Annotated in this window: 106 protein-coding genes and 3 pseudogenes (2 of these 109 only partly in view); 69 read left to right on the top strand and 40 right to left on the bottom strand. The window is 66.0% G+C overall.

Annotated elements, in window-relative coordinates; all coding sequences use genetic code 11:
* Positions 1-822: the 3' portion of a phytoene desaturase family protein gene (locus J2805_RS01070; protein WP_309967842.1), read on the top strand. Its footprint begins 642 nt before the window's first position; only the last 822 of its 1,464 coding nucleotides appear in the window; the start codon falls outside the window, past its left edge; the stop codon is at positions 820-822.
* Here J2805_RS01070 and J2805_RS01065 read toward each other — a convergent pair.
* Positions 807-1,457: an NAD(P)-dependent oxidoreductase gene (locus J2805_RS01065; RefSeq protein WP_309967839.1), complete on the bottom strand. Its 651-nt coding sequence runs from the start codon at positions 1,455-1,457 to the stop codon at positions 807-809. The genes J2805_RS01070 and J2805_RS01065 overlap by 16 nt on opposite strands.
* 119 nt (positions 1,458-1,576) lie before the next feature.
* On the opposite strand from J2805_RS01065, the gene J2805_RS01060 reads away from it, so the two are divergent.
* Positions 1,577-1,939: a winged helix-turn-helix transcriptional regulator gene (locus J2805_RS01060; RefSeq protein WP_309969061.1), complete on the top strand. Its 363-nt coding sequence runs from the start codon at positions 1,577-1,579 to the stop codon at positions 1,937-1,939.
* Here the strand turns inward: J2805_RS01060 and J2805_RS01055 are convergent.
* Entirely contained in the window at positions 1,900-2,613 is a 714-nt protein-coding gene (locus tag J2805_RS01055; protein WP_309969059.1) for an ABC transporter ATP-binding protein, read from the bottom strand. The genes J2805_RS01060 and J2805_RS01055 overlap by 40 nt on opposite strands.
* Positions 2,614-2,656: 43 nt before the next feature.
* A complete protein-coding gene (locus tag J2805_RS01050; protein WP_309967836.1) occupies positions 2,657-3,769 on the bottom strand; it encodes an ABC transporter permease in 1,113 nt (370 codons plus the stop codon).
* Positions 3,770-4,000: 231 nt separating this feature from the next.
* On the opposite strand from J2805_RS01050, the gene J2805_RS01045 reads away from it, so the two are divergent.
* From J2805_RS01045 to J2805_RS01030, 4 genes are read left to right on the top strand one after another with little or no spacing between them, the layout of a single operon-like run.
* The gene (locus J2805_RS01045) at positions 4,001-5,260 is read left to right on the top strand and encodes a sensor histidine kinase (protein WP_309969056.1); all 1,260 of its coding nucleotides are present in this window, start codon (positions 4,001-4,003) and stop codon (positions 5,258-5,260) included.
* On the top strand, positions 5,257-5,913 hold the full coding sequence (locus J2805_RS01040; RefSeq protein ID WP_309967833.1) for a response regulator transcription factor: 657 nt from the start codon (positions 5,257-5,259) through the stop codon (positions 5,911-5,913). Before J2805_RS01045 ends, J2805_RS01040 begins: the two co-directional genes overlap by 4 nt.
* Before the next feature lie 54 nt (positions 5,914-5,967).
* On the top strand, positions 5,968-7,962 hold the full coding sequence (locus tag J2805_RS01035) for a penicillin-binding transpeptidase domain-containing protein (RefSeq protein WP_309967830.1): 1,995 nt from the start codon (positions 5,968-5,970) through the stop codon (positions 7,960-7,962).
* 48 nt (positions 7,963-8,010) lie between these two features.
* Positions 8,011-9,693 carry an ABC-F family ATP-binding cassette domain-containing protein gene (locus J2805_RS01030; RefSeq protein WP_309967827.1) on the top strand — a complete coding sequence of 561 codons (1,683 nt, stop codon included), beginning with the start codon at positions 8,011-8,013 and terminating at the stop codon, positions 9,691-9,693.
* Between the two features lie 132 nt (positions 9,694-9,825).
* On the opposite strand, the gene J2805_RS01025 is transcribed toward J2805_RS01030, so the two are convergent.
* Complete coding sequence (locus J2805_RS01025; protein WP_104174585.1) at positions 9,826-10,170, bottom strand: toxin-antitoxin system YwqK family antitoxin; 345 nt, start codon at positions 10,168-10,170, stop codon at positions 9,826-9,828.
* A gap of 69 nt (positions 10,171-10,239) precedes the next feature.
* Between J2805_RS01025 and J2805_RS01020 the strand changes: the two genes are divergently transcribed.
* From J2805_RS01020 to J2805_RS00985, 8 genes are all read left to right on the top strand, one after another.
* Positions 10,240-11,010 (top strand): DeoR/GlpR family DNA-binding transcription regulator, encoded by a 771-nt coding sequence (locus tag J2805_RS01020; RefSeq protein WP_309967821.1) that lies wholly within the window; start codon positions 10,240-10,242, stop codon positions 11,008-11,010.
* The gene (locus J2805_RS01015; protein WP_309967818.1) at positions 11,007-12,209 is read left to right on the top strand and encodes an MFS transporter; all 1,203 of its coding nucleotides are present in this window, start codon (positions 11,007-11,009) and stop codon (positions 12,207-12,209) included. The genes J2805_RS01020 and J2805_RS01015 overlap by 4 nt, the downstream gene beginning before the upstream one ends.
* A 20-nt stretch (positions 12,210-12,229) precedes the next feature.
* Positions 12,230-13,726, top strand: coding sequence for a bifunctional phosphatase PAP2/diacylglycerol kinase family protein (locus tag J2805_RS01010; protein WP_309967815.1), 1,497 nt, complete (start codon positions 12,230-12,232; stop codon positions 13,724-13,726).
* 170 nt (positions 13,727-13,896) lie between these two features.
* Positions 13,897-14,841: an ABC transporter ATP-binding protein gene (locus J2805_RS01005; protein WP_309967813.1), complete on the top strand. Its 945-nt coding sequence runs from the start codon at positions 13,897-13,899 to the stop codon at positions 14,839-14,841.
* Positions 14,842-14,844: 3 nt separating this feature from the next.
* Positions 14,845-15,771, top strand: coding sequence for an ABC transporter permease (locus J2805_RS01000; protein WP_309967810.1), 927 nt, complete (start codon positions 14,845-14,847; stop codon positions 15,769-15,771).
* A 38-nt stretch (positions 15,772-15,809) separates the two neighbouring features.
* Complete coding sequence (locus tag J2805_RS00995; protein ID WP_309967808.1) at positions 15,810-17,138, top strand: sensor histidine kinase; 1,329 nt, start codon at positions 15,810-15,812, stop codon at positions 17,136-17,138.
* Complete coding sequence (locus tag J2805_RS00990) at positions 17,135-17,893, top strand: response regulator transcription factor (protein ID WP_309967803.1); 759 nt, start codon at positions 17,135-17,137, stop codon at positions 17,891-17,893. The genes J2805_RS00995 and J2805_RS00990 overlap by 4 nt, the downstream gene beginning before the upstream one ends.
* A gap of 228 nt (positions 17,894-18,121) precedes the next feature.
* A complete protein-coding gene (locus tag J2805_RS00985) occupies positions 18,122-19,552 on the top strand; it encodes an amino acid permease (RefSeq protein WP_309967800.1) in 1,431 nt (476 codons plus the stop codon).
* A 62-nt stretch (positions 19,553-19,614) separates the two neighbouring features.
* Here J2805_RS00985 and J2805_RS00980 read toward each other — a convergent pair whose 3' ends face one another.
* Complete coding sequence (locus J2805_RS00980) at positions 19,615-19,866, bottom strand: hypothetical protein (RefSeq protein WP_309967797.1); 252 nt, start codon at positions 19,864-19,866, stop codon at positions 19,615-19,617.
* Between the two features lie 63 nt (positions 19,867-19,929).
* Positions 19,930-20,352, bottom strand: coding sequence for an Hsp20/alpha crystallin family protein (locus tag J2805_RS00975; RefSeq protein WP_309967794.1), 423 nt, complete (start codon positions 20,350-20,352; stop codon positions 19,930-19,932).
* Between the two features lie 213 nt (positions 20,353-20,565).
* Here J2805_RS00975 and J2805_RS00970 point away from each other — a divergent pair, with 213 nt between their 5' ends.
* Both J2805_RS00970 and J2805_RS00965 read left to right on the top strand, forming a co-directional pair.
* Positions 20,566-21,474 (top strand): intradiol ring-cleavage dioxygenase, encoded by a 909-nt coding sequence (locus J2805_RS00970; RefSeq protein WP_309967792.1) that lies wholly within the window; start codon positions 20,566-20,568, stop codon positions 21,472-21,474.
* Between the two features lie 50 nt (positions 21,475-21,524).
* Positions 21,525-22,862, top strand: coding sequence for a M18 family aminopeptidase (locus J2805_RS00965; protein WP_309967789.1), 1,338 nt, complete (start codon positions 21,525-21,527; stop codon positions 22,860-22,862).
* On the opposite strand, the gene J2805_RS00960 is transcribed toward J2805_RS00965, so the two are convergent.
* On the bottom strand, positions 22,863-23,531 hold the full coding sequence (locus tag J2805_RS00960) for a DUF1345 domain-containing protein (protein ID WP_309967786.1): 669 nt from the start codon (positions 23,529-23,531) through the stop codon (positions 22,863-22,865).
* Positions 23,532-23,797: 266 nt separating this feature from the next.
* On the opposite strand from J2805_RS00960, the gene rpsF reads away from it, so the two are divergent.
* The 4 genes from rpsF (at position 23,798) to rplI (ending at position 25,570) form a co-directional block, all read left to right on the top strand.
* Positions 23,798-24,103, top strand: a complete 306-nt coding sequence (rpsF, locus tag J2805_RS00955) for a 30S ribosomal protein S6 (RefSeq protein ID WP_055802737.1) — start codon at positions 23,798-23,800, stop codon at positions 24,101-24,103.
* A 55-nt stretch (positions 24,104-24,158) separates the two neighbouring features.
* The gene (locus J2805_RS00950) at positions 24,159-24,734 is read left to right on the top strand and encodes a single-stranded DNA-binding protein (protein WP_018775330.1); all 576 of its coding nucleotides are present in this window, start codon (positions 24,159-24,161) and stop codon (positions 24,732-24,734) included.
* 126 nt (positions 24,735-24,860) lie between these two features.
* Entirely contained in the window at positions 24,861-25,100 is a 240-nt protein-coding gene (gene rpsR, locus J2805_RS00945; RefSeq protein ID WP_003800144.1) for a 30S ribosomal protein S18, read from the top strand.
* 17 nt (positions 25,101-25,117) lie between these two features.
* A complete protein-coding gene (gene rplI / locus J2805_RS00940; protein ID WP_011693939.1) occupies positions 25,118-25,570 on the top strand; it encodes a 50S ribosomal protein L9 in 453 nt (150 codons plus the stop codon).
* Between the two features lie 119 nt (positions 25,571-25,689).
* Here rplI and J2805_RS00935 read toward each other — a convergent pair whose 3' ends face one another.
* Entirely contained in the window at positions 25,690-26,112 is a 423-nt protein-coding gene (locus tag J2805_RS00935; RefSeq protein ID WP_309967780.1) for a DUF1801 domain-containing protein, read from the bottom strand.
* A 151-nt stretch (positions 26,113-26,263) separates the two neighbouring features.
* Here J2805_RS00935 and J2805_RS00930 point away from each other — a divergent pair, with 151 nt between their 5' ends.
* Both J2805_RS00930 and J2805_RS00925 read left to right on the top strand, forming a co-directional pair.
* Positions 26,264-26,890, top strand: a complete 627-nt coding sequence (locus J2805_RS00930) for an FMN reductase (protein ID WP_309967777.1) — start codon at positions 26,264-26,266, stop codon at positions 26,888-26,890.
* Positions 26,891-26,961: 71 nt separating this feature from the next.
* Positions 26,962-27,339 carry a TFIIB-type zinc ribbon-containing protein gene (locus tag J2805_RS00925; RefSeq protein WP_309967774.1) on the top strand — a complete coding sequence of 126 codons (378 nt, stop codon included), beginning with the start codon at positions 26,962-26,964 and terminating at the stop codon, positions 27,337-27,339.
* A 92-nt stretch (positions 27,340-27,431) separates the two neighbouring features.
* On the opposite strand, the gene J2805_RS00920 is transcribed toward J2805_RS00925, so the two are convergent.
* Together J2805_RS00920 and J2805_RS00915 are read right to left on the bottom strand one after the other, a co-directional pair.
* Entirely contained in the window at positions 27,432-28,031 is a 600-nt protein-coding gene (locus tag J2805_RS00920) for a hypothetical protein (RefSeq protein ID WP_309967771.1), read from the bottom strand.
* Between the two features lie 2 nt (positions 28,032-28,033).
* Positions 28,034-28,501 carry a hypothetical protein gene (locus tag J2805_RS00915; protein WP_309967768.1) on the bottom strand — a complete coding sequence of 156 codons (468 nt, stop codon included), beginning with the start codon at positions 28,499-28,501 and terminating at the stop codon, positions 28,034-28,036.
* A gap of 691 nt (positions 28,502-29,192) precedes the next feature.
* On the opposite strand from J2805_RS00915, the gene dnaB reads away from it, so the two are divergent.
* Positions 29,193-30,575 carry a replicative DNA helicase gene (gene dnaB, locus J2805_RS00910; RefSeq protein WP_043479700.1) on the top strand — a complete coding sequence of 461 codons (1,383 nt, stop codon included), beginning with the start codon at positions 29,193-29,195 and terminating at the stop codon, positions 30,573-30,575.
* 9 nt (positions 30,576-30,584) lie between these two features.
* On the opposite strand, the gene J2805_RS00905 is transcribed toward dnaB, so the two are convergent.
* From J2805_RS00905 to J2805_RS00895, 4 genes and pseudogenes are all read right to left on the bottom strand, one after another.
* Complete coding sequence (locus J2805_RS00905; RefSeq protein ID WP_309967762.1) at positions 30,585-31,607, bottom strand: acyl-CoA thioesterase; 1,023 nt, start codon at positions 31,605-31,607, stop codon at positions 30,585-30,587.
* Positions 31,608-31,726: 119 nt separating this feature from the next.
* Positions 31,727-33,544, bottom strand: a pseudogene (locus J2805_RS24050) (rhamnogalacturonan lyase); the annotation flags it as partial.
* Between the two features lie 627 nt (positions 33,545-34,171).
* A pseudogene (locus J2805_RS24045) lies at positions 34,172-36,250 on the bottom strand (GDSL-type esterase/lipase family protein); the annotation flags it as partial.
* Between the two features lie 647 nt (positions 36,251-36,897).
* A complete protein-coding gene (locus J2805_RS00895) occupies positions 36,898-37,332 on the bottom strand; it encodes a DoxX family protein (protein WP_309967756.1) in 435 nt (144 codons plus the stop codon).
* A 155-nt stretch (positions 37,333-37,487) separates the two neighbouring features.
* Between J2805_RS00895 and J2805_RS00890 the strand changes: the two genes are divergently transcribed.
* The 3 genes from J2805_RS00890 (at position 37,488) to J2805_RS00880 (ending at position 39,963) form a co-directional block, all read left to right on the top strand.
* Positions 37,488-38,840 carry an MATE family efflux transporter gene (locus J2805_RS00890; RefSeq protein ID WP_309967752.1) on the top strand — a complete coding sequence of 451 codons (1,353 nt, stop codon included), beginning with the start codon at positions 37,488-37,490 and terminating at the stop codon, positions 38,838-38,840.
* Positions 38,841-38,919: 79 nt separating this feature from the next.
* Positions 38,920-39,516, top strand: a complete 597-nt coding sequence (locus tag J2805_RS00885) for a hypothetical protein (protein ID WP_309967748.1) — start codon at positions 38,920-38,922, stop codon at positions 39,514-39,516.
* An 81-nt stretch (positions 39,517-39,597) separates the two neighbouring features.
* Positions 39,598-39,963 carry a hypothetical protein gene (locus tag J2805_RS00880; RefSeq protein ID WP_309967745.1) on the top strand — a complete coding sequence of 122 codons (366 nt, stop codon included), beginning with the start codon at positions 39,598-39,600 and terminating at the stop codon, positions 39,961-39,963.
* A gap of 75 nt (positions 39,964-40,038) precedes the next feature.
* On the opposite strand, the gene J2805_RS00875 is transcribed toward J2805_RS00880, so the two are convergent.
* A complete protein-coding gene (locus J2805_RS00875) occupies positions 40,039-40,581 on the bottom strand; it encodes a CGNR zinc finger domain-containing protein (protein WP_309967741.1) in 543 nt (180 codons plus the stop codon).
* 116 nt (positions 40,582-40,697) lie between these two features.
* Between J2805_RS00875 and J2805_RS00870 the strand changes: the two genes are divergently transcribed.
* Positions 40,698-41,732 (top strand): EamA family transporter, encoded by a 1,035-nt coding sequence (locus tag J2805_RS00870; RefSeq protein WP_309969053.1) that lies wholly within the window; start codon positions 40,698-40,700, stop codon positions 41,730-41,732.
* A gap of 133 nt (positions 41,733-41,865) precedes the next feature.
* Here the strand turns inward: J2805_RS00870 and J2805_RS00865 are convergent, their stop codons facing one another.
* A complete protein-coding gene (locus tag J2805_RS00865; RefSeq protein ID WP_309967738.1) occupies positions 41,866-42,132 on the bottom strand; it encodes a hypothetical protein in 267 nt (88 codons plus the stop codon).
* 222 nt (positions 42,133-42,354) lie between these two features.
* On the opposite strand from J2805_RS00865, the gene J2805_RS00860 reads away from it, so the two are divergent.
* On the top strand, positions 42,355-42,627 hold the full coding sequence (locus J2805_RS00860; protein ID WP_309967734.1) for a DUF2277 domain-containing protein: 273 nt from the start codon (positions 42,355-42,357) through the stop codon (positions 42,625-42,627).
* On the opposite strand, the gene J2805_RS00855 is transcribed toward J2805_RS00860, so the two are convergent.
* The 9 genes from J2805_RS00855 to J2805_RS00815 all read right to left on the bottom strand — a co-directional run bounded on the left by J2805_RS00855 (position 42,624) and on the right by J2805_RS00815 (position 52,133).
* On the bottom strand, positions 42,624-44,951 hold the full coding sequence (locus tag J2805_RS00855; RefSeq protein ID WP_396134197.1) for a heavy metal translocating P-type ATPase: 2,328 nt from the start codon (positions 44,949-44,951) through the stop codon (positions 42,624-42,626). The genes J2805_RS00860 and J2805_RS00855 overlap by 4 nt on opposite strands.
* An 81-nt stretch (positions 44,952-45,032) precedes the next feature.
* Entirely contained in the window at positions 45,033-45,263 is a 231-nt protein-coding gene (locus tag J2805_RS00850; RefSeq protein WP_309967729.1) for a heavy-metal-associated domain-containing protein, read from the bottom strand.
* Positions 45,264-45,339: 76 nt separating this feature from the next.
* Positions 45,340-45,687 (bottom strand): metal-sensitive transcriptional regulator, encoded by a 348-nt coding sequence (locus J2805_RS00845; RefSeq protein WP_309967726.1) that lies wholly within the window; start codon positions 45,685-45,687, stop codon positions 45,340-45,342.
* Between the two features lie 96 nt (positions 45,688-45,783).
* Positions 45,784-46,992 carry an MFS transporter gene (locus tag J2805_RS00840; RefSeq protein WP_309967723.1) on the bottom strand — a complete coding sequence of 403 codons (1,209 nt, stop codon included), beginning with the start codon at positions 46,990-46,992 and terminating at the stop codon, positions 45,784-45,786.
* Positions 46,993-47,211: 219 nt separating this feature from the next.
* Complete coding sequence (locus J2805_RS00835; protein ID WP_309967720.1) at positions 47,212-47,745, bottom strand: DinB family protein; 534 nt, start codon at positions 47,743-47,745, stop codon at positions 47,212-47,214.
* Complete coding sequence (locus J2805_RS00830) at positions 47,742-48,248, bottom strand: universal stress protein (protein WP_309967718.1); 507 nt, start codon at positions 48,246-48,248, stop codon at positions 47,742-47,744. Before J2805_RS00830 ends, J2805_RS00835 begins: the two co-directional genes overlap by 4 nt.
* Positions 48,249-48,368: 120 nt before the next feature.
* A complete protein-coding gene (trxB, locus tag J2805_RS00825) occupies positions 48,369-49,346 on the bottom strand; it encodes a thioredoxin-disulfide reductase (protein WP_309969051.1) in 978 nt (325 codons plus the stop codon).
* 97 nt (positions 49,347-49,443) lie between these two features.
* A complete protein-coding gene (locus J2805_RS00820) occupies positions 49,444-49,797 on the bottom strand; it encodes a CU044_2847 family protein (protein WP_309967715.1) in 354 nt (117 codons plus the stop codon).
* Entirely contained in the window at positions 49,794-52,133 is a 2,340-nt protein-coding gene (locus J2805_RS00815; protein WP_309967712.1) for a CHAT domain-containing protein, read from the bottom strand. Before J2805_RS00815 ends, J2805_RS00820 begins: the two co-directional genes overlap by 4 nt.
* A 205-nt stretch (positions 52,134-52,338) precedes the next feature.
* On the opposite strand from J2805_RS00815, the gene J2805_RS00810 reads away from it, so the two are divergent.
* The 3 genes from J2805_RS00810 (at position 52,339) to J2805_RS00800 (ending at position 54,031) form a co-directional block, all read left to right on the top strand.
* A complete protein-coding gene (locus J2805_RS00810) occupies positions 52,339-52,539 on the top strand; it encodes a hypothetical protein (RefSeq protein WP_309967709.1) in 201 nt (66 codons plus the stop codon).
* 61 nt (positions 52,540-52,600) lie between these two features.
* Positions 52,601-53,734, top strand: coding sequence for a WD40/YVTN/BNR-like repeat-containing protein (locus J2805_RS00805; protein WP_309967707.1), 1,134 nt, complete (start codon positions 52,601-52,603; stop codon positions 53,732-53,734).
* Between the two features lie 9 nt (positions 53,735-53,743).
* Positions 53,744-54,031: a MoaD/ThiS family protein gene (locus tag J2805_RS00800; RefSeq protein WP_307050205.1), complete on the top strand. Its 288-nt coding sequence runs from the start codon at positions 53,744-53,746 to the stop codon at positions 54,029-54,031.
* Between the two features lie 5 nt (positions 54,032-54,036).
* On the opposite strand, the gene J2805_RS00795 is transcribed toward J2805_RS00800, so the two are convergent.
* The 3 genes from J2805_RS00795 to J2805_RS00785 all read right to left on the bottom strand — a co-directional run bounded on the left by J2805_RS00795 (position 54,037) and on the right by J2805_RS00785 (position 57,158).
* Positions 54,037-54,273, bottom strand: a complete 237-nt coding sequence (locus J2805_RS00795) for a hypothetical protein (protein ID WP_309967703.1) — start codon at positions 54,271-54,273, stop codon at positions 54,037-54,039.
* Between the two features lie 210 nt (positions 54,274-54,483).
* Positions 54,484-56,175: an alpha-amylase family protein gene (locus J2805_RS00790; RefSeq protein ID WP_309967699.1), complete on the bottom strand. Its 1,692-nt coding sequence runs from the start codon at positions 56,173-56,175 to the stop codon at positions 54,484-54,486.
* Positions 56,172-57,158, bottom strand: a complete 987-nt coding sequence (locus J2805_RS00785) for a TIGR03885 family FMN-dependent LLM class oxidoreductase (RefSeq protein ID WP_309967696.1) — start codon at positions 57,156-57,158, stop codon at positions 56,172-56,174. The genes J2805_RS00790 and J2805_RS00785 overlap by 4 nt, the downstream gene beginning before the upstream one ends.
* Before the next feature lie 201 nt (positions 57,159-57,359).
* Between J2805_RS00785 and J2805_RS00780 the strand changes: the two genes are divergently transcribed.
* The 4 genes from J2805_RS00780 to J2805_RS00765 all read left to right on the top strand — a co-directional run bounded on the left by J2805_RS00780 (position 57,360) and on the right by J2805_RS00765 (position 61,442).
* Complete coding sequence (locus tag J2805_RS00780) at positions 57,360-58,589, top strand: Re/Si-specific NAD(P)(+) transhydrogenase subunit alpha (protein WP_309967694.1); 1,230 nt, start codon at positions 57,360-57,362, stop codon at positions 58,587-58,589.
* Complete coding sequence (locus J2805_RS00775) at positions 58,589-58,897, top strand: NAD(P) transhydrogenase subunit alpha part 2 (RefSeq protein WP_309967691.1); 309 nt, start codon at positions 58,589-58,591, stop codon at positions 58,895-58,897. The genes J2805_RS00780 and J2805_RS00775 overlap by 1 nt, the downstream gene beginning before the upstream one ends.
* Positions 58,894-60,267, top strand: coding sequence for an NAD(P)(+) transhydrogenase (Re/Si-specific) subunit beta (locus tag J2805_RS00770; protein WP_309967688.1), 1,374 nt, complete (start codon positions 58,894-58,896; stop codon positions 60,265-60,267). The genes J2805_RS00775 and J2805_RS00770 overlap by 4 nt, the downstream gene beginning before the upstream one ends.
* Before the next feature lie 77 nt (positions 60,268-60,344).
* Positions 60,345-61,442, top strand: coding sequence for an ATP-dependent DNA ligase (locus tag J2805_RS00765; RefSeq protein ID WP_309967685.1), 1,098 nt, complete (start codon positions 60,345-60,347; stop codon positions 61,440-61,442).
* Between the two features lie 85 nt (positions 61,443-61,527).
* On the opposite strand, the gene J2805_RS00760 is transcribed toward J2805_RS00765, so the two are convergent.
* Complete coding sequence (locus J2805_RS00760) at positions 61,528-62,847, bottom strand: MFS transporter (RefSeq protein ID WP_309967682.1); 1,320 nt, start codon at positions 62,845-62,847, stop codon at positions 61,528-61,530.
* A gap of 250 nt (positions 62,848-63,097) precedes the next feature.
* Here J2805_RS00760 and J2805_RS00755 point away from each other — a divergent pair, with 250 nt between their 5' ends.
* The 13 genes from J2805_RS00755 to J2805_RS00695 all read left to right on the top strand — a co-directional run bounded on the left by J2805_RS00755 (position 63,098) and on the right by J2805_RS00695 (position 76,134).
* Positions 63,098-63,907, top strand: coding sequence for an IclR family transcriptional regulator (locus J2805_RS00755; protein ID WP_309967680.1), 810 nt, complete (start codon positions 63,098-63,100; stop codon positions 63,905-63,907).
* 169 nt (positions 63,908-64,076) lie between these two features.
* Positions 64,077-64,958: a shikimate dehydrogenase gene (locus tag J2805_RS00750; protein WP_309967677.1), complete on the top strand. Its 882-nt coding sequence runs from the start codon at positions 64,077-64,079 to the stop codon at positions 64,956-64,958.
* On the top strand, positions 64,958-66,922 hold the full coding sequence (locus J2805_RS00745) for a bifunctional sugar phosphate isomerase/epimerase/4-hydroxyphenylpyruvate dioxygenase family protein (protein WP_309967674.1): 1,965 nt from the start codon (positions 64,958-64,960) through the stop codon (positions 66,920-66,922). The genes J2805_RS00750 and J2805_RS00745 overlap by 1 nt, the downstream gene beginning before the upstream one ends.
* A 98-nt stretch (positions 66,923-67,020) precedes the next feature.
* Entirely contained in the window at positions 67,021-67,890 is an 870-nt protein-coding gene (gene pcaH / locus J2805_RS00740; RefSeq protein WP_396134195.1) for a protocatechuate 3,4-dioxygenase subunit beta, read from the top strand.
* Position 67,891: 1 nt separating this feature from the next.
* Positions 67,892-68,500: a protocatechuate 3,4-dioxygenase subunit alpha gene (gene pcaG / locus J2805_RS00735; RefSeq protein WP_309967669.1), complete on the top strand. Its 609-nt coding sequence runs from the start codon at positions 67,892-67,894 to the stop codon at positions 68,498-68,500.
* 65 nt (positions 68,501-68,565) lie between these two features.
* Entirely contained in the window at positions 68,566-70,083 is a 1,518-nt protein-coding gene (locus tag J2805_RS00730; RefSeq protein ID WP_309969047.1) for a lyase family protein, read from the top strand.
* On the top strand, positions 70,076-70,894 hold the full coding sequence (locus J2805_RS00725; protein WP_309967667.1) for an alpha/beta fold hydrolase: 819 nt from the start codon (positions 70,076-70,078) through the stop codon (positions 70,892-70,894). Before J2805_RS00730 ends, J2805_RS00725 begins: the two co-directional genes overlap by 8 nt.
* Complete coding sequence (gene pcaC, locus J2805_RS00720; RefSeq protein WP_309967665.1) at positions 70,891-71,382, top strand: 4-carboxymuconolactone decarboxylase; 492 nt, start codon at positions 70,891-70,893, stop codon at positions 71,380-71,382. Before J2805_RS00725 ends, pcaC begins: the two co-directional genes overlap by 4 nt.
* Positions 71,383-71,467: 85 nt before the next feature.
* On the top strand, positions 71,468-72,679 hold the full coding sequence (locus tag J2805_RS00715; protein WP_309967662.1) for a thiolase family protein: 1,212 nt from the start codon (positions 71,468-71,470) through the stop codon (positions 72,677-72,679).
* Positions 72,680-72,682: 3 nt separating this feature from the next.
* On the top strand, positions 72,683-73,342 hold the full coding sequence (locus J2805_RS00710) for a 3-oxoacid CoA-transferase subunit A (RefSeq protein WP_309967658.1): 660 nt from the start codon (positions 72,683-72,685) through the stop codon (positions 73,340-73,342).
* Position 73,343: 1 nt separating this feature from the next.
* On the top strand, positions 73,344-74,039 hold the full coding sequence (locus tag J2805_RS00705) for a 3-oxoacid CoA-transferase subunit B (protein ID WP_309967656.1): 696 nt from the start codon (positions 73,344-73,346) through the stop codon (positions 74,037-74,039).
* A 178-nt stretch (positions 74,040-74,217) separates the two neighbouring features.
* Complete coding sequence (locus J2805_RS00700; RefSeq protein ID WP_309967653.1) at positions 74,218-75,042, top strand: IclR family transcriptional regulator domain-containing protein; 825 nt, start codon at positions 74,218-74,220, stop codon at positions 75,040-75,042.
* A 108-nt stretch (positions 75,043-75,150) separates the two neighbouring features.
* A complete protein-coding gene (locus J2805_RS00695) occupies positions 75,151-76,134 on the top strand; it encodes a diacylglycerol/lipid kinase family protein (protein ID WP_309967650.1) in 984 nt (327 codons plus the stop codon).
* 129 nt (positions 76,135-76,263) lie between these two features.
* Here J2805_RS00695 and J2805_RS00690 read toward each other — a convergent pair whose 3' ends face one another.
* From J2805_RS00690 to J2805_RS00665, 6 genes are all read right to left on the bottom strand, one after another.
* Positions 76,264-76,992, bottom strand: coding sequence for a maleate cis-trans isomerase family protein (locus J2805_RS00690; RefSeq protein WP_309967647.1), 729 nt, complete (start codon positions 76,990-76,992; stop codon positions 76,264-76,266).
* 8 nt (positions 76,993-77,000) lie between these two features.
* A complete protein-coding gene (locus tag J2805_RS00685; RefSeq protein WP_309967644.1) occupies positions 77,001-78,449 on the bottom strand; it encodes an amidohydrolase family protein in 1,449 nt (482 codons plus the stop codon).
* 16 nt (positions 78,450-78,465) lie between these two features.
* Complete coding sequence (locus J2805_RS00680; protein WP_309967639.1) at positions 78,466-79,293, bottom strand: aspartate/glutamate racemase family protein; 828 nt, start codon at positions 79,291-79,293, stop codon at positions 78,466-78,468.
* A complete protein-coding gene (locus J2805_RS00675; RefSeq protein WP_309967636.1) occupies positions 79,290-79,973 on the bottom strand; it encodes a GntR family transcriptional regulator in 684 nt (227 codons plus the stop codon). Before J2805_RS00675 ends, J2805_RS00680 begins: the two co-directional genes overlap by 4 nt.
* Before the next feature lie 94 nt (positions 79,974-80,067).
* Complete coding sequence (locus tag J2805_RS00670) at positions 80,068-81,423, bottom strand: MFS transporter (protein ID WP_309967634.1); 1,356 nt, start codon at positions 81,421-81,423, stop codon at positions 80,068-80,070.
* Between the two features lie 311 nt (positions 81,424-81,734).
* On the bottom strand, positions 81,735-82,574 hold the full coding sequence (locus J2805_RS00665) for an ACT domain-containing protein (protein ID WP_309967631.1): 840 nt from the start codon (positions 82,572-82,574) through the stop codon (positions 81,735-81,737).
* A 425-nt stretch (positions 82,575-82,999) separates the two neighbouring features.
* Between J2805_RS00665 and J2805_RS00660 the strand changes: the two genes are divergently transcribed.
* The 17 genes and pseudogenes from J2805_RS00660 to J2805_RS00580 all read left to right on the top strand — a co-directional run bounded on the left by J2805_RS00660 (position 83,000) and on the right by J2805_RS00580 (position 103,188).
* A complete protein-coding gene (locus J2805_RS00660; RefSeq protein WP_309967628.1) occupies positions 83,000-84,583 on the top strand; it encodes a sugar transferase in 1,584 nt (527 codons plus the stop codon).
* A gap of 15 nt (positions 84,584-84,598) precedes the next feature.
* Positions 84,599-85,711 (top strand): Gfo/Idh/MocA family protein, encoded by a 1,113-nt coding sequence (locus J2805_RS00655; RefSeq protein WP_309967625.1) that lies wholly within the window; start codon positions 84,599-84,601, stop codon positions 85,709-85,711.
* The gene (locus J2805_RS00650; RefSeq protein WP_309967622.1) at positions 85,708-86,703 is read left to right on the top strand and encodes an NAD-dependent epimerase/dehydratase family protein; all 996 of its coding nucleotides are present in this window, start codon (positions 85,708-85,710) and stop codon (positions 86,701-86,703) included. Before J2805_RS00655 ends, J2805_RS00650 begins: the two co-directional genes overlap by 4 nt.
* The gene (locus J2805_RS00645; protein ID WP_309967619.1) at positions 86,700-87,875 is read left to right on the top strand and encodes a DegT/DnrJ/EryC1/StrS family aminotransferase; all 1,176 of its coding nucleotides are present in this window, start codon (positions 86,700-86,702) and stop codon (positions 87,873-87,875) included. Before J2805_RS00650 ends, J2805_RS00645 begins: the two co-directional genes overlap by 4 nt.
* A complete protein-coding gene (locus J2805_RS00640) occupies positions 87,868-88,536 on the top strand; it encodes a NeuD/PglB/VioB family sugar acetyltransferase (protein WP_309967616.1) in 669 nt (222 codons plus the stop codon). The genes J2805_RS00645 and J2805_RS00640 overlap by 8 nt, the downstream gene beginning before the upstream one ends.
* Positions 88,533-89,666: a DegT/DnrJ/EryC1/StrS family aminotransferase gene (locus J2805_RS00635; RefSeq protein ID WP_309967614.1), complete on the top strand. Its 1,134-nt coding sequence runs from the start codon at positions 88,533-88,535 to the stop codon at positions 89,664-89,666. The genes J2805_RS00640 and J2805_RS00635 overlap by 4 nt, the downstream gene beginning before the upstream one ends.
* Positions 89,663-91,219, top strand: coding sequence for an oligosaccharide flippase family protein (locus tag J2805_RS00630; protein WP_309967611.1), 1,557 nt, complete (start codon positions 89,663-89,665; stop codon positions 91,217-91,219). The genes J2805_RS00635 and J2805_RS00630 overlap by 4 nt, the downstream gene beginning before the upstream one ends.
* Positions 91,219-92,496: a glycosyltransferase gene (locus tag J2805_RS00625; protein ID WP_309967608.1), complete on the top strand. Its 1,278-nt coding sequence runs from the start codon at positions 91,219-91,221 to the stop codon at positions 92,494-92,496. The genes J2805_RS00630 and J2805_RS00625 overlap by 1 nt, the downstream gene beginning before the upstream one ends.
* Positions 92,493-93,701: a rhamnosyltransferase WsaF family glycosyltransferase gene (locus tag J2805_RS00620; RefSeq protein WP_309967606.1), complete on the top strand. Its 1,209-nt coding sequence runs from the start codon at positions 92,493-92,495 to the stop codon at positions 93,699-93,701. Before J2805_RS00625 ends, J2805_RS00620 begins: the two co-directional genes overlap by 4 nt.
* A complete protein-coding gene (locus J2805_RS00615; RefSeq protein WP_309967604.1) occupies positions 93,698-94,912 on the top strand; it encodes an acyltransferase family protein in 1,215 nt (404 codons plus the stop codon). The genes J2805_RS00620 and J2805_RS00615 overlap by 4 nt, the downstream gene beginning before the upstream one ends.
* Positions 94,909-95,832, top strand: a complete 924-nt coding sequence (locus J2805_RS00610; protein WP_309967602.1) for a DUF6492 family protein — start codon at positions 94,909-94,911, stop codon at positions 95,830-95,832. The genes J2805_RS00615 and J2805_RS00610 overlap by 4 nt, the downstream gene beginning before the upstream one ends.
* Positions 95,829-96,218: pseudogene (locus J2805_RS00605) on the top strand (VanZ family protein); the annotation flags it as partial. The gene J2805_RS00610 and the pseudogene J2805_RS00605, both read left to right, overlap by 4 nt.
* Positions 96,219-96,302: 84 nt before the next feature.
* Positions 96,303-96,899, top strand: a complete 597-nt coding sequence (locus J2805_RS00600) for an acyltransferase (RefSeq protein ID WP_309969045.1) — start codon at positions 96,303-96,305, stop codon at positions 96,897-96,899.
* Positions 96,900-96,908: 9 nt separating this feature from the next.
* Entirely contained in the window at positions 96,909-99,524 is a 2,616-nt protein-coding gene (locus tag J2805_RS00595; RefSeq protein WP_309967600.1) for a WecB/TagA/CpsF family glycosyltransferase, read from the top strand.
* Positions 99,521-100,885, top strand: a complete 1,365-nt coding sequence (locus J2805_RS00590) for an O-antigen ligase family protein (RefSeq protein WP_309967598.1) — start codon at positions 99,521-99,523, stop codon at positions 100,883-100,885. The genes J2805_RS00595 and J2805_RS00590 overlap by 4 nt, the downstream gene beginning before the upstream one ends.
* Before the next feature lie 9 nt (positions 100,886-100,894).
* A complete protein-coding gene (locus tag J2805_RS00585) occupies positions 100,895-101,710 on the top strand; it encodes a Wzz/FepE/Etk N-terminal domain-containing protein (RefSeq protein WP_309967596.1) in 816 nt (271 codons plus the stop codon).
* Positions 101,711-102,012: 302 nt separating this feature from the next.
* On the top strand, positions 102,013-103,188 hold the full coding sequence (locus J2805_RS00580) for a DegT/DnrJ/EryC1/StrS family aminotransferase (RefSeq protein ID WP_309967593.1): 1,176 nt from the start codon (positions 102,013-102,015) through the stop codon (positions 103,186-103,188).
* 79 nt (positions 103,189-103,267) lie between these two features.
* Here J2805_RS00580 and mscL read toward each other — a convergent pair whose 3' ends face one another.
* A complete protein-coding gene (gene mscL / locus J2805_RS00575; protein WP_309967591.1) occupies positions 103,268-103,732 on the bottom strand; it encodes a large conductance mechanosensitive channel protein MscL in 465 nt (154 codons plus the stop codon).
* 196 nt (positions 103,733-103,928) lie between these two features.
* Here mscL and J2805_RS00570 point away from each other — a divergent pair, with 196 nt between their 5' ends.
* Positions 103,929-105,005 (top strand): FUSC family protein, encoded by a 1,077-nt coding sequence (locus J2805_RS00570; protein ID WP_309969042.1) that lies wholly within the window; start codon positions 103,929-103,931, stop codon positions 105,003-105,005.
* Between the two features lie 18 nt (positions 105,006-105,023).
* Here J2805_RS00570 and J2805_RS00565 read toward each other — a convergent pair whose 3' ends face one another.
* A complete protein-coding gene (locus J2805_RS00565) occupies positions 105,024-106,307 on the bottom strand; it encodes an MFS transporter (RefSeq protein WP_309967589.1) in 1,284 nt (427 codons plus the stop codon).
* Between the two features lie 135 nt (positions 106,308-106,442).
* Between J2805_RS00565 and J2805_RS00560 the strand changes: the two genes are divergently transcribed.
* The 3 genes from J2805_RS00560 to J2805_RS00550 all read left to right on the top strand — a co-directional run bounded on the left by J2805_RS00560 (position 106,443) and on the right by J2805_RS00550 (position 109,598).
* Positions 106,443-107,210 carry an IclR family transcriptional regulator gene (locus tag J2805_RS00560; protein ID WP_309967586.1) on the top strand — a complete coding sequence of 256 codons (768 nt, stop codon included), beginning with the start codon at positions 106,443-106,445 and terminating at the stop codon, positions 107,208-107,210.
* 127 nt (positions 107,211-107,337) lie between these two features.
* On the top strand, positions 107,338-108,525 hold the full coding sequence (locus tag J2805_RS00555) for a 4-hydroxybenzoate 3-monooxygenase (protein ID WP_309967584.1): 1,188 nt from the start codon (positions 107,338-107,340) through the stop codon (positions 108,523-108,525).
* Positions 108,526-108,566: 41 nt separating this feature from the next.
* Positions 108,567-109,598, top strand: coding sequence for an FAD-dependent monooxygenase (locus J2805_RS00550; RefSeq protein ID WP_309967581.1), 1,032 nt, complete (start codon positions 108,567-108,569; stop codon positions 109,596-109,598).
* Here the strand turns inward: J2805_RS00550 and J2805_RS00545 are convergent.
* The 3 genes in view from J2805_RS00545 to J2805_RS00535 are tightly spaced (at most 36 nt apart) and all read right to left on the bottom strand, a layout consistent with a single transcriptional unit that may run on beyond the window.
* A complete protein-coding gene (locus tag J2805_RS00545) occupies positions 109,595-111,385 on the bottom strand; it encodes an ABC transporter permease (protein ID WP_309969039.1) in 1,791 nt (596 codons plus the stop codon). The genes J2805_RS00550 and J2805_RS00545 overlap by 4 nt on opposite strands.
* 20 nt (positions 111,386-111,405) lie before the next feature.
* Positions 111,406-112,533 (bottom strand): ABC transporter ATP-binding protein, encoded by a 1,128-nt coding sequence (locus tag J2805_RS00540; RefSeq protein WP_309967578.1) that lies wholly within the window; start codon positions 112,531-112,533, stop codon positions 111,406-111,408.
* A gap of 36 nt (positions 112,534-112,569) precedes the next feature.
* Positions 112,570-113,552: the 3' portion of an extracellular solute-binding protein gene (locus J2805_RS00535; RefSeq protein ID WP_309967576.1), read on the bottom strand. The gene runs 97 nt beyond the window's last position; 983 of the gene's 1,080 nt are visible here — the last part of the coding sequence; the start codon falls outside the window, past its right edge — the gene reads right to left on this strand; the stop codon is at positions 112,570-112,572.

The raw sequence follows: 113,552 nt of genomic DNA, 5'->3' as shown, positions 1-113,552 counted from the left end.
TCCGCATCGATCGCCGGTGCCATGATCCGGGACATTGAAGCCCACGGCGGGACGGTCGAAACCGGGCGGCGGATCGGTTCCCTGGCGGAGCTGCCGGCGGCCAAGGCAACGCTCCTCGACATCGCGCCGCCGGCACTGCTCGGGCTCGCCGCTGACGGCTTGCCTGCCGGGTACCGCCGGCAGCTGGAGTCCTACCGCTTCGGCAACGCGGCGTGCAAGGTGGACTTCATCCTGTCCGGGCCTGTCCCGTGGCAGGCCGCCGAACTGGCCGACGCCGGAACAGTCCATGTGGGCGGCTCGCGCGCGGAGATGGCCGAGGCCGAAAACCTTGTGGCTGCCGGAAAGCACCCGGACCGGCCGTATGTCCTGGTGTCCCAGCCGTCAGGGTTTGACGCCTCCCGCGCTCCGGAGGGGCGGCATATTCTGTGGACCTACTGCCACGTCCCGGCGGGTTCAACCGTCGATATGGCGGAGGCCGTGTCGGCCCAGCTGGAGCGGTTCGCACCGGGATTCAGGGACCTTGTGGTCCAAGTCCACGTGACAACCGCCGCCGGGCTCGCGGAGTACAACGAGAATTACGTCGGCGGAGATTTCGCCGCCGGACTCATGGATCTCCGGGGGCTTATTCAGCGGCCGGTGATAAGCCCCGTGCCGTGGCGCACGCCCCTGGCCGGGGTGTACTTGTGTTCCTCTTCGACCCCGCCCGGTCCCGGTGTGACCGGGATGCCCGGCTTCCATGCCGCCAAATATGCGCTCAAGGACATATTCGGCCTGGTGCCTCCCACTCTGGGCCTTCAGCCTTCCGGCTACGAGGCGGGATAGTCCAGGGCACCCCACGCCTTGATGCCTTCAGGATTAGCCACCGTAAAGCGGGCGCGGTGATGGGAGGGAGTCTCCAGTTCGTCCAGCAGGGCCACGGCGAAATCCTGCGTTGAGATGGACGGGCCCGCGGGCGAATCCGAAGCCGTGGTGTAGGTGCCGGTCCGGGCTCCAGGCTGCATGACTGGAGCAGGGGCCACCATGGTCCAGTCGAGGGTCTCCGGCGCTGACTGGATCTCGTCGTAGGCGGCGGCCATGGTGCGCGCTTCCGACCGGTAAGGCTCAGGGTAATCGGGGGAATCACATAACCGGATGCCATTGACCTCGAGCGATCCTGCTCCGCCCACCACCAGCAGCCGCGTATCGCCGGCGTGGCCAAAGGCCGCCGTCATGGCCGCAAGCCATTCGCCGTGGTCGCTGCCGGTGCGGCTTGGCACCGTCGCCAGCACAACGGCGTCGTGATCTCCTGCTATGTTGGCGAACATGCGGACATCTGCCAGTTCGGCGCTGCATGCCGTGGCCCCCCGGACCGGGGCGCCCGTCCGTGAGACTGCCGTTACGTCGTGCCCCCTCCGTAGCGACTCCTTGACGATCTGGCCGCCCACCATCCCGGTGGCACCGTACACCGCGATTTTCATAGCGCTCCTAGCACAGGCACCGCAGGACCCCTTAGTATCTATAGGATACCGATGATTGCCAGGAAATGAGGTACTGATTGGAGACCCTGCTGCCCGGCCCCGGGCCAAGTGCCGACATCATGGATCCGCTGTGCCCATCCCGCGTCGTTTTCCAGCGCATCGGAGACAAATGGGCGTCGCTGGTGGTCCAGGTGCTGGCCGACGGTCCCGTCCGCTTCTCCGAACTTCGCAAGCACGTTCACGTCATCACGCCCAAAGTCCTGACCCAGACCCTGAGGACGCTGGAAAGGGACGGACTGATCACCCGGACAGTGTTTGCCCAGGTCCCCCCGCGGGTCGACTACCAACTGACCGCCCTGGGGGAATCGCTTTTGGGTCCCCTGACTGTCCTCCGTGACTGGGCCGAGTCAAACGTTCCGAGCATCCTGGACGCCAGGGACGCCTACGATGACGCCCGCGACGGGACGCTGCCGGAGGGCTGACGGGCTGAGATCCGCCCGTCCCGCATGGTGGCCACGGCATCGGTCAGCGGCACGAACTCGGTGTCGTGGGTGACCATCACGGTAGCCACACGGAATTCGTCCGTGACCTCTCGCAGGAGCCCGACAATTTCTCCGCTCCGCGCGTGGTCCAGGGCAGCCGTCGGTTCGTCCACGAGAAGCACGGCGGGGCGTCCCATCAGCGCGCGCGCAATGTTCACACGCTGGCGCTGACCGCCGGAGAGCTGATGCGGACGTTTCCCCGCGACGTCGCCCAGCCCGACGACCTCCAGGAGCTCCGCGGCCCTCCTGCGCGCGGCGGCCAGCGGCTTCCCCCGCAGATGGTCCGCCAGGAGGAGTTGGTCGACTGCCGTCAGGGATGCCAGGAGATTGGGTTGCTGGAAAATAATGCCCACTTTCTCCCTCCGCAGCGCCGTAAGCCCCTCGTCCCGCAAGTCCGTCGCTTCCTGGCCGGCAATGGTCACCACGCCTGAGGTGGGACGGATGAGCGCCGCGGCGACGGACAGCAGGGAGGACTTTCCGGAGCCCGAGGGGCCCACCAAGGCCAGGAACTCACCGGCGCCGACTGCGAGGCTTACCTGGTCCAGTGCCTTGAGCGTGCTGTCTCCGTCCGGGTACTCGAGGGTGATGTTGATGAGGTTGAGCGCGGTGTCCAATGAGTATTCCCTTCGAGGAATGTATGAGTTGTTGAGCACGGAGTCAGTTTCCACCCAGGGCGAGCAGGGGATCCACACGTGTGACACCGCGGACGGCCATCGCCGCGCCAGCCAGCCCCAGGAGCAGGATGCCGGCAACGGGCAGCAACGTAGTGGCCGGGGTGAGGAGGAACGGTGCTGCCTGCGCCGCAAGGAATCCGCCGAGCAGGCCCAACCCGCCCCCGGCAAGGGTTCCCGCGGCCAGCACTATGGCTGCCTGCACCATGGCATCCCGCAGCACGTAGCCCGACGACCCGCCCATCGCCTTGACCACAGCGATATCCCGGGTCCGCTGCACGGTCCAGACCGTCAGGAACGCGACGATGACGAGGGCCGAGATTCCGTACAGGAACGCCTGCATAAGCATCAGCGATCCGTTTTCGCTCTTGAAGGAACCGAGCGCCTGGAACGAACCTTCACGGGTAGTGCTGACTGTCCCCGCGGCAGCATTGGCGGCATCAACGTCAACCCGTGCGCCGGCGTCGAACGTCACGGCAAGCACCGTGCCGATGGCCGTGTCGCCCGTACGCGCCAAGTGCCGCCAATCGTTCAACGACGTCCAGACGACGCCGGTATGTGAATACCACTGGTCCGGGACGACGGCTGCAACGGTGAGTTCCGTGCCGCCGACCGCCAGGGGGCTGCCGGTGCGGAGATGCAGGTCCCGGGCGAGAGTTTCGCCGACTATTACTGTTCCGTCCTCCGCGCGGGCGGGCAGCAGGCCGTCCGACGGGTCCGCGGGCAGGCTGTCGCCCCCGCCGAAGACGGCAACGTTGGCAGTGCCGCCGGGCGCACCGGCTGACCCGGCCGCCTTCGCCCGGACCTGGCTGATCCCAAGCGCCTGCACTCCGGAAACACCGTCCCGGCCGGACCAGGCCGCCAGTTGTTCCCGGCTGACCTCCGATTCGGTGAACGATTCCCTGGCCGCGGTGCCCGCCGGTGCACCGAACACGATCTGGTCGGCGCGGAGCCCGGCGATCGCCGAGGTCGACTGGTTTCCCAGCCCGGCGGTCAGCCCCGAAAGCATCACAAGCAGGACGGTGATCAGGGCGATGACGGCAGCCATCAGGACAAAGCGCCCTTTGGCGAAACGGAGATCGCGAATTGCGAGAAACACAGGGTTCCTTTCGTGGCGGGTTTGGTGGCTGCTTCCAGTCTTCCGCCGCCCGCTACACCCCACATCGGCAGGCCGGTTGGTGGTCCGGGGATGGATGGTGGGGCCGCGGGTCAACCAAAAGGTTGATCTGCGTCCGTCCCCTTCCTTTTCGCCCGTAAATGGCGGACCCGGAGGATACGCTGGCTTGATGCGAGGAACGTGTTGATTCAGAGTGAACCCAGTGGTTCCGCGATGATCCTGCGGCTCCTACGGGTCAGTCTCCACGTAGGATTCGCCGGTCTGCTCCTGGTGGCCATGGCGCGCGTGCTGATGTCCGGTCCGGCCGCGGCCGGCTGGCCCATCTTGGCTCTTTCGCTGCTGCTCGCGGCTGTTTACCTCATCGGAACGCTCCTGGAGAAGCGCCACTCCACCGACACCAAACGATTCGATCCGGGGCCCTATGCGGGGTGGTGGCTGGGTGCGGTCTCGGTCATGTGGTTGGTGCTGATCTGGGCCAGCGCGGACTTCGTGTGGCTGGCCTTCCCGCTCTTCTTCCTGCAGCTGCACGTCCTGCCCCGACGCGCGGCCCTGCCGGTCATCGCGCTGTGCACCGTCCTGGTTGTCGTGGCGCTGGCGTTCCACAACAGGGGTCCCGCGGGCGCCGGCCTTGAAGTTCCGATGGTGCTGGGTCCGGTTTTCGGTGCAGCCTTTGCCGTGGTTACGGGGCTCGCGTACCGGGCCCTGTATCTCGAGGCGGAAAGCCAGCGGCGTGCGGCGGCGGAATTGCGCCGGACGCGCGGCGAGCTCGCCCGCAGCCAGCACGATGCCGGAACGCTGACCGAGCGGGCGCGGCTGGCACGCGAAATACACGACACCCTTGCCCAGGGCTTCTCCAGCATTGTGCTGATGGGCCGTTCGGCCGAGAAGGCACTCGACGACGGCGACTCCGCCACCGCGCGCGAACGGCTCCGCACGGTGCAGGAGACGGCGTCCGCGAACCTCGCCGAGGCGCGCAACTTTGTCCGCGGTCTGCAATCCCCGGCGCTCGAACAGATGTCCCTGGCGGGCAGCCTCCGCAGGCTTTGCGAAAAGACCGAAGCCGAGGCGGCAGCCCGCGGTGCAGGACTCCATTGCCGCTTCGACCTTGAAGGCGACCCCGTTGAGCTCTCCAACCCGTACTCCACCACCCTCCTGCGCGCGGCACAGGCGAGCCTCGCCAACGTTTGGGTGCATGCAAAGGCAAGCACCGCCGTCGTAACGCTGTCCTTTATGGGGACCGAAGTGGCCCTGGACATCTACGACGACGGCGTCGGGTTCCGTCCGGATGCGGCGGCCGCCGGGGACAACCCGCAGCGAAAGGACGGTTCAGGGTACGGCCTCCGGTCGCTGCGGGAACGGGTGGCGGCGCTGGCCGGGACGCTCGCCGTCGAATCCGGGCCGGGCGAGGGAACGGTGGTTGCCATCCGGCTCCCGCTGGTGGACCCTGCCGCAGGATCGGGGGACCGGCAATGACCGGAATCCGCATCCTGCTGGTGGACGACCACCCGGTGGTCCGCGCCGGGCTCCGCGCCATGCTGAGTGATTTCGAAGGCATCACCGTGGCCGCGGAAGCCGGTGGCGGCGCCGCGGCACTGGCACAGCTGTCCCGGCTTCGGGCCCTCGGTGAGCCCGTGGACGTGGTCCTCATGGACCTGCAGATGGGTGCGGGAATGGACGGTGTCACGGCCACGGAAAAGATCAAGGCCGGCGCGGCAGGAACACCTGCGCCGCCGGTGCTGATCCTCACCACCTACGATTCCGACGCCGATATCCTCGCGGCCGTCGAGGCCGGCGCAAGCGGCTACATGCTCAAGGACGCGCCACCCGAGCACATCCGCCAGGCCGTGCTCTCCGCTGCGGCCGGCGGGACAGCATTGGCTCCCGAGGTAGCTGCCCGCCTGATGGGCAGGATCCGGAACCCCGAACCGGCACTGTCCGGCCGGGAGATCGAACTGCTGCAGCTTCTGTCCACGGGACTGCCGAACCGTGCGATCGCCCGGAAGCTGTTCATTTCCGAGGCAACAGTCAAGACCCACCTGGTCCACATCTACGGCAAGCTCGGCGTGGACAACCGCACGGCCGCCATTTCCGTCGCGACGCAGCGCCGGATCATTCGCCCCGCCTGAGCGCCGGGACGGTGTGACAAGCAGTTTGTCCGCGCCAACGGGCATAATGGCGCGGTGGGGAACTTTCAGAAACTGTCGCTTGCTCTTGTCGGACTAATAATTGGCGGATCGCTGGTGGCCTGCGATGACGGCCGTGCCGGGGCGCAGGACGCCGCGAAGCAGCTCGCTTCCGCTGTGGCCGCGATGGATATCGGCTCCGTTGCCTTTGACGGCAAGGACGCCGCCGCCGCCAACGGACAGCTGAAAGAGGTGTTCCAGGCACTCGAGCCCGCCAAGCCGGCTGTTGAAAGCGGCGAGGTGAAACTGGAGAAGGACACCGCAACGGTCCCGCTGAGCTACAGCTGGAAGATCGGTTCCGATGACTGGAAGTACACCGTTTCCGCCGAGCTGAAGAAGGCCGGCGACAAGTGGCTCACCGTGTGGAAACCGGGTCTGCTGGTCCCCGAACTGGCGGACGGCGAGGTCCTGAGCACAGCGATTCAGTCGCCGCAACGGGCCGAGATCCTGGGTGCCGGGGACGCAAAACTAGTCACATACCGGCCGGTAGTGAATGTGGGCATCGACAAGCCGCTGCTGGCGTCCGCGGATCCGGCCGCTTCTGCCGCCAGACTCGCCCAACTCGTGGGAGTGGATCCTGCCGCCTACACCCAGCAGGTCCAGGCGGCAGGGGCCGAGGCGTTCGTCACCGCCATCACCCTGCGCGAGGACGGCCGGACCGTTACGGACGCACAGATCTCCGAAATTCCCGGCGCCCGCTCCATCCCGGACTCAGTGCCGCTGGCGCCCAGCCGCACCTTCGCGCGTGCCCTCCTGGGGACAGTAGCCGAGGCGAACGCCGAACAGATCGAAAAGTCCGGCGGGGCTCTCAAAGCCGGTGACACCACCGGCACCGGCGGGCTTCAGCAACAGTACGATGCACAACTCCGCGGCACCGACGGTATCCAGGTCTTCGCACAAAAGGCCGGCCTCACAGCCGAGGAAAAGCAGTCGCTGCCCGGCGAAGGCCGCCGGCTGCTGTTCCAGGTGGAGATCAAGCCGGGAACGCCCGTGAAGACCACACTGGATCCGAAGCTCCAACAGCTCGCAGAAGAGGTCCTCGCCGATGTGGGTCCGGCGTCCGCCATCGTGGCCCTGCGACCCTCCAGCGGCGCGGTCCTGGCCGCGGCGTCGGGACCGGGCAGCAACGGCTACAACACAGCCATGCTGGGCCAGTACGCCCCGGGCTCAACGTTCAAGATGGTGGACTCGCTCGCCATGATCCGCAACGGCATGACCCCGGACTCAAAAGTCGAGTGCACGCCCACGCTCACCGTGGACGGCCGTACGTTCAAAAACGCCGAAGGCTATCCGGCGGAGTCGCTGGGCTCCGTCACCCTGCGCGACGCGTTTGCGCACTCCTGCAACACCGCCTTCATTGCGGCCCGGGATTCCGTCACCCAGGCACAGCTGGAGTCTGCGGCCACGTCCCTGGGAGTGGCTGTCGAAGCGCCCGGACTGGGAGCCTCCGCCTTCCTCGGCTCGGTCCCGGGCGAAGCCGAAGGTACCGAGCACGCCGCGTCCATGATCGGTCAGGGCAAGGTGCTCCTCTCCCCGCTGGCAGCCGCCGTCATGGCAGGATCCGTGGCCAAGGGCTCCCCCGTCTCACCCACCCTCGTGCTGAACGCAGAAGCGGGCGCCAGCGCTGCCGCCACGGAGGGCGCCGGTACACCCACAGCGGACGGAGCGTCGCCGTCGTTGACCTCAACGGCTCCGGCCCCCGCAAAGACCGCGGACAAGCCGGTCACGGCGGCGGAAGCAGCCGCGCTGTCTGACATGATGCGTGCAGTGGTGACGTCCGGCCACGCAGGATTCCTTTCCTCCGTACCGGGGGAACCCGTGGGCGCCAAGACGGGCACCGCCGAATTCGGCAACGAGAATCCGCCGAAGACGCACGCCTGGATCGTGGCCGTACACGGCGACCTCGCTGTTGCCGTCTTCGTCGAGGAAGGCGGCCTTGGCGCCACCACCTCGGGCCCGCTGCTGAAGGAATTCCTGGTGGCTGCCGGATAGCGCAGCACCGCCAAAACCCCGAGGGGCGGCCATGGGAAGATTGGTCGTGTGGCCCATATTGACGTTTCAGGCATCGACTACTTCCTCTCCGACGGCACCCAGCTGCTGAACGGAGTGACCTTCAAGGTCCCCGACGGCACCAAGACGGCGCTGATCGGACCCAACGGAACGGGAAAGACCACGCTGTTCCGGATCATTTCGGGCGACCTCGTTCCTGATGAGGGCGTCATCGGGCGCTCCGGCAACATGGGCATCATGCGCCAGTTCGTCGGACAGGTCCGTGATGACTCCACGGTTCGCGACCTCTTGGTTTCGGCTGCTCCGCCGGCTCTTGCCGCCGCCGCCCGCGCCGTCGACGAGGCCGAACTGGCCATGATGGAGCACGACGACGAGCCCACCCAGATGCAGTACGCCCAAGCGATCGTGGACTGGGGAGACGCGGGAGGATACGACGTCGAAACCGTCTGGGACGAGGTCTGCATGGCTGCGCTGGGGCTGCCGTTCGACCGCGCGCAGCACCGCCCGGCGTCGCGCCTCTCCGGCGGTGAGCAGAAGCGGCTGGTACTTGAAGCGCTCTTCGCCGGACCGGACGAACTCCTGCTCCTGGACGAACCGGACAACTACCTCGACGTCCCGGGCAAGCGCTGGCTGGAGGGCAAGCTCAACGAGTCGAAAAAGACCGTGTTCTTCATCAGCCACGACCGCGAGCTCCTCAACAACGCGGCCGGCCGCATCGTCACGCTCGAACCGGGCATCAACGGCGCAGGCGCGTGGGTCCACGGTGGCGGATTTGGCTCCTATGTCGACGCCCGCGCGGACCGGAACGCGCGTTTCGAGGAACTGCGCAAGCGCTGGGACGAGGAGCACGTAAAGCTCAAGGAACTTGTCAACATGTACAAGAACAAGGCCGCATTCCGTTCCGACATGGCGAACCGGTACCACGCCGCGCAGACCCGGCTGGCGAAATTCCTCGAAGCCGGGCCGCCCGAGGCCCTGCCGATCGAGCAGAACGTGCGGATGCGGCTTAAGGGCGGCCGGACAGCGAAGCGGGCCATCGTTGCCGAAAAGCTGGAACTGACCGGACTGATGAAGCCGTTCTCCACCGAGGTGTGGTTCGGGGACCGCGTCGGCGTGCTCGGCTCCAACGGTTCCGGCAAGAGCCACTTCCTGCGCCTGCTCGCCACCGGCGGCACCGACCCGGAACGCGAGCACCTGCCGGTGTCCGACGTCGACATCGCCGAAGTGCCCCACGAAGGCACCGTAAAACTCGGCGCCCGCATCCGTCCCGGCTTCTTCGCGCAGACGCACGTCCGGCCGGACCTCCTCGGTAAAACACTCCTGGAGATTCTGCACCGGGGCGACGAGCACCGCTCCGGGTTGGGCCGCGAAGCCGCAGCAGGCGCCCTGGACGGCTACGGGCTGGCAGGGCAGTCCGAGCAGAAATACGAGTCCCTTTCCGGCGGGCAGCAGGCGCGGTTCCAGATCCTGCTGCTTCAGCTCTCGGGTGCAACACTGCTCCTGCTCGACGAGCCGACGGACAACCTGGACCTGCACTCGGCCGAGGCGCTGGAACGCGCCATCGACCACTTCGAAGGAACAGTCCTGGCCGTGACGCACGACCGCTGGTTTGCCCGCACCTTCGACCGCTTCCTCGTGTTCGGATCCGACGGCAGGGTGTACGAATCCACCGAGCCCGTTTGGGACGAGAAGCGCGTGGAGCGCGCCCGCTGAGCGGGACGCTCTCTCACTTCCTGTACGTTTTACGCCAACGCTCGCTCACTTGGTGAGTGAGCGTTGGCGATTTTCCTGCAGGAAGTGAGAGAGGGTTGGGGAATTAGTTGCAGGAAGTGAGAGAGCGTCGGATTATTTGAAGGTCTTGCGCTTGGTCTCCGCGCCGTCGGGCGCGTAGGTGACCCATTCGCCCACTTTGCGGCCGGCGTCGTACGTTCCTTCATCCATGAGGTTCCCGGTACTGTGCCACCGCTGCCAGAAACCGTCCTGCTGCCCCTCACGGAACGCTCCCTTTTGGAGCAGTCCGCCACCTTCGCGGTACCAGACGCAGTCTCCATCCAGTTCACCGCGGCGATAGCCGGCATCAGCCTTCAGCTGTCCGTTCCGATAATAGAAGAGCCAACGGCCCTCGCGTTCGCCGTCGAGGTAGTCCCCTGCTCCTGAAAGTTTGCCGTCCTTGAAGAGTTCCTCAGCCATAGGGAAACACTACGTCCTCCAAACGCTCACGAGTCTGATTAAATGATCAATTTCAGCTAGCATTTGAGCATGAGGACAGAAGAGCGGCACCGCATGATCGGTGAACTGCTGCGGAGCCGTGAAGAGGTGACTGTTGACGAGCTGATGGCGGAGTGCGGAGCCTCCGGCGCCACCATCCGGCGCGACCTGGATACCCTGGCCGGCAACGGCGTGCTCCGCCGCGTTCACGGCGGAGCCAGGAGCCTGGTGCTCCGCGGCGAAAATCCCGGCTACGGGCAGCGGGAGCTGGAAGGGCAGGACGCCAAGGCGCGAATCGCCGCCGGCGTGGCGGGCCTGCTCCGGGACCGGGAACACGTTTGGCTGGACAGCGGCACCACTGCGACCGAGATCGCCCGCCAGCTGCGGCAACGCGAACTGACGCTCATGCCCATGTCGCTGCGCGCCCTCAACGTGCTGACCGCGGAAAGCCATGCCGGGCACCGGCCCGCCCTCCTGGTGCCCGGGGGAAGCCTGATCCCGGGCGAGCTGTGCTTTCGCGGCCCGCTGGCCGAGGCCAATGTCCGTTCCCTCCGTTTTGACACAGCCGTGGTGACACCCTGCGCAGTGAACCTCAAAGACGGACTGCTGGCGCACGACCTTGATGATGCCGCCGTCAAGCGCGCCGGCCTGGAGTCCGCCGGCCGGGTGATTGCCGCCTGCGCCGACTCCAAATGGGATGCAGCCGCGGTGGCACTCGTGGCAGCCCTGGACGCGGTGGACGTCATCGTGACGGACAGAACCTTCAGCCCGCAGGAACTCACACAACTTGGAAAACACTCAGTGAAAGTAGTGAATGTATGAGCATCGCCGTCTCCAGCCAGAAACTGAATGCCGCAGCCGCCGCGACGTTCCTGATTTTCGGGATCAACGGCCTGGTGTTCGCCAGCTGGGCTGCCCGCATCCCTGCCGTCACCGAGATTCTGCACGTAACCTCCGGACAGATGGGAACACTGCTGCTCTGCACTGCGGTCGGCTCACTGATCGCCCTCCCGACGGCCGGCTGGGTAGTGGGAAGAATCGGAACGGCCAACGCCGTGCGGGCCAGCGGGCTCCTGGCTGCTGTGGCCGGCGTGGGCATCGCCCTCTCGCTGACGGCCGAGTCAGTGCCCGGCACGGCGGCGGCGCTGTTCTTCTTCGGCATTGGCATCGGCCTGTGGGATGTTTCCCAGAACATCGAAGGGGCCGACGTCGAACACCGGCTTAAGCGCACCATCATGCCGCAGTTCCACGCGGCCTTCAGCGGCGGCGCCTTCGTGGGCGCCCTGATCGGTGCCGGCCTTTCCGGCCTTGGCATTGGACTGCCTGCCCACCTGCTGGTCATTGCCGCCATAGTGGCCGTACTGACCATGGTTGCGCCCCGCTACTTCCTGCCCCATATCGCCGCCGAGGTCCACTCCGATCCTGAAACCGCGGCGCCGAAGGGACAGTCCGCCTGGCGGGACAGCCGCACCCTGCTGATCGGCGTTGTGGTCCTCGGTGCCACCCTGACCGAGGGGGCCGGAAATGACTGGATCGCAAAGGCCTCGGTGGACGGCCTCGCCACCAGCGAATCCACCGGTGCCCTGATGTTTGCCGTCTTTGTCCTTGCCATGACGGCGATGCGGTTCTGCGGCGGCTTCGTCATCGACAAATACGGGCGTGTTGCCGTACTGCGCGCCAGCATGGCCGCCGCCGCTGCGGGCCTGGGCCTCTTTGTCCTGGCGGGCAATATCTGGCTGGCCACGGCCGGTGCTGCCCTCTGGGGAATCGGCGCCGCACTGGCTTTCCCGATGGGCATGTCCGCCGCCGCCGACGACCCGAAGAAGGCTGCGGCGCGCGTCTCGGTGGTGTCCACCCTGGGCTACATCTCATTCCTGGCGGGGCCGCCGCTCCTCGGATACCTGGGTGACCTCACGGGCATCCATCTGGCCCTGCTCGCCATCATGGCGCCCATCCTCGTGGCTCTGCTCCTGGCCGGAGCCGCCAGACCGCTGCCGGGCGCGCCGCTCCGCAGCGAGTAGCCCGGCGGTAGGGTGGGGAAATGCGACGCATGCTGAGGAGGGGCCCGGGCCTGGTGGCAGGGATGGACCGGATGCTACTGAAGGCCGTCTCCGGCCTTCCCGGCGGAAACCATGACGTTCTTTTCCGGCGGCTCTCGGCGTCTGCCAACCACGGAAAGCTATGGTTCGCGGTTGCCGGAGGCCTTGCCCTCATCCCCGGCAAAACGCGGCGGGCGGCACTGCACGGGCTGATTGCCCAGGGAGTGGCGTCGGCGGTCACCAACGTGGTGTTCAAGACGCTCCTTCCGCGCGCCCGGCCGCTACCCGAGCATCTTCCCGTGTTCAGGTTCGTCAACCCGCAGCCCACCAGTTCCTCGATGCCGTCCGGACATTCTGCGTCTGCCGCGGCCTTCGCCGTTGGCGTCGGGCTGGTTCGGCCTGCCATCGGCGCAGCCTTGGCGCCCCTCGCCGCCGGCGTCGCCTATTCCCGTGTGCATACCGGCGCCCACTGGCCCTCGGACGTGCTGTTCGGCTCGGCCATAGGCGCCGGTGCTGCCATGATTACGCGGAAATGGTGGCCCGTCCGGCCGCCTTTCCCGGAGACCAGCCGCACCATCGAGGAAGCCGCCAAACTGCCCGGCGGGAAGGGCCTCAGCATCGCTGTCAACACCCTGGGCGGGTCGTATGCGCCGGAAACCATGAAGGCGCTTCAGGATGTATTCCCATTTGCGCATATACAAGAGGTCGGCAATGACGGAGCGATCGCCGCGGAAATCGAGGCGATCGCCGCCCGGCCCGGGGTCACGGCGCTCGGTGTGTGGGGCGGGGACGGAACCGTCGGGACGGCCGCCGCCGTCGCCGTCGAACTTTCGCTGCCTTTGCTGGTCCTTCCCGGCGGGACCCTGAACCACTTTGCCCGCGACGCAGGAACATCCTCGCTGGAGGCTGCCGTGGAAGCGGCCTCGAACGGGGCGGCAGCCCGCGCCGATGTGGGCCATGTGCGGGTGGAGCGGGGCCTTGCTGGAAGTCCCGAAAAGCTGGAACGAATCATGCTCAACACGGCCAGCATCGGCCTGTACCCTAATCTGGTCCGCCGGCGGGAACAGCTTCAGCCGGCCCTCGGCAAACCGCTTGCGGGGGTCGCGGCCATGTTTCGGACCTTCGCTGCCGGCACGCCGACCACCATGATTGTGAACGGCGTCCGCCACAAGCTCTGGATCCTCTACGTGGGCCGGGGCCGCTACTATCCCCGCGACCATGCTCCGCTGATACGGCCGGTGATGGACGACGGCGTCCTGGACCTGCGGATGATCACTGCCGATGAGTCGTTTGCGCGGGTTCGGCTGCTGTGGTCGGTGCTGACGGGCACTGTGGCCACGTCCCGGATCACACACCTGAGCGAATCAACGTCGGTGACCGTGGAGGCCGCGGCTGCGCCGATGGCCCTGGCCGTTGACGGCGAAGCCATGCCCGGCGTGCGCCGCGTCGAATTCTCCGTGCTGCCCGGGGCGCTGACGTACTACTCGCCCCAGCAGTAGCCCGCTTGGACGGTGCACGGGTCATCCCTTGGGACTACCCTGAATCCACCCTGAATCATCCCTGAGACCGGCGAAATCGGACGCTTGCGTCTGTAGCGTGGGTGGTACGAACGGATCTGCGGCGAGCAGAAGCCGTCACCGCATCCACAGCTACGCAAAGGAACGCTTCCATGATTGAAGCAAAAGGCCTGTCCAAGGTCTACGGCGACAAAACTGCCGTCGGCGGAGTAAATTTCACGGTCCAGGCAGGCCAGGTCACAGGCTTCCTGGGCCCCAACGGAGCCGGCAAATCCACCACCATGAGAATGATCATGGGACTGGACACGCCGACGTCGGGCTCGGTCACCGTTAACGGCGTCCCCTTCGCGAAGCATGCGGCCCCGTTGCGCGAAATCGGTGCCCTGCTGGACGCCAAGGCGGTCCACACCGGCCGTTCGGCCCATAACCACCTCCTGGCCATGGCCGCCACGCACAGCATTCCCAAGAAGCGTGTCGCTGAGGTCATCGAAATGACCGGCCTGGCCGATGTCGCCAAGAAAAAGGTCAAGGGTTTTTCGCTCGGCATGGGCCAGCGGCTGGGAATTGCTGCGGCGCTGCTGGGGGACCCGCAGACCATCATCCTGGATGAGCCGGTCAACGGGCTCGATCCGGAGGGTGTGGTGTGGGTCCGCAACCTGGTGAAGTACCTGGCCTCCGAAGGGCGGACAGTCTTCCTGTCCAGCCACCTGATGAGCGAAATGGCCATGACGGCGGACCACCTGATTGTGATCGGCCGCGGAAAGATCATTGCCGATGCCCCCATCCAGGACATCATCACCGGCAAGGGCGCGAGCCGCACCCGCGTCCGCACTGACCAGCCCGAACAGCTGATGCGCCTCCTCGCAAGTACGGGGGTTTCCGTGGAGGCCCAGGACCACGAACTGCTGGAGGTCAAGGGGCTGGATCCGCGGCAAATCGCACGCGCCGCCCTGGACAACCACGTCATGATCTACGAACTCACGCCGCTCCAGGCCAGTCTCGAAGAGGCCTACATGGAGCTGACCAAGGACGAGGTCGAATACCACTCGCTGATCACCACGGGAGCCCCCGTTCCCGCCCAGACCGGAGGCAACTAAGCCATGAGCTCAACCACTTTGGAACCCAACCCTTCAGGCCGCCGGGCGCAGGCCGACAGCCAGCCCCAGGCCGGCGGCACCGCGGGCCAGTCCGCCCGCTCCGCCGGCGGTCCGGCTTCCCCGGGACCCGGTCCGAATTTCCTCCGCGTGCTTAACTCGGAATTCATCAAGTTCCGCACGCTGCTGTCAACGCTGATCCTGCTCGGATCCACCATGCTGGTCATGGTGGGCTTCGGGGCCCTGGCGGCCTGGTCGACGGGCCAGTTCCGCGAGCAGATGGCCTCCGACCCGGAAGCCGCCGCCCAGATGGCCGCCCAGGGCGGGGACATGGCGGTGAGTGCGCCCACCTCCGGTATCGCGTTCGCCCAGCTGATCCTCGGATCCCTCGGCGTGCTGCTCATGAGTTCCGAGTTCACCACCGGAATGGCGCGTTCCACCTTCGCGGCTGTGCCCAAGCGGATCCCCGCCTTCCTGGCGAAGTTCGTTGTGGTGGTTGTCGTATCGTTCGTCCTGACAGGCATTTCCACCCTGCTGGCCGGCCTGCTGTCCGTGCCGATCCTGGCCAACTACGACCTCAACCTGGACCTGGCCAGCTCCCAGTCCGTCAAGCTCCTGGTGGTGAACAGCCTCTACGTGGCCGCCGTGGCTTCCATCGGCATGTCCCTCGGCAGCATCATTCGGAACTCCGCGGGCGGAATCATGAGCCTGGTTGGCCTCTTCTTCGTGGCACCGATTGCCTTCCAGCTGATTCCCGGCGAGTTCTTCGAGGAGGCCCGGAAATACCTGCCCGGCAACACCGTGACGCCCCTGACGGCGGTAAACCACGTGGACGGGAACCTCGAAGTATGGCAGGCCGCCCTGGTGCTCGGCGCATGGGTGGTGGTTCCTGCAGTGCTTGCCATGATCCTGCTGAAGAAGCGCGACGTATGAGCAGGTGCTGCAGCGGAAGGGCCGTCTAGGCTCAACGCATGCATGAAGAACCGATGGCAAAGGACGCATCAGCCCTGACTCAGGTTGATGCGTCCTTTGCCGAACTCGCCGACCGGCGCCGCGGCCGGCTCCGCCGGTACCTCCACAGGCACCCCCGGGTCATGGACGCGGTGGTGGTGCTCTGCTACGTCCTCCTCGTCACGCCCACAACGGTGGACACCGTCATCGACGGCCGGTGGGCCGCGACGGCGCTCCTTGCCGCCGTTGCCGTGGCGCTCTGTTTCCGGCGGTCCTATCCGGTTGCCGTGGTGGCAGCCGTGGCCGTGCTGGAAGTGGGCATCACTTTTCTCCACCCCTGGGGCTCCAATGTTTCCGCGGGCCTGTGGTTTGCCCTCTACGCCCTTGCAGTCCAGCGGTCCCGCAGGTTCTCCATCACGGCGCTGGCATTGGCCAACGCCCCGCTGTCCCTGCTGTACTTCCTGGCCCTCGTGGGCCCGCTGGAACGTGCCCTTCCCAACGGCGGTCCCGCGGCACCGGAGAACTCGCAGCTGGTCTTTGGAATCGTTGCCGGCATCACCATCACGCTGTCCAACATCATCGCCACCGGCATCGGAATCTCAGTGCGGCAGCGCAGGGAGCACGAACAGGAAATTGCCGCCTGGGCGGCCCGGACGGCGGAGCTCGGGTCAGTCACTGAACGCAACCGGATCGCCAGGGAAATGCACGACGTCGTTGCGCACTCCCTGACGGTAATGGTCACCCTGTCAGACGGGGCGACGGTGGTGGTCAAAAAGAGCCCGGACCGCGCGGCGGTGGTGCTGGCCGAACTGTCACGTACCGGACGGACCGCCTTAGCCGACATGCGCCGCGTGCTGGGGGTCCTGCGGGACGAGTCGCCGGCCGGCCAGGCGCCGCGGCTGCCCTTGAGCGCCGGAAGCAGCCTGGCTAAGCTCCTGGAAGGATTCCGGACGGCGGGATTGCCGCTGCACTACTCGCACACCGGGCCGGCACTTCCCGACGATGCAGCCTTCCAGCTGACCGTGTACCGGATTGTTCAGGAGTCGCTAACCAACGTGCTCCGTTACGGCCGTTCGTTGAGCCGCGTGGACGTGAGCATGGTGCGCACTGACGGCACGGTCACAATTGAAGTGCTCGACGACGGCAGGGGCACTGTCGGACTGGCTGGAACGGGGGGAACGGGAATACTGGCCGGCGGAGCCAAACCGCTGGGCTCCGGCCAGGGCCTGACCGGAATGCGCGAGCGTGCGGGCATCTACGGCGGTACGGTGGAAGCCGGACGCCCGGCCAGCGGTGGTTGGCGTGTCAGGGCAGTATTGAATTGGAATGGGGACCAAGGAAAATCATGAATGGCAATGCACCGATCAGAGTCCTGCTGGTGGACGACCAGCCGCTGCTGAGGATGGGCTTCCGGCTGATCCTTGAGGGTGAAGACGACCTTCAGATCGTGGGGGAGGCGTCCGACGGTGCGGAAGCCATCCGGCAGGTCAGGGAAAAGAACCCGGACGTGGTGCTCATGGATGTCCGGATGCCGGTGTTGGATGGAATCGAGGCAACCCGGGCGGTGACCTCAACAGGATCCTGCGCGAAGGTGATCATCCTGACCACGTTCGACCTCGACGAATACGCCTTTGCCGGCCTTCAGGCGGGAGCCTCGGCGTTCCTGCTCAAGGATGTGGCCCCGGCCGACCTCGTGAGCGCCGTGCGCGTCGTGGCGAGTGGCGACGCCGTGGTGGCCCCGCGGGTCACCCGCCGGCTCCTGGAAGCCTACGTCCGCGGTGAGCACGCCTCGGTGGTGCCCGGGCAGCGAATGGGTGGGTCAGTGCCCGCGCCGGGAGCGGGCCGGGGCAGGCACGAGACTGGCGAGGATCAGCACAGGGACCCTTTGCTGGATGCCCTGACGCCGCGCGAAACGGAAATGCTGGAGGCCATGGCAGAGGGTTTGTCCAATGCCGAGATAGCGCACAGATTCTTCCTGTCCGAGGCGACCGTCAAGACCCACGTGCGCCGGATCCTTGCCAAACTGCACCTCCGCGACCGGGTGCAGGCGGTGGTTTACGCCTACGAGACGGGCCTCGTCATCCCGAGCAATCCGGACTACTAACTACTGAAAAGTAGATTTCGGGCACATTTCGATGTTGCCCCCAGGGCTACTTTTGTTGTCTATGCATGTTCACCATTGTGGGAAGCTCCTTTTCGGGGCTCACCAAAATGTTCGGGTGCACAAGAACCGGCCTCCGGCATCCGGTCTAGGGTGGGAAAGCAATGTGGCCTGACGCACGGGGATCCGTGCCTTCCCGGGCCCGCACCCTCAACAAAGGACGGCGCTTCCATGCACGCTGACCAACAGCTCTCCAAGTCCCTGAAACCCAGGCACCTTTCCATGATTGCCATTGCCGGCGTGATCGGCGCCGGCCTCTTCGTGGGCTCCGGTGCCGCCATCCAGCAGGCAGGCCCCGGCATCCTGCTCGCCTACATGGCCGCAGGAATCGTGGTGATCCTGGTGATGCGCATGCTCGGCGAAATGGCCGCAGCCAACCCCGAGACCGGATCATTCTCCACTTACGCGGACAAGGCGCTGGGACGGTGGGCCGGATTCAGCATTGGCTGGCTCTACGCATGGTTCTGGATCATTGTCCTGGGAATCGAAGCTACGGCGGGCGCAGCCATCATGCACCGTTGGGTTCCGGGAATCGACCAGTGGGTGTGGGCGCTTGTCCTCATGGTGCTCCTGACGCTGACGAACCTGGGCTCCGTAAAGTCCTACGGTGAGTTCGAGTTCTGGTTTGCCTCCATCAAGGTGGCAGCCATCGTCCTGTTCCTGCTGTTCGGCGTGGCAGCCATCCTGGGCCTGGTCCCCGGCGTTCCGGCACCCGGGCTGGACAACCTGGTCAACAACGGCGGATTCCTGCCCAACGGTCCAGGAGCGGTGCTGGCCGGCATCCTTGTAGTCGTCTTCTCCTTTTTCGGCGCTGAGATCGCCACCATCGCAGCCGGTGAATCCGAGAACCCCGTGGACGCCGTCAAGAAAGCAGTGAAGTCCACCGTCTGGCGCATCCTGGTGTTCTACATCGGATCCATTGCGATCGTGGTCACCCTGTTGCCATGGAACTCCGCCTCCGTCGCCAAGAGCCCCTACGTCGCAGTAATCGAGCTGTTCGGCATCCCGGGCGCCGGCACCATCATGGACATTGTGGTGCTGACGTCGGTGCTGTCCTGCCTAAATTCAGGTCTCTACACGGCCAGCCGCATGCTGTTCTCGCTCTCGCGCCGCGGCGATGCGCCCCGCGCCTGGACAAGGATTTCCAAGCGCGGCGTGCCCGCAGCTGCCGTACTGGCTTCAACCGTGGTGGGATTCGTTACGGTGGGCCTGAACTACATTGCTCCGGACACGGTGTTCCTCTTCCTGGTCAACACGTCAGGTGCCATCGCACTGTTCGTCTGGCTGGTCATCGCTTCCTCGCAGCTGATCCTCCGCCGCCGCATGGGTGCTGACGCCAAGGATCTTGCCCTCAAGATGTGGCTCTTCCCCTACCTGACCTGGGTGGCCATCGCCAGTATCGTGGCACTGATCATCGGCATGGTCATCCTGGAATCCACCCGCGAGTCGCTGTTCCTCTCGCTGGCACTGGCCGCCATTGTGGTGGGCATCGGCGTCTGGCGTTACCGCAAGGGCGGCGCCAGCCCCGCGGGGCAGGAAGAAAGCGGGCAGGAAGACAACGCGCCGGAAGAAGCCGGCGTAGGTGCCGGACCGGCGTCGTAATTCACGGGCTATAGCCCGGCATCAGCGGGCCTAACCGGCCCGAACCCGGAATCCGGCCGCCTTTAGTCCAGGTGGCCGGATTCCGGGCTTTCGGCTTCCTTTGCCTTGGCGGAACTGTGAACCCGGGTCCGAATGAAGCTGACGTCCTCCGCACTGAGCTGGATGGCACCGTGCTGATCGCGAACCACCGGCTCATCGGCAACCCTGGCCACTATCGTGGCGATCGTCCTCGGCAGAACCACGCAGCCGGGATTGTCCATGAACCAGCGGCGGGTCGCGGGATCAAGCCGGTGCCACTGTGACTTCAGTTCCATTGAGCGTGCCGTTCCATGGTTTTGCTGCCTCTTTCCCGGTCGCCCGGCTGGTTGGTGGAGCCGCTAATCGCGGCTGATGGGGAGCCGCTTCTCGGGCGCGTCAGTCAGGGGTGCTGCGGGAAGCGGCGTTTTGACTTCGAGCACGCCGCCCCTGAAGGACACCTGGATATCCGTGTCTGTGACGCCTTCCGGCAAGGGCAGGGTGCGGGTGAAGGGGCGGTAGCGCAGCGTGGAATGATGGCCATTCCCGTCGGACTCCTGGCGTCCGGCACGGATTTGCAGCACGCCTCCGGCCACGGACACCTCGATGTCGCGGTCCGGGTCCGCCCCAGGCATTTCGGCCCGGACCACGAGGGCCTCCCGGTCGACGAACTCCTCGACAGACACATCCTCGACGCGGACCTCCTCATACGTCCCGCCCGTCCCCTTCCGGGCCGACGTCCATCCGGTCGACTCGAACGGGGACCACTTCAACGCGCCGGACATAGCTCTCTCCTGTTTGTTCTGCTGACAGGGTCCAGGCGCAGGCGGCCAGACCCAAAGACCAGTAGATACCTATCCGGCTGGCGGGGGTAGGGACCAAAGTCCCCGGAAAAGCAGGCACTCGCGAAAAGGCGAAGGCCTCAGGGGCGGAACAGCCACAGCGGGCTCACAGGAAAGGCCTATACGCGCCATAGCCCTTCAGAGTTTTATGGGTCCATGACTACTTCACCGCAGCCTCCCCGCGAACCCCATCCCAACCACGACCGCGGCCTGGAATTCGACCTCTCGACGCTGATGAGCCGCCGGTCGCTGGGCATGTTTGCCGGCGCCGGCGCCGCCGCGGCGCTTGTTGCCTGCACGCCGGGCGGATCCACCTCCGGAGCGGCCAGTACGACGGCGGCCGCCACCAGCCCTGCGACCACGACGGCGACCCCCTCCACATCAGCGTCCGCCACGCCGTCAGCATCACCCACGCTAACCCGTGCCATTGCCGAATGCGGTGTGGAAATCCCTCAGGAAACGGCCGGACCCTTTCCGGGTGACGGTTCCAACGGGCCGAACGTCCTCGAGGCGTCCGGCGTGGTCCGGCAGGACATCACCGCCAGTTTCGGCACCTCCACCACCAAGGCTGAAGGCATCCCGCTGACGGTCACCCTGACGTTGCTGGACAATGCCAATGGCTGCACGCCCCTCGCCGGGGCCGCCGTCTATGCCTGGCACTGCGACCGCGACGGGAAGTACTCCATGTACGACGCAGGCCTGGAAAACGAAAACTTCCTCCGCGGCGTCCAGGAAGCGGACGCCAACGGCCAGGTCACCTTCACCACCATCTACCCCGGCGCCTATAACGGCAGGTGGCCGCACATCCACTTTGAAGTCTTTGAATCCATGGGCAATGCCACGGCGGCCGGCCAGGTGCTGGCGGTCTCCCAGATCGCGATGACCGCAGCCGCCTGCAACGAGGTCTACGCAACGGCCGGCTATGAGTCCAGCGCCCGCAACTTCCCCAACACCACCCTTACTTCCGACAACGTGTTCGGCGATGACGGCGGCATCCATCAGCTGGCGGCTATGACCGGTTCGGTGGCAGGCGGCTACACGGCGGGGCTCAACGTCACCGTGTAGGGTCACGGCCTGAGGCAGGACGCCGTCGTGTCCCCGCTAGACTCGGAGCCATGCCTTCCCACGCCACTGCCGCAGACCACATCCGGGACCTCGGCGCGTACGTCAGCGCGTCGCCGTCGAGCTTCCACGCAGTGCAGGAAGCCGCGAGGCGGCTGGACGAGGCGGGCTTCACCGGACTGGACGAGCTGGCGGCCTGGCCGGCCGGTAAGGGCAACGGCGCGGCAGGCCGGTTTTACGTGCTCCGCGACGGTGCGCTGATCGCGTGGGTGACACCGGGGAGTGCGGGGCCCGCCACCGGGTTCAACGTCCTGGGGGCACACACCGATTCTCCGTCGTTCAAGCTCAAGCCCAAGCCCACCACGGGGAAGTTCGGCTGGCTCCAGGCCGGCGTCGAGGTCTACGGGGGTCCGCTGCTCAATTCCTGGCTGGACCGTGAGCTGCAGCTCGCGGGGCGGCTGGTGATGCTCGATGGAACCCAGCACCTCACTGCCACCGGGCCGCTGCTTCGCTTTCCGCAGCTCGCCATCCACCTCGACCGGGCGGTCAACGAAGGACTCGCGCTGGACAAGCAGCAGCACATGAATCCAGTTTTCGGGCTGGGCGATCCGGCAGGAGAGGACCTCCTGGCTCTGCTGGCCGAGCGGGCCAGCGCAGCAGCTCCCGGTTCAGCGCCGGTGGATCCCGAACAGATTGGCGGGTACGACGTCGTCATTGCAGACACGCAGCCCGCTGCGGTTTTCGGGGCCAGGAGTGAGTTCTTCGCTTCCGGCCGGCTGGACAACCTCTCAGCCACGCACGCCGGGCTCGCGGCGCTGATCGCCCACGGGGAATCCGAGGCGGAGGAGGAAGGCGGGCCGATTGCCGTCCTCGCGGCCTTCGACCATGAGGAGATCGGCTCCAACTCCCGTTCGGGCGCCTGCGGCCCGCTGCTGGAGGACGTCCTGGTGCGAATTTCGGATGGCCTGGGTGCGTCGGTGAGCCAGCGGCGGCAGGCCCTGGCGGCGTCGTTCTGCGTGTCCGCCGACGCGGGCCATGCGGTGCATCCGAATTACGCCGAGCGCCACGATCCCGTCAACCGGCCGGTCCTCAACGGCGGACCGTTGCTCAAGATCAACGCGAACCAGCGCTATGCGACCGACGCCCCCGGAGCGGCCTTCTGGGCGCGGCTGTGCGGTGAGGCCGGCATTCCGTACCAGGAGTTCGTCTCCAACAACGTGATGCCGTGCGGATCCACCATCGGCCCGCTCACAGCGACCCGGCTGGGCATCAGGACTGTCGACGTGGGCGTGCCGCTGCTGTCCATGCACTCCGCACGGGAACTCTGCGGCGTCGAGGACCCGTTCCGGCTGGCCCGGGTGACCGAGCTGTTCTTCCGGACTGCGGCCTAGTCAGGCGAGTCCGATCACCAGGTTGATGGTGGTGGCCAGGATGACGGTGCCGAACAGGTAGGAAAGCAGGCTGTGCTTGAGGGCCTCCGCCCTGATGAGATGGTTCTGCAGATTGGTGTCGGACACCTGGTATGTCATGCCCAGGCTCGTGGCGAGGTAGGCAAAATCCGTGTACTGCGGCGGCCGCTCCTGGTTGAAGTCGATGCCGCCCACCTCGCGTCCCCCGCGTTTCCCGGTGCTGTAGTAGAGCTCGGCATAGCGCAGGGTAAAAAGTGTCTGCACCAGGATCCATGACAGCGCCACGCACAGCAGGGCCAGTATCCCTCCGCTCAGCTGCGAGCCGCCGTCTGCCCGGTGCGAATCCACCACAACTGCGGCGACCGCGGCCAGGCTGGCGACGTTGGCCACCAGGATCAGCAGGTCGGTGGTCCTGCGGGAAGGGTCCTCGGACGTCGCATGGGCGCGGGTTCCGGCGGGATCCAGGCTGCCCACCACGAGCCACACCCAGCCGACATAGACCAGCGCGGCGCTGCACCATCCGACGGCCGGCGCCTCCACCCAGTGCCCGGAGAGCCCGGTAGCAGCCGCGGCGCCCAGCCCCGCGGCAACCATGGCGAAGAACCGCAGCCGGCTTCGTTTGACCCTGGCGGGCGGAGGGCTCGTGTCCATGTGTCGTTACTCTAGCCAAACAAGGAGGGTGCGAGCGTGTGCGCCCTCTTTTCCACATAGCGTCCGCGGGCGTTTCCGCCCTGCAGGAGCCCAGGACTAGCCTGAAAGAGTCCCGAATCGCCGAAACCGGCCCAAATGCACTAAGATATTGAAGTCTGTGCTGCGTCCTGCCTCCGTTTTGGAGACCGGCTCCGCACGGCATCGCAAATGAACCTCCTGTTACGGAAATGCCGTAACCGCTTAGCCCAAAGGAGGTGGGTTCACATATGCGTCCTTACGAATTGATGGTAATCATCGACCCCGAGGTCGAAGAGCGTACCGTTGAGCCAACGCTTCAGAAGTTCCTGAACGTCATCACCAACGATGGTGGAACCATCGAAAAGGTTGACATCTGGGGCCGTCGTCGCCTGGCTTACGAAATCAAGAAGAAGTCTGAAGGTATCTACGCGGTGGTGAACTTCACCGCCAAGCCGGACACCGCCAAGGAACTTGACCGCCAGCTGAGTCTCAACGAGACCATCATGCGCACCAAGATCACCCGCCCCGAAGAGCAGAAGGTCGTTGCTGAGTAATTTCAGCTCCCGGCACTCAATCTTTACCCCGCAGGAACGAACAAGGAGGCAGTAGATGGCAGGCGAAACCACTATTACGGTCATCGGTAATCTCACCAATGACCCCGAACTGAGGTTCACACCGTCAGGTTCGGCAGTAGCGAATTTCACCATCGCTTCTACGCCCCGCACCTTCGATCGCCAGTCCAATGAGTGGAAGGACGGGGAAACCCTGTTCCTCCGCGCATCGGTCTGGCGTGAAGCAGCCGAGAACGTCGCAGAATCCCTCACCAAGGGCATGCGGGTTATCGTTTCCGGCCGTTTGAAGAGCCGTTCCTACGAAACCAAAGAAGGCGAAAAGCGCACCGTTATCGAGCTCGAAGTCGATGAAATCGGCCCGAGCCTGCGCTATGCCAATGCCAAGGTCAACCGCACCCAGCGCTCCGGCGGTCAGGGTGGCCAGGGTGGCTTCGGCGGCGGCAACAGCGGCGGTGGATTCGGTGGCGGCCAGGGTGCAAACCAGGGCGGCAACACCGGAGGAACCTGGGGCGGCAACCAGCCCGCAGCGCAGGAAGACCCCTGGGCAACGCCCGGAGTCAGTAATGCGGGCGGCGGCTGGGGCAACGGCCCGGATTCCGAACCTCCCTTCTAACCAATAATTCAGGTCCGTCGCCGGAACCCGCCGGGATGCCTCATGGCTCCCGGATGTGTGCCGCCGCCGAACCACCACCATCCCGTGGATCAATATCCACGGGCTCCATAGAATAGGAGCTCCACGATGGCTAAGGCTGAACTCCGTAAGCCCAAACCAAAGTCCAACCCCTTGAAGGCCGCTGACATCACCGTCATCGACTACAAGGACGTAGCATTGCTGCGCAAGTTCATCTCCGACCGCGGAAAGATCCGCGCCCGTCGCGTCACTGGCGTCACGGTGCAGGAACAGCGCAAGATCGCCCAGGCAATCAAGAACGCCCGCGAAGTTGCTCTGCTGCCTTACTCCGGCGCTGGCCGCGGCTAAGGAAGGGATTAACTAAAATGGCAAAGCTCATTCTGACCCACGAAGTAACCGGTCTCGGTGCTGCTGGCGACGTTGTCGAGGTCAAGGACGGTTACGCACGTAACTTCCTGCTGCCCCGCGGTTTCGCTCTGACCTGGTCCAAGGGTGGCGAGAAGCAGGTTGAGTCCATCAAGGCTGCCCGCGTTGCCCGCGAGCACGCTTCCCTGGAAGACGCTCAGAAGCAGGCTGCTGCACTCTCCGCCAAGCCGGTCAAGCTCGTTGTCAAGGCTGGCGAGACCGGACGCCTGTTCGGCACCGTCAAGCAGGGCGACGTGGCCGACGCTGTTGAGGCTGCTGGCCTCGGCCGCATCGACAAGCGCAAGGTTGAACTGCCGGCACACATCAAGTCGGTTGGTTCCTACCAGGCCAACGTCCGTCTGCACGACGACGTTGCCGCTGTGATCGAACTCGACGTAGTCGCAGGCAAGTAGTCTCCGGCCCTTCGCCAGAGCACTACGCAGACCTGAACTGCTGAAGGCCTCCGCCTTCGGATTCCGTTTTGGAACCGAATGCGGGGGCCTTTGTCGTTAAATCCGGTCAGCTCTGAGGACTAGCCCTGGTGCATCACCGTTGTGGAGTGCCGGTGGCCCGCCCGGATGAGTTCAGCCAGCACCGCCTCGTCCACGTCCTCCAGCTTGGTGACGTACAGGCAGCCGGCGCCCACCTTGTGTTTGCCCAGCTTCGGCAGCAGGTACGCAGCCTCGGGGGCGTAGGTGAGGCCATAAAGCGAAAGGCTCCCCTTCCGCGGGGAGAACCCAACGGCCACGGTGTCCCCCTCGCGGCCGCTCTCGTACCTGTAGTGGTAGCTGCCGAAGCCCACGATGCTGGGACCCCACATTACGGGCGCCTCGCCGGTATTTTCCTTCATAAGGGCCAGAAGCCTCAGACCATCGCGCCGGCGCGTGGGGTTCTCGACGCCGTCCAGGAAGTCCTGTACGGACGCCTCGGTTGCCTGGGTCTTGTTTTCAGCCATGACGGCAGTCTGGCAGACGCCGCCCGGCTTGTCAGCAGGCCCGCGCGAAGGTATTACGCTGCTGCGGAATAAACAGCAGGACGGCCCGGTTTAGCAGGTAGATGCAAACGCATGTACTCTGGATTTTACCGTTGACCTTCAGGAGAAAACCGTGGAAACCCGCCGCATAACCGTCCTTTCCGCAGGCCTTGGCGTGCCGTCTTCGAGCAGGCTTCTGGCTGATCAGCTGGCGGTCGCTGCGGAGCGCCGGCTGTCTGCAGCCGGCTATGCCGTGACTGTGGACGTTGTGGAACTCCGTGACATCGCTGTGGACATCGCCAACAACTTCGTGACGGGCTATGCGGCCCCGCGCCTCGCTGAGGTCATTGCCGGAGTGGAGGACTCGGATGGCGTCATCGCAGTCACCCCGGTCTTCAGTGCCTCCTACAGCGGCCTCTTCAAGTCGTTCGTCGACGTCCTTGACCCGAAGTCGCTGGATGGTAAGGCAGTCCTCCTCGGGGCAACCGGCGGCACCGACCGCCACCAGATGGTCCTGGATTACGCCATGCGGCCCCTCTTCAGCTACCTGCGGACCCGGGTTGCCGCCACGGCCGTTTTCGCCGGCCCCCAGGACTGGGGCAACACGGACGACGGCGGCTCGCCCCTTTCAGTGCGGATTGACCGGGCCGCGGACGAGTTCGCCGGGCTGATGACGGATTCCCGACCCCGGCGGAAGTCCGATGCCGCCGAGTCCCTGCCCTTCGAACAGCTCCTGGCCGGAATCTCGAACGGGCGGTAGGAACAAAGCCCCTGCCACCGGATGCCGAGGCTGCGCCGAACTTTTCCGGGGCGTTGCTCGTTGTGCCGGACATGAAATGTCCTGTGGATTCAGTAGACCTAATCATGAGTGAGCGCAGTGGAGTGGAGATCGATTACTGCCCTCAGTGCCGTGGCGTGTGGCTTGATCGCGGTGAGCTGGACAAGATCATCGACAGGGCGGCCGAGCTGATGGGCCCGGCCGCAGCCACCGTTGCACCGTCAGCCCCTCCCGTTCCCGGGCTCATTCCGCCGCCGCTGTATAGCAACCTGGACCCGCGCCGGGAGGACAGGCGCGGCGATGATCGCCGTTTTGACGAACGGAGGGACCGGCCCCGCTACGATCAGCCTCGGCACGACGACCGGCACTATGATGACCGCCGGCGGCCTAAGAAGAAGGAAGGCTGGCTCGGGGATCTCTTCGATTTCTGAAAAGTCGCCCTGATCGGGCGGCCGGCAGCGGGCGGATGGCCCGTGCCCGGTGGATCACAAGGAGCGACCGGGAGGGTTGTCCGGGAGGATGCTCAGTCGTCCAGCAGGGCGATGAACTCGCGGGCCTGCTTCATGGAGATATCCGAGTGCCGCGTAAGTGCTGTTGCCGCGCCCTCGGTGTCGCCGCTTCTGGCCAAGGTGCGGATCCGCCCGTAGATTTCGTCATTTAGCATATTGCTGCTGACCTCGCGGGTAACGTCGCCCTTGCTGGCTATGGCGCGGTAGCGGTAGGGGAAGCGCTCGGGGGCGTCGTCGTCGTCATTCTCCGGCGCCTCGGGGGTCACTGGGCCGAAGGGCTGCGGGTGGGCCGCCAGGGCGCCGACGGCGTCGCGCGAGGCCCGCAGGCCGTCTCCTGAGGCTTCGTAGTAGAGCTTGATGGCTGCCATGGCCTGCCCCTGGGCAATCAGGGCGTACAAGCGCCGGTGCTGGTCCTCGGTGAGTTTTGCCGCCGCTGCCCGGGCCAGTTCCACGGGGTCCCCAGGCGGTGTGCTGCCGCTAGTCCTGCTGCTGCCCGGCTTGGAGCCGCCACCCGCCTTGGTGCCCGCGGTACGGCGCTTCATGGCTCGTGCCACCAGGAGGACACCCGCTCCCACGAGGAGCAGGATCAGGACGGGGATCACTAGCGATTCCATTACTACAGCCGATCTACGTAATTCTTGGCGGTCAAAAGATCTGAATGCGTTGCCTGCCGCAGCATCTTGATGGCTTGGAGCTTCTGGCCGCTGCGGGCCATGGACTGCAGCTGCAGGGCAAACTGCGGGTTCAGCTGGCCGCCGGGGAGGACTGGGCCCTGGTAGCCATGCATCCCCACAGCCGGACTGGAGCCGGCTTCGGCGCGCAGGGCCGCCCGGGCATGGTCGGCCTGCTGCGACTGCTGTTGCTCGTTCTGGCTTGGCCGGGTGGAGGCATCAACCCGTGCCCGTGCGGCCGTGGCTGCCCGCACCTGGGCGGCGTAGTGGGCCTGTGACCGGAGTGCCAGCTCCATCTGGTAACGCTCGGCATCGGAGATGCCGGTATCCCGTGGTTTTAGTGCTGTTGTAACCGCCCAGATCACTGCCACCAGGATGACGGCAGGCAGTATAACTATCACGACATCGCCCATGGTTAGAGCTTATGCCAGTTCTCTGTTATCCACAGCATATTCTGAAGCGCGCATACAGTCTGGCAGTGCAGCCGTCAATTCGGGGCGACCACCGTGACGTGAATCACAAGCGGAGTATATTCTCCGTCACTCCGCCGCCTGCTACTGACCGGTATCCCCAATTTCAACCTGCAAGCTGTGGATGAATGTTCCGAAAAAGAATCTTTAATCCACAAGCCATTTCGAACGTTTCCGCAGGTCAGCGCAATGTTGCAGCCCAAAGTTTTTTTGTTTCCACAGGTTGCCACACAGGCTGTGCACAAGCAGGGGGCCTTAATCCACAACTTATCCACAGGTGTGCATGTATGTGGGCTTGGTGGCCTGCGGAAGGGGTACTAACGTAGCGGGATACCTGTTTTAGGGTGCCAACACTGTTTCCGGGAAGTCCGGGCAGCCACGTTTCAGGGTTCCGAATGCAGACTCGGGCATCCAATTGTGGATAACTTTCGCAAACTGGGGATAACCGGATTAGCGGCCGAAAAGAACGGACGTCGGCGCCTGCCGGCGCCGGAAAGACTGTCAGTGCCTCCTGGTACTACTGGTCCTGCTGCGCAGCGGGGATTTCCGCTGCGCAGGGCAGCCCAAAGGCAGATAGCTACAGCACCGCCGGCAGTGAGTAAGCCGCCGCGGTACACAATGGAGGACGGCAGCTTTGTCAGTTACGCACCTGGACTCAATCGAGGGCACCCGGAGTTCCGAAGGCAGCCGAAAGCCGCCCCAGGACATCCCCGCTGAACAATCAGTTCTCGGCGGCATGATGCTGTCCAAGGATGCCATCGCTGACGTCGTTGAGATCCTGCGGGGCCAGGACTTCTACCGCCCCGCCCACGAAACAATCTACGAGGCCGTGATTGACCTCTACGGCCGCGGCGAACCTGCCGATGCAGTGACCGTGTCCGACGAACTGACCAAGCGCGGAGAGATCAACAGGATCGGCGGGCCCGCCTATCTGCACGAGCTCATCCAGACCGTACCCACCGCCGCCAACGCCGGGTACTATGCGGAGATCGTTGCTGAGCGTGCCGTCCTCCGCCGGCTGGTCAACGCCGGCACCAAGATCGTCCAGCTGGGCTACGGCTCGGACGGTGAAGTGGAAGACCTCGTCAACCAGGCCCAGGCCGAGGTGTACGCCGTTGCCGAGCGGCGCACCGCCGAGGACTATGTGGTCCTCAAGGACGTCATGGAATCCACGGTGGACGAGATCGAAGCGTCCGGCCACCGCGGCGAAGGTATGGTGGGCGTCCCTACAGGCTTCTACGAGCTGGATGAGCTCACCCACGGCCTGCACCCGGGGCAGATGATCGTCATTGCCGCCCGTCCGGCCGTCGGTAAGTCCACTTTTGCGCTGGACTTTGCCCGGTCAGCTGCCATTAAGAACAACCTCGCCACGGTGATGTTCTCCCTGGAAATGGGCCGGAACGAAATCGCCATGCGCCTCCTGTCGGCGGAGGCCACCATCGGCCTGCAGGACCTGCGCAAGGGTACCATCAAGGACGAGCAGTGGTCCAAAATCGCCACTACCATGGGCCGGATGAACGACGCTCCGCTCTTCATTGACGACAGCCCGAACATGTCGCTCATGGAAATCCGGGCCAAATGCCGCCGTCTGAAGCAGCAGCATGACCTCAAGCTCGTCATCCTGGACTACCTGCAGCTCATGAGCTCAGGCAAGAAGGTCGAATCCCGTCAGCAGGAAGTCTCGGAGTTCTCGCGCGCCCTGAAACTGCTGGCCAAAGAGCTTCAGGTGCCCGTAATTGCCCTCTCGCAGCTGAACCGTGGCTCCGAACAGCGGCAGGACAAACGGCCCATGGTTTCGGACCTTCGTGAATCAGGTTCCATCGAGCAGGACGCCGACATGGTGATCCTGCTCCACCGCGAGGACGTCTACGACAAGGAATCGCCGCGCGCCGGCGAGGCGGACATCCTCATCGCCAAGCACCGAAACGGACCCACCAAGGACATTGTGGTGGCGTTCCAGGGGCACTACTCGCGGTTTGCCAACATGGCAGCCGACGCCGGAGGCGGCGGCTTCTAGCCTGCCGGACTACGTCATCTGCTGCGGCGCGGCCGTGTCCCGCGCCGTGGCTGCGCCCAGTGCCGCGCCGCCGGACAGCAGGTGGTTGGGCAGCCGGTTTCCAGGTGCCCTGCCCCTGATCTCCAGCAGCTCCCGGGCATGGGCGTGCAGGCGTTTGTCCTCCTCGGAGACCGGCACCCAAGGCGGAATCGGCACCGAGTTCCCGGCAGCGTCGCGGGCCACCATGACGGTCAGGCAGTAAGTGGTGAGGTTCATCTCCCGGCCCTTGGGGTCGCCGGAACGGACCTGCACGGCAATGTGCATCCCTTTGGTGCCCGTGTACACCAGGCGCGCTTCCACCTCCACCACGTGCCCGATCAGTAGGGGACGGTAGAAGCGGACACCGCCGGAAAACACAGCTACCGTGTCCTTTCCGCAGTACCGCGAGGCGCACACGTAGGCGGCCTCGTCGATCCATTTCATGACGATGCCGCCGTGCACCTTGCCGCCCCAGTTCACGTCCGTGGGAGCGGCCATGAACCGGAGCACGACGCGTTCGGCGGTTCCGGCGTCAGTGTATTCCTGCGCGTTCATTGCCTGAACGATGTCTTCGCGGACCTTGATCCGGGCCAGGGCGTGGTCACGCTGTTCGATTTCCTCCGCGGTGGAGGGTTCGAACGGTGTGACGGTTACCGGTTTCCCGTCCGGGCCCACGGCTACGAAAATAACCATGCACTGGCTGCGCATCGTGGCCGGTCCGCCTTTGGGGTCGCCGGAGGACACCACGGTGCGGATGTGCATGGAGGAGCGGCCGGTGTAGACGATCGTGGCGGTGACCTCCACCATGTCGCCGCTGTTGACCGGATCGGCAAAGTGGATGTTGCCTACGTAGGCGGTCACGCAATAGGACTTGGACCAGCCGACGGCGGCGGCGTAGGCAGCCTTGTCAACCCACTCGAGGACTGTTCCGGCGTCCACGGAACCGCTGTGGCCGACGTCGGTGGGGGCCGCAAGGAAGCGGAGGGTCACTGAATTGGCGGCAGTCTCGCTCATGCTGCGAGTTTACTGATCACCCGGCGTTCCGGCGGCCCGGAATGACACAAACGCCGCCCTGCCCGCCATATGCGGGCAGGGCGGCGTCCGTTGCCAGGGCAGCCGGGTGCCAGGATCGCCTAGCTGCCCCCGGTGTACACGACGTCCGGCTGCGACGGCATCTCCATACCCTCACCGATGAAGAAGCTCGGATGCGGTGGCTGGTTGTAGGAGATATTCTCACGCGCCACCGCGAGGCGGTACACGGGATCGTGCATCAGGGTCCGCAGGCGGACCTCGGTGGAGGCCGTGGTGGTGTAGATCCGCAGCTCCGTGCTGTCCGACGACGGCCACGCGATCTCCTCGCGCCAGTCACCGAGGAGGTCAGCCTGGATGGCCGGCGTGCCCTTGGTGCCGTTGTTGGACCTGGCGCCCGCGGCTGTCAGCAGCCTGTCGCTGATTTCGGTGTTCCAGTTCCACTTGCTGATGGTGGGCACCCCGCTGTATGTGGCGTCGTCGAAATCATGGTCAACAATTTCGCGCAACAGGTCGCCGTCCCACCATGCCAGGAAATTGGCGGCCGGGATCTTCTCCGCGATCAGCTCGCCCTGAGCTGACATCAGCTGGCCCACAGGCGAGTTCCAGGCGGCGGTACCGCCGATGGCCCAGCCCTCCGCGCCCGCGTACCGGGGATCAATGTCCGAGGCCGCCCCGCGACCGGTGTCCTTCGCCGCCGGAATGCTCCACAGCACTTCGCCGGTGCGGGAATCGCGGAACGTCGCGCCACGGTTTCCGCTGGATCCCATGTCCTCGTGCACGGCGAAGGTTTCCAGTCCCGGCCTCGACGGGTCGAGGTCGCTGGTGTGGATCGCGTCGCCGTGGCCCAGGCCGGTGGTGTAGAGCGGCTGGCCGTTGTCATCGATGGTCATGGAACCGAAGACGAACTCGTCCTTGCCGTCAGCATCAACGTCCGCCACGGAAAGGTTGTGGTTGCCCTGCCCGCGGTACTGCGCACCGGACACGTCCGAGTCGAAGATCCAGCGTTTGACGATCTTGCCTGCCACGAGGTCGTACGTTGCGAGCACCGCACGGGTGTAATAGCCGCGGCTGAACATCATGGACGGGTGTTCGCCGTCCAGATAAGCCACCGCTCCGAGGAATCGGTCCACGCGGTTGCCGTAGCCGTCACCCCAGGCCGCAACGTCGCCGCGGGGCGGATCATATTTGACGGTGTCCATGATGGTGCCGGTGGCGCCGTGGAAGACCGTGAGGAACTCGTCGCCGGTGAGGACGTAGCCGCTGCTGGTCCGGTGGTCGGCGTTCGGGTTGCCGATCACCGTCCCGGCCGCGTCCCGGGTGCCGTCAGCCGTCTTCATGGCGATTTCCGCCTTGCCGTCGCCGTCGAAGTCGTAGGCGAGAAGCTGGGTGTAGTGAGCGCCCGCACGGATGTTCGGGCCCATGTTGATTCGCCAGAGTTTGGTGCCGTCCATCCTGTAGGCGTCAACGTACACGGTGCCGGTGTAGCCGGCCTGCGAGTTGTCCTTGGAGTTGGACGGGGACCACATCTGGATGACTTCGTACGTTCCGTCACCGTCGACGTCGGCCACGCTCGCGTCACCGGCGGAATAGCTGTAAGGCTGCCCGTCCTTGGTGTAGTCGTCCGCGGGCTTGTCCAGCCTGATGGCCAGGTAGTTCCGGGACATGGGCGCGAACTCGGCCGTCAGCTGGTCCCCGCCGGCGCCTACGGCCTTGATCACGTACCTGGAGGAGGCGGTTCCGCCGGCGTCCAGGTAGGACGTGCTGTTCCTGATCGGGTCCGCGGTGAGCTGGACGCCGTCGCGGATGACATGGAAGCCGATCTGTTCAGGATCCAGGCCCAGCATGCGCCAGCCCACACGCACGCCTTCGCCGGTGAGCAGTGCCACGGGGGCGCGGTCCAGCTTCTCCACTTGCCGGTTCACCACAGTGACCCTGTCCGTCCCGATCACAGGTGACGGTGCGGATTCCCCGCCTTTGTTGATGGCGGATACGCGGTAGTAATACCTAATGGTCGTCAGCACCGTTGTGTCCGTGAAAGTGACCTCAGTGGCGCGGCCGGCGTACGCGAAGGTGCCGTTTGCCGACGTCGAACGGTACACATGGTAGGCGGCCGCGCCGCCGACCTTCTGCCACTTCAGGCTGACGCTGCTCTTCTCAATCGCCTTGACGTCCACTTTGGCAGGGGCTGCGGGAACGGCAGTTCCCGGGTCCGTCAACGAGACGTCCACAGTGTTGGACGGCACCGACTCGAGGCCGGTGTTGTCCACTGCAGTGACGTGGTACTTGTAGGGGAGCCCTGCGAAGGCGGTGGTGTCCTTATATGTGGGTTCGGTGACGTTTTCGGCCACAAGCTGCGGCTGTGCCTCGAAATTCGCCTGCCGGAACACCTTGTAACCGGCGGCGTCGGCAATGGCATCCCAAGCAAGTTCCACCACCGCCGGGTCGGCTGCTGCATCCACAGCTGTGGTTCGGAGGTTGGTGGGACCAACCAGCAGCGGGGTGACTTCCAGTCCGTTGAGGCGCTGGCCGGAGCCGCTGATGGTGACGTTGAGCTGGCCGTCGGTCACGAGGACCTGGTTGACGATCTTCTCCGCGGACGAGGCCTTGCCGGACGAAACCTGGCCGTAGCCCTTGCCTTCCACTGCCACGTCCGTGCGGGTGGAGCCGATCCAGTCGCTGTGATAGGTCTTTAGTGCGTAGGTTCCGTTGGGCACATCCAGCTGGAACTCGAAGCTGGAGCCGCTGAGTACGAAGTCCCGGAGCAGGTTGGTGGTGACGGCGCCGCGGTCCCGGTCGCTGAGGACCGAGAGGTCCTTGAAGCCGAAGCCGCGCTCCTTGTTGTAGGCCAGGGTGCGGTTGACCTCGGTGTAGCCGGCCTCAACGGGGGCGCCCACGGGACCGAAATCGAATTTGTATTTGGCTTCCTTGGTGGTCAGTGCCAGTGCGTCGCTGGGCTCGGAGAGGCCCTTGCCGTTCATTGCGGCGACCCGGACGCTGTAGGCGGCGCCCTCAGCCAGGCCCGTGAGGTTTGCCGTGGGGACGGTTGCCGTTGTGGCCAGCGTGTAGGCGCTCTCCGGTTCAGACACCGGCTTCCGGTACACCTTGTAGATATCCGCGCCCTCGGTGGGCTGCCACTTGAGTAGCGCACCGGCGTTGGAGATGCTGCCGGCCACCAGGCCCTGCGGCTTTGCGGGAACCGCTGACGGCGGGACGATCTCCTTGGCGCGGGCAGCCAGCGGAATGTTGAGCTGCTTCACGCCACCCGCCAGCAGGCGTGCCATCTGGATGGCACCGTATTCCTGGAAATGCGTGTTGTCCACCGTTCCGGTGGGCCGGTTGGGGTAGACACCGGCATCCACGTGAAGGAAGACGGACTTTGTGTCTTCCGGGCCGATTTCGTCGAAGTATGCGCGGCTCAGCGCCGACAGATCCACCAGCGCCACGTTCTCTTCGGCGGCCAGTTCCTTCATCTTGTCCACGTACTCCGGGAAGCTGACGTTGAACTTTCCTGATGCCTCGTCGAAATCACGCCGTCCCACCGGCGTGACCAACACCGGCGTGGCCCCGCGCTGGCGGGTTCCGTTGACGTAGGTGCGCAGATACTCCTTGTAGTCGGCGGGGGAGGCGTACCGGTCGTCGACACCCACAGTGGCGTCGTTGTGGCCGAACTGCACCATCAGGTAGTCGCCCGGGTTGATAACGCGCAGGATTTCATCGAGCCGGCCCTGGATGATGAAGTTCTTCGAGCTGCGTCCGCCGATCGCGTGGTTGAAAAAGGACAACTTGTCCTCGAAATAGCGGTCGATCATCTGACCCCAGCCGGCCTGCGGTACGTAGCCGGGGTCGTAGGTCTGCACGGTGGAATCGCCGGCGAGGTAGACCGCTGGATCGGCGGTGGCGGTCCGCGGCGCGCGGGCTGCGATGACCAGGGAATTGATCTTGGCTGCGCTGCCGCTGAAATCGAGGTTGAGCTGCCCATCCACGAGCGAAATGGGAAATTCCATCTCGAGGTACTGGCCCGCGGGTTTGTCCGTGAGCTGCACCTTGGCCATCTTCTCAGCAGTAATCGCGATGTTGGTCGCCGTGGCGGCGTCGCCTGCAATGAGCTTGACGGTGTAGTCGCCGTTGGGGAGGTCCACCAGGAAGCTTCCGCCCTGGGCCTGGACGAAGTCGGACCGCAAAGGATCAGCGGTGCCGCGGTCCTCGCCCGAGGTCAGGGTGGTGTCCGTGAAGCCGAACTTCGATACGGCGGTGTACGCCTGCCCGGCGTTTACCTGCGTGTAGCCGTCTGCCGTGGCGCCGGGGCCGAAGTCGAAACGGAATCCCGAGCCGGCCGGCGGGAGCGGGGTTTCGGCATGGACGGCTGGGAGGCCGGTGAAGGCAACCGCCGCGGCAGCCACGGCGGCCGTGAGCGCCCTTGCGCCGGAACGGATACCGGAAGGTCCTGCCCCGGAGCTCAGGGCTCCGGCCGGCCCGGCTCCCGAAAGCCCAGCGCTGGAACGTCCGGCGCCGGAAAGGCCCCGGCGCACGGCGCTGCTGCTGTCTGCCGCGGATCTGCTGCCGGGTGGCGGGCCGGAGCTGCCATCCTGGGTGGTGCCTTCCTGAGGGTGATACTTCACGTACATCTCCTTTGATGACCTGTGGGATGCCAGCCACAGTGATGGTTTGTATCGATTCAATAACTGCGCCGTCGGGTGAGGTTGAAACTGGAAAGCGGTAGTGCCTGCGTGGGCAGCCGGCACTGAACCGGCGCCCGTTGACTGCGGACGGGTCGCGGAGCGGCTGGCGTAACCGATTGCACGACGGCTCGCGTGCTCGGTCGCGCGGTTCGGCCCGCCAGACCCGCCCTTCGTGGCGCGTGCCGGTAGCTTCCTGGGTGCGGTGGTGCGGAAGTTACGTACTGATGAGGCCTGTATGGCCGTGTTGCATCGGAACAGGTTTATCAGTGGATCGTTTCAAAGGTCAAGGATTTTTGTGTGATTTCTGTGAGATTTTGTTAGGTGATGTCACAACTTAGTCATTTGTGTTCCGTAACTGAGTTGTCATCGGGGGTCGTCCGGACGTGCAGGGCGGACTTCGGGGCCGGCCGGGGGTCATGTCTCCGGGAGAGGCGAGGGCGAGGCCCGGGGCCGAATGCCGAGGAACAAACACCCGGAAGTCTCGGGTCAATATTCCCGAATGGGAATGCTTCCGATTCCGCCAAAAATGACGCCGGGCCGGCCACTGAGGTGACCGGCCCGGCGTGCGGATTCTTCGTAGCTGCGAACGCTGTTTAGGCGAGGACGCTGAGCTTCGAGTTGCTGCGGCCGAACAGGGCCCGGTCCACAGCTAGCTTGCCGGCACCGGTCAGGGCGATGGCCAGGGCTCCGGCGGCCAGCAACAGGACCAGTTCATAGCCACCCGTCGCGGCGAACACGCCGGCCGAGGCGTGCACCAGGAAGAGTGCGCCGAGCATGTCCACCGCGAGGAGGGCGGCGAAAACGCGCGTCAGCACCCCGAGGATCAGTGCAATGCCGCCGACAAGCTCGAGGGTGGCGACGGCGGGGGCCGCCAGTTCAGCTGCCGGTACGCCCATCTTCGCAAACGAGGCCTGGGTGCCGGCGATGGTCCACTCATTGAACTTCTGCCAGCCGTGGGCCGCGAAAAGGAAGCCAGCTATGACGCGCAGGATAGTGAGTGCTGTGGTGGTCAGGGTGGACTGGTTCATGGGAGTTTTACCATTTCGGAGATCGGTGGGACATTGCCGCACGCACCGCAAGGAACGCGCCATTGAAACTTCAATCATTAACCCTGCCAAGATTTAGTTGAAGAGTCAACCATATGAGGCGCCATGTGACGCGTCTCTCCCGCTAGGCTGGATCCGTGCCACAATCACCCGCCACCGCCGCAGCTCTTCCCGACGGCCGGAACACCCGCGAAATCCTCCGCCTCGCCGTCCCGGCGTTCGGAGCACTCATCGCAGAACCGCTTTTCCTGCTGGCGGATTCGGCCATCGTTGGCCACCTCGGAGTGGGGCAGCTGGCAGGGGTGGGGCTGGCGTCCGCAGTACTCCACACAGCCGTCGGGCTCATGGTGTTCCTGGCGTACTCCACCACCCCGGCGGTTGCCCGGGCCATCGGCGAGGGCAAGCTCCCTAAGGCGCTGGCGGCGGGCCGGGACGGCGTCTGGCTTGCCCTGGTCCTGGGCCTGGTGCTGGCGGCGGCAGGGTTTGCAGGTGCCGAGTTTCTGGTCGACCTGATGGGTGCTTCGGGCGATGTCCGGCAATTCGCCGTTGATTACCTCCGGTGGTCCATGCCCGGACTCGTGGCCATGCTGCTGATCTTCGCCGGAACCGGGGTGCTGCGGGGCCTGCAGGATACGCGGACCCCGCTGGCCGTGGCGTCGGCGGGCTTCACGCTTAACATTCTCCTCAACCTGGCCCTGGTCTACGGACTCAACTGGTCGGTGACCGGTTCCGCCGTGGGCACCAGCATCGCCCAGTGGGCCATGGCACTGGTGTATCTGGTCATTGTCCAGCGCAACGCCCGCGACCACGGCGTTTCGCTGCGGCCGGACTGGCGGGGAATGCGGGCCATGACCAAGGTGGGGTCCTGGCTCATGCTGCGGACCCTGAGCCTCCGCATCGCGATCCTGGCAACCGTCGTGGTGGTTACTGCCCAGGGCTCCGTGAACCTGGCAGCCCATCAGCTGGCCATGACCATCTTCACCTTCCTGGCGTTCGCCCTGGATGCCCTGGCCATCGCCGCCCAGGCCCTGATCGGCAAGGAGCTTGGTGCGGCCAACCCTGCCAAAGTGCGTGAGCTGACGCGGACAATGATCCGCTGGGGGGCAGGTTTTGGCGTGATCACCGGTGTGCTCCTGGCCATCGCGGCTCCGTGGGCAGGCGCACTGTTCACCTCCGACGCCGGCGTCCAGTCCGCGCTGATGCTCGCCTTGTGGGTGCTCGCCGTAAGCCAGCCGCTGGCCGGCTACGTCTTTGTCCTGGACGGCGTCCTCATCGGGGCCGGTGACGCGAAGTACCTGGCAATCGCCGGCGTCGCCAACCTTGCCGCGTATGCGCCACTGCTGGTTGCTGTGCGGCTCACCGCTGCCGACGGCGCCGCGGGGCTTGCGTGGCTGTGGGTGGCCTTTTCGCTGGGGTACATGACCGCCCGCGCGGTAACCCTTGGCCTGCGGGCGAGAACCAACAAGTGGATGGTGCTCGGTTCGTCGTAAGCAGGTTCTCCTGCCCGGTACTCCTGAAGGGTTATCCGGAGCGGTTCGCGCGGAATCCGCTGCGCACTAAACTGGACGCGTGACCCTCCCCGCATCTCCTGCCGATCCCGCTGCCCTCACCGCTCCCGCCGCGGACCTGTGGAAACCGGTGCTCACCAGGGCCCTGATAGCCCTTGCCTTCGGTGCGGCGACCATCTTTTGGGCCTCGCCGTCCGCATCCGAAATGGGCTGGGCGGGCGGAGTCTACCTGCTGGCCACCGGCGTGACGCTGATCCGCGGCATCGCACAGTTCGGCATCGGGGCCAAGCAGCCGGCCGGTAAGGTCATGGCGGCGGCCGGGGCTGCCATGACCGGAGCCGGTGTGGCCACAGCGTTCCTGGGCAGCGAACTTGTGTTCGGGGTCATCGTGGCGCTCGGCCTGGGTGTGCTTGGGGCTGTGGAACTCTATTTGGGCATCCTGTACCGCGGCCGCAGTGTCCTGGCCCGCGATTGGCTGGCCTCGGGCGTGATCGGTCTGGGAACCGCGGTGGCCTTACCGTTCTTTATCAGCCTCGGAGCACATGCCCTGCTCGGAGTAGCCGGCGGCGGAGCAATCATTTCCGGCGTTCTTTGGATCCTGGCGGCGCTGACCCTGCGGCACGATGCGCGGTCCGTTTCCAGTGAGGCCGTAAACTAGTACGGAACGGTTCTACTCCGTGTAGAACAATCGCTTGACTAATGCGGCAGGGCTCCGGCCGTGCCCACAGGAGGAAACACCTTGGCACACCAGAAACCAGGAGAACCGCGCAATCTGCGGACCTCGGTCAAGGGACCCCTCATGTTCTCCGCGTTCTGGGCTGTCCTGGCGTTCTTTGCTGTGCTGATCTTCGCCTCCGGAGGCAGCTCCCGGGCCCCTCGTTTCGACCTCGCCTTCACCGGCGCAGGCATTGCCTTTATCGTCACCCTGGTTATCGCCGCGATGCTCTCGATGAGCCACAAGGACAACGCCGACCACCTGGGCAAGGGGTCAGGGGTCAACCTCAGCTCCAAAAAATCCTCCGGCCACGGGGGCTACTCCGCCCGTTCGGAGCCCCAGGGTCCGGGGGTGGCGCCGGACTCCGCGCCCGGCGGCGACTCCCGGTAGTTCCGAGCGGTCGCCGCTTGCTGAGGGCCGCCGATCCAGCCGCCTGACGGCGTTCCAGCCGCCGGCCCCCGTTTCCTAGGAGACTGCCTTCCGCGCACGGTAGGCCGCGACGTGGGCCCGGTTGGCGCAGTTCCCGGTGTCGCAATACCGCTTGGACCGGTTACGGCTGAGGTCAAGGACCACTGCGTCGCAGTCGTCCGCGGCGCACACGAGCATCCGGTCCATTTCCTTGCTGCGGATCACGTCCACCAGTGCCATGGCGGCTTCGGTGCTCATTCTGTCCGCCAGGGGGGCTTCCCGCGTGGTGGCGTGCAGGTGCCAGTCCCATTCATCGTGCTTGATCAGTTGCGGCAGCGCATTGGCCTCGCGGAGCAGCCGATTGACCGTTTCGACGGCCGAGTCCTCATCCATGGTCCAGAGCTCGGTGAGCTGGCCCCGCAGCTTATGGACGCTGGCCAGTTCAGCCGTGTCCCGCGCCCTCGCGCCGGAAAAGCCTTCCTCGTGGAGGAAGTGGTCCAGATCCCCGATCGTGGCGAGGTGCTCTTCGCCGTTGGCAGCGCTGTTGATCAGCCTCACTACGGTGCGAAGCGCGACTTCAGTGTCAGGGGCAAAAACCATCTTGACTCCTTACAGGGTCCGGGCGTAATGTCATGACCATTACCCCACTTTACTCCTGACAGGAGGCAGCCGTGCCTGCCGTAAGCAAACGCGCCGAAGCGTCCGCCAAGGGCGCTATACCCGGGCAGGGCGTTACCCGAGGGCCCGCTGCCGGCTTTTTGGCGTCCGGGCTCGGCGTTGCGCTGTTCTCTTCGGCGGTTTTCGGTCTTTCCGGATCGTTTGCGAAAGCCCTGCTCGAAACCGGCTGGACTCCCGGCGCGGCCGTGACGGCCCGCCTCACCGGAGCGGCGATAATTCTGGCCGTCCCGGCTGTCCCCGCCCTGCGCGGCCGATGGCACCAGCTCAGGGACAACTGGCTGACCATCCTCCTGTTCGGACTCATCGGCGTGGCGGCCTGCCAGCTCTTCTATTTCAACGCAGTGGCGCGGCTGTCAGTAGGGGTTGCCCTGCTCCTCGAATACCTGGCCCCGGTGATTATCGTGCTCTGGCTGTGGGCGGCGAGCCGCCGGCGTCCACGCCCCCTGACCATTGCGGGAACGCTGCTTTCACTGGGCGGGCTGATCCTGGTGTTGGACCTGACGGGTGCAGTGAAGATCGATGTCATCGGTGTCCTTTGGGGAATCGCCGCTGCCGTCTGCCTGGCCATCTACTTCTTCATCACGGCCAGGGAAAATGACACGCTGCCTCCGATTGTCCTGGCATCGGGCGGCCTCATGGTCGGTGCCGCGGTGATGTGGCTGGCCGCCGCCACTGGCCTTCTGCCCATGGCGTTCAGTACGGCAGACACCAAGCTGGGGCCCTGGGTTACGCCCTGGTGGGTTTCGCTGGGTGGCTTGATTGTCATGGCCACCGTCCTTGCGTACGTCTCGGGCATCGTTGCCGCGCGGGCGTTGGGTTCCAAGGTGGCATCCTTCGTGTCACTCACCGAAGTGCTCTTTGCCGTTATCTGGGCCTGGCTCCTGCTCGGTGAACTTCCCGGGCCCATCCAGCTCCTCGGCGGTGTGCTGATTGTTGGCGGGGTGGTTCTGGTCCGGGTGGACGAACTCCGGAGCTCACGGACAGTGGCTGCAGCAGCGGGCGGCTCCGACTCGGCCGTGGCCGAAAGGCCGGCGCCACTGGATCACGCGAACGACGTCGAACCCGTCCCCTAAGGCATTAAGACCTAACGTGATGGCGGGCCTCCGGCCTCCTTTTAGAAGCAGGATGCCGCCGGATTTAAAAGCGGGATGCCCCGGACGCTTAGTTGCGTCCGGGGCATCCAACGGCCAGTCTCTGGCGGGAGGCCTAGCTCTGGGAGGCCTCTTCCTGCTGGGAAGCGTTCTTGTTGGCCTGCTTGCCGGCCTCTTCCAGCGCACGCGCCACCCGGGCCAGGTCAGAAACGTGCGAACCGTTCCATTCCTGGCGGAACTTGTCCGCGTCCGGGCCCATCCAGTCAGTGCTGTCGAGAGCCCTCGTCAGCAGCGACTTCTGCTTCTCAATCTCGGACGAACCAGCCTGCAGCTTGCTTCCGAGCGCCTTCAGCTGAGCGGTATCTGCACCCCAAATAGGCATTGGTTTTCTCCTTTAGTCAACGGACCCGATCCGATCGGCTCCCCAGCGGCCCCCGGCTCTTCCGGAAGATCCATTACCTAGAAACTATCCCGCGGCCCAACCCGCCGTCGATGGGCACCGCTCCCCATGCAGCACCGCCCATGCGGGCTGCGCCAGGTTGACGGATCACCGAATGGCTACTCGGGCCTCGATCCCAGGCGGTCCAGAGCCTAGCATGGACGTATGTGCCGAAACATCCGGACCCTGCATAATTTCGAGCCCCATGCCACGTCGGCCGAGGTGGAAGCCGCTGCCCTGCAGTATGTGCGCAAAATCAGCGGCAGCACCAAACCGTCCAAAGCGAACGAGGAGGCGTTCAACCGCGCCGTGCACGAGATTGCCCACGCCACCCAGCACCTCCTCGATTCACTGGTGACGCACGCCCCGGCGAAAGACCGGGACGAGGAGGCAGCCAAGGCGCGCGCCCGCTCAGCCGTCCGCTTCGGGGCCGCCTAAGCTGCGCGGCCGGCCGGGGAGGGCCGGCCGAAGCCACGGAGCCGCAACGAGTTGGTTACCACCAGCACGGAACTCGCGGCCATCGCCGCGCCGGCAATCATCGGATTCAGCAACCCCAGTGCCGCCACCGGAATGCCGACGGCGTTGTAGAAGAATGCCCAGAACAAATTGGTCTTGATGGTGGCCAGTGTCCGCCGGGACAGCTCGATGGCCTGCGCCACCTGTCCGAGGTCGTTGCCCATTACGGTGAGGTCTGCCGCTTCGATGGCCACATCCGTCCCCGACCCCATCGCGATGCCCAGATCGGCCTGAGCCAGGGCCGCGGCATCATTCACGCCGTCGCCAGCCATGGCAACCGTGGCGCCGCCAGCCTGCAGTTTTCGCACGGCTTCGACCTTGCCCTCCGGCAGCACGCCTGCGAACACATCCTCCGGAGCGATGCCGACGGCGGCTGCCACCTGCGCGGCCACTGCCGCGTTGTCGCCGGTCAGGAGCATCGGCCGGAGGCCCAATTGCTTCAGTCGCGAAATCGCGGCCGCCGAGCCCGGCTTGATGGTGTCCCGGAGCGAGAGAATTCCCGCCGGCTGCCCGTCCAGGGCAACCCAGATGGCGGTGGCCCCGGACTCTTCGGCGGTCCGTAGCGCTTCCTGCTGCTCCGCTGTGACCGGTATGTCGTTTGATCGCAGCCATCCCGTCCGCCCGGCCGTAACCAACCGGCCGGCCACGCGGCCGGAGACCCCGCCGCCCGGGGCGGACCGGAAGTGCTCGACGGCGGGAAGCCGCCCGCCGTCGTCATTCGTGCGCTCCGCGGACAGTGCAGCAGCCGCGATCGCATGGGCAACGGGGTGCTCGGACGAGGCCTCAACCGCGCCGGCAAGGCGCAATACGTCGGCGCTGCTGTTCGCGCCGAAAGCGTGGATGGCGTCAACGGCGAGACGTCCAGTGGTCACTGTTCCGGTCTTGTCCAGCAGGATGGTGTCAACGGTGCGCGTGTCTTCAAGAACCTGCGGGCCCTTGATCAGAATCCCGAGCTGGGCGCCGCGGCCTGTACCCGTGAGCAGGCCCACGGGAGTGGCCAGCCCCAGCGCGCAGGGGCAGGCGATGACCAGTACCGCCACAGCGGCGGTGAAGGCCGCGCGCAATTCCGCATCCGTGATGGCGGGAGCGGCAAGGAGCAGCCAGGCGCCGAAAGTGAGGACGGCGATGACCAGCACAATCGGAACGAACACTGCGCTGATGCGGTCCGCAAGACGTGCGATGGGGGCCTTTCCGGTCTGCGCCTGGGAAACCAGCCGCGCCATCTGGGCGAGTGTGGTCTCCGAGCCTACCCGGGTGGCTCGGACCAGGAGGCGGCCGGACGTGTTGATCGTGGCACCCGTGACAATACTGTCCGGACCCACTTCAACCGGTACTGACTCACCCGTGACCAGGGAGGCATCCACGGCGGAGGCGCCGTCGACCACTACGCCGTCGGTGGCGATCTTTTCACCCGGGCGGACCACCATAACGTCCCCCACCACCAGCTGATCGGCCGGAATCTTCAGTTCCTCGCCTTCTGCCAGCACCGTGGCATCTTTGGCACCCAGGTTCAACAGAGCCTTGAGGGCGTCGCCCGCTTTCTGCTTGGCGTTTGCTTCCAGGTAGCGGCCCAGGAGGAGGAAGGTGGTGACCACGGAGGCCACTTCGAAGTACAGGCCGCCCGATCCCATTTCCATGCCGGGGTGTTCGGTCATGCGCGGCTCGACCAGTAATTGCCAGGCGGAGAACACGTAGGCGGCAATAACGCCGATGGAGACCAGGGTGTCCATTGTTGAGGCGAAGTGCCGGGCGTTGACGGCCGCTGCCCGGTGGAAGGGCCACGCCGCCCAGCTCACCACGGGCAAGGCCAGGACGCCCACAACCCAGCCCCAGTTGGCGAACTGGAACGCCGGGAACATCGAAATCACAAAGACCGGGACTGTCAAGGCTGCCGCTACCATAAGCCGCGGCCTGAGTTGGGTGGCGGCACCACCGTGAGCCATATGGTCAGTAGCGCCACCGGCGACATGCTCTGCATGCTCGGTCGCGGGCTGCACGCCGAGCGCATCCGTTTCGTGGCCGGAACCGTGGCTTGGGTAGCGCGGCGGGCGGACCTTTGCCTTGTAGCCTGCCGCTTCCACTGTGGCCGTGATCTGTTCGTCGGTGATGCCGGCCGGGACGGTGACCTGGGCCGACTCGAGGGGCAGGTTTACTGAGGCCTCCACGCCGTCGAGCTTTCCGAGCTTGCGTTCCACCCGGCTGACGCAGGAAGCGCAGGTCATGCCTTCGATGTCCAGTTCAATCATCCGGTTTCCCGGTTGGTGCAGCACTTGCTCGTTATTCAAGGTGTGTCCTCAGTGGTCCTGTGTCCTGGTGGAGGGGGCGGTTCAAGCGTCGTTGGCCACCACGAGGTAGCCGGCCTCAGCCACTGCTTCTCCGATTTCGGAGCGGGAGAGCGCCTTTTCGGAAGTGATGGTGACGGTGGAGATTCCGCCCGCGTTGAGGTCGACGTCGACCGCTTCGACGCCTTCGAGTGCTTCGAGTTCTTCACTTACGGAGGAGATGCAGTGTCCGCAGGTCATGCCGGAGACATTGACGGTGGTGGATACGGGGCTCATGGTTTGCTCCTTGAATTTGGCGGTGCCGGACTGGCCCGGCCGGATCAGTCCGAAGGTGTGGCGGGCAGGGTTGGGGCTACCGCAGCAGGCGCCCGATGGCATCGGTGGCCTCCTTGACCTTGAAGTCGATGGCTTCAGCGCGGAGTGCAGGATCCGGCTCGGAGGCGGCTCCGACAACGCAATGGCCAATATGCTCCTCGACGAGGCCGAGGCTCACTGCGTGCAGGGCTTTGTTCACCGCCGCAACCTGGGTCAGGATGTCGATGCAGTACTTGTCCTCATCCACCATCCGGGCGATTCCGCGGACCTGGCCTTCGATGCGTTTGAGCCTGCGCAGGTAGGCCTCTTTGTTGGAGGCATAGCCGTGCTGGGGGACGGCTTCGTCGTCTGCAGTCCGTATGGCAGCTTCTTCAGGTGAGTCCATGTCCTCAACATATACCCCTCAGGGGTATTAAACAAGTACCCCCAGGGGGTATCGTGTGACACCTCCGGCCGGCGTTTCCGGTTCAGGGTGTTCGGGTCAGCGCTCCGAACCGATGGGCCCCGTTGGAGATCCGCTGCGCCCTATGCTGCCGACGCCGAGCAAGGAAGTAGCGGCGACTGCAGCGGCGAGAACCCCCAGTCCGAGGGGCAATGCGGAAGCTGTGGCCACGGCGCCTACGAGGAGGGGACCGCCGGCGTCGCCGAGTTCCCGTCCCAACTCTGCTGAGCCCATGGTCCGGCCCAGCCGCTCGGGCGGAGTGGTGGCGGCGAGGTGGGCGAACCCCAGCGGCGTAGCGGTGCCGATGCCCACTCCTATGGCCGCAGCCGCGGCGAAGATGGTAACCGGCCCGGGAAGGAGCGCCACGGCGGCAACTCCGGCGGCCGTGAGCAGCAGCCCTGCGGTCATTCCCGGACCGTCGGGGAGCCGGCCCTGATCGCGCAGCCGGCCTATCCAGGGCTGGGTGGCGGCGGATGTGAGTGCCAGCAGGCTGACGGCGGCCACGGCGGCTACGGGATCCAGGCCGTGCCGGGTGGCCAGTGCGGGGAGGAAGCCAATGGCTGTGCCCAGGGCTCCGGTGGCTGCCGCCAGGACGAGTGTGGGGACCAGGAAACTGCGGTGCGTTACCTGCCGGGCAAGGTCCAGCAGCGTGTAACGGGGCCTGGGCAGAGGGTCAATCCGGGGCAGCGCCGCCATCGCCCACACTGCGGTGCCTGCCGCCAGGATCCCCAGGGCGGCGAAGAGAAGAGGGAATCCGCCCAGGAAAATCAGGGCCGCGCCGATCAGCGGACCCGCAACATAGCCCAGGCTTTTCCACGAGCCGTACCGGCCGAAGTACGTGCCGGCGTTGCGGCCGGCAAGCCTCGCCACCATCGCGGAGGAGGCCGGTGAAAAGGCCGAGGCGGCCGCGCCTTGGCCGACTCTGGCAAGGCCGAGCATGAGGGGATTTGCCCCCCACAGTCCGATCAGCGACATCAGGGCGAACGCGAAGAGGCCCGCCACGATCACCGGTTTGGTGCCAATGCGGTCGCTCAGGGCGCCGAACACCGGTTTTAGGACAACCTCCGCCAGGTCATAGACGGCCAGCAGGATGCCCAGATTGAGCAGGCTCAGGCCGATATCCCCGCTGTGGGCGCCCATTCCGGCCGCGATGCTGTGCGCCCCGAACGCTGTGACGAATCCGGCGGCGTACAGCGGGGCGGACGTTGCGGCGGTGGCGGCGGGTGATTGGCCTGGCGCTGTGGTCACGGAATTGTTCCTGAGGGGCGTACGGAGCCGCGAGGGACGCTGGCCGGACATTAAAAAGCTCCGGAGTGCGTTATTGGGGGATACGCACTCCGGAGCAGCTTTTGGGGCAGGTACAACATCTTCCTGCGAAATCCAGCATACTTGGCGGCCGCGGTTGGCGCTACCACCGTGAATAACTACTTTCGCTTTAGTTTTACAGGGTCTTTCGTCCCGACTTTTTCAGGGTGCCCACTCGGGCCCGAAACTGAGCTGTGTGGCATGGAAGTCAAAGTGCAGGATGGGGTAGGCATACAGATCCGCCATGGACATCCATGGCTTGAAGAAAGGGTCCCAGCGGTCAGGAAAAGACATTCCCCGGGCCATCGATGCAGCTGACTCGCCCTCCATTTGCCGCTCCAGCGCCCGCGTCACGCGCCGGAGCTTGGCCGCCATCCGCTTCCGATTGAAGACGGTGGCTGCCGCTTTGGACCCCAAGTAATTAACGACGTCGAACGGTCCGATTCCGCCGTTGAGCAGCCGGGCGAATCCCCGGCTGAACGGGGCCGGAAGGGCCGCGAACACGCGAACCAGCGGCAGCAGGGCCTGCACCACCATGTAGCCGAAGACCATGTGAAAAAGGAGCTCCTCATTGGTCCAGCGGGTGCCTGAGCTGCGGCGGCGGAGGTCCGCGTCGGACGCGGTGGCCAGCCAAAGCTCGAGTTCCCTGCAGTTGCGCCCGTAACCGTGATGAATGGTGCCCGGAGCTGCGGTCACTCGGGTCCGTCCCGATGGGCACTCATGCGGGCGGGCACAACGAGGACGGGGCGGTCCTGGTGGCGGGTCAGCCACGCGGCCACGGAACCGTTCAGGGCTGCCGAGATGCGGTGTCCGATTCCTCGCTCGGGCGTGCCCACGATGATCATGGGGGCGCTGACCTCAGCCGCCACGTGTCCCAGGGCGCGCGCCGGGTCTCCGGCCAAGATCCGGAGCGTCCATTCGACCGGCTTCCCGGCGCAGGCTGCCCCTACAACGCCGCGGAGTTCTTCGCTGACCGCTCGGACATCGGCGTCGTCCTTGTCCGGGTGCAGGGACAGTCTGTGTGCTGACCGCGCCGGGTCCCACTCGACCAAGTAGCTTGCCTCGTCCACGTAGGCGCACAGCAAGGGCAGACCCATCCGTTCTCCCAGGCCGGTGGCCGCGCGCAATACCTCCGCATGCTGGCCGGGCAGCACCCCGACCACCAAGGGAGGCGGCCCGCTGAAGCGTTCAGGAGACATACTCCATTGTGGCCCTGCCTGCGGCGCTTGAACAGCACTGCCCGCGGCACGGGACGCGGTCAGGCTGTGGCTGCGTCAATGCCCGTTCCACACCTCGGTCCGCTTCAATTACGGCGTGGGTCAGGCGTGGGTGGGTTCTTCCACCAGCGCAGTGGCGATGCTGTCCGCGTCCGCTAGCGCGGCAAGGTAGCGTTCGGCGTCGAGGGCGGCGGCGCAGCCGGTGCCGGCGGCGGTGATGGCCTGGCGGTAGCGGTGGTCCACGGCGTCCCCGCACGCGAAGACCCCGGTGAGGTTGGTGACCGTGGTGGGGGCATCGACCTTGATGTAGCCCTCGGCATCGAGGTCCACCTGCCCGGCCACGAGTTCGGTGCGCGGCAGGTGCCCGATCGCTACGAAGATGCCGGTGGCGGCCTGTTCGCGGGTTTCGCCGGTGCGGGTGTCCTTCAGCGTCACGCCGGTGACCTTGCCGTCGCCGTGGATGGCGCTGACGGCGGAGTGCCAGGCGAAGCTGATCTTCGGGTTGTCCTTGGCGCGCTGGGCCATGATCCGGGAGGCGCGGAGTTCTCCCTTGCGGACCACGACGGTCACGGACCGCCCGAAGCGGGTCAGGAAGGTCGCTTCCTCCATCGCCGAGTCGCCGCCGCCGACGACGATGATGTCCTGGTCACGGAAGAAGAACCCGTCGCAGGTGGCGCACCAGGAGACGCCGTGGCCGCTGAATGTCTTCTCCTCCGGCAGGCCGAGTTCCTTGTACGCGGAGCCGGTGGCGAGAATGACCGCCGGGGCCTCGTGCGTGTCGCCGGCGCCGGTGACCACCCGCTTCAGGTGCCCGGTCAGCGTCACCTCCGTGACGTCGTCGAACACTACCTGCGCGCCGAACCGTTCCGCCTGCTGCTGCAGCCCGTCCATGAGTTCCGGTCCCTGGATGCCGGCGGGGAAGCCCGGAAAGTTCTCCACCTCGGTGGTGTTCATCAGCGCACCGCCGGCGGTGACCGACCCGGCCAGAACCAGGGGCTTCAGGCCCGCCCGGGCAGCGTAGATCGCTGCAGTGTAGCCTGCGGGACCGGACCCGATGATGATCAGCTGTTGGGTGGTCACTTCTTTGGTGCTCACGGACGGCTCCTAACGGTGGGCGAATAATCGATTTCGGGCTTGCCGTGCCCAATAACGTGGGATCAGGCCCACACTTTAGGCCCTAGTCAGGGTCGTCCGCGTCCTCCTGCGCCTCCTTGGGGCGACGCCAGGTCAGCGTCACGGTGAAGTTCGAGCTGGTGCTGGCAGCCGCAATAAATGCTCCGGCCTCCGCATGCAGGTCCAGTCCGAACTTGACCGAGACCTCATCCGGTTTGTTGGGGAGGCCCAGGAGTTCTTCCACGACGCCCTGGACCGCCGGCCGGATGTTGCTGAGCGCACGCTCAAAGGTCTGCTGTGCCCGTGCGAACATGCCGGCTTGGCCACCGCCGCGCGTCACCAGGCCGCCCGTGTTATCTGACACTTCCAGGAGCACGGTCCCGCCGCTGTCCGTTGGAAATTCCACCAGCCGTGTCATCGCTTGTCCTTCCCGTTCCGCCTGCCGCCAACATTCCGTGTGAGCCCCAGTCCGAGGAATACCAAGCCGCAAGCAGCAACGGTCGCGTTTTGGATTACGAACACCACCGCGCGGGCTGAAAGGTCCTCACCGGGAATCCAGATCAGTGGCAGCGTGACAAGGCAGGCCAGCAGAAGCCAGCCGGCCAGGACCGGCGCGTCAGGGGCCCGGATGGCCAGAATGCCGGCCCACAGACCGAAGGCTGCCTGGACGAGGGTGCTGGCCGTGGCCGCCCACAGCAGATCAGGTTCAAAGCCCACAACTCCGAGCAGGGCACCGGCTCCGATCGCAACGGCCAGTGCCACCCGTCCGGTTTCCGTCCGCTCCGGGAGCCCTGCGAGCAGCAGCAGCAGGTAACCTGCCGGGGCCAGCAGTGCGTACGCCAGGCGCACGCTGACTTCTCCGCCGTTGTACCACCATCCCTCCTCGTCGAACCAGTTGAGGTAGGTGAAGAAGGCGGCCAAGAGCCCGCCTGCCACCGCCAGCACTATTCCTCCGGCGGCCAGCAATCGCGGATCAGGGCTTCCGGCCGCAGGCCGCGGTTCCTGCGGTGACGCAGGTCTGTCAGCTTCGCTCCGGGGGAGTCGGCCCTGCTGGGCGGCTCGCTGCGCCAACCGCAATTCCTCGCTTTCCCGGCGCAGTTCGCTCCGCGCCTTCGTCGCGAGCCCGTCCGGATCGGAGGCGCCGGGATCCAGGCTGTATAGCTCCGCCGCCACGTCCACCGCGGCTTGCCAGCTTCCGCTGCCGGCGTGATACTCCAGCTCACCCTGCAGGTCGGCTATCCGCTGCCGCTTGGCGCACTCCAGCTCACGCCTGGCGGCGTCCGGAAAATCGGGATCATCCTTGACTGCGGCGAAACCGCTGGCTGCCGCCGTCCATTCCCCGGCGTCTTCTGCTTCGCGGGCCTGGCGGTACTCCTCCGAACGTTCCAGGTGCCGCGCCGCGGAAGCACGGAGTACCGACGCGTCCCGGTAGCCGCCGTCAAGAGTCAGCAGATCATCGAACAGTTCGATCGCGACAGGATAGTGCTTGGTACGGAGCTCAGCGCAGGCCTGGACATACAGGGCGCGGAGTTCGGCCTGCCGGACCCGTGCAGCGGAGGGCTCTGTTGACTCCGCCGGACTGTCACTGGGCGCGACGGTGCCGGGACCGGCCGGGCCGGGAGTGTTCTTCGCTGCAGGCCGAGCGGCTGCCTTCAGATTGAACAACTGCGTGTCTCCGCCCCGCACATAGAGTGCGGGAGTCACCCACTCGAGGGTTCCGTCAGGGCTCCCCATAACGGAAATCCGCCCCACCCGGGCGGCCTCGTCAACGCCGCGGCCGTTTGCGATGGCCGCATAAAAGCCCTGGGCGAATGCGATCGCTGCGCCGTCGCTGATGGCGAACTGCATGGCCGCCACGGCGCTGATGCCGCTGCGGACCAGTGTGGACGCCGTGCCGGAAAAGAGATCCTCCCGGCCGGTCTCCCCGGACGAGCAGGAATTCAGGACCACCAGCCGGGGACGTGGCACAGCAACGCTCAACAGTGCCATCAGGCGGATGGCCCGCACCATGGAAGCGCGGCCGTCAGGCCCGGTCAGGGCGATTCGGCCTTCATCGTTCCTGGCGTCGTAGTCACCATGGCCGATGAAGTGGACTACATGCCACGGGCCCTGAAGCAACATCGACTGGACGTCTTCCCAACTTCCTCCCGGCGCCCACGCAAGCTCAATCCGGCCCTCGGAAATCGGCCCGGCCAAGGCCGCGGTGAGATGGTTGCGTTCCGCATCGACGTTCAGCGGTGCGAGGTCGCGCGGAGAAGCTATCAGACCCAGAATCCGAAGCGGAGGGACGATTTCCAGCGGGTTGAGGTGATAGTCCGGCGCGGGAACATGGCGAAGCAGCGGCTCCGTCTGACACAGGTAGCTTTCGGTCTCCGGGTCGTACAGCATTTCCCACGGCATGGCAGCCAGTTCCGGGGCTGCGAGGCGAAGCACTACGCGGAGCTGCTGTCCGCTGTGCTGGGCAGCGCCCAGGCTGGCCCGGTACGTTCCGTAGACTTCGCGGGTAAACAGGGCCTGAAAGAGTTCCTGGCCCACCCCCCGGACCGGAAGTTCGGCGACTGGCGTGGTGCGGCGGGCCGCCACGGCCGAGGCGAGGACGGTGGCCTCCAGTTCACCGCGGCGTTCCAGGATCCGGTCAACATCCAGCCGGAATATCCCCGAAGCGTTGCCTCCGGCCGGCGCTTGGATCACGCGCACCGAGTACTCACCGCGCGCGGAACCCGGCGCGAGTTCGAGCTCGATGTCACCGTCCATGGCAACCTTCTCATCGCTGTGCGGAGTGCCTGGCGGAGGGCGTCCGCCCGGTACTTCGGGCGTGCGGACCGCACTACAACACAAGACTGGCGCACCGGAACTGCAGGCACAAGGGGCAGCCGCCACGCGCGTCACACCGCCATTGGACCCTTGTACAGCCCTCGGCCGCGGAATAACGTTGAGCCATAGGGAGAGGTGGTCCGCGGTGGAAATCTACATGTGGTGGCTTGATCTGGATCTCGATAGCAAGGAATGGCTGCGCGAGAACCTTCGCACGGAGGAATTGCCGCTGCCCGTGCTCCAGGGAATTGCCGAGGCCGGCGGCCCGCACCCGGACACTCCCACCGGAGTCCTCACGGACGCTGACTGGGACTTCATCGAGACGCAGTCCGAATTCGTGGACTGACCTCCGAAGGCGCAGATTGCCGCACTGAAACCATTGCGGGCCCCCGGGCTCGGGTGGTTGCATGGGTGGCATGGCCACTGATGAGAGTTATGTCCTAGCGATCGGAACGAAAAAAGGGCTGTGGCTGGCAACCAGCCAGGACCGGCGCGAATGGTCCTTCTCCGGCCCTCACTTCCTGATGAGCGAGGTCCCCAGCATCGCGATCGATACCCGCAATGGCCGGACCCGCATCATGGTGGGTGTCCGCTCCGAGCACTGGGGCCCCACCGTTGCGCATTCGGATGACCTGGGTGCGACCTGGACCGAACCGGAACAGGGCGCCATCAAGTTCCCGGAGGGCACCGACGCCGCCGTGGAGCGCATCTGGCAGATCTATCCCGACGCCGAATCCCGACCCGGCGTGGTCTGGGCCGGCGCTGAGCCCATCTCGGTGTGGAAATCCACCGACGGCGGCGAACACTTCGAGCTGAACCGCGGCCTCTGGGACCACCCGCACCGCAGCGAATGGGGTGCCGGCTACGGCGGAGCAGCGGCCCACTCAATCGTCGTGGATCCCTCCGGGGACAAGGTCCACGTCGCCATGAGCACTGGCGGCGTGTACAGGTCACTCGACGGCGGCGATTCCTGGGAGCCTCGGAACAAGGGAATATCGGCCTACTTCATGCCGGATCCCAACCCCGAATTCGGCCAGTGCGTCCACAAGATCGCGGCGGATGCCGCCGTCGAAGGCCGCCTCTACGCACAGAACCACCACGGCGTGTACCGAACGGACGACAACGGCGAGAACTGGGAATCGATCGCCGAGGGACTCCCGGCTGATTTCGGTTTTGTGATGCTGACGCATCCCCGGCGTGCGGGCACCGCATGGGTGGTCCCGCTGAAGGCCGACGGCGAACGCATCCCCCCGGACGGCAAGCTCGCCGCCCACCGGACGGATGACGCCGGCAACACCTGGAAGCGCCTTGACTCCGGGCTCCCCCAGGGCGAATACAACGCGGTGCTCCGTGACGCTGCCTCGGTGGATTCCGCGGAACCGGCCGGGGTGTACTTCGGAACGCGCGGCGGTTCGGTCTACGCCAGCCCGGACGAAGGCGAGCACTTCACCGAAGTGGCCTCACACCTGCCGGACGTTTTGTGTGTCCGCGCCGCTGTGGTGTCCGCTGCCCTGGTGCCCGGCGCTCCGGTACCCGCTTAAGGGTCCGTTGTGGCTGACATCAGCGTGGTGCTGCCCAGCGTCCTCCAGCCGCTCGCCGGCGGGCAGTCCATCCTGACTGCGCCCGCCGACGGGGCGGTGACTGTGGGTTTCCTGCTGGACTCGCTGGCCGGTGACTATCCCGTGCTGGCGAGGCGGTTGAGGGATGAAACCGGCGCCCTGCGCCGCTACGTGAATATTTACGTGAACGGTGACGAGGTCCGGCGCTTGCGGGGACTGGAAACTGAAGTGGCTGCCGGTCAGGAAGTGGTGATCATCCAGTCCGTGGCCGGCGGCTGAAGAGCTCAGGCGACTCGCCAAACGCTGCATTCGTCCGTATTGATGGCCTTGCGCATCCCGGTCTGACGGTCCATGATCCACACCACGCCGATTCCCGGCGCCGTCTCCTGCACCTTGCCTCGACGGATCACTACATCGTCATAGCTGGGACCCACCGACAGGCGGGCTTCGATCTCGTCGCCGCGGTGCAACTGGTCCAGGGCGCGAACACGGGTCACATGGGCTTTGGCTTCCTTCAACATGGCGTGGCCTCCTGAGCTGGAGCTTGTGCTGGTGCCTGCAATTTGCCGGCACATCCAGTGTGCTGCGCCATTGTTGCCGCGGCGTTTCATGCCGGTAATGGGCGCGTTAGTTTTCCGCGCCCCCGCTGTTTCAACAGCTGAAAGCAGCCCACAGACGCGTCGGATCCCAAGTCTGACGTCAGATGCGGCGGGCGTCAGATTCGGCGGGCGTCAGATCCGGCGGTCCGCCGGGCGTTGGATCCTGAACCAGCGGTAGCCGTAGCGTTCCAGCTCCAGCTCGAATCCGCCGTCGTCCGCCAATGCGACGTTTTCGCCGTCGAGCAGATCCAGCAGGATGGCGCCGCTGAGCGCCTCCGCCGGGTCTTCCGGCGACACCACCTTTGCGGTGACCGACGCGGGCTGGGCAGCCATGTTGTGGGCCAGGACCAGCGTTGAACCGGCGCGGGTGCAACTGTGCAGGAGCACGCCCGGATGGGGCTGCCTGATGAGCTCGAAGTCTCCCCAGCTGAGCTCCGGACTTTCCCGGTAGCTTCGGATGAGCGTGGCGATGAAATTCCACAGCGAGTCCGGGTCCCGTTTGGCCTGGGCCGCGTTGATGTTCTTCGGCCCGAAGTAGCCCTCAACCACCTGTGCCACCAGCTGGTCCGGCGGCGCCGTGGAGAATCCGCCGTTTTCCGTGTCATTCCACTGCATTGGCGAGCGGACGGCGGAGCGGCCCTTGGCCCGCAGGTCCTCACCCATCCCGATTTCCTCGCCGTAGAAGAGGACCGGGGTTCCCGGGAGGGAGAACATCAGCGAATAGACCATGCGGATCCGGGCGGGATCGCCGTCGAGCATCGGGGGCAGGCGGCGACGGAGTCCCCGACCGTACATCTGCATGTCCGGGTCCGCGCCAAAGGCGGCGAAGACTTCCGCCCGTTCCTCATCGCTGAGTTTGTCCAGCGTCAGCTCATCATGGTTGCGGACGAACATGGCCCACTGGTTGTCCGGGTGGATGGGCGGCCGGCTGGCCAGGGTCTTGGCCAGCGGCCGCGCATCCTCCCTGGCCAGGGACAGGTAGAGGTTCTGCATCGACAGGAAGTCGAACTGCATGTTCAGTTCGTTTCCCTCCGGGCCGCCGAAGTACTTCAGCTGCTCCTTGTACGGCAGGTTGACCTCGCCCAGCAGGATGGCGCTGCCGTTCCGCCTGTTGATGAAGCTGCGCAGCGCTGCCAGGTAGTCGTGCGGGTCGATCTTTCCGGCATCCTCCTTGGACACGCCCTGCAGCTCCAGGAAGAACGGCACGGCATCCAGCCTGAACCCGTCCAGCCCCATCTGGAGCCAGAAACCCATGGACTTGGCGATCTCGTCCCGGACCTTCGGGTTGGCGACGTTCAGGTCGGGCTGGTGCTTGGCGAACATATGCAGGTACCACTCGCCGGTTGCCTTGTCCTGGGTCCAGATGGACGTTTCCTCACCGGGGAACACCACCTGCTCCGAGGTGTCCGGAGGAGTGTCCTTCCGCCACACGTAGTAGTCGCGGTAGGGGTTGTCCACGGACTTTCGGGACTCCTTGAACCACGGGTGCTTGTCCGAGGTGTGGTTGATGACGAAGTCCGCGATGACGCGCATCCCCCGGTCTTTGGCCGTCCTGATGAACTCCACCACGTCGCCCATGGTGCCGAGCCTGCGATCGACGCCGTACATGTCGGTCACGTCGTAGCCGTCGTCCCGGTCCGGGGACGGGTAGAACGGCATGAGCCAGATGCAGGTGACACCCAGCGCCGCCAGATAGTCCACCCGCTGGATCAGGCCGCCGAAATCGCCGGTACCGTCGCCGTCGTCGTCGAAAAAGGTTTCCGGATCCAGGCAGTAGATCACAGCGTTCTTCCACCACAGATCGGACGTCTGGGCAATCCTCACGCCGTCACCGCCCGGTTCCCGCTGCCGGACCGCAGCTGGGGGAGCACGTGTTCAGCGAACGCCTCGATGAACGGCTTCTGCTCCTGGCCTACAAAGTGCAGATACAGCTCTTCGAAGCCCAGATCCGCGTATTCCTGGAGCCACTCGGCATGCCGGTCGAGGCTGGACGAGATGTTCACGGCCTTGCGCACCTGGTCCTCGCCGACGTCGGTGCTGACGCCGTCAAAGTGCGCTGCAGTGGGCAGGTCCCAGGGGATGGGCGGGGCGAAGACGTTGGAACGCCACTGGTCCAGGGCGACGGACACCGCATCCTCCTCCCGCCGCGCCCAGGACAGGTGGATCTGCAGCACGGCCTTGCCCCGGCCGCCGTTGTCCCGGTAGGCGGCGAGCATCTCCCTAAGCTTCGCGTGCGGCTGGTTCACCGTGACGAGCCCGTCAGCCCATGTGGCGGCGCGCCGGGCCGTCTCCACGCTGATTGCCGGTGCGATCAGCGGCGGCTTGGTCCCCGGAACGTCCCAGATGCGGGCCTGTTCCACGGTGACCAGGCCGTGGTGGGTCACCTCCTCGCCGTTGTGCAGGCGGCGGATGACGTCAACGCACTCCTCCAGGCGCTGCTGGCGGGCCTCCTTGGCCGGCCAGGCGTCGCCCGTGATGTGTTCATTCATGTTTTCGCCGCTGCCCGGGGCCATCCAGAACCGGCCCGGGAACATGTCCGCCAGCGTGGCCGAGGCGTGCGCGATGATGGCCGGGTGGTAGCGCTGACCGGGAGCCGTCACCACGCCGAAGCGGAGGGACGTGGTGGCCAGTGCCGCACCCAGCCAGGACCAGGCGAAGCCGGAGTGCCCCTGCCGGGCGGACCAGGGCTCGATGTGATCCGAACACATGGCCGCGTCGAAGCCGGCCTGCTCCGCCCGTTGGACGTCCTGGAGAAGTTGGCCCGGGCTGATCTGTTCATGCGATGCGTGGAAACCGATAGTAGCCATCGTTAATGTCTACCGTCGGGGCGCAGGAGTGTCGAGCAAAACGGAGGGCGACTTGAATCTGTGCACTGCCCGGAGCGGCCCGGTTCGGGATCGTGCCCGCGGCGACCGGCGGAGCCGGAACTTTCTGCATAGACTCTAGCCAGTACCGACTCGGAACAGCGATGATCCGGGACAGCGATGACGCTGGAAAGGGAGTGGCCGGTGAAGTTAGGCATAGCGCGGGAACGCCGCGAAGGTGAGCGGCGGGTGGCCGCGACGCCGGAGACGGTGCAGCAGCTGATCGGACTGGGGCTCGAGGTCCTGGTTGAGTCCCGGGCGGGAACAGCGTCAGGCCACGGTGACGACGCCTACGTCCTGGCAGGAGCCCGGGTTGTCCGCGAGCTGGAGCCGGGTTCACTCGACATCCTGGCCCACGTGCGGCCGCTGGAACCGGCGACGGCGGCGGCTTTGCGCCGCGGGGCCGTCACCGTTGGCCTCGCGTCACCTTCGTCCGAACTGGCCACCGTGCAGGCGCTGGCCGCCGCCGGGGTGACTTCCTTCGCGCTGGAACTGGTGCCGCGGATCTCCCGGGCGCAGTCGATGGACGCCCTGTCGTCGCAGGCCCTCGTGGCGGGCTACCGCTGCGTGCTTGAAGCAGCCATGCGCCTGCCCCGGTTCTTCCCGCTCTTTATGACAGCCGCCGGGACCATCCCGCCCGCGCGCGTCCTGGTGCTTGGCGTCGGCGTGGCCGGCCTGCAGGCCATCGGCACGGCAAAACGGCTGGGCGCGAGGGTTTCCGCGAACGACATCCGGCCTGCCTCGGCGGACGAGGTCGCCTCGATGGGCGGGACCTTCATCCGGCTCGATCTTGAGACGGCCGAGGCCTCGGGCGGCTACGCGAGGGAGCTCAGCGCGGACCGCGGCGCCCTGCAGCGCAGGCTCCTGGCACCTCACGTTGCCCAGACGGATGTACTGATCACGACGGCGGCCGTCCCCGGGAGGCGCGCCCCGCTGCTGGTGAGCAAGGAGATGGTGCAGGGCATGCGTCCCGGTTCGGTGGTGGTGGATCTTGCCGCAGAGTCCGGCGGCAACGTGGAGGGTTCGGTTCCCGGCCAGGACATCGAGGTGGATACCGCCGACGGCCAGGGCACCGTCACCCTGGTGGGCATGAAAGACGCCGCCTCCGCCATGCCCGCGGACGCCTCCCGGCTCTATGCGAAGAACGTGGCCAACCTGCTTGCCCTGATGGTCCGGGACGGAACCCTGGCCGTGGACTTCGGCGACGAGGTGGTGGCCGGCACCTGCCTGACGCACGACGGCGAGGTGCGCCACGCGCCGACGGCGGAAGCCCTTGCGGTCTCCGGCGGACCGGCGTCCAGGGACGCAACGCCCGGCGGCGCGGCGCCCGGCGGCGCGACGAAACGCGAGTCCGAAAATAAGGGGGTGGTCTGATGGACGGCATCAGCCTGCTCACGATCACCGTGCTCGCGGTCTTCGTGGGCTTCGAAGTGGTCTCGAAAGTATCCAGCACCCTGCACACACCGCTCATGTCCGGCGCTAACGCCATCCACGGGATCATCCTGGTAGGCGCCATCATCGTGGCCGGCCAGGCCGCGGACCCGTGGGTCCTCGCCGTGGCATTGCTCGCCGTAGTGCTGGCCACGGCCAACCTGGTGGGCGGATTCGTGGTGACAGACCGCATGCTGGAGATGTTCCGCGGCCGGAGCAGCGGCCGCGAGGACCGGGAGGGTCCGCGATGAGCGTCCTCGATCCGACCTGGACCGGCCTGCTCTACCTCGTGGCGGCCGCGCTGTTCATCCTTGCGCTCATGGGCCTCAACTCGCCGCGCACCGCCCGCCGCGGCAACCTGGTGGGCGCCGCGGGAGCCGTGCTCGGCGTCGTCACGGTGTTCCTCTCGGCCCGGCTGGACAACATTCCGTGGATTCTGGGCGCGATAGCCGTGGGTTCGGCCGTTGCCGCCCCGGTGGCCCGTCGGGTCAAAATGACCCAGATGCCCCAGCTCGTCGCGGCGTTCAACGGCGTGGGCGGCGGCGCCGCCGCCCTCGTGGCGCTGCTTGAGCTGGCCCACACGGAAGACGCGTGGGTCCGCCTGGCTATCGCCTTCACCCTGCTGGTGGGCGCAGTCTCCTTCGCCGGTTCCGCCGTCACGTTCGCGAAACTGCAGGAACTCATGACCACCCGTCCGGTGGTTTTCCGCGGGCTGCCCGCGATCATGGCCGCAGTGCTGCTGGCCGCGGTGGGTGCCGCCGTCGCCGTCGTCCTGACCGGTTGGCTGTCGCTGGCAGTGGCGCTGCTGGTGCTGGGCCTGGCCGCCGGCGTCCTCCTGGTGCTGCCGGTGGGCGGCGCCGACGTCCCGATCGTCATCTCGCTGCTGAACGCCTTCACCGGCCTTGCCGTCGCGGCATCGGGCCTGGTGCTGGGCAACGTCCTGCTGCTCGTGGCGGGCACCCTGGTGGGAGCCTCCGGTACCATCCTGACCCGCGCCATGGCCGCCGCCATGGGCCGCAGCGTTGCGGGAATCCTGTTCGGTGCGTTCAGGGGAGGTTCGACGGCGGGCTCCACCGCGGTCAGTGAGCGGCCGGTGCGCTCCTCCAGCGCGGAGGACGTCGCCGTGCTGCTGGGTTACGCGCAGCGCGTGATCATCGTTCCCGGCTACGGCCTGGCCGTGGCGCAGGGCCAGCACACCGCTGCGGAACTGGCCAAGGCCCTGCAGCTCCGCGGAATCCAGGTGGACTTCGCCATCCATCCCGTGGCCGGCCGGATGCCCGGGCACATGAACGTGCTCCTTGCGGAAGCCAACGTGCCGTACGAGGAACTCAAGGAAATGACCGAGATCAACTCGGAGTTCAAGACTGCGGATGTTGCCCTGGTGGTGGGTGCCAACGACGTGGTCAATCCTGCTGCGAAGACGTCCTCGGGCTCGCCCATCTACGGGATGCCCATCCTGGAGGTGGCCGACGCCCGGCAGGTGGTGTTCCTCAAGCGCTCGATGCGTCCGGGTTTCGCGGGCATCGAGAACGAGCTGCTCTACGAACCGCGGACCACCCTGCTGTTCGGCGACGCCAAGGACTCGCTGACCAAGGTGCTTGGCGCGGTCAAAGCCCTGTAGGGACGGAAGCGCAGGCGGGTTCGCTGAGCCGGGACAGGGGGTGGTGCGAAGCGGACCGCCGGGCAAGAATGGGCGGTATGCAACTGCCGGTGATGCCCCCGATCGCGCCCATGCTCGCCAAGGCCGTCAGCGCCCTGCCCGACGTGCCGGATGCCGGCCCGAAGTGGAGCTTCGAACCCAAGTGGGACGGCTTCCGGTCCATCATTTTCCGGGATGGCGACGACGTGGAGATCGGCAGCCGCAACGGCAAGCCCATGACGCGCTACTTCCCGGAGCTGGTGGAGGCGCTGAAGACGAACCTGCCGCCGCGGTGCGTGCTGGACGGTGAGATTGTCCTGGTGGGCGGCTCCGGTGACCGGCTGGATTTTGACGCGCTTCAGCAGCGGATCCACCCCGCTGCCAGCCGGGTGAAGCTCCTGGCGGCCGAGACACCTGCAAGCTTCGTGGCGTTCGACCTGCTGGCCCTCGACGACGAGGACCTCACCGGACGGCCGTTCTCGGAGCGGCGGAACATGCTGGAAAAGGCGCTGGCCCGCAGCTCCGCGCCGGTACACCTGACGGCCGCCACCCTGGATAACGACACCGCGCAGCAATGGTTCCACCAGTTCGAAGGAGCCGGGCTGGACGGAATCATTGCCAAATCCCTGGACGGCACCTACCAGCCGGACAAGCGCGTGATGCTCAAAATCAAGCACGAACGCACGGCGGACTGCGTCCTGGCCGGCTACCGCGTGCACACCAGCGGGCCGGACCGGATCGGATCCCTGTTGCTGGGCCTCTACAACCGCGACGGCGGGCTGGCCAGCGTTGGGGTAGTAGGAGCCTTTCCGATGCAGCGGCGCAAGGAACTGTTCGAGGAACTCCAGCCGCTGGTGACGGACTTCGACGGCCACCCGTGGGCCTGGGCCAAGCAGGAGGAGGGCAAACGGACGCCGCGGAACGCCGAAGGCAGCCGCTGGAGCGCGGGCAAGGACCTGTCCTTCACTCCGCTCCGCCCCGAGCGGGTGCTGGAGGTGAAGTACGACCATATGGAGGGCGAAAGGTTCCGCCACACTGCCCAGTTTGTCCGCTGGCGGCCGGACCGGGATCCGGAATCCTGCACTTATGAACAGCTGGAAGAGCCCGTCAAGTACGACCTCGCCGAAGTGCTGGCCACAGGGAAAGCTGCAACCTGACCCGTTCACTTAACTGAGGTGGCCCGCCCCCGAAAGGGGACGGGCCGCCGTCGTACTCTTCTAGTGCCTGAAACCGGGCCGGCTGTTACTTCAGGCCGAGCTCCCGGGTGGGCGTCCTGAAGGATTCCTTGGCCGTCAGGGCCGATACCGCGGCGATACCGCAGATGATAGCGGTGAAGATGCTGATCTGGACCCAGCCGCCGGGCTTGATGCCGCCCATTGCCGCCACGATCGCCGGGGCGAAGCCGGCCATCAGGAAGCCCAGCTGGGTGCCGATCGCCAGGCCGGAGAAGCGGACCTTGGTGCTGAACATCTCGGCGTAGAAGGACGGCCAGACCGCGTTGGAGGCGGCGTAACCGCACGAGAAGAACCCGATGGCCGCAAGGAACATGAGCGGTACGCTGCCGGATTCGAGGCTCAGCAGGAACACCGGAGTCAGGATCGCGCTGGCAACGGCACCGTAAATGAAGACGGGCTTGCGGCCGATCCGGTCCGACAGCATGCCGAACAGCGGCTGGGTGCCGAGGGCTACGAAGTTGGCGCCGACCACGAGCCACAGGGTAGTGGTGCCGTCCACGCCGGCCACGGTCTTGGCGTAGCTGATGGCCAGGGTGCCGAACACGGTGGAGACGGCCGCGATGAAGGCGCAGGCAACCACGCGGAGGACGTCGCGCCAGTGGTGCTTCAGCAGATCGGCCACCGGCAGCTTGGAGATGGCAGCGGATTTCTGGGCTTCGGCGAAGGCCGGCGGCTCGTGCAGCGTGCGGCGGATGAAGAACGCCACCAGGACAACCACGGCACTGAGCCAGAACGGGATGCGCCAGCCGATGCCGTACTTGACCTCATCGGGCAGGGCGAGGACGGGGATGAAGACGAGGGCCGCAAGGATCTGGCCGCCCTGGGTGCCGGTGAGGGTCCAGGAGGTGAAGAATGAGCGCCGGTTGTCCGGGGCGTGTTCCAGGGTCATGGAGGAGGCGCCGGCCTGCTCGCCCGCCGCGGAGAGGCCCTGGCAGAGGCGTGCCAGCACCAGCAGGGCGGGAGCCCACCAGCCCACCGTGTTGAAATCGGGGAGGCAGCCGATGAGGAAGGTGGAGGCGCCCATCAGCACCAGGGTGAACATGAGGACCTTCTGCCGGCCCACGCGGTCGCCGAAGTGGCCGAGGATAACGGCACCAACCGGGCGCGCCACGTAGGCGAAGCCGAAGGTAGCGAAGGACATGATGGCGGCGTTGGCATCAGCATTGGGGAAAAACACGTGCGGGAAGATCAGCGCAGCGGCGGAACCGAAGATGAAGAAGTCGTAGTACTCGACGGCGCTTCCCAGGAAGCTGGCGAGGGCTGCCTTCTTCGGGGTCCCGGCCGGTGCAACGGTGCCCGGCGTCGTGGACGGGAGTGTCTGGCTCATGGTGTTCCTTTGTGTGACGACATTGTCGCGGATGGATCAGGATGTTTCGCAGCTGCCGCCCGTTACTGCTGGAGGCTCCCGTGGAGGCTCAGCTGGCGGCGGCTGGAGGTCCTTGTGAAGACCCTCATCAGGTAGCCACATGGTGAGAGCTACTTTTGCGATACAGCAATGATGACTGTGAGGACTATCACCTGTCAAGAAAAATGATCACGATCTAGAAATAGCTCTCACGATGTGGCAACATCGAGGTATGAGTGTGAATCAAGACACAGAACCGGCCAACGTGCCAAAGGCCGCCAAGGACGATGCCCGGACGGACATGGTGGGCAAGGCGCTGGGCTTGCTCGTGCTGCTGGGCGATGAGCCCCGGGGTGCGAGTGCGGCGGAACTGTCGCGCCGTGCCGAACTGCCGTTCAGCACCACATACCGGCTGCTGGGTTCGCTGACGCGGGACGGTTTTGTGGACTACGAGCCGGACGGCCGCCGCTACCATCTGGGCCTCCGCGTCTTCCAGCTCGGCCAGCGCGTATCCAACCACCACGGCTTTGCCGGCACCGCGCTGCCCATCCTGCGCCGCGTTACCGAGACGACCGGGGAGGCGACCATCCTCTCCGTGCGCGACGGGCACCACCACCTCACCGTCAACAAGGTGGACGGCCCCCAGACGTTCCGCGTCACCAGCGATCCGGGCCACCTCGGCGCACTGCACACCACGTCTGTTGGCAAGGCGCTCGTGGCATTTGCCGAGGATGCCGAGCGTCAGCGCCTCGTGGAAGAGCTGGAGCTTGAGCCGCTCACGGAGCACTCCATCACCGACCGGGAGGCCTTCCGGGCCGAGATTGAGCAGGTCCGCCGCCGCGGCTACGCCGTCATGGATGAGGAAAACGAACTGGGGATGCGCGCCGTTGCAGTGCCCGTCTTCAATGCCCAGGGTTACGCCTTTGCGTCGCTGGCCACGGCAGTTCCGGTCTTCCGGCTCGGCCTCGAAGATCTGGTGGCGCTTGTCCCCGCGCTTCAGGAGGCGGCCGCTGAATTGTCCGCCAGGCTGCCGCAGCGATGAGCTGCGCTGCCCCGGCGGGCGCTTGCCGTCGTCGTCATTTGTTCGCAATAAGAACAAAAGTGCAATATGTGAACATTTCCTGTACTGTAAGCCATATCACCCGGCAAGCAGCCGCCGGCGCCAAGAGCGCCCCGGCAAGCCGGATGCCGTTGTCAAAGGAGCTAAACGGATGAGCAATCGAGCAGAGTCCTTTCTGGTGGGCCTCGTAGGGGATGGCGTTCTGCCGTCGCTCACGCCCCACATGCACGAGCGCGAAGGCGACGTCCAGGGCCTCCGGTACCTCTACCGCCCCATCGACCTCCTTGAACTCGGCCTGCCCGGCGCTTCCGTGGGCGAGCTCCTGCAGAGCGCCCACCGCCTCGGCTTCAACGGACTGAACATCACGCACCCGTGCAAACAGCTGGTCCTGGACCATCTCGATGAAATCTCGCCGGACGCCCGCCGCCTCGGTGCCGTCAACACCGTGACCATCCGGGACGGCCGCTTTATCGGCCACAACACCGACTTCTCCGGCTTCGCAGCCGCCCTGGCCTCCGGCCTCCCCGGCGCAAAGCTTGACCGCGTGGTCCAGCTTGGTGCCGGCGGCGCCGGGTCCGCCGTCGCCTACGCCCTGCTCACCGCCGGTGTCCGCCACCTTGACCTCGTGGACACGGACCCTGACCGCTGCGCCGCGCGCGCGGCCGAACTGGCCGGGTTCTTCCCGGGCAGCACCGTCACGGCCCGCACGACGGCGGAGCTCCCGCAGCTGATGCCCCCCGCCGACGGTCTGGTGCACTGCACCCCCGTAGGCATGGCCGCCCACCCGGGTGTCCCGTTGGATGTTTCCCTGCTGGAATCCCGGCACTGGGTGGCGGACATCGTCTACCGCCCGATTGAAACCGAACTGGTCCGCGAAGCCCGCGCCAAGGGCTGCGATGTGCTGGACGGCGGACGCATGGCTGTGGGCCAGGCGGCGGACGCGTTCAGGATCTTCACCGGCTTGGAAGCCGACGCAGACCGCATGCGCTCCCACTTCCTGGAACTCGTAGCTGCCGAAGAGGTGGCTGCCTGATGCGTACCGGGATCGCCACGGTGTGCCTGTCCGGCACGCTGATGGAGAAAATGCAGGCGTGCGCCATAGCCGGCTTCGACGGCATTGAAATCTTCGAGCAGGACCTCGTCACGTCCTCCCTGAGCCCGGAGGACGTCCGGAAGATGGCAGCGGACCTGGGCCTGACCCTGGACCTCTACCAGCCGTTTCGCGACTTCGACAGCGTTCCCGAGGACCTCCTCACCGCCAACGTCCGCCGTGCCGAGGCCAAGTTCAGGCTGATGTCCCGTTTGGGCGTGGACACCATCCTGGTCTGCTCCAACGTGGGCACGGCCACCATCGATGACGACTCCCTGCGAGCCGAGCAGCTGTCCCGTCTGGCCGGCCTCGCCGGTGACCACGGCGTCAAGGTGGCCTACGAGGCACTGGCGTGGGGCAAATACGTCAATGACTACGAGCACGCACACCGCCTGGTCGCCGCGGTGGACCACCCGAACCTGGGCACCTGCCTCGACTCCTTCCACATCCTGTCCCGCGATTGGGACACCGCGCCCATCGAGGCCTTCGACGCGGACAAGATCTTCTTCGTCCAGGTGGCAGACGCCCCCAAACTTTCCATGGATGTCCTGTCCTGGAGCCGGCACTACCGGGTCTTCCCGGGCGAGGGGCAGTTCGAGCTCGCCAAGTTCATGGGCCACGTGGTCCGCGCGGGGTACACCGGACCGGTCTCGCTGGAGGTGTTCAACGACGTCTTCCGCCAGTCCGATGTGGATCGCACCGCCGTCGACGCCATGCGGTCGCTGATCTGGCTCGAGGAACAGAGCGCCAAATGGCTGGACGCGAACGCCCCGGCGGGGCCAGGTGAGGTGGGCGCTGGTGCCGCCGGCCGCCGTCGTTATCCGATGGAGCTGGCCACCCTCCCGCAGGTGGCCGAACCGGCAGGTTTCAACTTCGCCGAGGTCAAAGCCGCGGACACCGCGGGCCTGGAGAAGCTGCTGGGCCAGTTGGGATTTGAGTTCAACGGCAGACACCGCACCAAGGACGTGCAACTGTGGACCATGGGCCACGCACGCGTGATCATCAACGAGCAGGACTCCGACAGGCCTTATGCCGCAGACGGAACGGGCGCGGCCGCCGCTGCTTCGGGCACTGCCGGTTCCGGGCCCGCCATCGCGGCCCTCGGTTTCGACGTCGACTCGCCGGTGATTGCCGCTGCACGCGCGCAGCAGCTCAAGGCCCCGGCGGTGCCGCGCAAGAGCCAGGCCAACGAGGAAGTGTTCCAGGGTTTCGCCGCGCCGGACTCCACTGAGATTTTCCTCTGCCAGGGCAGCCCGGACGGCACCGCAGCCTGGATCACTGAATTCGGTGAAGGGCTCGAGGTCCCGGCCATCGGAGCCCGCAGCGCCGTCATTGACCACGTAAACCTGGCCCAGCCCTGGCAGCACTTTGACGAAGCCGTCCTGTTCTACACCAGCACGCTGGCCCTGGAGCCGCAGCCGTTTGCGGAGGTGCCCAGCCCCAGCGGGCTGGTCCGCTCCCAGGTGATGCTCACCGCGGACCGCGCCGTGCGCCTGGTACTGAACCTGGCTCCCGTCATCCAGCAGGACGGCGCAGACGCCGGTACCGCCCACCGGAAGACCTACCAGGAGCACATCGCCTTCGCCGTGGACGACCTCGTGGCGACCGCCCGGGAGGCCCGCGACCGCGGCCTGGACTTCCTGCAGATCCCCGAAAACTACTACGAGGACCTGGACGCCCGCTTCGATCTGGACCCTGCATTCCTGGCCACGCTCCGGGAACTGAACCTCCTGTACGACCGCGACGCCGACGGCGAATTCCTGCACTTCTACACCGCCACCGTCGGCAGCGTGTTCTTCGAAATGGTGGAACGGCGCGGCAGCTACGACGGCTACGGCGCCCCCAACGCCCCGGTGCGGCACGCCGTCCAGTACGACCACCTGCACCAGCTGAAACGCACCCCCTGAACCTAACTCCAACCATCAACACCCTCAACCGAAAGGAGGCTGACGTGCCTGAAGACCTCAACCTTGAAACCTTCAACGCTGATCCGATCACCGAAGATGTGTCGGATGCGGCACCCCAGGCCGCACCCGGGACAGCACCGCAGGCTGCACCGGAGGCTGCGCCTCAGGCCCGGCCGAAGGCCGCCGTGGAAACCCAGCAGGACCTCAGCGCCGAGATCAAAGCAATCGGGGACGCGTACGCGGCAGCCCTGAAGAGCGGGACAGCGCCGGAAATCCAGCCGCGGCTGGACTACGCGCCGTACCGCAGCAGCATCCTCCGCCACCCCACCAAGAGCCTGCACCACGCCGATCCGGAAACCATCGAGCTGTACTCGCCCGCCTTCGGGCACCAGGACGTGCACGCACTGGAATCGGACCTGACCATCCAGCACAACGGTGAGCCCCAGGGCGAACGCATCATCGTCGCCGGCCGTGTGCTGGACGGCGACGGCCGCCCCGTCGCCGGCCAGCTGGTGGAGATCTGGCAGGCCAACTCCTCCGGCCGCTACATCCACAAGCGGGACCAGCACCCGGCGCCGCTCGACCCCAACTTCACGGGCGTGGGGCGCTGCATCACCGGGGCCGACGGCTCCTACAGCTTCACGACGATCAAGCCCGGCGCCTACCCGTGGAAGAACCACCTCAACGCGTGGCGCCCGGCGCACATCCACTTCTCGCTGTTCGGGCAGGAGTTCACGCAGCGGATCGTCACCCAGATGTACTTCCCGGGTGACCAGCTGTTCCCGCTGGACCCGATCTACCAGTCCATCGTGGACCAGGATGCCCGGGACCGCCTGGTGGCCAGCTACGACCACGATCTCACCCAGCCCGAATGGGCGCTGGGCTACAAGTGGGACATTGTCCTGACGGGCTCCAAACGGACCTGGACCGAAAACGAAGCATTCGGCGCAGAAGGAGACGAGGAATAACGTGAGCTCAACCACCAAGCTGACCCCCACGCCCGGCCAGACCGTAGGCCCCTTCTACGGCTACGCCCTGCCGTACGAGAAGGACCGCGAGCTGCTGGCCCCGGGATCGCCCGGCTCCATCCGCCTGCAGGGCACCGTGTACGACGGTGCCGGCCACCCGATCCCGGATGCGATCCTGGAGATCTGGCAGCCGGATTCCGACGGCAACATCGTGCACCGGACCGGATCGCTGGTCCGCGACGGCTACACGTTTACGGGCTTCGGCCGGAGCTCCGTGGGCAACAGCGGCGTGTACACCTTCACCACGGTGAACCCGGGCGCCACCAAGCCCGGTGCGGCAGCGTTCATCTCCGTGGCTGTGTTTGCCCGCGGCCTGATGAACCGCCTCTTCACCCGCGTCTACCTGCCCGAGAACGAGGAAGCGCTGACGGCTGACCCGCTGCTGTCCTCCTTGGATCCGGAACGCCGCAGCACCCTGATTGCGCGCCGTGATGCCGACGGCGGACTCACCTGGGACATCCGGCTGCAGGGCGAGGGCGAAACAGTATTCCTCGATTTCGAGGGCGGGCCGGCCTCCGAGGTAGCGGCTGCCGGGGGCGCCGCACAGTGAGAACCTCCGGAGCAGCCAGCGAGGACGGCCCAGTCAGCGCCATCAGCGAATATGCTGCGGGCGGCATGGACGGCGACGTAGGGCTCCTGAGCCCCGTGTCGGCGTCGCCGGCTGTGGCGGCGCTGACGGGGGACCGAGCGGTGCTCGCGGCAATTCTCGCCGTCGAGGCCGGCTGGGCTTCGGTGCTGGAGAAGGCCGGACTTGCGCCGGCCGGCTCCGCCGCCGTCGTGGCTGCCGCCGCGGATGTGGACCGCTATGACGTGGCCGGCATTGCCGTCCGCGCGCAGGGCGGCGCCAATCCGGTCATTCCGGTGCTGGCTGACCTCCGGACTGAAGTGAAGGCCCTGGACACGCAGCAAGTCGGGGGCGGTGTTGGGGCGCTCGGAGTTGGTGCACTGAGTGCGGTGCACACCTCGCTGACCAGCCAGGACGTGCTGGACTCGGCCCTGATGCTGCTGGCCCGCGACGCCGTGTCTGTGCTCCTGACAGACCTTCGTGGAATTACGACGGCGCTGGCTGCCCTGGCGGAACAGCATGCGGACACGCTGTGCGTGGGCAGGAGCCTGACACAACATTCCCTGCCGTTCACCTTCGGCCTGAAGTCGGCGCAATGGTTCCACGGGCTTGCTGCTGCCGCGCGGCGCCTGGAGGCCGTTGAACTTCCGCTGCAGACCGGTGGTGCCGCGGGAACGCTCGCCGCAGGGACTGTCCTGACCAAGGATTCTGTGGAGACGCCCTTCGACCTTTCGGGCAACCTGGCGGCGCAACTGGGCCTGGCGGCAACGCCGGGGCCGTGGCACACCAACCGGCTGGCCGTCACCTCGCTGGGCGATGCTCTGGCCGGCGTGACGGATGCGCTGGGCAAGATCGCGTCCGATGTGCTGTTCCTCAGCCGCCCGGAGGTGGGTGAGCTCGGCGAACCGCGGGCCGCCGGGCGCGGTGTGTCCTCGGCGATGCCGCAAAAGCAGAACCCCGTGCTGTCCGTCCTGGTCCGCAGCGCGGCACTGCAGGCTCCCTACCTGGCTGCGCAGCTGCACCTGGCGGCGGCCAACTTCAACGATGAACGGCCCGACGGCGCGTGGCATAGCGAATGGCCCGCCTTCCGGCAGCTGCTCCGCCTGGCGCTCGGCTCAGCCCGTCACCTGCGGGAACTCGCGGAAGGCCTGCAGGTCTTCCCCGAAGCCATGCGCCGCAACCTGGACCTGTCGGGGCCGCTGCTCCTCAGCGAAGGAGTTTCGGCCGCAGTCGCGCCGCTGCTCGACGCTCTGCCGGCAGGGGAGAACGCCGGTGCCGCCGGCGGGACCGGCAAGCAGCGGCTCCAGTCCGTGGTGGACCGGACGCTCGAGGCTCCGGCCGCCGAGCAGGCCGGAACATACCGCCGCCTGCTGCGCGAAGCTGTCCCGGTCAGTGCCCTTTCGGACGAACGGCTGGACGAGCTCCTGGATCCGGCCGGGTACCTGGGTCAGGCCGCCGAAATCTCCCGCCGCATCCTGGCCGCTTTCCCCGACTTCGCCGGTGTCGCCACCGGCGCAACCCATGACATCCCAACCCGAACAGACCTGAACGGAGTATCCCGTGGCTAGACCAACAGTCAAGGCTGTACTGCTCTCACCCCAGCGGCCGCTTGGTGACAAACCCCTGCTGGTGGTGGGGCCGTCATTGGGAACGTCGTCAGTGCTGTGGACCCAGGCCGGATCCCTGCTCGGCGCCGACTTCGACGTCATCGCCTGGGACCTGCCCGGCCACGGGGTCTCGCCGGCCGCGACGGAAACGTTCGACGTCGCCGAGCTGGCTGACGCCGTCGTCGAACTGGTTGATTCCATCGCTCCGGGCGAGAGGTTCCACTACGCCGGTGTGTCCCTCGGCGGTGCCACCGGGCTTCAGCTGGGCATCAAGCATGGGGAACGGCTCAAGAGCCTTTCCGTGCAGTGCTCCGGGGCCAAGCTGGGCACGCCCGAAGGCTGGCTGGAACGCGCCGAGACCGTCCGCAGCCAGGGCACTCCGGTAATGATCCAGGGTTCCGCGCAGCGCTGGTTCGCTCCCGGATTCATGGAGCGGGAGCCGGAGCTCAGCAGCCGCCTGCTGCACTCCCTGCGCGACGCCGACCGGTTCAGCTACGCGTTCTGCTGCGAGGCCCTGGCCGGCTTCGACGTCCGCGATGAGCTCGGCAGCATCCGCGTCCCCACGCAGGCCGTGGCAGGCGCGGAGGACACTGTCGCGCCGCCGTCGTTCGCTGCGGAAGTGGCGGAGGGCATCACCGCCGGCGGGGGCACCGCGAGTGCCGTGACGCTGGAAGGCGTGGCGCACCTGGCTCCGGCCGAGGCGCCGGCCCACGTGGCCGAACTCCTGAAGGGCCTCATCGCCTGGAGCGAAACCTGCGGGGCAGCGAAATGACCGGGATGGAAAGGCATGGCGCAGTCCAGCCGGACGCCACCAGCCAGGAGATTTACGACGGCGGGATGGTGGTCCGCCGCGAAGTGCTCGGCGCCGCGCACGTGGACCGCGCCAACGCCAATAAGGATTCCTTTACCGAGGATTTCCAGGACATGATCACCCGCATCGCCTGGGGCGGCATCTGGACCCGCCCGGGCCTGACGCGGCAGATGCGCTCGGCTGTCACGATCACCGCCATGGTGGCTCACGGGCACTGGGAAGAACTGGCGATGCACATCCGAGCCGCCATCACCAACGGCCTGAGCAGGGACGAAATCAAGGAAATCCTGCTCCAGACCGCCATCTACTGCGGAGTTCCCTCCGCCAACACCGCCTTCAAGACGGCCCAGCAGGTCTTCCATGAAATGGACAACGCGGCAATGGACAACGGCGCAACGGACAACACCGACCTGGACGCCGCCGCAGACACCCCCGCCCCACCCAACTAGGTAGCAGCAGGTGTCGTTTTGAGCGGTCAAAACGACATTAGCTGCTACCTCGTTTGGGCTCCCAAACAGAATCAAAGGAACAGTGATGAACCAGGCTTTTGTGTACGACGCCGTGCGCACCCCGTTCGGTAAGTTCGGCTCCGGCCTCGCGGCCGTCCGTCCGGATGACCTTGCCGCGCACGTGATCGGTGAGATCGTGAAGCGCGCCCCGAAGCTCGACGTTGAGCGGATCGACGAAGTAGTGTTCGGCAACGCCAACGGCGCCGGCGAGGAGAACCGCAACGTCGCCCGGATGGGCACGCTGCTGGCCGGCCTGCCGGTCTCGATCCCGGGCACCACGGTCAACCGGCTCTGCGGCTCGTCCCTGGATGCTGCGATCATCGCCTCGCGGCAGGTCAACGCCGGCGACGCTGACCTGATGCTGATCGGCGGCGCGGAGTCGATGTCCCGGGCCCCGTGGGTGCTGCCCAAGACCGAGAAGCCCTACCCGGCAGGGGACATGACCCTGGCCTCCACCACGCTGGGCTGGCGCCTGGTGAACAAGGCGATGCCGAAGGACTGGACCATCTCGCTGGGCGAGGCCACCGAGCGGCTGGCCGAGAAGTACGGCGTGACCCGCGAGGCCCAGGACGAGTTCGCCGCGAACTCGCACAACCTGTCCGCCGCGGCGTGGGATGAGGGTTTCTACGACAACCTGGTAGCCCCGGTTCCGGGCACGGACCTGGTCCGGGACGAAGGCATCCGCGCCGGATCCTCGGCCGAGAAACTCGCCGGGCTCAAGACCGTGTTCCGCACCGAGAACGGCACCGTCACCGCCGGGAACGCGTCCCCGCTGTCCGACGGCGCCTCCGCGGCCTGGGTCGGATCGGAGAACGCCGCCGGGCTGCTGGGGATGGAACCTTTGGCCCGGATCGCAGGGCGCGGCGCGCACGCCAACGATCCGCAGTACTTCGGGTACGCCCCGGTGGAGGCGGCGAACAAGGCCCTCGCGAAGGCGGGCATCGGCTGGGACCAGGTGGGCGCCGTCGAACTTAACGAAGCGTTCGCCGCGCAGTCCCTGGCGTGTGTCAACGCCTGGGGCATCGATCATTCAATCGTGAACCGGCACGGCGGCGCGATTGCGATGGGGCACCCGCTGGGCGCCTCGGGCGGGCGCATCCTGGGCACGCTGGCCAGGTCCCTGCAGGCCTCCGGTGAACGTTGGGGCGTCGCCGCGATCTGCATCGGCGTCGGCCAGGGCCTGGCCGTCGTCCTCGAAAACATGACCGTTGCCGGAACCAACACAGAGAAGGGCTGAGCGATGCTGAATTTCATTGACACCGTCGGCGAGGCGGTCGCCGGCATCAGGGACGGTTCCACGGTGATGATCGGCGGTTTCGGCAATGCCGGCCAGCCGTTCGAACTGATTGACGCGCTGATGGACTGCGGTGCCCGCGAGCTCACCGTGGTGAACAACAACGCCGGCCAGGGAGATCAGGGCCTGGCGCTGCTGATCAAGGAAGGTCGGGTGAAGAAGATGATCTGTTCCTTCCCGCGGCAGTCCGACTCCTGGCACTTCGATGCCAAGTACAAGGCCGGCGAAATCGAACTGGAACTGGTCCCGCAGGGCAACCTGGCCGAGCGCATCCGTGCTGCCGGCGCGGGCATCGGCGGGTTCTTCACCCCCACCGGGTACGGCACCATGCTGGCCGAGGGCAAGGAAACCCGGATCATCGACGGCCGCGGCCAGGTGTTTGAGACCCCCATCCACGCCGATGTCGCGCTCATCAAGGCACTCAAGGCGGACGGCAAGGGCAACCTCGTGTACCGCAAGACGGCCCGGAACTTCGGCCCGATCATGGCTGCCGCGGCCAAGCACACCATCGCCCAGGTATCGGAAATCGTGCCGGTGGGCGGGCTGGACCCGGAGAACGTGGTCACCCCCGGTATTTACGTCAACAGCATTGTGAAGGTGGCCTGAGATGAGCGCGCAGACAAGCAGTGAGACCGGTTCGATCCAGACGTCCGCGACGCCGCTGGGCCGCGACGACCTGGCCCGGCTCGTGGCGAAGGACATCAAGCCGGGTTCGTTCGTGAACCTGGGCATCGGCCAGCCCACCCTGGTCTCCAACTACCTGCAGCCGGAGCAGGACATCACGCTCCATACCGAGAACGGCATGCTCGGCATGGGCCCCGAGGCCAAGGGCGGCGAGATTGATGAGGACCTCATCAATGCGGGCAAGATCCCGGTGACCGAACTCCCGGGTGCGTCCTACTTCCACCATGCCGACTCGTTCGCGATCATGCGCGGCGGTCACCTGGACATCTGCGTCCTCGGCGCGTTCCAGGTCTCCGCCACCGGGGACCTCGCCAACTGGCACACCGGCGCCCCGGACGCCATTCCAGCCGTTGGCGGTGCGATGGACCTGGCCACCGGAGCCAAGGACGTGTTCGTGATGATGACGCTCCTGACCCGCGACGGCGCCTCCAAGATCGTCGAGGCGTGCACCTACCCGCTTACCGGCGTGGGCTGCGTGACCCGCGTCTACACCGATAAGGCCGTCTTCCTCACCGGCCCCGACGGCGTCCAGGTCCGCGAAACCTTCGGCTGCACGCTCGAGGAGCTCCAGGAACTGGTGCCCGTCCCGCTCACCGCAGCTCCCGCCGTCGAACGCTAAACCGCGCCACAGCGCGAACGGGCACTTAAGCCCCCAACCCACAGCGCGAACGGGCACTTAAGCCCCGGCGGGAGGGCCGCAAGTGCCCGTTCGCGCTCAGGGGGTGAGGGGGCAGGGGAGGGCCCCAAGTGTCCGTTCGCGCTTCAGGGGTCCGGGCGGGCTAATAGGATTGGTGACCATGACCGACCCAGCAGCAGAGACCGCGCCCAGGCCCTCCTCTGCGCCCCAGGCCAGCGACCAGTACGTCCAGTCCCTGGCGCGCGGCCTGGCCGTGATCCGCGCCTTCGACACCGACCACCCTGTGATGACCCTCACCGAGGTGGCTGCGCGCACCGACCTCACCCGCGCCACCGCCCGTCGCTTCCTGCACACCCTCGTGGAGCTGGGCTACGTCCGCACCGACGGGAAGACGTTCGCCCTGACGGCCCAGGTGCTGCAGCTGGGCTACGCCTACCTGTCCGGCCTGTCCTTGCCGCAGTTGGCCCAGCCGCATCTGGAGGAGCTGTCGCTCCGGCTGGGGGAGTCGACGTCGGCCGCTGTCCTGGACGGGAAGGACATCGCCTACATTGCCCGCGTCACCACCCGCCGGATCATGAACGTGGGCATCACCGTGGGTACCCGGTTCCCCGCCTACGCCACCTCCATGGGCCGGGTGCTGCTCGCCGCGCTGCCGCCGGCCAAGCTGGAGGAGTACCTCGCGGAGGCCGAGGTCAAGCCCCTCACCCCCCGGGCCATCGGCACCAAGAAGGACCTCGTGGCAGCCCTCGACACCGTCCGGGCGCAGGGCTGGTGCCTCCTGGACCAGGAGCTCGAGCTGGGCCTTATGTCCATCGCGGCCCCGGTTTTCCACGGCCCAGCCAAGGTGGTGGCAGCCATCAACGTGTCGCTGCAGGCACAGTCAGTGGCCGCCAAACCGGACCCCAAGGCCTATCTGGACATGGTGCGGAAGGAAACCGTGGAGACGGCCCGGCTGATTTCCGCGGACCTCTCAGCCAAGCACTAGCGGGCCGGCCGGTGCCGACAACCTAAGCCTGCTGCCCAAAATCGCCGGATCACCGTTACGCTTCACGTGGGGAGTACCCCCCGAAAAATTTTGCCCGTGAAGGATGCCATGACACAGCACAGCAATGAGCCGGAGAACAGCAGCGCTCCGTCGAGCACTCCGCCGGCCCGGACTGGTACCAACACCAGGCTCGCCGCCGTCGTCGTCAACCCCGCCAAGGCCGTGGGCGCCGATCTCCGCGGCGCCCTGGTCCGGCTCTGCGAAACGCAGGGCTGGGCGGAACCGCTGTGGCTCGAGACCACTGTCGAGGACCCGGGCGAGGGCCAGGCACGCGAGGCGCTGGAGGCCGGGGCCGACGTCGTCATTGCGGCCGGCGGCGACGGCACCGTACGCTGCGTGGCGGAGGTTCTCGCGGGAACCGGGGTTCCCCTGGGACTTGTTCCGCTGGGCACCGGCAACCTGTTGGCCCGCAACCTTGGCGTCGACATCACCGACCCCGTGTCAGCGGCGTTCGACGTCCTGAACGGCACGGAACGCACCGTGGACGTGGTCAAGGCAAAACTGGATCACTCGGACGACGAGCAGGTGTTCCTGGTGATGGCCGGGCTCGGCTACGACGCCGCCATCATGGCCGACACCGTTGACGTGCTCAAGGACCGGATGGGCTGGCTCGCCTATGTCGAAGCCGGCATCCGCAAACTGCCCGGCAAACCGGTGAAGGCCAAGGTCAGTGTTAACGGGCAGCGCCCCATCGGGCGACGGATCCGCAGCGTCATGATCGGCAACTGCGGCCGGATCATGGGCGGCGTGGAAATCTTTCCCGACGCAAAAGTCGACGACGGCGTGCTGGACCTGCTGATCCTGTCCCCGAAGGGACGGCTGGGTTGGCTGGGAGTGGTGGCGGGCATCTTCGGCCGACGGAAGAACGAGACGGAATCCGTGGAGTACTTCCAGGGCAAGACCGCCGAGATCACCTTGGAGCACGAACAGGAATTCCAGCTCGACGGCGACCATATGGGCACCGGCAAGCACCTGGCCATCAGCATCGAACCGAACGCCCTGAAGATCCTGATGACGGCCCCGAGGTCCTGACCGGGAGCCTGAACAACAGTAATTAAGGTTCGACGGGGGCCCGCTCCCAGTGGGCGGGCCGCCGTCGTCTTGCCTGGGCTGCTGCTGCTTGAACTGCAGTGCTGCTTGGGGTTCAGCGCTGCGCCGGATTCAGCAGGCCAGCAGCCTGCCCCACCTCGGTGCGAGCAAGGGGGACCCGGCAAGTTTGAGGCAGTGCCACAGCGTCACGGCCACGGAGTCCAGCACCGGAACGCCGGTTTCCGCCTCCACTTCCGCTGCGATGTTGGCACCGTACAGGTTGGTGCAGAGGTAGATCAGGGCGTCCGGGCGGGCTGCCGCGAGTTCCAGGGACCCCGGTCGCATCTCATCGTCCGTAACCCGGCCGAAGGACTCGTTGTCGCTCAGGCCCAGGGCGCGGTGGCCGATGGTCTTGATGCCGTCCTGCTCGTAGGAGGCCATGATGGCGCGGTTGACGTCCTCCGTGTAAGGCGTGAAGAGCCCTATCCGTTCCGTCCCGAAGGACTCGAACGCCGCCAGGTATGCGAGCGTGGACGTGGTGGCCGGAATGCCCGTTGCGTCGCGGATTTCGGCGGCCAGCTCACGGTCGTGGTCGGCCCCGAGCCACGACCCGGAGGTGCCGTTCCAGGCGATGACATCCACATCAGCCGTTGCCAGCAGCTCCGCGGCCGCGCGCATGACAGCGGGATCAAACTGCTTGTCCGAGGAGTCATCCAGGGCGATACGGGTGACGGGGATCCGGGTGAAATGGATGGTGACGTCATCCCTGTCGCCAAGGATCCGGTAGCTCTGCGGCTCCAGGCAGGTGTTGGAGGACGGCACGATCATGCCGATGCGGGTCTTGCGTGCTGCGGAAGGCATGGCTGCTCCTACTTTGCTGCGGCGAGGGCTGCGGGAATGGCGGATCCTGCGGCGGAACCCGCGTCTGACGCCTGGTGTTCGCGGAAGCCGTTCCGGGCCACAAAACGCCCCACGGCACCGGGATCTTGGAAGCCGTCGCTGTCCAGCACCACACGCCCGGCGGACACCACGACGGCGGGCCAGCCGGTGAGCGTCCGGCCGTCGAACGGCGAGAAATCAGTGCCCATGTGCAGCGCACCGCCGTCCACCGCCCGCTCCTCGGCCGGATCGAAGATCACCAGGTCGGCGTCGAAGCCCTCGGCGATGGTCCCCTTGCCTGGGACCGCGTTGATGCGGGCAGGGCCTGCGGCGAAGACCTCCACGAAGTCCTCCACCGAAGTGCCCGTGGAAGCCATGGCCGTGAAGGTGACAGGCATCCGGGTTTCCACCCCCGGGAGGCCGTGCGGCATGGCGCGGACGTCGTCCGTGCGCTCGCGCTTTTGCGACAGGTCGTAGCAGGAGTGGTCCGAGGAAACGGTGTGGATTGCGCCGCCGGCCAGGCGCTCCCTGAGTGCGGCAACGGTCTCGGGGCTGCGCATCGGCGGGCAGCAGGCGTACCACTCGGGGAAGGCGGAGCCGTAGACCGTGTCATCGAGGGTGAGGTAGTGCGGACACGTCTCGGAGTAGGCCTCCTGGCCGCGGGCACGTGCCTCGGTGACCAGGTCGACGGCGCCCGGCGTGGACTGGTGCACGAAGTACACCGGGGCCTTGGTGTACTCGGCCATGGCCAGGGTTTCCTTGACCGAGATTTCCTCGGCAAGCTCCGGCCGGGTCCGGTGCAGGTGTTCGATGCCGATCCTGCCGTCGTCGGCGTGTTGCTGTGTGCAGTCGCTGATGATGGGGTCGTGCTCGGCGTGGATGTAGGTGAGGCCGTCCAGCCGGACCATCTCGCGCATGACCTTCAGGATGGTGTCCCCGTCCGCCATCGTGGTGCCGCGGTTGGTGGTGTACATCTTCACGGAGCGCACACCCTCGGCGGCCAGCTGCTCCAGCTGCCACGGTACGGTTTCGTCCCAGCTGACCACTGACCCGTGCAGGGCGACGTCGCAGCGGGATTCCAACGCCAGTTCCTTTTTGTGGAGCACGGCGGCCAGCGGGGTTTCCTGGGCGTCCCGGGGAATCCCGAAGTCGATGATCGTGGTGGTGCCGCCCCAGAGCGCAGCTGTGGAGGTGGTGCGGTAGTCGTCCAGCGTGCGGAAGCGTCCGGTCACCTGGGCAACATGGCAGTGGCCGTCCACGCCGCCGGGAATCACCAGCCGGCCGGTGGCGTCGACGATGCGGTCAGCTGCGGGGACCGGTTCGGTGGCGTCGATGAGCTGCTCAATGCGGCCGTCGCGGACCACCACATGGGCGTTCCGGCGGCCGAAGCTGTTGACCACGGTGCCGTGGGCGATGACGAGGTCTGGAATGCGGGACATCATTGTCCTCCTGGTTCTATGAGGCTGCGTTTTTTGAAGCGGCGGATGCGGACTGGGCAGCCGCTAGGGCGGCGTCGAGGTTTTCGGAGAGGCCCCTGCGGGCTTTGGCCGGCGGCGGCGCGAACGCTCCGGCACGGTGCGCGCCTGAGTGCAGTCCGACGACGGCCTCCGCCATGCGGATGCCGGCGGAGATGCCGTCCACCACCGGAACCGGGATCTGGCCCCGGAGATCGCGGGCCAGCCCGGCGAGGGGCGCACCGGCGAGGATCACGACGTCGGCCCCGTCCTCGGCGACGGCCTGCCGGCTGAGTGCCAGCAGCGTTTCCTTGAAGTCCTGCTGCACGGAACCGATGCCGTTGAGGCTTTCGTTGATGGAGCGGATGGAGGCCAGCCGGCCACCGAGGCCGAAGCGTTCCACGCAGTCCAGGTACCAGGGCCGGATCCGGTCCGAGATGGCGATGATGGAGAAGCGGTGGCCCTGCAGGGCGGCGGCGCACAGCGCGGCCTCGGTGATGCCGATGACGGGGATGTCTGTGAGTTCCTTCAGCGCCGGCATGCCGGGATCGCCGAAGGCGGCAACGACGACGCCGTCGATGGGCGCGCCGCCGATGCGGCCCGCGCGGGAGGCCGCGACGCCGTCCACCTCGCCGCTGTACTCCGCGATGATCTCGGCCACGGCGCCGGCGGCGATCAGGGACTCAAAGCGGGTTTCGATGTATTCGACGCCGTGCCCGGCGGTGCGGACCACCAGTTCGGTGCCCGGCGAAGCGGAGCGCAGGGCTTCCGATTCGATCAGCGCCGTGACGTCCTCGCTGATGTTGGGATTGATGACAAGGAGTTTCATTTTTTCTTCCGGTGAAGAGCGGGTTCTGTTTTCTGGAAGTCGTCGGGGAACTGTTCGCGGTACTTGCCGATGTGCGACGCCGACTGCGCGGCGGCACGGTCCGGGTCGCCGCTGGCAATGGCGCAGTAGAGTTCCCGGTGTTCCTGGATCAGTTCGGGCAGGTCGCTGACGTGGCGGAACAGCCAGTGCATGCGGCCCTGGAGCGGTTCAAGGGCGGACCTGAGGAAGCCGTTGTCCGCGATCCGGGTGATGGCGTCGTGGAATTCGCTGTTCGCCCGGTGGGCCTCCATAACGGCGCCCTTGGCGAGGCAGCGTTCGGCTTCGTCCAGCAGCCCGGAAAGGTAGTTAAGGTCATCCGGTGTTGCACGGACGGCGGCGAGGCGGCAGGCAAGCACCTCCAACGATTGCCGGACATCGAAGAGATCCTCCACGTCCTTGGGGCTGAGTGAGCTGACTTCGGCGCCGCGGGCTCCCCGGTCGCTGAGGAGGCCTTCCTGGCGCAGCATCCGCAGCGCTTCGCGGACCGGCAGCCGGGAGACGTTGAACTCTGCTGCCAGGTCGCGTTCCACCAGCCGGGTGCCGGGAGCGTAGTGCCCTTCGAAGATCCTGGTGCGGAGCGTATCCCGGACGGTCTCGCGGAGGGGGCGTTCCTTGTCCTGGGTTTCTTCTGCGGCAAGCATGGTGCTCCATTCGGTTTCTTGAGGGGTAGTGCGCTCCCGGCGTCGGGAGGAGGTGCTGCGATGCCTAGCTTAGGGCGGCTTGGAGCCGGTCGGCTTAGACGGGGAGGCGCTTGTTGTAATCAAGCATCAGGACGGAGACGCCCATGATGATGGCGGACCCCACGAAGTACAGCAGCGCCCAGGTGTAGGAGCCGGTGGCGCCGACGATCAGGCCGACGGCGATGGGGGTGACGAAGCCGGAGATGTTGCCGCTGAAGTTCATCGCCCCGCCCAGGACACCGGCATTGGTCCGGCCACCGAGGATGGACGGGATGCTCCAGAAGAGACCCACCCAGCGGAGGAAGAACATCACCACGGAAAGCAGTACAACGGCAGTGGTCGGGTCTGCGACGACGGTCACCCCGATGAGGCCGCCGATCACGACGACGCTGGAGATGCCCAGCAGCGTCCGCATGACACGGTTGGCCGAGGCTCCGGCTGCCCGCCACTTGTCGGCGATGGTGCCGCCGAGGATTTCACCGACAAAGCCGGCGCCGAAGATCACGAACGTCGACCAGCCGATGGTTTTCAGGTCGAATCCCTTGGCCTGGGCGAGGTAGAGCGGGCCCCAGGTGAGCAGGCCGTAGAACACGCCGTTGAAACCGAGCCAGCCGAAGCACATGGCCCAGAAGGAACGGAACTTCAGGTAGGGGAGCAGGGCCCGTTTGCCTTTGCTGCCGTCCAGCCCGGCTTCGGCGTCCTCGGCTGCGTGGGAGGCCTCGATGTACTCGGCTTCGGCGGCGTTGACCCCGCGGTGCTGGCGCGGGTTGTCCCTCACGTACCACCAGACCGCGAGGCCCATCAGCACGGTGGCGGCGCCGGCGATGACGAAGGCGGTGCGCCAGCTGCCGGTGGCTGCGATCAGGCCGGCGATCAGGATGCCGCCGAGCCCGGCGCCGAGGGGAGCGCCGGCGTCGAGGATGGTGGCACCGCGGCCGCGTTCCGATTTGTGCATCCAGATGGCATTGAGTTTGCCGCCGGCGGGCATAACACCGGCTTCGGTGACGCCGATGCCGAGCCGGGCAATGAACATGCTGAGGAAGCCGCCGGCCATGCCCGAGGCGGCCGTGGCGGCACCCCAGCCGACGCACGAGGCCGTCATGACCTTGCGCGGGCCGAACTTGTCGATCAGCAGGCCCACCGGGATCTGCATGAGGGCGTAAGTCCAGAAGAAGGCCGAGAGCAGGAGGCCTACGAGTTCGGGGGCGAGGTTGAATTCCTTCTGGATGATGGGGAGCGCCACCGAGATGGAGCCGCGGTCGATGTAGTTGACGGCGACCAGGACGAGGAGCAGCAGGAAGAGCTTCCAGCGGACGTTGGTGCGCCGTTGCACGCCGTCCTTGCCGGTTTGGCCTTCAGCGGTTTGGTTTTCGGTACTGCTATTGGAAGTTTCGGTACTTGGAAGAGACACAGCTTCTCCTTCACGGGGAAGATTGCGGGCAGGGGAAAGGCTCTGGTGCTGTGGCTGGCCGCGGCCGGATAGGGCGGCGGCCGTACTGTCCCGGAACGGATCTGAGGATCCGCCAACGTGGCGGAAGCGGTCCGGGAAGACGGTCACTTTTGGGATCCCGTTTTGGGATCCCAAAATCAAAGATAGAAGTGACCCCCGCCACTGTCAAGGGTTTTTCCCGGCCGTGCCCGCCGGTCAGCCTATTTACCGATTGTGACTGCCCCCGCGGAGCCCTCCGCAGTCCTGCCGCCGCACGTCCTGCGGTGACCCCGCTACCGGCTGTCGCTGTGCGCCAGGATCTCGGCGAGTTCGGCCAGCCGGTGCGCGCGCGCCGATTCAGCGGGAGTGAACGGTTCGCCGGGTCGGTAGAACGTGATGGGGCCATGCCAGGCCGTCGGGATCTTCAGGACCGTCCCGGCGTCGGCCGATGCCGGCGTTTCGTGGCGGCCTTCCACGGAGGGAGGCACGATCCTTGCGGAAAGCAGCTCGGCCACGGCCAGCGGCAGCTCATCGGGGCTGCCGGCGATCCGGGCGGCCAGGCTCAGGGCCTTGGTTTGGCCATCAGCCATTGCCAGGGCGGTGGTGGGCCAGACATGGGCGTGCCGGCCGCCGCCGTCGCGCAGCGCCTCGAGCAGTTCGCGCTCACCCAGCTGCCCCGGGGCGGATAAGACGAACTCGTCCATAACGCCCCCGGCCACCGGATGGATGTGGATGCTGAGGATGTTGGTGTCCAGCCGGGCCAGCGCCTGCGTAATTTTCTGAAGCGACCCGGGTTCGTCGCGCAGCACTACGCGTGCGCGCCACAGGGCCGGTGCCGTGTTCAGCCGTTTTCGGTGCCGCAGGGCCGGAGCGTGCAGCCAACTTCTCAGCATCCGCGCGGCTGACGGCTCGGCCACCCAGATGACCAGCACCGTGGCGGTCAGGGTCAGGACCAGCACCTTGGCGAAATACGGGAGGTGCGTCTCCACCACGGCGGCGTGCACCAGAAGCTCAATCGGCAGCATAACGGCGATATTCGCGAGTGTGAGGCGGGTTTTTGTAGGTTCCGGCATCTGGCCGCAAACTTCGCAGCTCAAGTCGGCCGATTCGGGGGACTGTGCCTTGCGCTTCATACTCACATCATGTCCCGGCCCTGTTTCAGGGGGATTGCGGGTACGTCTCAAACGCCCGCATCGCTGAATTCGCGGGGTTTTTCAGCTGCTTCCAAGGAGGCGGCGGCCATCACTCGGAGTCCTTTGGGGGACCGCGGACGGTCCCGGCTTCGGGTAGGCCGGGTGTCCCTGGCCGACGGGGCTGCACGTAATTCCCGGGACCCCCACCTAACGGCGAGCTGCCGCTCCGAGTATCACACGCATAAAGCTTCAACGGCGTGCATAGAAAGCCGGGTAGGTGCCGCTCGTGACGCGGGGACCGGCCCACGGCTTTCATTGGGGAAGGCATCAAACGGTGCCGCCTACCAAGGTTCGGGGGGATAGGCAATGGCGACATGGTCTGCCTGCGCGTGGTGCCCCCCAGCCATTAGTGTTTGGGGGCTGCAGTGAGCCAGCTGGGGAAAACAAGCCCGTTCGTGCTGAGGTTGCTGGGTACCGGAGGAACCTCCGGGACCATCGCCAGTCCGCCGCTTGCCGCCGCCGCGTCCGCCGTCGTCGGGGGTTCCCCTGACGGCCCGGAACGCCGGCCGGCCGCACGCAAGCTGTCCGGCCGGGAGTGGTCACGCTTCCTGGCGCGCTTCCTCCGCCTGACCGACTCCCTCGTGGTGGTCGTCTCGGTGCTCACCGGATACGTGATCCGGTTCGACGGCGGGCACTCCTTCGCGGAGAGCCGCGACAATGCGCTGGGCGCCCTGTTGGCTGCCGGCCTTGCCGTTCTGTGGATCGGTGCGCTCCATTTTTATCGCACCCGTGACCCGAAAGTCCTTGGCGTCGGCTCCAGCGAATACAAGCGTGTTGCTGTCTCCACCACCCGGGTCTTTGGCCTGCTGGCCGTGTTCCTGGTGGTGTTCCGCCTTGAACCGGCCTGGGCATTCTATGTGGCGTCATTCCCGCTGGGACTGTTGGCGCTGGTGGGAAACCGGTGGTTTGCCCGCCGCTGGTACAACCGGAAACAGGCCGAGGGCCAGTTCCTGGTGAAGGCAATAGTCATTGGCGAGCCCGACGATGTCCGTTACGTGCTCGGGCGGATCGCCAAGAAGACCGGTGCGGTCTACGAAATCCTCGGGGTGGCACTCCCGGGAGCCCGCCGGGGCATGACGCTCGACGTCGACGGCCGCCGGATTCCGGTGCTGTCCTCCACCGACGACGTTGTCCGGACCGTAGGAAAGTACGGTGCCGAGGCAGTCATCGTGGCGGGGCCGGTACCGGGGGGCAACCAATACATCCGGGAGCTGGGATGGCGGCTGGAAGAGCATCGCGCTGAACTCGTCCTGGCGTCCACCCTGACGAACGTTGCCGGGCCGCGGATCCACTGGCGGCCGGTGGAAGGACTGCCGCTGATGCATGTTGACGTGCCGCAATACAGCGGCGGCAAGCATGTGCTCAAACGGCTCCTGGACATCGCGGGCGCCTCCGTGGCACTCGTCCTGCTGTCACCGCTTTTCCTGGCCCTCGCGGTCATCGTCAGGCGGAACGGCCCGGGTCCGGTGTTCTTCAAGCAGGAGCGCGTCGGCAAAGCGGGCCGTCCGTTCCGGATGATCAAGTTCCGCTCCATGGTCACGGACGCGGAAGCGTCACTGGCCGCACTGATGGCGCGCAACGAGGGTTCCGGCGTGCTGTTCAAGATGCAGAACGATCCGCGGGTGACCAGCTGCGGACGCTGGATGCGCCGCTACTCGCTGGATGAGCTGCCACAGTTCTGGAACGTCCTCACCGGCGAGATGAGCCTGGTGGGCCCCCGCCCGCCGCTGCAGCGCGAGGTGGAGGCCTACGAACGGCACACCCACCGCCGGCTGCTCATCAAACCGGGAATCACCGGCCTCTGGCAGGTCAACGGCCGCTCCGACCTGCCCTGGGACGAGGCCGTGCGCCTCGATCTCTACTACGTCGAAAACTGGTCGATCATGGGGGACGTCATCATCATGTGGCGGACCTTCAAAGCAATGTGCACGCCTTCGGGCGCGTATTAAGAAGAGGGGACAGACATGGATGCGTCACAAGAGTCCTATCGCAGGGATCTAGACCTATTGGCTTCCGCCGCACCTTTACGGGCCGCCGTCATCGGCGCCGGCTACTGGGGGCCGAATCTTGCCCGCAATTTCAAGGCCAGCCCAGACTGGAAACTGTCCGCGATCGTGGATATGGACCGGGACCGCGCCGCCAAGCTCGCAGCAGCGAACGGGGGTGTTCCGGTCTGCGAATCCGTTGACGAACTGCTGGACACGGTGGACGTCGATGCGGTGGCCATTGCCACCCCGGCGCACACGCACCACGGCATCGCCCTCACGGCGTTGCGGGCAGGCAAACACGTGCTGGTGGAAAAGCCACTCGCGGACAGCAGGGCCAAAGGCGTGGAGATGGTCGAGGAGGCTGAGCGCCGCGGCCTGGTCCTGATGGCAGATCATACGTACTGCTACACGCCCGCTGTCCTGAAAATTCGGGAACTCATCGCGGACGGCTCCCTGGGCGAGATCCTGTTCATCGACTCCGTGCGGATCAACCTCGGGCTTGTCCAGCCGGACGTGGACGTGTTCTGGGACCTTGCCCCGCACGATCTGTCCATCATCGACTTCATCCTGCCCGGCGGCCTTCGGCCGGTGGAAGTGGCGGCCCACGGCGCTGATCCCTTGGGCACCGGACGGGACTGCGTGGGCCACTTGACCTTTGCGCTGCCCAATGACGCGATGGCACACGTGCACGTCAACTGGCTTAGCCCCACCAAGATCCGCCAGATGGTGGTGGGCGGCTCCCAGCGGACCCTGGTCTGGGACGACCTGAATCCGCAGCAGCGGCTCAGTGTCTACGACCGCGGCGTCAGCCTTGACCGGAAATACCGGTCACCGGCGGAGAAGAAGGCGTTCGCTATTTCGTACCGGCTGGGCGACACCTGGTCGCCCGCCCTGCCGGAACACGAGGCCCTCGGCCAGATGGTGGCGGAATTCGCCAGCAGCATCTGGCATCAGCGCCCCGCACGGACCAGCGGGGCCTCAGGCCTGAGGGTGCTGTCAGTGCTGGAAGCGGTCAGCCGCAGCCTCAGCGGCGACGGTCAGTCGGTAGCCGTCACAGGCAACGAAGCACAGATGGAGGGATTGCGATGAGCACGCTCCAAGGTGCGCGGGTCCTGGTCACCGGCGGCGCCGGCACCATCGGATCCACCCTTGTTGACCATCTGATCACCGCCGGCGTTGCGCAGGTAGCCGTACTGGACAACCTGGTCCGCGGCCGCCGCGCCAATCTCGATGATGCGGTGGCGAGCGGCAGGGTGGAACTGGTCGAAGGGGATCTCCGCGACCGGGACCTGGTTCACGACCTCACCCGCGGCAAGGACATCGTCTTCCACCAGGCGGCCATCAGGATCACGCAGTGCGCCGAGGAACCTCGGTTGGCCCTGGAAGTGCTGGTGGACGGCACATTCAACGTGTTCGAGGCCGCAGCCGACCACGGCGTGGGCAAGCTGGTGGCTGCCTCCAGCGCCTCGGTGTACGGCATGGCGGAGGATTTCCCCACCACGGAACGCCACCACCATCACAACAACGACACCTTCTATGGCGCGGCGAAGTCCTTCAACGAGGGCATGGCCCGCAGTTTCCGCGCAATGACCGGCCTGGACTACATCCTGCTGCGCTACTTCAACGTGTACGGACCCCGGATGGACGTCCACGGCCTCTACACGGAAGTGCTGGTGCGCTGGATGGAGCGCATCGCGGACGGGCAGCCGCCGCTGATATTTGGTGACGGCAGGCAGACCATGGATTTCATCCACACCCGGGACGTTGCCCGCGCCAATATCCTCGCCGCAGGCAGCGGCGCCCGGGAAGGCGTCTACAACGTAGCCAGCGGGGAAGAGACCAGCCTCCTGGAACTCGCCGAGGCACTGTTGCGGGCCATGGATTCCGACTTGCAGGTGGAGCACGGTCCCGACCGGGCCATCAACGGCGTTGTCCGCCGCCTCGCGGATACCTCTGCCGCCCGGCTTGACCTTGGCTTCACCGCCGACACCGGACTTGAGGACGGGCTTCGGGAACTCGTGGAGTGGTGGCGTCCGCTGCGAAGCGAAATCGCCGCGGCCCGGGTGGGAGGCGTGCGGTGACCATCAGCCAGGATCGGGCGCTGGGCCGCATCAATGTCATGAAACCGTGGCTCGGCGTCGAAGAAGCCGAAGCCGTCGCCGAGGTGATCGCGTCGGGTTGGGTGGCGCAGGGCCCACGGGTGGCGCGGTTCGAGGAAGCCTTCGCCGCCGCCCAACAGGCGATGTACGCCGTCGCGGTTTCCAACTGCACCACGGCACTTCACCTGGCGCTGAAGGTGGCTGGCGTCGGGCCCGGCGACGACGTGGTGGTGCCGTCCTTCTCCTTCATAGCAACGGCCAACGCCGCAGGGTACGTCGGTGCACGGACGGTGTTCTGTGACATCGAAGCGGAAACCGGCAACGTTTCCGCCGAGACCATTGCCGCCGCGCTCACCCCCTCCACGAAGGCTGTTATCGCCGTGGACCAGGGTGGAATGCCCCTGGACTTGGACCCCATCCGGACCCTGTGCGACCCGCTGGGCATCACGGTGATCGAGGATGCGGCCTGCGGGGCGGGCTCTACATACCGGGGGCGTCCCGTCGGAGCAGGCGCAGAGCTGGCCGCCTGGTCCTTCCACCCCCGCAAGATCCTGACCACCGGCGAGGGCGGCATGCTGACCACAGCGAACCCGGAATGGGCCGGCCGGGCGCGGAGGCTGCGCGAACACGCCATGAGCGTTTCGGCCAATGACCGCCATGCCGCCCTGCTGGCCCCGGCGGAGGAATATCTCGAAGCCGGATTCAACTTCCGGATGACCGACATGCAGGCCGCAGTGGGGCTGGTCCAGCTGGGGCGGCTCGGCGAGGCCGTGGCACGCCGCCGGTATATCGTGGCCAGCTACCAGGCTGCCCTGAACCGGGTTGACGGGCTGCGCCCTGTCCGCGACCCAAGCTACGGCACGAGCAATTTCCAGTCGTTCTGGGTGGAGGTCCTGCCTTCGTTCCCCCTCAGCAGGGAGCAGCTCCTGGAGCGCCTGGCACGCGACGGCATCTCAGCCCGCCGCGGGATCATGGCAGCGCACAGGCAGCCTGCGTACGCCGGGCGGGACAGCGGCCTCGCTGATCTGTCCGTGACTGAGCGGCTGACGGACAACACCCTGATCCTGCCGGTTTACCACCAGCTGACCGCCGGCGAGCAGTCCCGGGTGCTCCGGTCCATTCGGCTGGCAAGCATGGAGGGGAACCGTGGCTGACCTCATTCTCATCGCCGCCAGCGGGCTCGCCCGCGAAGTCCTCGCCACAGTGCGCGACAGCGGCCAGTTCGACGTCGTGGGGATCCTGGATGACGATCCGGGCAGGGCGGGCACCAGGATGGACGGCTCGCACATCCTGGGACCGGTCAGCCACGCGCTCAACTATCCCGATGCGAAAGTGGTGGTCTGTGTCGGTGCAGGGAGCGGGCGGGCCGGAATAGTAGCCAGGCTTGCCGGACTCGGGTTCCCTGACAGGCGCTACGCCACCGTGGTTGACGCCTCGGTGCGGCTCCCGGAGGGGTGCCGGATCGGCCGCGGCAACATCCTGCTCGGCCATGTCACTCTCACAGCCGGCGTCACCGTTGGCAACCATGTGGTGGTGATGCCCGGTGTGACCCTCACCCATGACGACGTGGTGGAAGATTTTGCCACGTTTGCCGCCGGCGTATCGCTGGGCGGCGGCGTCCGGGTGGGACAGGCAGCGTACCTGGGCATGAACTCCAGTGTGCGCGAACGGACCGTCATCGGTGCCGGCGCCACCGTGGGAATGGGGGCCGTGGTGCTGGCCGACGTTCCGGCCGGCCAGACCTGGGCCGGAGTTCCGGCGCGGGCCATCAAGCGAGCCATGCAAACGGCTGCAGTTTCAGGAGGCGGACGATGACCATTTCACCCACTTTCCCCCTGTCCGTACCCCTCGTTGACCTCGGCGCGCAACAGCAGGAAATCGCCGAGGAAGTGGAGAGCGGCATCCGGGAGGTCTTCGCGCGGACCTCCTTCATCGGCGGCCCCGAGGTTGCCGAATTCGAGCAGGCCTACGCCCGTTTCGTGGGTGCCCGGCACTGCGTCGGCGTCGCCAACGGCACGGATGCGCTGGAGTTGGGACTCCGCGCGGCCGGGGTCATGCCCGGCGGGGAGGTCATCCTGCCGGCCAACACCTTCATCGCCACGGCCGAGGCCGTGAGCCGGATCGGGGCCACTCCGGTGCCCGTCGACGTGGACCCCGACTACCTGCTCATCGATCCCGTGCGGGTCAGCGAGGCAGTCACCGAAGCGACGCAGGCGATCGTGGCAGTGCACCTCTTCGGGCAGGCCGCGTTCGTTGAAAAGCTCAAGGCAGCCGCCCACGGCTGCGGCGCCGTCATCGTCGAGGACGCCGCGCAGGCCCAGGGCGCATCCCGGCACGGGCGCTCCGCCGGGACCCTGGGCAGCGTGGCCGGAACCAGTTTCTATCCGGGCAAGAACCTCGGAGCTGCCGGTGACGCCGGAGCGGTCCTGACGGACGACGACGGGATAGCGGCCCGCGTCCGCCTGCTGGGCGCCCACGGCAGCTCCGTCAAGTACGAGCATGACGCAATCGGCATGAACTCGCGGCTGGACACCATCCAGGCCGTGGTGCTCAACTCCAAACTGCGCCGCCTTGCGGCCTGGAACGAACGACGGCGGGAGGCCGCCGCCCGCTATTCCGAGATGCTCCGGGATGTCCCCGGCATTGTGCTGCCACGCACGGCCGAAGGCAACGTGGACGTCTGGCACCTCTACGTCATCCGGATCCTGGACCGCGACCGGGTCCTCGCCGCCCTCAACGGTGCGGGGATCGGCGCCGGCATCCACTATCCGGTTCCGATGCACCTCAGCCGCGCCTACCGGAACCTCGGCTTCTGCCGCGGATCATTTCCCATCGCCGAAGAAGCCGCGGCAACCATGCTTTCCCTGCCGATCTACCCGCACATCACCGCCCGGCAGCAGGAGTACGTCATCGGCCAGCTGCTCGCCGCCATGGAGCGGCCATGACACAGGCACACAGCGCACCGGGTGCAGGGTTACCCGTGTTGGATTCTTCGCAGAGCGCTGCTCCGGAGGTTGGCGTTGGAGCGGACCCGCTCACCCAGCGGGTCCGCGGAGGAGTGCTCTGGAATGCCGGCGGCACTGTTCTTCTCCGGCTCAGCAATATCGCCGTGATGGCTGTAGTGGCGCGGATTGTTGCCCCCGAAGAGGTTGGTATCTTTGCCTTGGCCATGGTGGTGCAGGCCTTCCTGACCTCGATGGCGGAACTCGGAGTCGCGTCCGCCATCGCGCGGACGGACCTGGACATCGACAAGATCGCCCCCACAGTGGCCACGATTTCCCTCTGCTTCAGCCTCACACTCGCAGCGGCAATGGCAGCCTTCGCCGAGCAGCTCGCCATGGCCCTTGGCTCGGCCGAGGTGGCCGGCACGATACGGATTCTCGCGATCAACGTCGCGCTAATCGGCGTCTTCGCGGTGCCGGGCGCACAGATCCTGCGCGACTTCCGCCAGGACGTGCTTTTCTGGGCCAGCGTCGTCTCATTTGCGGCGAGCAGCGCAGTCCTGGTCCTGCTGGCTTTGCTGGGTGACGGCGCAAGTGCCTTTGCCTGGTCGCGGGTGGCGGGACAGCTGGTGACAGGCCTGGTCATTGCAGCTTGCCTGCGCAAGGTGTACCTGCCCGGGCTGGACATGAAGTATCTGATGCCCTTGCTGAGGTTCGGCATCCCGCTCGCCATGGCCAACCTTCTCAGCCAGGTGCTCCTCAACGTGGACTATGTCTTCGTCAGCCAGTTCATGTCGACGGCGGACGTCGGCATTTACATGCTCGCGTTCAATGTTTCCAACTGGTCCGCCGCCGTCATTGCAACGGTGCTTAACTCCATGGTGCTCCCCGCGTTTTCGACCATCCGGCGCGACGGGGGAGACACCCGGGCCGCACTCGCCAAAGCGGTTCGCACCGTGGCCCTGTTTGCCTTTCCGATCGCGGCTTTCACGGCAACCTTCGGGACTGAACTGATAGTCACCATCTACGGGGACACATGGGCGGCCGGCGGTCCGGTGCTGACGGTGCTCTCCATTTACGGGGCCGTTTTCGTCCTCAATCTCCTCTTTGCCAACATCATCATTTCTGTGGGCCGGACGGGAGTCCTTTTCGCCGTTCAGGCCCTGGCTCTCGTGGCGCTGCTTCCCGCCTTGGCCCTCGGCGTAACGTCAGGTGGCCTCGTCGGCGTCGGGGCCGCGCACATCGCGGTCATTTTGGCAGTCACGCTGCCGGTCTACCTCGTGGCCCTCCGGCGGAGCATCGGCGCCGGAGCCGCGGGTGTTCTCCGTGCCCTGGTCCGTCCGGCATCGGGCGCCATCGCGGCTGCCGTTGTCGCCGGCCTGGCCACAAGCGCGGTTGAGGCAGCGCCGTTGAGGCTCGTGCTGGGTGGCTTGATCGGGGCAGTTGTCTTCACGCTTTGGACACTTCCGCTGTCGTTGGAGCTGCTCCCCCAGCGGCGCGTTGCGAGCGGGCAACGCGGTGTCTTCGCTTACGCAAAAGAAAAAGGGGGACTGTAATGCAGCGCGTCCTGGTGCATGTGAATCATCTCGGCCTTGGAGGTACACAAATTAACGCTGTGGACCTGGCCGCGGCGGCCGTTGAATTTGGCTTCGAATCCGTGGTCGTCGGGCCGACGGACACGTTGCCTTCCCACGGTCCGTCTCTTGTGGACGTTGCCGCTGCTCGGGGAGTGAGGCTGGAAACCTACGACCGGGCATCCCTGAAAATTCGCGGGGCGACGACACTGACGGGTGCCCACACCCTGTCGCGTCTGGCTTCGCGGCACAGGGCGGACATCGTCCATGTGTACAGCACCGGCTTCAACCGGGCTGCCTACTGGGGGCCGTGCCGGTTAGGGACAAGGCCGCTGGTGATCACCGTTTACGAGATGGAAATGGGTACGGCAGTTCAGGAGCGGGCCAGCTTGATCGTCGGGACGAAGTACTTGCACGAAGAACAGGCGGCCCGGCCCGGCCCCACGGAGCTGATTAGCCCCCCTGTCGACCTGGACAGGGACGATCCGGACGTGGTTTCCGGCGCAAGCTTCCGGGATGCCCACAACGTCACATCCGAGCAGACGGCTGTTGTGATCGTCAGCCGCCTGGACGAAGAAATGAAGTCATTCACTGTCGAAGTCGCGATGCGGGCAATCGATGCCCTGTCCCATCCCGCCGTCGTCCTTCTCGTAGTGGGAACCGGGACCGCCGCAGGGCGCCTGAACAAGCAGGCCGCAGCCATCAACGCGCGACAAGGCCGTCAGGCCGTGATCATGACGGGACCGGCGTCCGATCCAAGGGCTGCATATTCGGCTGCTGACGTCGTCATTGGCATGGGCGGTTCCGCGGCGCGGGGCCTGGCGTTCGGAAAGCCGCTTATTGTCTCGGGCGAGCTGGGGCAGTTCCGGACGTTCAGGCCAGGCAACGCCGCGGCCCTGTATCGCAACAGTTTTTGGAGCAATGTGCCCTCCACCGACGCCGACGGCGAGTTGCTGGGATGTCTGCGTCCTCTGCTGGAGAGTGAGCAGCTGCGCGAGGAACTGGGCCGGTTTGGCAGGACTTTTGCCGCGGAGAATTTCGGACTCCGCACCATGGCCCGGAAACTTTCACGCGTCTACAGATCAGCGGCCGGCGCAAACGGTCCCAAAGCGTGGCTCGGCGATTTTCCGGCGCAGGTGTCAGCACCCTTGCGGTGGTACGGCGCCGGCAACACTTCGAAGCTGCCGCTCCCGCCGCGGCCGTTCCTGGAAGACCAGGAGCTGGCAGGCGTGGTTTCCGGCACGGAAAGGCAGTCATGATGACGCACATAGGCCTCCGGGAGATAGTGATGAGGACCAGGGCGCGGGGACCCGCGGATACGACAAAGCGGGCTGTCCGCAGGCTGTACAGCGCATTGAGCGAGAGGCTGGACCTCAGGACCCTGGATTTCCCGCTCGACGATGGTGATATTTTTCCCGCGGCGCGGTCGGTGTTGCCGCTTCGCGAACCCGCCAGTGGCGAGCAGCGAATCGGTTGGCTATGCACTCCTCCCGGTGCCGGATCCGGCGGACACACCACCCTGTTCCGGATGGTGCGCGGAATGGAAGAGCGGGGACACCGCTGCACCATTCTGCTGTACAACCGCCACCATGGGGACATGGAGCGCCACTGTGCAGTCATCAGGAGGAGCTGGCCGGAGCTGGCCGCCGATATTGTCGAAATGCCGGCTGTCCTTGGCGGCTTCGATGCGTGCGTGGCGAGTTCCTGGGAGACCGCGCATGTGCTGGCCGCCCGTGCCCCCAGCGGATCGCAACTGGGCGCCTACTATTTCATCCAGGACTATGAACCGTATTTCTATCCGCGGGGCTCACTGTATGCCCTTGCCGAGGACAGCTACCGCTTCGGCTTCACCCATCTCGCGCTCGGGGAGATGGTCGCCGGCACGCTGAGGCGGGAAGTCGGCGTCGACGCCCACGTCATACCGTTCGGCAGCGACGCAGGAGGTTACCGGCGGACGAACACAGGCGACCGCTCAGGCGTCGTCTTCTTCGCCCGCCCGGACACGGACCGCCGCGGCTATGATCTGGGCCGGCTGGCACTTCGCGAGTTCCACCGGCTTCATCCGGAGCAGGATATCCACATTTTCGGGTCCCAGGTCCGGGGATGGGGAATTCCCGTCACGCAGCACGGCATGCTGCCTGCCAGCGAACTGAGTGCGCTGTACAACCGCACCCTTACGGGCCTGGCTCTTTCCTTTACCAACATCACGCTGGTGGCTGCGGAAATGCTCGCCGCGGGAAACATAGCCGTTCTCAACGACCACGAATTCTCACGCTCGGTGCTCACCAATCCTGAGGCGGTCTGGGCGGCACCCAGTCCGGCTTCCCTCGCACTGGCCCTGAGCTCAGTCGTCACGGATCCGGGCCGGATCGACCGCTCCGCGCGTGCCTCCGCCCACCCGGGACCAAGCTGGGCAATCGCTCAGGCGGAAGTTGCGCTGAAGATGTCAGGGGTGTCCCAATGACCGACCAGAGAGCTCCTGGACGGGCCGTCCGGGCCGTCCAGCCGGCTTCGCCCGCCCGTCGCGTGGAATGGCTCGACGGAGTCCGCGCCCTGGCCGCCTTCTTTGTGGTCCTTCACCACATCTGGCTCATGAGCTACGGCGGATATCCGGGCAACAGCGGGCCGTGGCTGACCGACTGGATGGTGTACGGCCATCTGGCAGTGTCCGTCTTTATCGTGGTTTCCGGTTTCTCGCTAACGCTCTCACCGGCCGGACATGGGATGAGGCTGAAAGACGGTGCCTGGGGATTCATGCGCCGGCGCTTCTGGCGGATCGTACCGCCCTACTGGGCGGCCCTGGCAATTTCAGTGCTCCTGATTGTGGCGGGACTGATCGGCTCACCCTCGGGAGACCCCGTCGCGGCCAAGGATGTTGTGGTCCATTTCTTCCTGATCCAGGACGCTGTGGGAAACACGCCCCCCAACGGCGTCTTTTGGTCCATCGCCGTCGAATGGCATATCTACTTCCTGTTCCCCCTGGTGCTCCTATGCTTCCGGCGGTACGGCACAAAGGTGACGTTGCCCGCCGTGGCACTGCTGGTGGCCGGACTGCACGTGGGGGGCTATTTCCTGCCGGCCCTTGCGGCTCTCGACCGCTTCACGCCCGCTTTCCTGGTGCTGTTTGTTGCCGGGGCGGCGTCAGCCCACTTAGCGATCCGCGGCCGCTGGGCAGCTTCGAGCGTGGTCATCGCGGCAGCCCTGACTGCCGGATTCCTGACCGCGGCAGCCCTGGCCGGCTCCGAGTGGATTGTGTCGCAGTACTTTTGGGTGGATCTGGCCGTGGGCGGTGCCGCCGCTGCGCTTTTCAACGCCCTGGCCCAGGGCCGCTTGCGCGGGCTGGCCAGGCTACTCTCTGCACGGCCGCTGGCCTTCGTCGGCGAGTTCGCCTTCAGCCTGTATCTGGTGCATGCCCTAGTCCTGGAGTTGCTCCGTGTCCACGTGGTGCATGCCGCCGGCCTCAGCGATGCCATGGCGTTCTGGACGCTGATGGTGCTGGGCATCCCCGCGGCACTGGGTGTCGCCTATGTGTTCTTCCTGCTGTGCGAACGGCCGTTTCTGACCATCCGCAGCTTCGGTGAGCTGGCCGCAGCGCTGAAACGACCCTCGCGCCGCGGCCAAGGCACGGGCGTCATTGTGCGCGTCCGTAGGTCTACCAAAGGGGTAAAAGCATGAACACCATCGCCATCCTGACGCCGTCGTTCCGTCCCGACTTCGACCGCCTGGTCCAGCTTCATGAATCCGTCCTTGAATTCACGGACTCGTCCGTCACCCATCATGTGATTGTGCCCCGGCGTGACCTGCCGCTGTTCAGGGCCCTGGAGTCTCCCCGGCTGCGGGTGTGGCCGGAATCCGATTTCCTCCCGGCCGGGTTCATCGCAACGGACGGGCTTGCCGCCGTCGTCAAAAAACTGCGGTTCCTGCCGTCCATGGTGCGGTTCAGCGCACTCAACCTCCGCCGGCCGTGGCCCCCCGTCCGCGGCTGGGTGCTCCAGCAGGTGCTAAAGCTCTCAGCAGCTCCGAAGCTTGGCGCATATGCCGTAGTGATTATTGACTCCGACGTCGTACTGGTACGTCCCATGCCGGCCGAACTGTTCCTCCGGAGCGGAACGGTGCGGCTTTTCGAGAAGCCGAACGCCATCAGCGGTGACATGGACCGGCATGTGACGTGGACCCGGACGGCACACCGGCTGCTGGGGCTTCCCGACCCGGAAGGTCCTGCCTATACGGACTATGTGGGCGGAATCGTTACCTGGGATCCGGAGCTGGTCAGCACCTGCCTGGCCCGGGTCGAAGAAGTCACGGGAAAGTCCTGGGCCACAGCCATCTCGGCCCAGCTGCACTTCAGTGAATTCATTCTTTACGGCACCTATGTTCGTCATTTTGGAAGCGAGCAGCAGGTTGCCTTCACGGAACCGTCCACGTTGTGCCATAGCTACTGGGATCCGGCCCCGCTAACGGGGGCCCGGGTTGGCCAGTTCATCGAGGCTTTCGGGCCCACCGATATCGCCGTCCACATCCAGTCGAATTCCGTGACCAGCGGGGAAACCGCCAGCCAGGTCATGGCCGCGCTCCGTGCGGAGGCGAGCCGATGAGTGCACCTGCACGCCGGAGAATGCTGGTGGTGCTTTTTGGCATCTATATAGCCGCGCTCGCCGGCATCGCATTTTGGCCGTCCCCCGTGGACCGCCCGCTGGCCGGATTCCTGAAAGACGTCCTGGCTGCCCTGCATCAGTACGACCTCACCGCCGGACTGCGGTATAGCCACGTGGAAGGCGCGGCCAACGTTGCGCTCTTTATGCCCATTGGCCTGCTGGTGACCCAGTTCGTCTCCCGGCGGCGCTGGTGGCTGGCCGTTGCGACGGGCCTCATGACGTCAGCCGCCATTGAGTCCGTCCAGTTCCTCCTGCTGAGCGAGCGTCACGCGAGCCTGCGGGATGTCGTAAATAACACGCTTGGTGCGCTGCTAGGAGCCCTGGTGGCCCGGGTGGTGCGCCCGCGGCGTCGGGCAACCCAGAGTCTGCCAGGCGCCGATTCATCACCAACAGATTCCGGGAGGAGCGACATGATCACGATCGCCAACACCGCTGACGTGGCGGACACTGCATCGATCGGCGACGGGACCCGGATCTGGCATCTTGCCCAGATCCGTGAAGACGCCGCATTGGGCACCAACTGCAACATTGGCCGCGGCGCCTATGTGGGTCCGGCTGTGCAGCTGGGCGACAACTGCAAACTCCAGAACTACGCCCTGGTCTATGAACCGGCACGGCTGTCCGACGGCGTCTTTATCGGCCCCGCCGCCGTGCTCACCAACGATCTGCACCCGCGCGCCATCACCCCCGACGGTGTACTCAAGGGAGTCGATGACTGGGAAGCCGTCGGCGTCACCGTGGGCAAAGGCGCCTCCGTGGGTGCCCGCGCGGTCTGTGTCGCCCCGTTGGTCATCGGTGAATGGGCCACAGTGGCAGCCGGAGCAGTTGTCACGCGGAATGTGCCGGCCTACGCAGTGGTGGCCGGCGTGCCCGCCCGGCAGATGGGCTGGGTAGGGGAAGCCGGGCACCCGCTCAAACAGGACGACGGCGGCAGCTGGCTCTGCCCCGCCACCGGGCGCCGCTATCTCGAAACCAACGGGCAGCTCGTGCCCGTCGAAGCGTATTAGTGAGGCACCGTGGAAAATCTGAGGGCCAACAAAGTCATCCTGGGTGGAACCCCGGTTGACCTGATGGATCCGGAGCCTGCCCTGGAATTGATTCTGGCCAGGGCCGGACAGCAGGGGATGCCGCCGCTCGGTGTCGCCTCGGTCAACCTGGACCATGTGCATCACTTCGGTGCCGGTGCCCGGTGGGAAGGCACCTTGCACGCCGATCCGGCGAGTACCGTCGAGTGGCTTTATTTGCTCGACGGCGCCCCGCTGGTGGCGCAGTCCCAACGGCTAACCGGGAACCGCTGGCCGCGGCTGGCGGGGAGCGACCTTGCATCGCCGCTGTTGGAACGGGCCGAGCAGTTGGGGCTCCGGGTGGGCTTCCTGGGTGGGTCAACGGAGAACCAGCGGTTGCTCGCGCAAAAGATCGCGGCGGAGCATCCGCGGCTTCGGGTCTCCGGAATGTGGTCTCCGGGCCGGGAGGAACTGGCGTCGGTAAGCGACTCCGGGCGAATCGCCGCAGACATCGCAGCCGCAGGCACCCAGATCCTGTACGTAGGGCTCGGCAAGCCACGGCAGGAACTCTGGATCGACCACTACGCTGCCCTGACCGGTGCCGCCGTCCTGTTGGCCTTCGGCGCAGCGGTGGACTTCCTGGCGGGGAGGGTTCACCGCGCTCCTCAATGGGCCAGCAGCCACGGACTCGAATGGGGGTACCGACTGGCCCTGGAACCCAAGCGGCTGGCGGGCCGCTACCTCATCGACGGCCCACCGGCGTACCTGAAACTGCGCACCGCATCCTGTGCTGTACCACCGGTGCTGGCCGAAAGCCTGCCATCCGCCGCCCCGGCGCCCCGTACTCCCGGCAGGTTCACTGGGCCCGAACGGTCAGCGGACGCCGTCGTCATTGTTGTCACCTATAACAGCCGCGGGGCCATCGGTACCCTGCTTGAGAGCTTGCGGGCCGAAACGGTTGACCTGACCTTGCGCGTGGTGGTCGCGGACAATTCCTCCGGAGACGGAACCCTGGACGAGGTACGCCGCAGGCACCCCGACGTCATCGCCTTTGGAACGGGCGGCAACCTTGGCTATTCCGCCGGCATCAATGCCGCCATGCGCCGGGCCGGGGACGCCGCCACGGTAGTAGTGCTCAACCCGGACCTCACTTTGGAACGCGGCAGCCTCTTGACCATGATGGGCCGGCTGCGTTCATCCCGTGCCGGGGCGGTTGTCCCACGCCTCTTGAACGGGCGGGGCGAAACGAGCACCTCGCTCTACCGTGAACCGGGCATCACCACTGCTTTGGGTGACGCAGTCCTGGGATCCCGTATCCCAAACAGGCCCGGCTGGCTTGCCGGTACTGACTTGAACCCGGAAAGCTATGCCCATCCGCATCCCGTGCAGTGGGCCACCGGTGCGGCCCTGATGATCCGGCGCAACCTGGCAGATGCCATTCCCTGGGACGAGTCCTACTTCCTCTACTCGGAGGAGACCGATTTCCTCCGGAGCCTGCGGACATTGGGTGCGACTGTCTGGTACGAACCGGCCGCCGTCATGACCCATGCCGGGGGTGGTTCCGGCACCTCGCCGAGCCTGACTGCCCTGCTTTCGGTGAACCGTGTCCGCTACGTCCGCAAGTACCATTCACCGGCCTACGCCGCGGTTTTTCACGGTGCAGTCATTCTGTCCGAGCTACTGCGGTGCTGGAAAGCTGACCACAGGGGTGCACTGCGGACCCTGCTTAATGAGGAAAGCTGGGCCGCGCTTCCGGGCCCCACGACGGACACCGGTCCCGCAGATTTCCCGGGCGGCTCCGTGATCATCCCGGCGCACAACGAGTCCCGCGTGATCGCCCGGACGCTTACCCCGCTGGCTTCGCTGGCGGCGGCCGGACAGATCGAAGTGATCGTGGCCTGCAATGGTTGCGACGATGACACCTCCGGGATCGCCCGTAGCTTCGAAGGCGTGACCGTCCTGACATTGGACCAGGCATCCAAAACGGCCGCGCTCAACGCCGGCGACTCCATTGCCACCCGCTGGCCCCGACTGTACCTCGACGCGGATGTGCAGATCAGCCCGTCAGCGGTGCGGGAGGTTTTCGCTGCCCTTGTACCCGGAGGACCCCTGGCGGCCCGGCCGCCCGTGCATTACGACCTGGAGGGCGCCCATCCCTTCATACATTCCTACTACCGGACGAGGCTGCGCCTTCCCTCCGCCCGTCAGGCCCTCTGGGCCGGCGGCGTGTATGCGCTCTCCGAGCAGGGGCACGCGCGCTTTGACGAGTTTCCGGACCTCACCGCCGATGATCTCTTTATCGACCGTCTCTTCACACCGGAGGAGAAGGCCGTTCTGAACGTAGAACCGGTTGTGTTCCGGCCGCCGCGCACGCTGGCCGCGCAACTGGCCGTCCTGCACCGCGTCTATCGCGGCAACGCCGAACAGAATGGTCCCAGGCGCCAACACAGCACCGCACGGACGACTCTCGGGGAAGTGGTGCGTTCCGTACGCGGCCCGCTCTCGGCCGTCAACGCCGCCATCTACCTTGCATTCGCCGTCGCGGGGCGCCAAGGAGCTGCGGGTTTCGGCGGCTGGGAACGCGACGAAAGCAGCCGCGGGACCGTACCGGGAGAGCCGAACCAATGAGCTTCGCTGATCTGCAGGCTCCCCTTGGACGGACGACAGCCGGGCCACCGTGGCTGCTCAAGGCCACGGTGTTCTCGGTGATGGTCTTCCCTCCCTACATGGTCCTGGCACCGGTCGGGGCAAGCGGCAGTGTGCCGGAACTCCTGGCGCTTGCGCTGTTCGTCCTCTGGGCCGTGTCAGCGGTTCTTGGCCTGCACGATCCGATTTCGTTCGGACATCCGGGACGCGCCGGGATCCTGTTGCTGCTGCTGGCTTCGTGCCTTAGTTATGCCCATCTTTTTACAGGTCTCAGCGGGGCGAGCACAGTCATAGGGCGCGCAGCGGCGGACCGCTGGATGCTGCTGGTGATTGCAGCGGCAGGGATCGCCTTTGTGACAACCGAATCGGTGCGCACCCTAAACGATGCCAGGGTGCTGGTCCGCTGGGTCCTGGCGGGCGGAACGATCTGCTGCGTCGTGGCAATTACCCAGTTCGCTCTGCACCTGAACCCGATGGAGTGGTTCAAGGTCTTCATGGTCGGATTCGTCGAGAATGGAAACGCCAGCGCCTTCCAGGCGCGCGGCGCGCTGATGCGCGTGGCCGGCACCACGTTGCACCCCATCGAACTGGCGGTCGTCACAGCAATGCTGCTCCCGCTGTCCGTCTGGCGGGCACTTCACGATCCCAAGGGCCGGAAGGGACTTCAGTGGATAGTGGTGGGGCTGTTCGTCGTCGCGAATGCAATCACCGTTTCCCGCTCGGGCCTCATAGGCCTTGTGATCGCCCTCGCGGTCACCGTCATCTTCCTGCCCCGGCCTGCCAAGTTGTGGGCCGCCGTCATCGTGCCGCTGGGCACCGCCGGGCTGTTCGTGGCAGTGCCCGGTCTGATCAGCACCATGTTCGCCACCACTACGGCCGGCAGTTCCGATTCGTCCATAACGTACAGGACGGACGATTATCCGCTGGCGCTGCGGCTTGTCGCCGACCGGCCCCTGTTCGGAACCGGTCCCGGCACGTGGATCCCTGCACAGCCAAAGGACATTTTCGACAACCAGTACCTGCTGGTGGCTGTGACCATGGGCATCGCAGGCTTGATTGCACTGATTGCCTATCTGCTGGTTCCTGCGCTGTCCGCTCTCACCGCCGCGCGGCACGCAGCGGGAAACGAGCTGAAATTGCTGAGTGCGGCCGCCGGGGCAGCCGGGCTGGTTGCCACTGTAACGTCGGGAACTTTCGACTCGATGTCTTTCCCGGTTTTTGCATTGCTTCTTCCGTTTTTCATAGGTCTGTCAGGGGCATCCTGGCTGATGGTAAAGAATCAACTGGACCTTGGCCGGACGGCTCCGCTGGGGGTCACGTCCGGCAAGGGCCACTGGGGGTAGGAAAACACTATGGATCCAATTTCCGTATTTAAGACACTCTGGCGGCACAAGTGGGTGGCGATGCCGGTGGTGGTGGTAACCGTTGCGGCCTGCGTCTACGTCATGTTCTTTGCGCAGCGGACCTACCAGGCGCATATGACCTACGCGCTGATCACCCCGAAGGTGCCCACCGCCATGGAGCTGGAGACCAGCCCCCAGCTGGCCAAGCTCAACGGTGACAATCCGTACCTTCGGAGCCCTGACAGCACGCTGCTGTCCCAGGTGCTGATCACCAAACTGGGTGCCAGGGAAACGGCGGAGAACCTGGCGGAACAGGGACTCGGCACCGAATACACAGTCGCGCAGGCCAGTTCCTTCGGGTCAGGGATGCTCCTTGAGGTATCGGCGTCAGGCGAAACTCCGCAGCAGGCTGTAGACACAGCCATGGCGTTGGGCGAGCGGCTGACCACCACCCTTCAGGAGGTGCAGAAGGTCAATGGCGCGGACGAAACCTACCTGTTTTCGGCACTCCCGGTCGACGGGCCGGGCCAGGCCGAGGAGATGTTCTCCAGCCGGCTGCGGACGCTCATCATTGTGGCCGTTGGCGGAATGGTGCTGGTCTTCGGTGCGGTCTCCATTGCCCGCTCCCTTGAGTTTGCAGGCGGAGGCAGACGCGCGAAGGAAAAGCCTGCCAGGCACGCAGGAAATCCTGAGTCGGAGGTCCCTGAGATGCCAGCGCCCGGTTCCGCCGCAAGGCGTCAACGGGAACGCGGGGCCCACCACCCGTCGGACGTTGAAATGGCGTTACTCGACAGCTCCCTACGGGTTCCCGTCCCGGACAGGTAGCACTGGATCTGACCCGCCATGGCCGGCCCTGGTTTCAGGGCCCTGCCCATCCGGGCCCCTTCCACCGGGCCATGCTCCACCTACGTGCCCGCACAGGTAACGCCGGGGTGCCCTGCGGCGTGCAATCCAAGTACTGCTGCGTCGGCCGGGCAGGATCACGATTCCCAAGCGGGTATTCCGGGCCCTCATGGCGGTATTCCATGCGATAAATGCGCGTACATAACTCTCGTGACGGCACCGAAGCAGGGCGCGTTGAATGGAAGGTGCATAACTAATGCCGTTTGAAGGAGCGGGAGGATCCAGTGACCATCAGCGAAGACCATGCGGTCAATCACATCGGCGTCATGAGGCCGTGGCTCGGACCGGAGGAGGCGGATGCCGTTGTCCAGGTGCTAGCCTCCGGCCGGATGGCGCAGGGGCCTCGGGTCGGGCAGTTTGAAGACGCCTTCGGCTCAGCGCAGCAGGCGCCATGCGCCGTGGCAGTATCCAGCGGCACCGCTGCGCTCCTTTTGGCACTGCGGGTCGCGGGGGTGGAACCGCAGGACGACGTCGTCCTGCCCTCGTTCTCCTCCGTTGCGACCGCCAGTGCCGTCAGCCAGCTCGGCGCGAGGGCTGTCTTTGCCGACGTTGAGGCGGCCACGGGCAATGTGTCCGGCAGGACCGTCGAAGCGGCACTGACCCCGGCCACCCGGGCCGTGATCGTTGTTGACCAGGGCGGCATGCCCGTTGACCTTGAGCCGATCAGGGACCTTTGCGACCCGCTGGGCGTCACGGTCATTGAGGACGCCACCTGCGGTGTGGGTTCCACGTATCAGGGCCGTCCGGTGGGCGCAGGAGCCGAGCTGACAGCATGGTCCTTCGACTCGTGTGAGGTCCTGACCACCGGGGAGGGCGGAATGCTGACCACCTCGAGCAGCGCCTGGGCAAGCCGGGCCCGGCAGTTGCGTGACGACACCGCGAGCGAGCCCGGATTCGAATACCGCATGACCGAGCTGCAGGCCGCCATCGGCCTGGTCCAGCTGGGCCGGCTGCAGGAAGCAGTGGCCCACCGCAGGGAAATTGTCGCCAGCTATCAGCTGGCCCTTGCCCGGATTGAAGGGCTGCGCCCCGTCAGGGACCCCGCCTACGGCACCAGCAATTTCCAGTCCTTCTGGCTTGAGGTCCTGCCGTCGTTCGCCCTGCCTCGGAAGGAGCTGTTGGAACGGCTCGCGCGCGACGGGATCTCGGCAGGTGCCGGGATCCTCGCGGTCCACCGGCAGCCGGAGTATTGGGGCCGGGATTATGGCACGGCGGATCTGTCGGTGACCGAGCGGCTGGCGGACAGAACAGTGGTCCTGCCGGTCTACCACCAGCTGACTCCGGGCGAACAGTCGCGGGTGTGCCGCTCTGTCAGGCTCGCGGCGGCAGGCATTCCGGTGACCGTGCGCCGCGGCAAATGGAACGGCGGGTTCCGGCGGTCGGAGGCGGCCAGCCCCTGACCCGGCCGGACGGCCAGCGCCTGACCTCGCCGGACGGCCAGCGCCTGGCCGGACGTCCGCACCCGGCCAGGGCTCTGTGCTAGCTTGCGGGCGTCTTCGTGGAAGAACCCGTGCCGCCGGCGGTGGTGAGTTCCTTGTCGCTGCCCGCGAGCTGGGTCAGCAGGTCCCGGATCTCGGCCAGGAGTGCCGTGTCCGCGGGGATGGGCTCCTCCTCCGGTTCCGCCGTTGCCAGCCGGCTCTTCACCAGCGAGTTGATCTTGTTCATGGGCGCCACGAAGATGAAATAGACCACTGCCGCGGTAATGAGGAATGTCACGAAGGCCGTGATGACCCCGCCGATGTTCACGAACGTCTTGTCATTGCCGGGCCAGATGTGAAACCCGAGCCCTTCGGTCTGGACGCCGCCTGCCGCGGCGATGATCGGGTTCACGATATTGGTGGTGAATGCGCTGACCAGCGCCGTGAACGCGGTGCCCACCACGACGGCGATGGACAGTTCGATCACGTTGCCGCGAAGGATGAAATCCTTGAATCCTTTGAGCATGGGGGGCCTCCGGTATGCGTTTTCGGTCTCTGATTTAACCGATAGACAATACCAGTCCGCCGCCCCGCAATGCGCTCCGGGGAGCCGGCACCATGCCCCTTTGCCGCCGGTGCCGGCCGGCCGCGGGCGTAGGATTTGGAATGGACGCCAACGCTGCCGCCGTCAGACTGGCACCGTATGGAAAGGCATGACCCACGTGAAGCTGTTCGCCGAGATGTTCACGATTGCCCCCGCCAACAAGGACCATCACGTCGCGATCCGGTGCGCCGTCGGCGTCTTCGTTCCGCTGATCATCCTGGTCCTGATTGACCGGATGGACCTGGCAATCTTTGCTTCCTTCGGAGCCTTCACGGGTATCTACGGGCGCGGGGAGCTGCACCGCAAGCGGCTCTTCATCCAGGTGCGGGCCGGGTCCCTCATGCTGCTGGTGATCCTGCTAGCCACGTTATCGGCACGGGCGGGGCAGGCGCTTGGCCTGTCGGACGCCGCGGCCACCTGGACGCAGGTGGCGGCCACCACCGTGGTCGCCGGGGCGTGTTCGCTCGTGATCGCCTGGTGGCGGCACCGGCCTGCCGGTTCGCTGTTCCACATCTTCGCCTTCGCGGCCATCGCTTCGATTCCGCACCAGCCGCCGCTGTGGCAGTGCATACTCGCCTCGGTCCTCACCACGGTGTTCTGCCTGCTGATCGGAATTTCCTCCCGCGTGGTTCGGAGCCGGCGCACGCCGTGGGCCATGCCGGAGCCGGCCCGGCTGACGCCCGATGAAAAGCGGGCAGCGCGGCTCGAAGCCGTGGGCTACCTGGTGGCCGCGGGACTGGCCGGGACGCTGGCCACCGTGGTGGGCCAGTGGCTGGGCTTCGGCCACAATTACTGGGCAATGGTGGCCGCCGTCGTTCCTTTGGTCGGCCGCACCACCCGTCACCGCGTGGCCCGCGGCATCCAGAGAATCATCGGAACCGTCCTGGGCCTGATCCTGCTGGCGGGAGTCCTCCTGCTGAATCCTGCCCCGTGGCAGACGGTGCTCGTGATTGCCGTGTGCCAGTTCGGCGCCGAAATGTTCATCGCGCGGCAATACGTTCTGGCCCAGGTGTTCGTCACGCCGCTGGCGCTGAGTTCCACGCTGCTGGCGGCGCCGGCTGTTTCGGAAGTGCTGCTGCGGGACAGGATCGTCGAGACGGTCATCGGCGCCGCCGTCGGCATCGCCGTCGTGGTCACCCCCGCCGTCTGGCGGCGGTTGCGGGCCGTGAGCCGCGCGCAGCGCGTGGCCGCCTAAGAGTTCCCGCGGCGGGCGTCAGGAAGGCCCGACGGCGGTCCGCTTGCCTGCCGCTGCGGTAACCGCCTGCGGCACCAGCACAAGGGCGGCTACAGCCAGGACGGCCGCGCCGGCGAAGACGTAGAAGCCCCAGGGGTAGGCGATTCCGGCGGCCACCAGGGTTCCTGTCACTGCAGGGCCCAGGATGGCACCCAGGCGTCCGACCCCTGCAGCGAAGCCCAGTGCGGTGCCGCGCAGCCGGGCCGGGAACAGTTGGCTCACCCAGGCGTAGACCAGGACCTGGGAGCTGAAGACAAAGACCCCCGTTACGAACACGGCTGCGTTCAGGAGCAGTTCGTTCTGGATCTTCACGCTGAGCGCCGCGAGAAAAACGGCGGAGAGCCCGAACCAGAGGAGCACGATCCTCTTGGTCCCGTGTTTGTCTGCAAGGATGCCAGCCACTACCAGGCCAACCACGGCCCCTACATTCAGGACCATCAGGAGGGAGAGGCCTGCGTTGAGTGTGTAACCGGCGGAGGCCATCAGCTGCGGCAGCCAGGTGTTCAGCCCGTACACCAGCAGCAGGCCCATGAATGATGCCACCGCAACTCCTGCGGCGACAAGGGGGTAGGGCTTCCTGCCGAGGTCCCGGAAGCTGGCCCGCTCTTCAACTGCCGGGGCGGCTTCCCGTGCAGTTTCAGTTTCCTTGGCCGCGGGCCTGGAGACGGCCGGCAAGGTAATGACGGCGGGCAGCGTCTCCGGCAGCTTGAACCACAGGAACGGCACCAGGACGAACCCGGCAACGCCGCCAACCACGAACATGATGCGCCAGTCCGGAATGACCATCAGCGCCAGGACGGCGGTAGCCACCGCGCCGGCGTGATATCCGGTCATGGTGCGGGTAGTCGACTTTCCTGCTGATCCTGCGGGGGCGTAATCGTTCATGTAGGCCAGTGCGGCCGGCAGGCAAGCGCCCAGTCCCAGGCCGGCCAGCAGCCTGAAAATGCTGAAGACGGCCACGTTGGGTGCAAAGACCACGGCAATCGTGAATATCGAGAACCAGGTCACGCAGGCAACCAGCAGGTTCCGCCGGCCGAAGCGGTCCGAGAGCGGCGCAATGAACAGCGCGCCGAGGCCAACGCCAACCAGCGAGATGGTCGCGGCGAACGTGGCACCGACGGCGTCGAAGCCGAGGTCCTGGGTCTTGATGAGTGTAGGGATGACAGTTCCAAGAACCACCAGGTCGAACCCGTCCAGGACCATGGCCAGCCAGCATAGCCAGACTGGCCAGCGTGATTTGTTTTCCAACGACGTCGTTGACATTGCTACCTCAGCGTTGATTGCTTACCGGTTGATTTCTCCAGGCACCGGCCGGGACCGAAGGTTCCCTATCCTGAGATTTGTACCACTGGGCGGTGTTGTGTGGGACACTTCAAACCATTCAATGGAAGGGGAAGCGTGGCGAACTCGGGCTCGGGTGACTCGGTGGTGGACCGCGTGGTTCGCGTTATTGCCGCCTTTCCGGAGGGCGTCAACGTCCTGCCGCTCTCGGAACTCGCCCACCGCGCCGGGCTGCCGCTCACCACTGCCCACCGGCTGGTCCGCCAGCTGGCCGGACACGGCCTCCTGGATATCGGTTCCGGCGGCTCAGTGCAGCTGGGGCTTCGCCTCTGGGAGCTGGTCAACCGCAATTCGCCCACGCTGGAACTTCGCCAGGCCGCCATGCCGTTCATGGAGGACATCCAGCAGGTGTTGAACCAGAACGTGAACCTTGCGGTGCTGGACGGCTGGGAGGCGCTCTTTGTGGAGCGGCTGTCCTGGCGCGGATCGGTGGCCAACCGGGCGCAGGTGGCCGGGCGCATGCCGGTCCACGTGTCCTCTGCCGGGCTGGTGCTGATGGCCAACCAGCCGCACGCCCTCCAAGCGGAGTACCTGGAGGGCTTCACGGATCCCGCCGGCAGGCTGACGGTTGCTGAACTGCGGGTACAGCTCGGAGAGGCAGCCCACCAGGGCTATGCCCAGCTGGCCGGTGTGGTGGATCCCGATACCTGGGGCATTGCTGTCCCGGTGATGGACCGCAAGAACCGGACGGTTGCCGCTCTCGGCGTCGTGGTTCCGCTGCGGGAGGTGCGCCTGCAGGCACTGGTACCCGCGCTGCAGACCGCCGCCCGGGGGATCGGACGACGGCTAGGCGAAGCCCGTAACGCCGGCGAGGGTCGGGACTAGGCACCGGGTTCCATTCAACGGAATTCGTGTAACGCGGATCACGCGCCGGGGCGCACACTGTTAGCCAGACGACCCGACAGGCCCCCGGACCTTTCCGCAGGGGCCGCGCAACGAAGCGAGGAACACCATGGCCGCACGCAAAGTCATCACCACCCAGGTGGCCATTCTGGGGGCCGGCCCGGCTGGACTGATGCTCTCGCATCTGCTGGCCAAGTCCGGCATCGAATCCACCGTAATTGAAATCCGCAGCCGCCAGGAGATCTCCGAAACGGTGCGCGCCGGCATCCTGGAGCACGGCACCGTGAATATGCTGGTCGACAGCGGCGTTTCCGACCGGGTGCTCCGGGAGGGAGACCGGCACGACGGCATCGAACTGCGTTTCAACGGCGAAAGCCACCGGATCGACTTCAAGGACCTGGTGGGGGAGTCCGTGTGGCTGTACCCGCAGACGGATGTGTTCATGGACCTCGCCGCACGCCGCGAGGCCGACGGCGGGGATGTCCGCTACAGCGTCACGGACACCGCCATCCACGACATCGAAGGCAAGCCCAAGGTCTGGTTCACGGATGCAGACGGTGTGGAGTACGAACTGCAGGCCGATTTCATCACCGGCGCGGACGGATCCCGCAGCCACTGCCGCTTCCAGATTCCCGAGGCGCACCGCAAGTGGTACTTCCACGAGTACCCCTTCGCCTGGTTCGGGATACTGGCTGAAGCACCCCGCAGCTCCGACGAACTGATCTACGCCAACTCGGACAACGGCTTCGCCCTGATCAGCCAGCGGACCGAGACGGTCCAGCGCATGTACTTCCAGTGTGATCCGGACGAGGACGTGAACAACTGGAGCGAGGACCGCATCTGGGATGCCTTCCGCAGCCGGGTCAACGGCAACGGCTTCGAGCTCAAGGAGGGGCCGGTCATCGACAAGATGGTGCTGAAGTTCCGGAGCTTTGTCCACGCCCCCATGCGGCACGGGAAGCTCTTCCTCGCCGGCGACGCAGCGCACACAGTGCCACCCACGGGTGCCAAGGGCCTCAACCTTGCCATCCACGACGTGAAGGTCCTGTTCGAAGGGCTCGAAAGCTTCTACCGCAGCGCTTCCACGGCGCTGCTGGATGCCTACAGCGACCGCGCCCTGGAGCGCGTGTGGAAGGCACAGCAGTTCTCCTATTGGATGACGTCCATGCTCCACACGCCCGCGGACGCCGACGACTTTTCCCGCGCACGCCAGTTGGGCGAGCTCAACTCGGTGGTCTCCTCCCGCCACGGCAAGGCCTACCTGGCCGAGGCCTACACCGGCTGGCCCTCCGCCTGAGCCGCGCACGCGACTGCCGCCGTCGGGCATACCATCAGTCCATGGACGCCATAACCATCGTTGGGGGCGGCATCGCCGGCCTGGCATTGGCCGCGACGATTGACCCGGATCGCTTTCACGTAAGCGTGCACGAGCAGCGAAACACCCTGCCAACGGTGGAAACATCCCTGGCCATGTGGCCGGAGGCCCAGCAAGCCCTTGACTCGGTGGGGATCCTGCCGGTGATCCGGGCGGCAGGATCCGGATTCGATGCCATGGCATTGCGGGACGCATCCGGGAAAGCCCTGATACGTGCCGAGGTCTCCGGCGTGATCGGCGTTTCACGCACCGACCTGCTTCGGCACCTGGACGCTGCTGTGCCGGAGTCGGTAACCCGCGTGTCCGGGGCGGTCACGTCGCTGCCTGCGGCCGGGCTGCTTGTCGGAGCAGACGGCGTGCACAGCGTGGTCCGCCGTGCCGCCTGGGGTCCGCGGGCCAGGGAGCGGCTCAGCCCGTACCTTGCCTTGCGCGGCATCATCAGCGAGCCTGTCCCCGCGGACACGGCCGGTGAATACTGGGGCCGCGGCGAATTGTTCGGCATAGCTCCGGCCTCCCGGCAGCGGACATATTGGTATGCCTCGTACCGGTCGGACCTTGGCCCGGCGGGCATCGACGTCGCAGCGGCACTGGCGCTCACCCGCCATCGCTTTTCGGGAAAGGCAGCCGGAATCGGCCGAATCCTCGCCGCGGCCGCACCGGAGGGAACCCTTGCCCAGCGCATCTGGACGGTGCCGGCCCTCGGACGCTACGCACGGGAACGCACCGTGCTGGTGGGGGATGCCGCGCACGGCATGACACCGAATCTGGGGCGTGGCGCCTGTGAAGCCCTGATTGACGCCGTTACGCTCGCGCAACTGCTCAATTCCCGGCCGCTTCCGGAGGCCCTGACGGCTTATAACAGGCGGCGCGTCCTGCGTAGCCAGGCGCTGCGCCTGGCGTCGTCGGCAATGACCCGGCTTGTCCTCACCGAATCCGCCCAGCCGCTCAGGGACAGAATCCTCAGCCTCGCCGGACGGCTCAGCAGGGCTGCCTAAGGCACCGGGCTCGGCGCGGACGCCTTGGCCTCCTGTACCTCGACAGCAGGTGAAACAGCCGTGCCGGGCGCGGCAAAGGGCACGCGGCGCTTTGTGCGGTTGGAACGGCCGCGCCCGCCGGATCTCCCGTACACGAGGTACATCGTGAGCCCGGTGATGACCATCAGGAGCACGGTGTACACAAACGTGTTGGAAACGCCGTCCACGCCTTCCGCGCCGTCGGTGTTGGCCTTGATGACCAGGCCGAGCGGCTGGACCAGCGGGTGCGCCAGGAAAATGGCGGTGTCGTAGTCGTCCAGCATGCTGTTGAAGTTAAGGGCGGCGATGGCGGCGGCAGCAGGAAGGACCAGCGGCAGCAGAATGCGCCGGAACACATAGAGCGTTTTGGCGCCCATGATGGAGGCAGCCTCCTCCAGGGATGAGTTCACCGACGCAAACGAAGCCTTGAGCATCCTGAGCGTAAAGGGGATCTTCACAGTGACGAAGGCGATGAGGAGGATGACGGTGGTGCCGGTCAGCACCGCGCCACCGACCAGGGGGTTGGGGTGGTCGTAGCTGATGATGAGGCCGAGTGCCAGCAGGGCCGACGGCAGGATCCAGGGGATGTGAAGCAGGTACTCGAATAGGGCCGTCACCCAGTTCCGGTGCTTCTGCAGGATCCGGGCCACAAAGAGCAGGCCGCCGACGGCAATGACCGCAGCAACGGCGCTGTAGACAACGCTGATGACAAAAGGCCTGAGGCCCGAGGGCTGGGTCAGCACGCGCACGTAGTTCTCGACGGTGAGGCTGTCCAGGGAAAGGCGCCCGGTCTGGATGGCGGCGCCGTCCGCGAAGGAAAACAGCACAATCAGCACCACGGGCAGGGTGTAAACCGCGAACAGCAGGTAGGCCGCGGCATGGACCACCACGTTGGCCGCAGGGTTGGTGATCTTCTGTTTCTGCAGAGCGGAGGAAACCTTGGATACCGAAAAGTAGGTCCCGCCCTTTTCGAGGCGCGCCATCACGGCGAGCATCAGGATCGTGGCCACACCCAGAATGAGGGCGAGCAAGGCGGCAAGATCCCGGGATGTGGGGCTGTTCGTGAACGTGAGGATCATCGGAGTGATGGTTTGGAAGTCGCGTCCGCCGAGGACCTGCGGGGCGCTCAGCGCCCCCAGCCCGGTGAGGAACGACAGGATGGTGACGGCAAAGAGCGTCGGCTTCAGCATGGGCAGCACGATGCGGCGAAGGATGGTCCAGGTGGAAGCACCGAGATTCCTGGCCGCTTCGATGGTCTGGTAGTCAACGCCTTTGAGGGCGTTCGCGACGAAGAGCATGTGGTTGGTGGTAGTAGCGAACGTCATGACCGCCAGCACGGCGAAGAATCCCGAAAACCAGCCGGGCTCCATGCCGGGAAAGACGTTCACCAGGAAGGCGGTGACGATCCCTTTTTCGCCGTAGATGAACTTGTAGCCCGCCGCCAGCACGATGCCGCCATAGATGAAGGTGGTGGCGTAGCCGAGGAACAGGATCCTGGAACCGCGGATCCTGAAGTAGTGGGTGACAAGGACGATGAAGATCCCCACCACGTTCACGGTGATGGAAAGCGCCACCGCCAGCAGGAAGCTGTTGCCCAGGGATTTCATGGCGCGCTGGGAGGAAAACAGCTTCTCCGCGGCCCGGCCCGAAAAGGTCCCGCCAGGGAAGAAGGTTTCGATCAGCACATTGGCGTTGGGCCACACGAGGAAGGCGGCGATGAACCACGTCAGGACCGCTCCCACAATGAGGATGAATGGGGAGCGCAGCATGCTCTTGGCTGGGGTGCCGCTCAACGGACAGCCGCCGCCTGGTCCCGCCCTGCCTGGTCCTGCCCTGCAAGGTCCTGCCCTGCCTGGTCCGGGGCCGCAAGGGAGGTGCCCGTGTCCGGGTGGTACTGCAGCACGTGGTCCGGCTGGACATACACGGTGACCTGCGCGCCCGCTTCCGGATGCACTCCGCCGTCCTCCTTGACCAGCAACCGGAGGTCGGCGCCGTGGCTCCGCACCACGTAGCGGCTGTGGAGGCCGTGATAGGTCCGCGACGCCACCGTTCCGGAAAGCCCGACGGCGGTACCGCCGGCCGCTGTACTGCCGGCTGCGGGTTGCGTCAGGGACGCCTTTTCCACCCGCAGGTAGGACTTCGCCGCCGTGTGGAGGCCGGCGCCGGAAAGGCGGTTCAGTTCGGCGACGAACTCTGCGGTCAGGACGGAACTGTCACCGATGAACTTGCACACGAACTCGGTGGCGGAGTGGTCGTAGATCTCCTGCGGAGTGCCCACCTGCTCCACTACACCTTTGTTGAAGACGGCCACGCGGTCACTCATTGCCAGTGCTTCGTCCTGGTCGTGCGTGACGTAAACAGTGGTAATGCCGAACTCGCTCTGCAGGTCCTTGAGCTGCTGGCGGAGCTGGTGCCGCAGCTTCGCATCGAGATTGGACAGCGGCTCGTCGAGCAGCAGGATCTTGGGCCGCAGCACCAGGGCGCGGGCAACGGCCACACGCTGTTGCTGTCCCCCCGAAAGCTCGGCCACGTTTTTGTCCAGCTGCTCATCGCTGAGCTCTACACGGCGTGCGATATCGCGCACCAGTCGGTCGCTCTCGGCCGGCTTCTCCTTCCGGACCCGAAGACCGAACGCGATGTTTTCCCGGACACTCATACTGGGGAACAGAGCGTAGTTCTGGAACACCATCCCCACTTGGCGCTTATCGCTGGGCAGTCGGGTGACGTTTTTGCCATCCACATGGACGGCCCCGGCGGACGGCTCGATGAAGCCGGCCAAGGTCCGCAGGGCCGTCGTTTTCCCGCAGCCGGACGGTCCCAGCAGGGTGAAGAATTCCCCCGGTTGGACGTGGAGGTCAAGGTGCGGGATGGCAATGAAATCGCCGAAGGAAACTTCGATGTTCTCCAAGCGGATCATGGGAAACCTGTCTCTGGGCTGGTGGGGCGGGCGGGACTACGTCATGTACTCGAGCTCGATTTTCTCCACCCAGGCGCCCATGTTCTCCTGGACGAAGTTCCAGTCGATGTCCTGCTGCTTGAGGCCGTTGAAGAACTCAACCACTTCCGGCTTGGCCTTGGCGGCGGCGCTCTTGTTCACGGGCATGGAATTGAACTGCTGCGCCCATTCGCCCTGGACATCGGCGCTGCCGAACCAGTCGATGAATTTCTGCGCCTGTTCCTTCTTGTCCGTCCCTTTCACGAGGGCCACCTGTTCAACCGCGAGCGGGACTCCGACGGAGGGCACTACGGTTTCCACGTTCACCTTGAAGGACTTCTCGCGTTCAGCCACGATCGAGGACGGCATCTGGCCCATATCCACTTCCCCCGAGGCGATACGGGCGAAGAGGTCGGTCTTCGCGACGGCCGGGCTGCCGTTCTGGAAATACTGTTCCACCTGCTTCCAGCCTTCATCCGAGATGCCCAGATCGCCGGAATCGTCCTTGTAGCGGGAGAGGATGCCGGCGAAAACCAGCTGCGCCGTGGCCGTGCCCAGCCCCGTGACCCGCTCATAGCGAGTCTTGAACTCGTCCTTGGACCACAGGTCCGTCCAGTCCTTCGGCGCCTGCTCCGGGGTGATCCTGTCCGAGTTGTAACCGAGCAGGATGGCCTGCTTCACCAGCGGCCAGTAGGCCTTTTCGTCGTCGCTGTCGGCGAGTGAGGCATCCACTTCGCCTGCCCACGCCGGCTCATACGCCTCGAGGGCATCGGCTGCTTTGACCTGGGCAAAGTACATGTTGTTGAGGCCGAAGGCAACGTCGGCTATGGGGTTGTTTTTCTCTGCGATCAGCTTGTTGGTCGCGTCGGCGCCGCCGGCGCCAACGATTTCAATCTTAAAGCCGGCCTCGCCGGCCTTCTTGGTCAGCCACTCCCCCCGGCCCTCACCGTTGGAGTTGGTGTACACAACCAGTGTGTCGCCGGATGCGGCACCGGCCGATG

This window comes from Arthrobacter oryzae (assembly GCF_031454875.1).
Classification (GTDB): Bacteria; Actinomycetota; Actinomycetes; order Actinomycetales; family Micrococcaceae; genus Arthrobacter; species Arthrobacter oryzae_D.
This window is presented reverse-complemented; position numbering and strand designations above follow the sequence as displayed.

Coding starts and splice junctions, on each gene's coding strand:
- J2805_RS01045 (WP_309969056.1), top strand. CDS start 4,001: ATGATCCTGCGGCTCCTACGGGTCAGTCTCCACGTAGGATTCGCCGGT.
- J2805_RS00695 (WP_309967650.1), top strand. CDS start 75,151: ATGACACAGCACAGCAATGAGCCGGAGAACAGCAGCGCTCCGTCGAGC.
- J2805_RS00925 (WP_309967774.1), top strand. CDS start 26,962: ATGAAATGTCCTGTGGATTCAGTAGACCTAATCATGAGTGAGCGCAGT.
- J2805_RS00965 (WP_309967789.1), top strand. CDS start 21,525: ATGCCTTCCCACGCCACTGCCGCAGACCACATCCGGGACCTCGGCGCG.
- J2805_RS00625 (WP_309967608.1), top strand. CDS start 91,219: ATGCAGCGCGTCCTGGTGCATGTGAATCATCTCGGCCTTGGAGGTACA.
- J2805_RS00990 (WP_309967803.1), top strand. CDS start 17,135: ATGAATGGCAATGCACCGATCAGAGTCCTGCTGGTGGACGACCAGCCG.
- J2805_RS01025 (WP_104174585.1), bottom strand. CDS start 10,170: ATGGCTGAGGAACTCTTCAAGGACGGCAAACTTTCAGGAGCAGGGGAC.
- J2805_RS00960 (WP_309967786.1), bottom strand. CDS start 23,531: ATGGACACGAGCCCTCCGCCCGCCAGGGTCAAACGAAGCCGGCTGCGG.
- J2805_RS00620 (WP_309967606.1), top strand. CDS start 92,493: ATGATGACGCACATAGGCCTCCGGGAGATAGTGATGAGGACCAGGGCG.
- J2805_RS00895 (WP_309967756.1), bottom strand. CDS start 37,332: ATGAACCAGTCCACCCTGACCACCACAGCACTCACTATCCTGCGCGTC.
- J2805_RS00770 (WP_309967688.1), top strand. CDS start 58,894: ATGAGCGTCCTCGATCCGACCTGGACCGGCCTGCTCTACCTCGTGGCG.
- J2805_RS00600 (WP_309969045.1), top strand. CDS start 96,303: ATGATCACGATCGCCAACACCGCTGACGTGGCGGACACTGCATCGATC.
- J2805_RS01010 (WP_309967815.1), top strand. CDS start 12,230: ATGCGACGCATGCTGAGGAGGGGCCCGGGCCTGGTGGCAGGGATGGAC.
- J2805_RS00755 (WP_309967680.1), top strand. CDS start 63,098: ATGAGTGTGAATCAAGACACAGAACCGGCCAACGTGCCAAAGGCCGCC.
- J2805_RS01060 (WP_309969061.1), top strand. CDS start 1,577: ATGGATCCGCTGTGCCCATCCCGCGTCGTTTTCCAGCGCATCGGAGAC.
- J2805_RS00845 (WP_309967726.1), bottom strand. CDS start 45,687: ATGGACTCACCTGAAGAAGCTGCCATACGGACTGCAGACGACGAAGCC.
- J2805_RS00860 (WP_309967734.1), top strand. CDS start 42,355: ATGTGCCGAAACATCCGGACCCTGCATAATTTCGAGCCCCATGCCACG.
- rpsF (WP_055802737.1), top strand. CDS start 23,798: ATGCGTCCTTACGAATTGATGGTAATCATCGACCCCGAGGTCGAAGAG.
- J2805_RS00555 (WP_309967584.1), top strand. CDS start 107,338: ATGGCCGCACGCAAAGTCATCACCACCCAGGTGGCCATTCTGGGGGCC.
- J2805_RS00805 (WP_309967707.1), top strand. CDS start 52,601: ATGGGTGGCATGGCCACTGATGAGAGTTATGTCCTAGCGATCGGAACG.
- J2805_RS00690 (WP_309967647.1), bottom strand. CDS start 76,992: ATGCCTTCCGCAGCACGCAAGACCCGCATCGGCATGATCGTGCCGTCC.
- J2805_RS00665 (WP_309967631.1), bottom strand. CDS start 82,574: ATGAAGCGCAAGGCACAGTCCCCCGAATCGGCCGACTTGAGCTGCGAA.
- J2805_RS00920 (WP_309967771.1), bottom strand. CDS start 28,031: ATGGAATCGCTAGTGATCCCCGTCCTGATCCTGCTCCTCGTGGGAGCG.
- J2805_RS00540 (WP_309967578.1), bottom strand. CDS start 112,533: ATGATCCGCTTGGAGAACATCGAAGTTTCCTTCGGCGATTTCATTGCC.
- J2805_RS00610 (WP_309967602.1), top strand. CDS start 94,909: ATGAACACCATCGCCATCCTGACGCCGTCGTTCCGTCCCGACTTCGAC.
- mscL (WP_309967591.1), bottom strand. CDS start 103,732: ATGCTCAAAGGATTCAAGGATTTCATCCTTCGCGGCAACGTGATCGAA.
- J2805_RS00650 (WP_309967622.1), top strand. CDS start 85,708: ATGAGCACGCTCCAAGGTGCGCGGGTCCTGGTCACCGGCGGCGCCGGC.
- J2805_RS00905 (WP_309967762.1), bottom strand. CDS start 31,607: ATGAGCGAGACTGCCGCCAATTCAGTGACCCTCCGCTTCCTTGCGGCC.
- J2805_RS00685 (WP_309967644.1), bottom strand. CDS start 78,449: ATGTCCCGCATTCCAGACCTCGTCATCGCCCACGGCACCGTGGTCAAC.
- J2805_RS00730 (WP_309969047.1), top strand. CDS start 68,566: ATGGACGGCGACGTAGGGCTCCTGAGCCCCGTGTCGGCGTCGCCGGCT.
- J2805_RS00785 (WP_309967696.1), bottom strand. CDS start 57,158: ATGGCTACTATCGGTTTCCACGCATCGCATGAACAGATCAGCCCGGGC.
- J2805_RS00980 (WP_309967797.1), bottom strand. CDS start 19,866: ATGGAACTGAAGTCACAGTGGCACCGGCTTGATCCCGCGACCCGCCGC.
- J2805_RS00655 (WP_309967625.1), top strand. CDS start 84,599: ATGGATGCGTCACAAGAGTCCTATCGCAGGGATCTAGACCTATTGGCT.
- J2805_RS01040 (WP_309967833.1), top strand. CDS start 5,257: ATGACCGGAATCCGCATCCTGCTGGTGGACGACCACCCGGTGGTCCGC.
- J2805_RS00680 (WP_309967639.1), bottom strand. CDS start 79,293: ATGAAACTCCTTGTCATCAATCCCAACATCAGCGAGGACGTCACGGCG.
- J2805_RS00815 (WP_309967712.1), bottom strand. CDS start 52,133: ATGGACGGTGACATCGAGCTCGAACTCGCGCCGGGTTCCGCGCGCGGT.
- J2805_RS01005 (WP_309967813.1), top strand. CDS start 13,897: ATGATTGAAGCAAAAGGCCTGTCCAAGGTCTACGGCGACAAAACTGCC.
- J2805_RS00915 (WP_309967768.1), bottom strand. CDS start 28,501: ATGGGCGATGTCGTGATAGTTATACTGCCTGCCGTCATCCTGGTGGCA.
- J2805_RS00705 (WP_309967656.1), top strand. CDS start 73,344: ATGAGCGCGCAGACAAGCAGTGAGACCGGTTCGATCCAGACGTCCGCG.
- J2805_RS00875 (WP_309967741.1), bottom strand. CDS start 40,581: ATGGTTTTTGCCCCTGACACTGAAGTCGCGCTTCGCACCGTAGTGAGG.
- J2805_RS00550 (WP_309967581.1), top strand. CDS start 108,567: ATGGACGCCATAACCATCGTTGGGGGCGGCATCGCCGGCCTGGCATTG.
- J2805_RS00970 (WP_309967792.1), top strand. CDS start 20,566: ATGACTACTTCACCGCAGCCTCCCCGCGAACCCCATCCCAACCACGAC.
- pcaC (WP_309967665.1), top strand. CDS start 70,891: ATGACCGGGATGGAAAGGCATGGCGCAGTCCAGCCGGACGCCACCAGC.
- J2805_RS01020 (WP_309967821.1), top strand. CDS start 10,240: ATGAGGACAGAAGAGCGGCACCGCATGATCGGTGAACTGCTGCGGAGC.
- J2805_RS00750 (WP_309967677.1), top strand. CDS start 64,077: ATGAGCAATCGAGCAGAGTCCTTTCTGGTGGGCCTCGTAGGGGATGGC.
- J2805_RS00950 (WP_018775330.1), top strand. CDS start 24,159: ATGGCAGGCGAAACCACTATTACGGTCATCGGTAATCTCACCAATGAC.
- J2805_RS00975 (WP_309967794.1), bottom strand. CDS start 20,352: ATGTCCGGCGCGTTGAAGTGGTCCCCGTTCGAGTCGACCGGATGGACG.
- J2805_RS00585 (WP_309967596.1), top strand. CDS start 100,895: ATGGATCCAATTTCCGTATTTAAGACACTCTGGCGGCACAAGTGGGTG.
- J2805_RS01065 (WP_309967839.1), bottom strand. CDS start 1,457: ATGAAAATCGCGGTGTACGGTGCCACCGGGATGGTGGGCGGCCAGATC.
- J2805_RS00995 (WP_309967808.1), top strand. CDS start 15,810: ATGCATGAAGAACCGATGGCAAAGGACGCATCAGCCCTGACTCAGGTT.
- J2805_RS00830 (WP_309967718.1), bottom strand. CDS start 48,248: ATGTCTCCTGAACGCTTCAGCGGGCCGCCTCCCTTGGTGGTCGGGGTG.
- J2805_RS00765 (WP_309967685.1), top strand. CDS start 60,345: ATGCAACTGCCGGTGATGCCCCCGATCGCGCCCATGCTCGCCAAGGCC.
- J2805_RS00635 (WP_309967614.1), top strand. CDS start 88,533: ATGACCATTTCACCCACTTTCCCCCTGTCCGTACCCCTCGTTGACCTC.
- J2805_RS00700 (WP_309967653.1), top strand. CDS start 74,218: ATGACCGACCCAGCAGCAGAGACCGCGCCCAGGCCCTCCTCTGCGCCC.
- rpsR (WP_003800144.1), top strand. CDS start 24,861: ATGGCTAAGGCTGAACTCCGTAAGCCCAAACCAAAGTCCAACCCCTTG.
- J2805_RS01015 (WP_309967818.1), top strand. CDS start 11,007: ATGAGCATCGCCGTCTCCAGCCAGAAACTGAATGCCGCAGCCGCCGCG.
- J2805_RS00850 (WP_309967729.1), bottom strand. CDS start 45,263: ATGAGCCCCGTATCCACCACCGTCAATGTCTCCGGCATGACCTGCGGA.
- J2805_RS00775 (WP_309967691.1), top strand. CDS start 58,589: ATGGACGGCATCAGCCTGCTCACGATCACCGTGCTCGCGGTCTTCGTG.
- J2805_RS00865 (WP_309967738.1), bottom strand. CDS start 42,132: ATGCCTATTTGGGGTGCAGATACCGCTCAGCTGAAGGCGCTCGGAAGC.
- J2805_RS00935 (WP_309967780.1), bottom strand. CDS start 26,112: ATGGCTGAAAACAAGACCCAGGCAACCGAGGCGTCCGTACAGGACTTC.
- J2805_RS00715 (WP_309967662.1), top strand. CDS start 71,468: ATGAACCAGGCTTTTGTGTACGACGCCGTGCGCACCCCGTTCGGTAAG.
- J2805_RS00985 (WP_309967800.1), top strand. CDS start 18,122: ATGCACGCTGACCAACAGCTCTCCAAGTCCCTGAAACCCAGGCACCTT.
- J2805_RS01000 (WP_309967810.1), top strand. CDS start 14,845: ATGAGCTCAACCACTTTGGAACCCAACCCTTCAGGCCGCCGGGCGCAG.
- J2805_RS00710 (WP_309967658.1), top strand. CDS start 72,683: ATGCTGAATTTCATTGACACCGTCGGCGAGGCGGTCGCCGGCATCAGG.
- J2805_RS00760 (WP_309967682.1), bottom strand. CDS start 62,847: ATGAGCCAGACACTCCCGTCCACGACGCCGGGCACCGTTGCACCGGCC.
- J2805_RS00855 (WP_396134197.1), bottom strand. CDS start 44,951: ATGATTGAACTGGACATCGAAGGCATGACCTGCGCTTCCTGCGTCAGC.
- J2805_RS00590 (WP_309967598.1), top strand. CDS start 99,521: ATGAGCTTCGCTGATCTGCAGGCTCCCCTTGGACGGACGACAGCCGGG.
- J2805_RS00795 (WP_309967703.1), bottom strand. CDS start 54,273: ATGTTGAAGGAAGCCAAAGCCCATGTGACCCGTGTTCGCGCCCTGGAC.
- J2805_RS00615 (WP_309967604.1), top strand. CDS start 93,698: ATGACCGACCAGAGAGCTCCTGGACGGGCCGTCCGGGCCGTCCAGCCG.
- rplI (WP_011693939.1), top strand. CDS start 25,118: ATGGCAAAGCTCATTCTGACCCACGAAGTAACCGGTCTCGGTGCTGCT.
- J2805_RS00675 (WP_309967636.1), bottom strand. CDS start 79,973: ATGCTTGCCGCAGAAGAAACCCAGGACAAGGAACGCCCCCTCCGCGAG.
- J2805_RS00745 (WP_309967674.1), top strand. CDS start 64,958: ATGCGTACCGGGATCGCCACGGTGTGCCTGTCCGGCACGCTGATGGAG.
- J2805_RS00820 (WP_309967715.1), bottom strand. CDS start 49,797: ATGACACGGCTGGTGGAATTTCCAACGGACAGCGGCGGGACCGTGCTC.
- J2805_RS00545 (WP_309969039.1), bottom strand. CDS start 111,385: ATGCTGCGCTCCCCATTCATCCTCATTGTGGGAGCGGTCCTGACGTGG.
- J2805_RS00630 (WP_309967611.1), top strand. CDS start 89,663: ATGACACAGGCACACAGCGCACCGGGTGCAGGGTTACCCGTGTTGGAT.
- J2805_RS00565 (WP_309967589.1), bottom strand. CDS start 106,307: ATGTCAACGACGTCGTTGGAAAACAAATCACGCTGGCCAGTCTGGCTA.